This window comes from Vibrio sp. 10N.261.51.F11, from assembly GCF_041471665.1.
Classification (GTDB): Bacteria; Pseudomonadota; Gammaproteobacteria; order Enterobacterales; family Vibrionaceae; genus Vibrio; species Vibrio crassostreae_C.
The window spans coordinates 57,672-173,014 of the sequence record NZ_JBFROW010000003.1 but is presented as its reverse complement, the minus strand read 5'-3'; the positions used below and the strand labels follow the sequence as shown (position 1 = coordinate 173,014).

At 42.4% G+C, this 115,343-nt stretch carries 97 protein-coding genes and 3 tRNA genes (1 of these 100 only partly in view); 29 read left to right on the top strand and 71 right to left on the bottom strand.

The window, feature by feature from the left end:
* Positions 1–127: 127 nt before the first annotated feature.
* The 16 genes from AB4351_RS01230 to AB4351_RS01155 form a co-directional block, all read right to left on the bottom strand.
* A complete protein-coding gene (locus AB4351_RS01230) occupies positions 128–3,574 on the bottom strand; it encodes an SNF2-related protein (RefSeq protein ID WP_372124863.1) in 3,447 nt (1,148 codons plus the stop codon).
* Positions 3,565–5,016 (bottom strand): EH signature domain-containing protein, encoded by a 1,452-nt coding sequence (locus tag AB4351_RS01225; RefSeq protein WP_102393903.1) that lies wholly within the window; start codon positions 5,014–5,016, stop codon positions 3,565–3,567. Before AB4351_RS01225 ends, AB4351_RS01230 begins: the two co-directional genes overlap by 10 nt.
* Entirely contained in the window at positions 5,016–5,747 is a 732-nt protein-coding gene (locus AB4351_RS01220; protein WP_372124861.1) for a flagellar motor protein MotB, read from the bottom strand. Before AB4351_RS01220 ends, AB4351_RS01225 begins: the two co-directional genes overlap by 1 nt.
* Positions 5,747–7,861 carry an anti-phage ZorAB system protein ZorA gene (gene zorA / locus AB4351_RS01215; RefSeq protein WP_102393902.1) on the bottom strand — a complete coding sequence of 705 codons (2,115 nt, stop codon included), beginning with the start codon at positions 7,859–7,861 and terminating at the stop codon, positions 5,747–5,749. Before zorA ends, AB4351_RS01220 begins: the two co-directional genes overlap by 1 nt.
* 324 nt (positions 7,862–8,185) lie before the next feature.
* The gene (locus AB4351_RS01210) at positions 8,186–9,562 is read right to left on the bottom strand and encodes an McrC family protein (protein ID WP_102393901.1); all 1,377 of its coding nucleotides are present in this window, start codon (positions 9,560–9,562) and stop codon (positions 8,186–8,188) included.
* A 5-nt stretch (positions 9,563–9,567) separates the two neighbouring features.
* Positions 9,568–11,640, bottom strand: coding sequence for an McrB family protein (locus AB4351_RS01205; protein ID WP_372124858.1), 2,073 nt, complete (start codon positions 11,638–11,640; stop codon positions 9,568–9,570).
* A gap of 95 nt (positions 11,641–11,735) precedes the next feature.
* Positions 11,736–13,517, bottom strand: coding sequence for a DNA/RNA helicase domain-containing protein (locus AB4351_RS01200; RefSeq protein WP_372124856.1), 1,782 nt, complete (start codon positions 13,515–13,517; stop codon positions 11,736–11,738).
* A gap of 12 nt (positions 13,518–13,529) precedes the next feature.
* Positions 13,530–13,925: a (deoxy)nucleoside triphosphate pyrophosphohydrolase gene (locus tag AB4351_RS01195; protein WP_102393898.1), complete on the bottom strand. Its 396-nt coding sequence runs from the start codon at positions 13,923–13,925 to the stop codon at positions 13,530–13,532.
* Between the two features lie 12 nt (positions 13,926–13,937).
* Positions 13,938–17,234 (bottom strand): type I restriction endonuclease subunit R, encoded by a 3,297-nt coding sequence (locus tag AB4351_RS01190; protein ID WP_372124854.1) that lies wholly within the window; start codon positions 17,232–17,234, stop codon positions 13,938–13,940.
* Positions 17,235–17,366: 132 nt separating this feature from the next.
* The gene (locus tag AB4351_RS01185) at positions 17,367–19,049 is read right to left on the bottom strand and encodes an SWIM zinc finger domain-containing protein (protein WP_102398486.1); all 1,683 of its coding nucleotides are present in this window, start codon (positions 19,047–19,049) and stop codon (positions 17,367–17,369) included.
* Between the two features lie 169 nt (positions 19,050–19,218).
* Positions 19,219–20,556 (bottom strand): restriction endonuclease subunit S, encoded by a 1,338-nt coding sequence (locus AB4351_RS01180; protein WP_372124852.1) that lies wholly within the window; start codon positions 20,554–20,556, stop codon positions 19,219–19,221.
* Positions 20,546–22,192, bottom strand: a complete 1,647-nt coding sequence (locus tag AB4351_RS01175; RefSeq protein ID WP_372124850.1) for an N-6 DNA methylase — start codon at positions 22,190–22,192, stop codon at positions 20,546–20,548. Before AB4351_RS01175 ends, AB4351_RS01180 begins: the two co-directional genes overlap by 11 nt.
* Before the next feature lie 325 nt (positions 22,193–22,517).
* Positions 22,518–23,363, bottom strand: a complete 846-nt coding sequence (locus AB4351_RS01170) for a hypothetical protein (RefSeq protein WP_372124848.1) — start codon at positions 23,361–23,363, stop codon at positions 22,518–22,520.
* Positions 23,360–24,658 (bottom strand): hypothetical protein, encoded by a 1,299-nt coding sequence (locus AB4351_RS01165; RefSeq protein ID WP_372124846.1) that lies wholly within the window; start codon positions 24,656–24,658, stop codon positions 23,360–23,362. Before AB4351_RS01165 ends, AB4351_RS01170 begins: the two co-directional genes overlap by 4 nt.
* Positions 24,658–25,296: a hypothetical protein gene (locus AB4351_RS01160; RefSeq protein WP_136974917.1), complete on the bottom strand. Its 639-nt coding sequence runs from the start codon at positions 25,294–25,296 to the stop codon at positions 24,658–24,660. Before AB4351_RS01160 ends, AB4351_RS01165 begins: the two co-directional genes overlap by 1 nt.
* On the bottom strand, positions 25,293–28,952 hold the full coding sequence (locus AB4351_RS01155; RefSeq protein WP_372124911.1) for an ATP-binding protein: 3,660 nt from the start codon (positions 28,950–28,952) through the stop codon (positions 25,293–25,295). Before AB4351_RS01155 ends, AB4351_RS01160 begins: the two co-directional genes overlap by 4 nt.
* A 221-nt stretch (positions 28,953–29,173) precedes the next feature.
* On the opposite strand from AB4351_RS01155, the gene AB4351_RS01150 reads away from it, so the two are divergent.
* Complete coding sequence (locus AB4351_RS01150) at positions 29,174–30,028, top strand: WYL domain-containing protein (protein ID WP_372124845.1); 855 nt, start codon at positions 29,174–29,176, stop codon at positions 30,026–30,028.
* Between the two features lie 201 nt (positions 30,029–30,229).
* Here AB4351_RS01150 and AB4351_RS01145 read toward each other — a convergent pair whose 3' ends face one another.
* On the bottom strand, positions 30,230–30,460 hold the full coding sequence (locus tag AB4351_RS01145; RefSeq protein ID WP_102393890.1) for a helix-turn-helix transcriptional regulator: 231 nt from the start codon (positions 30,458–30,460) through the stop codon (positions 30,230–30,232).
* Between the two features lie 100 nt (positions 30,461–30,560).
* On the opposite strand from AB4351_RS01145, the gene AB4351_RS01140 reads away from it, so the two are divergent.
* The 3 genes from AB4351_RS01140 to AB4351_RS01130 are packed head-to-tail and all read left to right on the top strand — an operon-like array spanning position 30,561 to position 32,133.
* Positions 30,561–30,797 (top strand): hypothetical protein, encoded by a 237-nt coding sequence (locus tag AB4351_RS01140; protein ID WP_102321027.1) that lies wholly within the window; start codon positions 30,561–30,563, stop codon positions 30,795–30,797.
* The gene (locus AB4351_RS01135; RefSeq protein WP_372124843.1) at positions 30,790–32,001 is read left to right on the top strand and encodes an Arm DNA-binding domain-containing protein; all 1,212 of its coding nucleotides are present in this window, start codon (positions 30,790–30,792) and stop codon (positions 31,999–32,001) included. Before AB4351_RS01140 ends, AB4351_RS01135 begins: the two co-directional genes overlap by 8 nt.
* Positions 32,002–32,133, top strand: coding sequence for a hypothetical protein (locus AB4351_RS01130; RefSeq protein ID WP_017068294.1), 132 nt, complete (start codon positions 32,002–32,004; stop codon positions 32,131–32,133).
* 734 nt (positions 32,134–32,867) lie between these two features.
* On the opposite strand, the gene AB4351_RS01125 is transcribed toward AB4351_RS01130, so the two are convergent.
* Positions 32,868–32,944 (bottom strand) — tRNA-Val (locus AB4351_RS01125).
* A gap of 331 nt (positions 32,945–33,275) precedes the next feature.
* Here AB4351_RS01125 and AB4351_RS01120 point away from each other — a divergent pair.
* From AB4351_RS01120 to AB4351_RS01110, 3 genes are read left to right on the top strand one after another with little or no spacing between them, the layout of a single operon-like run.
* On the top strand, positions 33,276–33,851 hold the full coding sequence (locus AB4351_RS01120) for a hypothetical protein (RefSeq protein WP_017071509.1): 576 nt from the start codon (positions 33,276–33,278) through the stop codon (positions 33,849–33,851).
* Between the two features lie 2 nt (positions 33,852–33,853).
* The gene (locus AB4351_RS01115; RefSeq protein WP_372124841.1) at positions 33,854–36,319 is read left to right on the top strand and encodes a hypothetical protein; all 2,466 of its coding nucleotides are present in this window, start codon (positions 33,854–33,856) and stop codon (positions 36,317–36,319) included.
* A 9-nt stretch (positions 36,320–36,328) separates the two neighbouring features.
* The gene (locus tag AB4351_RS01110) at positions 36,329–39,613 is read left to right on the top strand and encodes a tyrosine-type recombinase/integrase (RefSeq protein WP_372124839.1); all 3,285 of its coding nucleotides are present in this window, start codon (positions 36,329–36,331) and stop codon (positions 39,611–39,613) included.
* Between the two features lie 6 nt (positions 39,614–39,619).
* Here the strand turns inward: AB4351_RS01110 and AB4351_RS01105 are convergent, their stop codons facing one another.
* The 10 genes from AB4351_RS01105 to AB4351_RS01060 all read right to left on the bottom strand — a co-directional run bounded on the left by AB4351_RS01105 (position 39,620) and on the right by AB4351_RS01060 (position 53,029).
* On the bottom strand, positions 39,620–39,796 hold the full coding sequence (locus AB4351_RS01105) for an AlpA family transcriptional regulator (RefSeq protein WP_372124837.1): 177 nt from the start codon (positions 39,794–39,796) through the stop codon (positions 39,620–39,622).
* A gap of 129 nt (positions 39,797–39,925) precedes the next feature.
* On the bottom strand, positions 39,926–41,056 hold the full coding sequence (gene csm6 / locus AB4351_RS01100; RefSeq protein WP_017071513.1) for a CRISPR-associated ring nuclease Csm6: 1,131 nt from the start codon (positions 41,054–41,056) through the stop codon (positions 39,926–39,928).
* Between the two features lie 200 nt (positions 41,057–41,256).
* On the bottom strand, positions 41,257–41,586 hold the full coding sequence (locus tag AB4351_RS01095; RefSeq protein WP_104028040.1) for a hypothetical protein: 330 nt from the start codon (positions 41,584–41,586) through the stop codon (positions 41,257–41,259).
* Between the two features lie 396 nt (positions 41,587–41,982).
* Positions 41,983–43,257: a hypothetical protein gene (locus tag AB4351_RS01090; RefSeq protein WP_017071517.1), complete on the bottom strand. Its 1,275-nt coding sequence runs from the start codon at positions 43,255–43,257 to the stop codon at positions 41,983–41,985.
* Positions 43,257–44,507 (bottom strand): hypothetical protein, encoded by a 1,251-nt coding sequence (locus AB4351_RS01085; RefSeq protein WP_372124835.1) that lies wholly within the window; start codon positions 44,505–44,507, stop codon positions 43,257–43,259. Before AB4351_RS01085 ends, AB4351_RS01090 begins: the two co-directional genes overlap by 1 nt.
* The gene (locus AB4351_RS01080; RefSeq protein ID WP_372124833.1) at positions 44,500–47,586 is read right to left on the bottom strand and encodes a DEAD/DEAH box helicase; all 3,087 of its coding nucleotides are present in this window, start codon (positions 47,584–47,586) and stop codon (positions 44,500–44,502) included. The genes AB4351_RS01085 and AB4351_RS01080 overlap by 8 nt, the downstream gene beginning before the upstream one ends.
* A 5-nt stretch (positions 47,587–47,591) precedes the next feature.
* Positions 47,592–48,416 (bottom strand): serine/threonine protein kinase, encoded by an 825-nt coding sequence (locus tag AB4351_RS01075; RefSeq protein ID WP_372124831.1) that lies wholly within the window; start codon positions 48,414–48,416, stop codon positions 47,592–47,594.
* Positions 48,407–50,455 (bottom strand): protein kinase family protein, encoded by a 2,049-nt coding sequence (locus AB4351_RS01070; protein WP_372124830.1) that lies wholly within the window; start codon positions 50,453–50,455, stop codon positions 48,407–48,409. The genes AB4351_RS01075 and AB4351_RS01070 overlap by 10 nt, the downstream gene beginning before the upstream one ends.
* Positions 50,456–50,480: 25 nt before the next feature.
* On the bottom strand, positions 50,481–51,368 hold the full coding sequence (locus AB4351_RS01065; protein WP_372124828.1) for a hypothetical protein: 888 nt from the start codon (positions 51,366–51,368) through the stop codon (positions 50,481–50,483).
* On the bottom strand, positions 51,368–53,029 hold the full coding sequence (locus AB4351_RS01060; protein ID WP_372124827.1) for a DUF3696 domain-containing protein: 1,662 nt from the start codon (positions 53,027–53,029) through the stop codon (positions 51,368–51,370). Before AB4351_RS01060 ends, AB4351_RS01065 begins: the two co-directional genes overlap by 1 nt.
* A 259-nt stretch (positions 53,030–53,288) precedes the next feature.
* Here AB4351_RS01060 and AB4351_RS01055 point away from each other — a divergent pair, with 259 nt between their 5' ends.
* On the top strand, positions 53,289–53,825 hold the full coding sequence (locus AB4351_RS01055; protein ID WP_372124825.1) for a hypothetical protein: 537 nt from the start codon (positions 53,289–53,291) through the stop codon (positions 53,823–53,825).
* A gap of 121 nt (positions 53,826–53,946) precedes the next feature.
* Here the strand turns inward: AB4351_RS01055 and AB4351_RS01050 are convergent, their stop codons facing one another.
* The 12 genes from AB4351_RS01050 to AB4351_RS00995 form a co-directional block, all read right to left on the bottom strand.
* Complete coding sequence (locus AB4351_RS01050) at positions 53,947–55,119, bottom strand: restriction endonuclease subunit S (RefSeq protein ID WP_372124823.1); 1,173 nt, start codon at positions 55,117–55,119, stop codon at positions 53,947–53,949.
* Positions 55,116–56,654, bottom strand: a complete 1,539-nt coding sequence (locus AB4351_RS01045) for an N-6 DNA methylase (RefSeq protein ID WP_372124821.1) — start codon at positions 56,652–56,654, stop codon at positions 55,116–55,118. Before AB4351_RS01045 ends, AB4351_RS01050 begins: the two co-directional genes overlap by 4 nt.
* A gap of 135 nt (positions 56,655–56,789) precedes the next feature.
* The gene (locus AB4351_RS01040) at positions 56,790–60,161 is read right to left on the bottom strand and encodes a DEAD/DEAH box helicase family protein (protein WP_372124820.1); all 3,372 of its coding nucleotides are present in this window, start codon (positions 60,159–60,161) and stop codon (positions 56,790–56,792) included.
* Between the two features lie 297 nt (positions 60,162–60,458).
* A complete protein-coding gene (locus AB4351_RS01035; protein WP_372124819.1) occupies positions 60,459–60,686 on the bottom strand; it encodes a hypothetical protein in 228 nt (75 codons plus the stop codon).
* Positions 60,687–60,695: 9 nt separating this feature from the next.
* A complete protein-coding gene (locus AB4351_RS01030) occupies positions 60,696–61,370 on the bottom strand; it encodes an HNH endonuclease (protein WP_017072273.1) in 675 nt (224 codons plus the stop codon).
* A gap of 46 nt (positions 61,371–61,416) precedes the next feature.
* Positions 61,417–63,159: a metallophosphoesterase gene (locus AB4351_RS01025; RefSeq protein ID WP_372124817.1), complete on the bottom strand. Its 1,743-nt coding sequence runs from the start codon at positions 63,157–63,159 to the stop codon at positions 61,417–61,419.
* A gap of 278 nt (positions 63,160–63,437) precedes the next feature.
* Entirely contained in the window at positions 63,438–64,571 is a 1,134-nt protein-coding gene (locus tag AB4351_RS01020; RefSeq protein ID WP_372124816.1) for a PcfJ domain-containing protein, read from the bottom strand.
* Positions 64,572–64,621: 50 nt separating this feature from the next.
* Entirely contained in the window at positions 64,622–65,593 is a 972-nt protein-coding gene (locus AB4351_RS01015; RefSeq protein WP_372112797.1) for a hypothetical protein, read from the bottom strand.
* 135 nt (positions 65,594–65,728) lie between these two features.
* On the bottom strand, positions 65,729–66,013 hold the full coding sequence (locus AB4351_RS01010; RefSeq protein WP_372124815.1) for a hypothetical protein: 285 nt from the start codon (positions 66,011–66,013) through the stop codon (positions 65,729–65,731).
* Positions 66,014–66,150: 137 nt separating this feature from the next.
* Positions 66,151–66,462, bottom strand: coding sequence for a hypothetical protein (locus tag AB4351_RS01005; protein WP_061018163.1), 312 nt, complete (start codon positions 66,460–66,462; stop codon positions 66,151–66,153).
* Positions 66,459–67,679 carry an Arm DNA-binding domain-containing protein gene (locus AB4351_RS01000; RefSeq protein WP_372124814.1) on the bottom strand — a complete coding sequence of 407 codons (1,221 nt, stop codon included), beginning with the start codon at positions 67,677–67,679 and terminating at the stop codon, positions 66,459–66,461. Before AB4351_RS01000 ends, AB4351_RS01005 begins: the two co-directional genes overlap by 4 nt.
* Positions 67,672–67,908: a hypothetical protein gene (locus AB4351_RS00995; RefSeq protein ID WP_017070423.1), complete on the bottom strand. Its 237-nt coding sequence runs from the start codon at positions 67,906–67,908 to the stop codon at positions 67,672–67,674. Before AB4351_RS00995 ends, AB4351_RS01000 begins: the two co-directional genes overlap by 8 nt.
* Positions 67,909–68,019: 111 nt before the next feature.
* On the opposite strand from AB4351_RS00995, the gene AB4351_RS00990 reads away from it, so the two are divergent.
* The gene (locus tag AB4351_RS00990) at positions 68,020–68,241 is read left to right on the top strand and encodes a helix-turn-helix transcriptional regulator (protein WP_017070422.1); all 222 of its coding nucleotides are present in this window, start codon (positions 68,020–68,022) and stop codon (positions 68,239–68,241) included.
* A 362-nt stretch (positions 68,242–68,603) separates the two neighbouring features.
* Here AB4351_RS00990 and AB4351_RS00985 read toward each other — a convergent pair whose 3' ends face one another.
* The 4 genes from AB4351_RS00985 to AB4351_RS00970 are packed head-to-tail and all read right to left on the bottom strand — an operon-like array spanning position 68,604 to position 72,070.
* Positions 68,604–69,032: a hypothetical protein gene (locus AB4351_RS00985; protein ID WP_372124813.1), complete on the bottom strand. Its 429-nt coding sequence runs from the start codon at positions 69,030–69,032 to the stop codon at positions 68,604–68,606.
* Between the two features lie 46 nt (positions 69,033–69,078).
* A complete protein-coding gene (locus tag AB4351_RS00980) occupies positions 69,079–70,134 on the bottom strand; it encodes a hypothetical protein (protein ID WP_372124810.1) in 1,056 nt (351 codons plus the stop codon).
* Between the two features lie 24 nt (positions 70,135–70,158).
* Positions 70,159–70,740 (bottom strand): hypothetical protein, encoded by a 582-nt coding sequence (locus AB4351_RS00975; RefSeq protein ID WP_372124808.1) that lies wholly within the window; start codon positions 70,738–70,740, stop codon positions 70,159–70,161.
* A 1-nt stretch (position 70,741) separates the two neighbouring features.
* Complete coding sequence (locus AB4351_RS00970; protein ID WP_372084390.1) at positions 70,742–72,070, bottom strand: ADP-ribosylglycohydrolase family protein; 1,329 nt, start codon at positions 72,068–72,070, stop codon at positions 70,742–70,744.
* Positions 72,071–72,261: 191 nt separating this feature from the next.
* Between AB4351_RS00970 and AB4351_RS00965 the strand changes: the two genes are divergently transcribed.
* The 6 genes from AB4351_RS00965 (at position 72,262) to AB4351_RS00940 (ending at position 77,042) form a co-directional block, all read left to right on the top strand.
* The gene (locus AB4351_RS00965) at positions 72,262–72,909 is read left to right on the top strand and encodes a HEPN domain-containing protein (protein ID WP_136979603.1); all 648 of its coding nucleotides are present in this window, start codon (positions 72,262–72,264) and stop codon (positions 72,907–72,909) included.
* A gap of 30 nt (positions 72,910–72,939) precedes the next feature.
* Positions 72,940–73,839, top strand: a complete 900-nt coding sequence (locus tag AB4351_RS00960; protein ID WP_372124807.1) for a helix-turn-helix transcriptional regulator — start codon at positions 72,940–72,942, stop codon at positions 73,837–73,839.
* 97 nt (positions 73,840–73,936) lie between these two features.
* Positions 73,937–74,647: an SGNH/GDSL hydrolase family protein gene (locus tag AB4351_RS00955; RefSeq protein ID WP_372124805.1), complete on the top strand. Its 711-nt coding sequence runs from the start codon at positions 73,937–73,939 to the stop codon at positions 74,645–74,647.
* Between the two features lie 3 nt (positions 74,648–74,650).
* The gene (locus AB4351_RS00950) at positions 74,651–75,937 is read left to right on the top strand and encodes a hypothetical protein (RefSeq protein ID WP_372124803.1); all 1,287 of its coding nucleotides are present in this window, start codon (positions 74,651–74,653) and stop codon (positions 75,935–75,937) included.
* Between the two features lie 38 nt (positions 75,938–75,975).
* Positions 75,976–76,593, top strand: a complete 618-nt coding sequence (locus AB4351_RS00945; protein WP_372124802.1) for a hypothetical protein — start codon at positions 75,976–75,978, stop codon at positions 76,591–76,593.
* Positions 76,594–76,595: 2 nt separating this feature from the next.
* Positions 76,596–77,042 (top strand): hypothetical protein, encoded by a 447-nt coding sequence (locus tag AB4351_RS00940; protein WP_372124800.1) that lies wholly within the window; start codon positions 76,596–76,598, stop codon positions 77,040–77,042.
* 522 nt (positions 77,043–77,564) lie between these two features.
* Here the strand turns inward: AB4351_RS00940 and AB4351_RS00935 are convergent.
* Both AB4351_RS00935 and AB4351_RS00930 read right to left on the bottom strand, forming a co-directional pair.
* Positions 77,565–77,641: transfer RNA gene (locus AB4351_RS00935), tRNA-Val, on the bottom strand.
* Between the two features lie 70 nt (positions 77,642–77,711).
* Positions 77,712–77,788 (bottom strand) — tRNA-Val (locus AB4351_RS00930).
* A 758-nt stretch (positions 77,789–78,546) separates the two neighbouring features.
* On the opposite strand from AB4351_RS00930, the gene AB4351_RS00925 reads away from it, so the two are divergent.
* The gene (locus tag AB4351_RS00925) at positions 78,547–79,560 is read left to right on the top strand and encodes a porin (protein ID WP_372124798.1); all 1,014 of its coding nucleotides are present in this window, start codon (positions 78,547–78,549) and stop codon (positions 79,558–79,560) included.
* A 127-nt stretch (positions 79,561–79,687) separates the two neighbouring features.
* Here the strand turns inward: AB4351_RS00925 and AB4351_RS00920 are convergent, their stop codons facing one another.
* Positions 79,688–80,347 (bottom strand): DUF2726 domain-containing protein, encoded by a 660-nt coding sequence (locus AB4351_RS00920; protein ID WP_229647280.1) that lies wholly within the window; start codon positions 80,345–80,347, stop codon positions 79,688–79,690.
* A 273-nt stretch (positions 80,348–80,620) separates the two neighbouring features.
* Between AB4351_RS00920 and AB4351_RS00915 the strand changes: the two genes are divergently transcribed.
* The gene (locus AB4351_RS00915; protein ID WP_017059179.1) at positions 80,621–80,806 is read left to right on the top strand and encodes a hypothetical protein; all 186 of its coding nucleotides are present in this window, start codon (positions 80,621–80,623) and stop codon (positions 80,804–80,806) included.
* A 153-nt stretch (positions 80,807–80,959) separates the two neighbouring features.
* On the opposite strand, the gene AB4351_RS00910 is transcribed toward AB4351_RS00915, so the two are convergent.
* On the bottom strand, positions 80,960–82,924 hold the full coding sequence (locus AB4351_RS00910; protein WP_371724473.1) for a diguanylate cyclase domain-containing protein: 1,965 nt from the start codon (positions 82,922–82,924) through the stop codon (positions 80,960–80,962).
* Positions 82,925–83,184: 260 nt separating this feature from the next.
* Here AB4351_RS00910 and AB4351_RS00905 point away from each other — a divergent pair, with 260 nt between their 5' ends.
* Positions 83,185–84,291, top strand: coding sequence for a M20/M25/M40 family metallo-hydrolase (locus AB4351_RS00905; protein WP_017059177.1), 1,107 nt, complete (start codon positions 83,185–83,187; stop codon positions 84,289–84,291).
* Positions 84,292–84,399: 108 nt separating this feature from the next.
* On the opposite strand, the gene AB4351_RS00900 is transcribed toward AB4351_RS00905, so the two are convergent.
* The gene (locus tag AB4351_RS00900; RefSeq protein ID WP_019824122.1) at positions 84,400–84,822 is read right to left on the bottom strand and encodes a DUF3859 domain-containing protein; all 423 of its coding nucleotides are present in this window, start codon (positions 84,820–84,822) and stop codon (positions 84,400–84,402) included.
* A gap of 78 nt (positions 84,823–84,900) precedes the next feature.
* Positions 84,901–85,269 (bottom strand): ATP-binding protein, encoded by a 369-nt coding sequence (locus AB4351_RS00895; protein WP_017065537.1) that lies wholly within the window; start codon positions 85,267–85,269, stop codon positions 84,901–84,903.
* Positions 85,270–85,544: 275 nt separating this feature from the next.
* Between AB4351_RS00895 and metA the strand changes: the two genes are divergently transcribed.
* Positions 85,545–86,486 carry a homoserine O-succinyltransferase gene (metA, locus tag AB4351_RS00890; RefSeq protein WP_017066439.1) on the top strand — a complete coding sequence of 314 codons (942 nt, stop codon included), beginning with the start codon at positions 85,545–85,547 and terminating at the stop codon, positions 86,484–86,486.
* Positions 86,487–86,654: 168 nt separating this feature from the next.
* The gene (gene pilW, locus AB4351_RS00885) at positions 86,655–87,422 is read left to right on the top strand and encodes a type IV pilus biogenesis/stability protein PilW (RefSeq protein ID WP_017065536.1); all 768 of its coding nucleotides are present in this window, start codon (positions 86,655–86,657) and stop codon (positions 87,420–87,422) included.
* An 88-nt stretch (positions 87,423–87,510) separates the two neighbouring features.
* Here pilW and rlmF read toward each other — a convergent pair whose 3' ends face one another.
* Positions 87,511–88,833, bottom strand: a complete 1,323-nt coding sequence (gene rlmF, locus AB4351_RS00880; protein WP_372051077.1) for a 23S rRNA (adenine(1618)-N(6))-methyltransferase RlmF — start codon at positions 88,831–88,833, stop codon at positions 87,511–87,513.
* 4 nt (positions 88,834–88,837) lie between these two features.
* Positions 88,838–89,335 carry a YgjP-like metallopeptidase domain-containing protein gene (locus tag AB4351_RS00875; RefSeq protein ID WP_004734935.1) on the bottom strand — a complete coding sequence of 166 codons (498 nt, stop codon included), beginning with the start codon at positions 89,333–89,335 and terminating at the stop codon, positions 88,838–88,840.
* Between the two features lie 137 nt (positions 89,336–89,472).
* Here AB4351_RS00875 and AB4351_RS00870 point away from each other — a divergent pair, with 137 nt between their 5' ends.
* The gene (locus AB4351_RS00870) at positions 89,473–89,709 is read left to right on the top strand and encodes a glutaredoxin family protein (RefSeq protein WP_016786183.1); all 237 of its coding nucleotides are present in this window, start codon (positions 89,473–89,475) and stop codon (positions 89,707–89,709) included.
* Between the two features lie 89 nt (positions 89,710–89,798).
* Here AB4351_RS00870 and AB4351_RS00865 read toward each other — a convergent pair whose 3' ends face one another.
* Positions 89,799–90,671, bottom strand: a complete 873-nt coding sequence (locus AB4351_RS00865; RefSeq protein ID WP_372124795.1) for a LysR family transcriptional regulator — start codon at positions 90,669–90,671, stop codon at positions 89,799–89,801.
* Positions 90,672–90,781: 110 nt separating this feature from the next.
* On the opposite strand from AB4351_RS00865, the gene AB4351_RS00860 reads away from it, so the two are divergent.
* Both AB4351_RS00860 and AB4351_RS00855 read left to right on the top strand, forming a co-directional pair.
* Positions 90,782–91,981 carry an MFS transporter gene (locus AB4351_RS00860; RefSeq protein WP_372124793.1) on the top strand — a complete coding sequence of 400 codons (1,200 nt, stop codon included), beginning with the start codon at positions 90,782–90,784 and terminating at the stop codon, positions 91,979–91,981.
* 85 nt (positions 91,982–92,066) lie between these two features.
* Entirely contained in the window at positions 92,067–92,633 is a 567-nt protein-coding gene (locus AB4351_RS00855; protein WP_102393884.1) for a DUF1415 domain-containing protein, read from the top strand.
* Positions 92,634–92,661: 28 nt separating this feature from the next.
* Here AB4351_RS00855 and AB4351_RS00850 read toward each other — a convergent pair whose 3' ends face one another.
* Positions 92,662–93,732: a diguanylate cyclase domain-containing protein gene (locus AB4351_RS00850; protein ID WP_017059168.1), complete on the bottom strand. Its 1,071-nt coding sequence runs from the start codon at positions 93,730–93,732 to the stop codon at positions 92,662–92,664.
* Between the two features lie 213 nt (positions 93,733–93,945).
* On the opposite strand from AB4351_RS00850, the gene AB4351_RS00845 reads away from it, so the two are divergent.
* Positions 93,946–94,521, top strand: a complete 576-nt coding sequence (locus tag AB4351_RS00845) for a nucleoside triphosphate pyrophosphohydrolase family protein (RefSeq protein ID WP_017059167.1) — start codon at positions 93,946–93,948, stop codon at positions 94,519–94,521.
* A gap of 139 nt (positions 94,522–94,660) precedes the next feature.
* Here AB4351_RS00845 and AB4351_RS00840 read toward each other — a convergent pair whose 3' ends face one another.
* The 6 genes from AB4351_RS00840 to gntH all read right to left on the bottom strand — a co-directional run bounded on the left by AB4351_RS00840 (position 94,661) and on the right by gntH (position 99,658).
* On the bottom strand, positions 94,661–95,149 hold the full coding sequence (locus tag AB4351_RS00840) for a GNAT family N-acetyltransferase (RefSeq protein WP_372124790.1): 489 nt from the start codon (positions 95,147–95,149) through the stop codon (positions 94,661–94,663).
* Positions 95,150–95,460: 311 nt separating this feature from the next.
* A complete protein-coding gene (locus AB4351_RS00835) occupies positions 95,461–95,640 on the bottom strand; it encodes a hypothetical protein (protein WP_017095358.1) in 180 nt (59 codons plus the stop codon).
* 88 nt (positions 95,641–95,728) lie between these two features.
* A complete protein-coding gene (locus tag AB4351_RS00830; RefSeq protein WP_026028612.1) occupies positions 95,729–96,490 on the bottom strand; it encodes an IS5 family transposase in 762 nt (253 codons plus the stop codon).
* A gap of 205 nt (positions 96,491–96,695) precedes the next feature.
* A complete protein-coding gene (locus AB4351_RS00825; RefSeq protein WP_137001047.1) occupies positions 96,696–97,205 on the bottom strand; it encodes a hypothetical protein in 510 nt (169 codons plus the stop codon).
* 185 nt (positions 97,206–97,390) lie between these two features.
* Positions 97,391–97,906, bottom strand: a complete 516-nt coding sequence (locus AB4351_RS00820) for a hypothetical protein (RefSeq protein WP_017070905.1) — start codon at positions 97,904–97,906, stop codon at positions 97,391–97,393.
* 126 nt (positions 97,907–98,032) lie between these two features.
* The gene (gntH, locus tag AB4351_RS00815) at positions 98,033–99,658 is read right to left on the bottom strand and encodes a guanitoxin biosynthesis MBL fold metallo-hydrolase GntH (protein ID WP_017070906.1); all 1,626 of its coding nucleotides are present in this window, start codon (positions 99,656–99,658) and stop codon (positions 98,033–98,035) included.
* A gap of 193 nt (positions 99,659–99,851) precedes the next feature.
* Here gntH and AB4351_RS00810 point away from each other — a divergent pair, with 193 nt between their 5' ends.
* From AB4351_RS00810 to AB4351_RS00800, 3 genes are all read left to right on the top strand, one after another.
* On the top strand, positions 99,852–100,691 hold the full coding sequence (locus tag AB4351_RS00810) for a LysR family transcriptional regulator (RefSeq protein ID WP_017068280.1): 840 nt from the start codon (positions 99,852–99,854) through the stop codon (positions 100,689–100,691).
* Positions 100,692–100,789: 98 nt separating this feature from the next.
* Positions 100,790–101,509, top strand: coding sequence for a hypothetical protein (locus AB4351_RS00805; protein WP_102333261.1), 720 nt, complete (start codon positions 100,790–100,792; stop codon positions 101,507–101,509).
* 59 nt (positions 101,510–101,568) lie between these two features.
* The gene (locus AB4351_RS00800; RefSeq protein WP_102494755.1) at positions 101,569–101,802 is read left to right on the top strand and encodes a hypothetical protein; all 234 of its coding nucleotides are present in this window, start codon (positions 101,569–101,571) and stop codon (positions 101,800–101,802) included.
* A 243-nt stretch (positions 101,803–102,045) separates the two neighbouring features.
* Here AB4351_RS00800 and AB4351_RS00795 read toward each other — a convergent pair whose 3' ends face one another.
* From AB4351_RS00795 to AB4351_RS00745, 11 genes are all read right to left on the bottom strand, one after another.
* Positions 102,046–103,512 (bottom strand): lytic polysaccharide monooxygenase, encoded by a 1,467-nt coding sequence (locus AB4351_RS00795; RefSeq protein ID WP_372124909.1) that lies wholly within the window; start codon positions 103,510–103,512, stop codon positions 102,046–102,048.
* Between the two features lie 375 nt (positions 103,513–103,887).
* The gene (locus AB4351_RS00790; protein WP_017066163.1) at positions 103,888–104,247 is read right to left on the bottom strand and encodes a DUF6559 family protein; all 360 of its coding nucleotides are present in this window, start codon (positions 104,245–104,247) and stop codon (positions 103,888–103,890) included.
* A gap of 58 nt (positions 104,248–104,305) precedes the next feature.
* A complete protein-coding gene (btuD, locus tag AB4351_RS00785) occupies positions 104,306–105,064 on the bottom strand; it encodes a vitamin B12 ABC transporter ATP-binding protein BtuD (protein ID WP_372124787.1) in 759 nt (252 codons plus the stop codon).
* Entirely contained in the window at positions 105,051–106,046 is a 996-nt protein-coding gene (btuC, locus tag AB4351_RS00780) for a vitamin B12 ABC transporter permease BtuC (protein ID WP_372124785.1), read from the bottom strand. Before btuC ends, btuD begins: the two co-directional genes overlap by 14 nt.
* Before the next feature lie 133 nt (positions 106,047–106,179).
* On the bottom strand, positions 106,180–107,208 hold the full coding sequence (locus AB4351_RS00775) for a succinylglutamate desuccinylase (protein ID WP_017059157.1): 1,029 nt from the start codon (positions 107,206–107,208) through the stop codon (positions 106,180–106,182).
* Positions 107,209–107,486: 278 nt separating this feature from the next.
* Positions 107,487–109,283 carry a M3 family oligoendopeptidase gene (locus AB4351_RS00770; RefSeq protein ID WP_372124782.1) on the bottom strand — a complete coding sequence of 599 codons (1,797 nt, stop codon included), beginning with the start codon at positions 109,281–109,283 and terminating at the stop codon, positions 107,487–107,489.
* 139 nt (positions 109,284–109,422) lie between these two features.
* Positions 109,423–110,040: an alpha-ribazole phosphatase family protein gene (gene cobC, locus AB4351_RS00765; RefSeq protein WP_372124780.1), complete on the bottom strand. Its 618-nt coding sequence runs from the start codon at positions 110,038–110,040 to the stop codon at positions 109,423–109,425.
* A gap of 9 nt (positions 110,041–110,049) precedes the next feature.
* The gene (gene cobU / locus AB4351_RS00760; RefSeq protein ID WP_372124778.1) at positions 110,050–110,643 is read right to left on the bottom strand and encodes a bifunctional adenosylcobinamide kinase/adenosylcobinamide-phosphate guanylyltransferase; all 594 of its coding nucleotides are present in this window, start codon (positions 110,641–110,643) and stop codon (positions 110,050–110,052) included.
* Positions 110,644–110,667: 24 nt separating this feature from the next.
* Positions 110,668–111,474, bottom strand: a complete 807-nt coding sequence (locus AB4351_RS00755) for an adenosylcobinamide-GDP ribazoletransferase (protein WP_372124776.1) — start codon at positions 111,472–111,474, stop codon at positions 110,668–110,670.
* The gene (gene cobT, locus AB4351_RS00750) at positions 111,474–112,520 is read right to left on the bottom strand and encodes a nicotinate-nucleotide--dimethylbenzimidazole phosphoribosyltransferase (RefSeq protein ID WP_372124774.1); all 1,047 of its coding nucleotides are present in this window, start codon (positions 112,518–112,520) and stop codon (positions 111,474–111,476) included. Before cobT ends, AB4351_RS00755 begins: the two co-directional genes overlap by 1 nt.
* A gap of 43 nt (positions 112,521–112,563) precedes the next feature.
* A complete protein-coding gene (locus tag AB4351_RS00745; protein WP_017065519.1) occupies positions 112,564–113,175 on the bottom strand; it encodes a flavin reductase family protein in 612 nt (203 codons plus the stop codon).
* Positions 113,176–113,893: 718 nt separating this feature from the next.
* Between AB4351_RS00745 and AB4351_RS00740 the strand changes: the two genes are divergently transcribed.
* Together AB4351_RS00740 and AB4351_RS00735 are read left to right on the top strand one after the other, a co-directional pair.
* Entirely contained in the window at positions 113,894–114,589 is a 696-nt protein-coding gene (locus AB4351_RS00740) for an NAD-dependent epimerase/dehydratase family protein (RefSeq protein ID WP_372124772.1), read from the top strand.
* Between the two features lie 185 nt (positions 114,590–114,774).
* Positions 114,775–115,343, top strand: partial view of an L-cystine transporter gene (locus AB4351_RS00735; protein ID WP_017059148.1) — the beginning only. 805 nt of this gene lie beyond the right edge of the window; the window shows 569 of its 1,374 coding nt (coding positions 1–569); it begins with the start codon at positions 114,775–114,777; its stop codon lies off the right edge, out of view.

Below are 115,343 nucleotides of genomic sequence, written 5' to 3'. Positions count from 1 at the left end.
TGTTACTTCGGAAAAAACTCAACTTCTGAGACAAGATCAGCACTAAATTTATCTGAAGAGCAGATTACTTTTACAAAACAAACATGCTGGTCGACCATAAACGGTACCAGCACGTATTATAAAATTTTCACACCTTAAGCCTACGCTTCTCAAGACGAGTTAGAACATCTTTGTAAGTCACTTCATTCTCATCTAGATATGTTAGCAGCTTAGCTCTATCGATAACCTCAACCCCGCATGTTTTAGCTATATCATCAGTTCGCTTAGCTAACGATGGTGAGTTAGTTATAAATACTAAACGGCCGAAAGTTTTCTGCATCTCAGATTCATAAATCGGCTTAGCAGAGTGAATCTCTTGTATACCTTTATATCCATCGTATCTTCGTTGCGTATATTTAGCTTGCATTAGAATATTGCCCGACTGAGTCAGGATTACACCATCGGCACCATGGTCAGCACCAGCATTCGTTAACCACGCGCTTTCACTATCATAATGCTTGGACAGGAGCGTCAAACACAGAGCCTCAAATTGCTGCCAACTCAATTTGTCCAACTCGTCAGGTGTTATACGTTTATTAATGAGATCCCCAGTAATGCTCCCTCCGACACCAGATGGCTGCGGTACAACATCCTCTGGAGTGACTACAGCGTCTTTCAATAAAGTTTTCTGCGTTAGTAGCCTATGAAGGTTGACATCAAACGACTCAAACTCAGAATGATGTAACAAAGGGATGTAAATATGAACATCTTTTGTTTGCCCAATTCGATACACCCGATCGGTTGCTTGAGCTTCTTTAGCTGGGTTCCAGTGCCTCTCCAGATGGACGACATGATTAGCGCCAACGACAGTTAAACCAACACCCGCCGCCACTGGTGACATAACAATCAAATTAAAGCCTTCTTTAGCTTCGAAGTCCGTTATCATGGATTTACGAGTTGGAACTGACTTTCTTTTAGCTACAGCTTTGGCATCACCATTTATTACCGACAGTGGCCCTAAACCATAGATTTGACCGAGGGTGATGCTTAAAAAGCTCTGTAGACGCTTATTTACGGCAAAAATGATGCATTTTTCTTGTCGGCTCTTAATTCTATCAAGAGTCTCAAGCAATGAACTTAATTTCCCCGACTCTAGATATAATTCACGAGCCACTTTACTGCTTCTAGGAAGTTCTAGTCGTCCACCGTCACTTAATCTCGGATGTAATGAACTGTCTCGTAATCTCATTAATGTAGTTAAGGCATGACTATCTTCATTTTCAATTTGATTACTTATCGTTCCTTCATAGACATCGCGCTGATACCCGACCATCGTAGATTCTAATTCTTTCAGGTACTCCCACCCATCAAAGTGTCCACCAGCATACATATTCTTAGCCGGTAGGCCCTTCAGGTTATCTTCTTTAACTCGTCTAAGCATCAAAGCACCCACCGCGATACGCAACTCTCTCCCTAGTCTAGCTCTGACCTCTTCAACTTCATCTCCGGCAGATTTGAGAATAGGTGAAATGTAGTGAGAACGGAACTCCTGATAAGTCCCTAAATACCCGGGAGAGGCAGTGTCCATTAAGCACCAAAAATCTGCCAAGCTATTCTCCACCGGCGTACCGGTAGCGACCAATTTAAAATCCGCTTTCAGTCCTTTAGCTGCCCTGGTTTGCAGGGCATTAGGATTTTTAGTGTTCTGAGCTTCATCGAAAACAACAACACCCCAATCAATTAAGCACAATGAAAACTGATAATCCCGTAACGTTTGATAAGTAGTAATAACAAGTCGTTGTGGTTGGTCTAGACGTTCGGAACCAAAGTTCTTTCCTACTTTTAAAGAGTATTTAGGTTCAAGCTCTTCATCTGAATTCTTTTGATTTCGGATTTCAACGCCACCCATCTTGTATCTGTTTAGATCGGCAGCCGATTGCAAAATGACTATGTCTTTAAAAGGAGACGCTTCAAATGTTTTATCTACTTCATCTTTCCAGTTTTCAAGCAGACTTAACGGAGCAACGATTAATGTCGGTTTCTTAGTCTTAGCGTCAATCGTCATACGTTGGTACATATGCTCTATAGCGGAGAGAGCCATGTAGGTTTTCCCTAAACCCATATCGTCAGCTAGTAAAGCTCCGCTGATACTTGGTTCAGTAAGAATCTTCTGTTCTACCCCCAGAATCCACCTAACGCCTACCTCTTGATGCGGGAATGGTTTTCGTTTGTGATTGTCCCAATTTAACTCACCTTCCCACGCCATATCTGCGATCAATTTATCAACCTGCGGGGAGTTTTCTGACAACTCCTCATCATTTAGATCGATATCAACAACATGGATCTCTTTTTCACTAGAGTCCTTCTCCAACTCTCCAGGTTCATCTTCAGAAGTATCACCAGCTGGTTTAGACATTTTGTCTTCGATTGCTACAAGTGTTTTACTCACAGCGTCACGATCACCAATGTCATACGACTTCCCTTCGTAATCAAAAACTGTAGCTCCGGTATGTTGAGCGTCATCGAGTTTTTTGCTTACTTCTAATAAAGCGGGCCTGTCATCAATTGCATCAATGAGCTTTGATATTGGATAAATGGCCTCTGTTGTTAATGAAGTACCAAACCAATCAATACCGGATTCATCCGTCTCCCCAAAATAGGCATGCTTAAATGTCGTTGCACCACGAACCCTTAAAGAAAACCCTAAATCAAGGTCAACTAAGCTCGCGTCAATAAATGCAGTGGGATTTTCCAAAAATGCTTTAACCTGGCTTTTTGGTACAACCCTATTGCTGATAACTTCTTTGACAGCTTTCAGTTTTTCCTCAGAAAAAAGTACTATCTCATCTCCTACTTTAAGAGAAACCGAACTATCACTTTGTAATTGACCTAGCACCCTCTGGATAGCTTCATGGCTAGCATGTTGCCCCATATTAGGCGTTAATATAAGGTCCCCATTAGCGTTAAGCTCCACATCTACTGTCACTGAGCTAGGCGTTAAAATTCTTAATTTATCAAAATGTTTTAACTTTAACCGACAGCCTTGGTATTGCGCTTCTTGAAGAGCATGAAGAAAAAGCAAATTATCGTACTCAGACTTTTCGGAGTTTTGATGAAGATTTTTTGCCTCAAACACCATCAACTGTGATGGTGTTAACAAATACTCTGCCTCTTTTCCAAACCTAATAAAAGGACCACTAATTGAATAATTAAGCGTTGAACGACCTTGTTGCGTAGTCACTGCCAAGTCAATTTTAAAATCGGGATTGCTTGCCTTTCCTTTTATGTCAGCATCAATTACTCCTCCCCAAAGTTCAGGAAGGCCTAAAAGAGTCATCAACTCTGAATCTAAGCGAACAGCAGTCGATGCAGGCATCATAAACCCATCGGGAAACGATGTTACTTCTCCTTGTTCTTCAAGCATTTTAAGAGCAACAAATTGAGCGGTGAACCACTCATTTGCTCGACCGCTTCGTATTTTTTCTAAGTTAGACTTCGAAGCAGTGAAATCAAGGCTACCATCACATACCAAATCAAATTTGGATGTTTTATCTAAACCAGAAAAAAATCTACTGATTAAAGAAGTTAGCTCCATTCTCTTACTCCGAAACGTTGTTTAAAGTCGACATAATCATCACTAGAAAGAATATCTTTAGCTGTCAATTGAACCCCTAAGTCTCTGAGTTCAGTCAATGCGCGTCGCTGCCAAGAATAACTTGAAGGAGAATGCGTAATCTTTGCTGTCGCCCCACCGGATAAATTAGTCATTTGGTAATTTAATCCACTGGTCAACTGCGAATAAGTTGGACTAGTAATATTATAATTGAACACACAAGCTGAAGGTTCTAAGTGTCTGTAAAGCCATAAGTAACAACTATGGCTTCCCTCAATCATGTGTGCGCCTTCCATCTGAACATAGATGATAGACTTATCCCCATCTTTCACTGTCGAAAAGTTTGGCAAGTGTTTAGCGTCATAATTTCGTTTCAAATATTGAGCGGCATCTCGACTCAGATACAGTCGTGTATTAGTAATAACACCTGCATCAAACATTCCTTCTAAAAAATGCTTCCTAGATGGGTACATTCTTTGTAGTTCATAGTTGGATGAGGAATACGAATAATCCTCCAAAGCCTCTAAGAACAACTTAAGGTCTAATTTAGACAACCATCCCCGAACCGCTTGAGTCAACTGAGCATCAATATTTCTCCACCACTTTATGTACCGTGGATTGGAGCTTGGCACTCGAGGATCTCCTGCCACAGCAAGCACTACATTCATCCATGATTCACTCATATGAGAACCAATAGAACGACCAATTAAAATTCGCAGAATCTTGTGTCCTAACAAGTCCTCTGAATCATATTGAGCTTCAAAAACTGCCTTTTTCTGAACCTCAGATAACAATGGATGATCGATACCGATCGGAATCGTTTCAAGCTGTTCTACGTAATAGATCCCTTTAGCTGTCGTCAAATAGCGACCATTAGCGTAATGTTGTAAATCAAGCTCATTAATCCAATGGTCAAAATCAATATTTCTTTCGATTGCTTGCTTAGCGAGCCACTGAGGTCCATTGCTTGACAGGAGTTTCTCATCAAACTCTCCCTCGTAGCCTCTCTTTTGCTTCGCTTCTAATAACCATTCAGCGGTCGCATCACAATCCGTTAGCTGGTCATACTCTGATAGGAAATGCTGATAAAATGATTCAATAACAAGTGCACTAGGCTTCCCCACGATTTCTGTGATCTTATTGAGAAGACGACGAGTAAAGCTGACTTTATTTTTTATGTCAGTTTGCAAAGAGATTGCCAACGCTCGCACATGAACAGAAGTATCTACTACATCTTCCACAGCCTTGTTAGCTATCAGTGCTTTGTAGACATCACCGTATGCTGACTTAAATTTAGTATTTTCAATACCAGCGTTCTTGGACAGTACTCCAAGTTTCTGGGTGAGCTGAGACAGCTCCTCTATTGACTTACCCAAAGGATCATGACGTAAAGTTACCGGTAGCTTTTTAATACGAAGGCGCACTATTTAACAATCCTTTCTAAGTCAGCAATAGATGGTTTCTTGACCGTAAAGCGAATATCGATTCTTCGGTTCTGGCTTTTATCTTGTTGGTTAGCTTCTTGTAGATTCGCTCTGCGCGTTTCTGCATAACCGCTTACAGAAAAAAGTCGCTGTCCAAATGCATTTTCTAATTCACCCAATTTAGGTGTAAGTTCTACTTCAGCTTGCCAAACATTCCAGACTGATATAGCTCTATCTACAGATAAACCCCAGTTCCCCTTCCCTCGATAATGGATCCCATCACTATCAGTGTGTCCTTCTACAAACACTGTATCTAGGTACTTGAATCTTTCGTTCTTTCGAACAGCCATATGAAGCACAGCACCAATATCTTTTACCGCCTGTTGGACTTCAGGGCTCTTTGGGATGGAATCCTTACCTGAAGCAAACGTTAGAGTGCTCTCAGGTATACGTATTACAGTGTCATTATCGGCGATCTCAACGATAACATTTCGTTTAGCTAATTCATCTCTAACGTCATAGATTATGTCTTTTCTCGCCTGTTCAGCTTTTTTTAGTTCTTCTATTCCTGCTTCAACATCATTTGTCTTTTGAGTAAGTTCAATAATTAACGCTACAGCGGCCAGTATGAAGATAACAAGAAGCGCTGACATAAGGTCAGAAAAGGAAACCCAATACGGGTTTTCTTCGTCAACTGAACCGTTTGATTGGTATCGCGAACCTCTACGCATTAGTGACTCACTTTGTCTTGGATTTCATCTACGACACTTGAAATTGCATTGACGGCATTAACCATCTGCGTTGCGTATTGAGTACTAGTCGTTGACCAAATTTTTAGGTGTTCATTGGTTTGGCTATTTGCCTCATCAGCATACTCTTCCAGTAGGGTCGACATTTGCTCACTCAGCTCCTTCACGTTATTTTTCATTTCTGAAGTTAGTTCGGTCAGGTTACTCTTTTGCTCTGTCAAAAACTCATTTTGAGTAGAACGTAATTGATTGAACGACGATTCTGCGCTATCTAACATGCCATTAATCTTATCAGCAAGTTCACCAAATTTACTTGTGTCTTCAACAAGTTGCTCTCTCAAGGAGTGGATTTTCTCTACGCTTAACTGATTCAGTTCAGCCAAATCTTTAGTACGGCTTACAGCTTCAGTTACTGCTCCTGAAAGCTTATTACCCGCATCTTTAATATTCGAGCCAAAGACGCTCATACTGTCAGCTGCATTTCTCAACTCTACCGCTGATAGCTGCATACTCTCTGTCGCTCTCGCAGATGCAGATACAGAAGTTTCAATACTATTTTGAAGATGCTTACCTTGTTCTAAAACCTGATGAGACGCAGATTGCTGCATATCAACACTTGATTTAACTTGTGCTAGTAGCTCATCAGTTCCCGATTTCATTGCATTTGTTTGAGAAACAAACATGTCATTGCGCTCTTTTTCCATCAGGTTTGACTGCTCATCACGCTTAGAGAACGTTTGTGTAAGTTCACCTACTTGGTTATTAACAAATTCTGTTAACACTCGGCTTTGCCCCGACACATTATCGACAAGTTCTTTAATTGTCGTTTCCATAGAAGAAGCCAACTTTTGTTCTCTTTCCGAAGCTGCCCTCTCTCTCTGGCTAAGTTGCTCACCCATTTCTGAGACCTGTTTCTCCACAAACTCGGTCATCATTCTCTTTTGCTCATTACCTTGTGTTACTAACTCAGATACCTGTACAGAAATCGAAGAAATCAGCTCTTTCTCTCTCTCCGTTGATGCGCTCTGCTGAACTTCAAGCTTATTAACAAATGCTGCCAAAGATGTGCTCATAGATTCTAAAGTTTCATTCACTCCTTTAGAGGCACTATCCATAGCAACACGCTGCTGTTCACCCTGCTGCCCGAAACCATCCATGAATGATTGAAGAACACTCTCTAATGCTTTCTGATTACCGTCAGAGGTTTCGTCAACGAGCTTATTAATAGCAGGAGCCATAATTTTTTCTAAGCTGCTCTCCAGGCCTTGTTGAATGCCCTGAGTTGCCTGTACTAAAGACTCTTGCATTTTCTCGCCAATTTTCTCAGCTAGCCCTTGTAGACTTTCACGTGACTGCTGGCTATTGTTCGCAATAGATTGCAATTGGTTTTCAGCGCTCAATCGAGGGAATAATCTGTCAATTCTATTTTGCAGAACCTTAATCTTTTTCCTAATAATCTGTTCAAGTATTTTTTCAATGAAATTGAAAGCTACGCTCAATAGGACACCCCAGACTGATGTCATAAAAGCAATTTTTGCTCCATTGATAACTCCCGCCACCCCATCTTTCATTTCATTTACATCCACATTACCTGCAATGTTTAAGTCAGAAAGACCGAGTTGCAAACCCACAAAAGTACCGATTACCCCTAAGGCCGTTAAGAAACCAGGCACTGCAGCTATCATTCTATTCTCAGTGCTACCACCAGCCAGAGTGGAACTATTGAAGAAATAGTCAGCATCAAATGTATTATGTAACCGTAACACCTCGTCAGGTCCTCTGACTTCCAACAGCGTTTCATCAAATTCTAGCCACAAATGCCCTACTGAATTTTTCTTTAGTTCTGCTTTGGCAATTAAGTCATGTCTACTATCTGCAGGGTTTGCCTTCTCAGCATCATTAAGCAAATGATTTAACCACTTCACACGACGAGTAGCTCGAATGAAAGCAGATATAGACCACAGTAAGAAAAATGCCGCTACAAACCACAAAATCACCACAAACAAGGCACTCAACTGATCTGCTGTTTGTGGTGGAATTACGTTTAGACTGTTCAAGTCGGGCCATAAACTGGAGAGGTTAAGGCTATCTTTCATTTAAATCACTTCCAAAATTAATACGTCAACAAACTTGATTGTTGATATTCTATGAACCTACAACTCAACCATGCGCTGAGTGCTTTGTGTTAAAGAAGCTGCGAAGACTTCATCTATTGCTAAAAGTTTTCAAAGCTTTATATATTTTTTATGCCTGTGGCTCGTTATCTCTTTTAAGGTATTTTGATAATCTAACTCGTAGCTCTTTCTAAATATCCACCAAGCCTTAGTACATAATTCATGGCGCAATAATAGATTGATCCATCACATGTATATTGATCTAGTTCATTACAATCAACTCTTAGAGTCTTTCCCGCACTCGCATTAGTTTGATTGCTGTTGAAGAACTTCAATACGAGAGGGTAAGTGGAAAGCTGATGGCCATCTGATGCCCGTATGTTTCTTCTCTGATATATCGAATGGTACGACCCAAAGCTGATGCCCACCTCCCAACTCAAAGGGGAAATGCAGTGCTTCATCAAAGTTGTCTTGGCTAGGGTAAATCAGCACCACATCCTGACCACTTTCATCATCCGCAAGGTATTTTTTTGCATAAGCAAACAGTTGGTAAATATCCGATTGGGAGATATTTGAATTACTTAACTTGGTATTGAGAAGCTTCCACTTCGTATCGAGCACGACTTGATTGGAGCTCCCTTCCTTAATAATCAAATCTGGGCGTAAACTGAATTTGTTTCTACCGTCATAACGGGCAAGGTACTCACCAGTAACTTGTGTACTAACACTGAGCTTAGGATGACTGACCGCTAGTTGTTCTTTTAAAACTTTAGCAACGTAGTCTTCAAATACCTTCTCCATAGGGAATAAAAGAGAAGCTGCGTTAGCACCACCTTTCATCGTTTGTGGAGAAAAGCCTTCTAAGATTAGTCGACACCAGTCTAAAGGTATTTGGTAGTAACTCATCCCTCTATCAAGCCTGACTTTCGAAAAATCAACGCTGTAGTCCTTACTCTCTGGTATTTCATTAAATACAAAGTCTAGCTCTTGTAACAACTTCTGATTTTCTGCACTCCGCGTATAGCCTTTCACTCGTTTTAGAGCACTATGCATTAACCGGTTTACGGGACGATCGAGTAAGAACTCATCGTACTCACAGTAAAATTTATGCTTACTAATGGAGTTATGCCTAACTTGTTTTCCTACATTCAGCTTCCCCTTTAAGAAACCTAAATTGTCTTCCCTACGTACATAGTCGCTTCTTAAGCCACGTTTTAGGAGCGTGTTCACCGACTGTAAGAACTGGCCTATAAATACCTCTAACAACGGCATTCTTTGGCGAGTAATATTAGCATTCGAGGTTTGAATATGTGATAAACCTTTCAACGCACGTAACATTACTAGTAGTGTGTGCCGAGCTTTCACATAAGCGTCATCATAGTTGTTGTCAATACCTTCATCTGTGAAGCCTTTTCCGATTTTAGGCAAGATTTCAATTTGCGTTTTATCTGGCGTGAACATAACTCCTGCATAGTTTTGAACTTGCAGAACTTCCATACCATTTCGACGACGTAATTGAAGAAGATTTCTTTCATTCTCATTACTTAAGCAAAGCTGCTTGAGATATTGATAAGCTGATATAGAGATAGCTTGAACGTGTGAAGATGCAGTCTGATCTTTCAGCACATCTTCACTCACTAAACAGTCATACTCAAAGAGAGTAATTTCTTGTTTGGCTTTCACTAGCCTTACTCGCTATCTTTTGCGTAAATAGCTTTGAACGCTGCCGGGTTTTGCCAAACAGTCCCTGCCCCAAAAGGCTTGAATGAGTATGTCACTTTACAATCCTCATACAGCTCCAATCCATGTTCAGGGCCAAATAACTCACTGTAGGAGTCTTCAGTTCTTTTTAAAAATTGTAGTCTCTCATCTTGCTTCAAACTGTCACCAAGGACTAAACGAATCTTGCTCCAATCTTCATAAAAATACTCTTCCAATAATGGGATTATCTTGTTCTTAAACGCTGACTGTAGCTCGATAAACGCCTTACCTTCATCAACCTCATTGAAAACAGGGAACAAAAAAGCATGACCGAGCGTATGCTCACGATCATAGAGAACTTCAATTCGCTTATTTAGTGTTTCTAGCAATTTAGATAAATTGATGCCCTTAACTTCTTTATCAGCAAAAAGCTTGGGGTTTGGCATCATCTCTTTAAAGTCAAAACGACGACGTAATGCAGTGTCCATCATTGCCAATGAACGGTCCGCCGTGTTCATAGTGCCGATGATATATAGGTTATCTGGCACTGAGAAAGTATCACCAGAATAAGGTAGGATGACTTCTAGCGGCTCCTGCGCACCTTTGCGCTTAGAAGGCTCAATCAAAGTAATCAGTTCACCAAAAATTTTTGAGATATTCCCTCGATTGATCTCATCAATAACTAACACATAGTTTTGGCGTTTAATCGCAGGCTGTTGCTCGATATCCACTAGTCCCTTTAAGTAACGAACCAGTGGGTTATAGTAAACACCAAGACCTGTTGAGTATTCCCTTGAGCCCTCAAAGATCTGCTTTAGCGTATTGATGCTAAGAGTGTGATCTTTCTTACCGTTACTTTTCTCAAAGAAAATGCGCTTTTCATTGAAATCAACAACATGAAAAGAGGTTTGTGACATGTTAATTTCAAGACTGTCTACTTCTGCAAGCTTTGCTGCGAAAGCTTGCCAACATACCTCAAAGTTGTGGCCTTGTGATGCTGGTTTTTCAGTACTGTGTTTTTCTGCCTCCTTGCAGATTTTCCGGAACACTCCTTTCTCTACATCATAAGAGATATCACCACCCTCAGAGTTTGCTTTTAACCCTTCAACAAACTCTTCATAGCCATAGCTTTGATGAAAAGTAACAAAGCGAATTTGACCAGTTCTTGTGAGCTCTTTGTATTTTTCCACCAACTTTGTTCGTTGTTCTTCTGATGCGCCACCAGCTTGTTCGCTAATATTAAGGTTGGCATAAAACTCAGGTTCTGCAGCTTGAACCGCTGCTTCAATAGTGTGATAGGTTTTGCCTGTCCCTGGTGGTCCGTATAAGATTTGATTAAGAGGCATAAGCACAAGATCTCTAGGTTCTTTTGAACATTGCTCTATCTGAGGTAATTCAGCTAAGTCCATTAGACTGGTTAAATAATATGGGCGCAGTATGTTTTCCTGAAACAATTCTAACTCCGCTTTTTGATGTGGAACTTTCCCCAGTGTATTGTTATAACTAGGAGCCCATCCATTACCTAAGCCTGAATACCGCACCAATTTAGGCAACCACTTTATCACCACGTATTTTCTAAGTTGCCACCCAGCCCCCAATGGACAACCAGGATCGCTAACTATATCACTTGCAACTCTAACTAATGCTTTAACATCCCCACTCCGACAAAGGCTGACAATATCTCCGACTTTCACCTCTCGAACAAACTTCAAGCCTTGGCTTTTTTTTGTGCTCTCGTGTACCGTAATATACTGGTTCTTATCTAACCAATCTGAATTTGCTGAAGAAATCTCACCAACTCCATGGGAAACTTTCCAAATACTAGGGATAGCTTTTAGTGGGTCTTTGTTAACCAGTTCATATCCGTGCTTTTCAAAAAACCTCTCAGCGTCAGAGGTATGACACTTACTGTGGTGAACATCAAAAATCACACTGTAGAGTCTTTTTGCTGGATACAAATTGCCTTCAATTTCAACAAAGTGATGAAAGTCCTTTTCGTAATAACCATCTTGCTTCAACCGAGTTACGGCATCCTCAACTGACCGCTTTGAAACGTCCATACCTAGCCTCTTTCCTTACTATTATTCTTGCTTTGTCCTGTTCTAACAGGATTTTGATAAACACAACTATAGTTTTGATTGAATGATTGCTGCCTTTATAGGCATTGTGCACCTGCACTTAAGAAATATTCGTAAGTTTCGTCGAACAGTGCCTCTCGAGGGAAATAAAACACTACGCCATCTCTACCTCTTGTCATCAGTACCCGGTAACTATTAAGCTTTATTTGAAAAGGGTTTTGAACATTTCTATTGCCTTTATGAAGAACCCAACTACTGCCATCGTAGAGAAAGTCTTTCGCCCAGATTAGCACTGGCATATCAAGCTCTAACCCCTGGCAATCAAACTCACTAATTGTGCGCTGGAAACTACAACACGATGTCGAAGAACTAACGTCATCATGGAACCATGGGCCCAATGGTTGTTTGTTATACTTGATGTTGTCTGACGAACTTAACAAGCCATACTTCTTGTTGGTGTTTTGATATCTATTGAGACAGTATCTTTTGGCTTTTTCCAAATCTCTGGTTAGATAGATATTAAAACCGTCTTTAATCGTCTGCTTAGCCAGCGCAACATCCGGCTTATCATTCAAAACACCTTCCACCCACTTAGGATATAAACTTGCGCTATGAGCTCGTAAAGACTGATCTAAATTTAGCAATGGGTTTACTCGAACACGATTACTGCTCATGAATTGAAAATGATGCTCTAACGCTGGTGGGCAAAAAACAATCCAAGGCTCTTCACTACTTTTCAAAGCATCACACCAAAGAGAAATACCCACCTCTTCACCTACATAAATCTCTTGTCCCTCTCCAACTAGAGCGACATAGTGACAAGGCGTTTTATCTTTATCTTTATCTTTATCTGCGATCCTGATGATGCAAGAAGGCTCCGACATTTGGTAATTCTTGTTTTTATTTTCGTCCCACATCCTCTGAGCTTCATCAAAAACAACCAAATTAGTATGAGGGGTTGTACGTGGCTTCATGTATTCGCGTTTAAAGTCTTTCAACGCGCGAACAAACGTTTTGTCATCAAGAGCATATTGCAAGACATCTACCAGCGGGCCATTCCCAGATAGAAACTGACCTCTTTTGTTCCGATGTACAAACTCCAAACCCAGCAACGTCTTCCCTGCTCCAGGAACACCAGTAACCAGGGTTAATACACTCGCCCGATTTCTATTTCCTTCGCTCTCAACCCAAGCAGTAACTTTATCCAACTCATCAAGCGCTTCATAAATCCCTGCACTCTTAGCACTCTTTAGTTCTTCTATTGGGTTGTTTTGAAATATCTCTACCGCTGCATCTACTAGATTAGGTAATGGTGCATAGGGCGATTCAAGCCACTGTTTTAAATCAGTGTTAGTAGGAGCGCCCGTTAAATACTTATCAAGAAAGGCTTTGAGTTTATCGCTAGATAGGATTGAGATATTACTTTCGATATCCGTTAATTTACCGGTGGATTGAGTCAAAACCAAACCGGCAATCACCTCTAGCTCGGCGCTTTCATGATGGTAATTACAGAGATCTCGATAATAGCCGCACAGCTGATCATAATCCGCTCGCTGATAGCGATCCTTCATTTTGAATTCTAAAATGAATAGCTTATTTTCGACTAGAAGCAGAACATCAGGCCTACGCCCTCCTTCCATTGGTAGAGCATACTCAAAAATAACATAGCCATCAGATTGGGCACGCTTGGAGAGTTCTTTCTGAAGATGATGAAAACAATCAACCCAAGCTCGTTTCTGAAGTTCACCGAGCTCTAAGCCAGGGAAGTTAATACAAAACTCAGAACACATGTTGGCCAACCAGTTTTCTTCTTGTTCTTGAAGAAAGACATCAATCCTATTTGCATAGCAATAAGTCATTCACGGTCCTCTTCAGTTTGCTTGCAACTTTGCAACGATGGGAACATCAGCTGCAGCCCAATCTAAAGAAGTTAGTTCATCGAGATTTAACCACAATGCTTGAATATGCTCAGTAAGTACTATCTTTCGGTTTTCGACAGGACATAAATAAGCGTGCATCGTGATATGAAAGTCAGGGTAAGCATGCTCAACCGTCATGAAATAATCTACATGTTCGATATTCAGATGCAGCTCTTCATTCAACTCTCTTTTAATGGCTTCTTCTCTCTGCTCACCTACTTCCACTTTCCCGCCGGGAAATTCAAACTTCTCATGGATATAAGCTAACTTTGAAGGACCGCGCTGAACACACAAAGTTTTATCTTCATGTTGAATAATGGCCGCTACTACTTCTATTTTTTTAACCATATTCACTTGCCCCTAACTATTCTTCTTATAATTCTCAGCCTGCTCTAGCACGCCTTTGTAAACATCATCATTGGCAACTGGTGGGAAGCCGTATTTGTGTAGCAGTAAGATTAAATCCACTTTCAACTTGGCTTTGATGTCATCGCGGCCTGCCCAGTCTGGGTATTGAGCGACATTGTCTACTGTGGTTTTCATCTCCTTCGCCAGTTCGAGCATCTTGTCATCGTCGTAAGTGAAATCGTACTTCTTGCGCATGTGGTTCAAGATATCGAGGAACGCTTTCTCTTCTAGGTCGATGCCTAGGTCTTCAAACGAGCCCATTTCTTTCACGATATCAAAGATAATGTCGGTCATTTCTTGAGAGAAGGTATCGAACTCCTCACCATTCAACACATCATTTTCACGACGTTCGTTGTATTGCTCCACCAGCGATTGGAAGCGCTTAGAGAAGTTCATGCCTTGCAGCTGGTTGACCTTTTTAAAATCACTTATCGCCTTCTCTAACAGCTTTTGAAGCAACTGAATCTTGGTGTTTGGCAGCTTAATCTTGTTGATACGAGCTAGGTAATCTTCGTCAAAAATATCGATAGCTTCGGCGTGCTTATCACCAATCGTAAAGATCTCTTCTACTCCATCGGCACGAAGTGCTTCTGCCACTAACTCACGAACACGTCTATTCATTTGTGCCGTGTCTGGTGCATCACCTTTGGTTAGCTTAAAGATGATAGAGCGCACTGCGATATAGAAGTGAATTTGGTCACGCTCTTGCTGAGATAACAATTCACTACCACAGCAAACATCATAAGCCGCCTTCATACGGCCCACTAAAGCCATGAATCGGGTTTCGCCTTTCTTGGTTTGAAGGATGTATTCTGCCGACTGATTAAGGCACTCCAGCTGCTTACACGGCTCTCCTGTGTAATAACCTGACGTATCGAACTTGTGGAACATCTGTCTTAATAGATCGAGGTGGTTCTTCACCTCAATGACAGAAAAACGAATATCTTCAAAGTTAGTCTCATCAGCCTTTGAATACATTGCTAAGGCTTGATTCATTCGCGACTTGATACCAATGTAATCGACAACCAGCCCTTTCGCCTTGCCTTCAAACTTACGGTTAACACGTGAGATGGTTTGAATCAGGTTGTGTTTCTGCAACGGCTTATCGATGTAGATAGTATCCAATTCAGGAACGTCAAAACCTGTTAACCACATGTCGACTACAATGGCTATTTTGAAATTCGACTTAGGACTCTTAAACTGCTGGTCGAGCGATTTTCGATATTCCTTGGTTCCTAACAGGCTGTACTGATCAGGATCATCGTCTTTGCCGCGCGTCATCACCATTTGCACCATCGCAAGTGGCTTTAACTCTTCTTTCTCTTTATCCGTCAGCTCGACACCATCAATTGATAGCTTTTCCTCAAACCATTCTGGCTTTAAGATTTTGACTTGCTTATAAAAATCAAACGCGATTTCACGACTCGCACAGACAAACATCGCCTTGCCCTTTATCGTAGAACCTTCTTTAACTCGCCCTTCATAATGTTCAACAAAGTCTTTCGCCAAAGCTTCAATACGGTCAGGGTCGCCAAGAATCGCGTTCATATTGGCAGAAGCTTTCTTGCTCTCTTCTATCTGATGTTCATTGGTGCCCGCTTCTGCGCACGCTTGGTAGTATTTCTCGACCTCTTCAAGCTTGCTGTTATCAAGAATGACTTTAGCGGCTCGGCCTTCATAAACAATACGAACCGTAATTTCATCATTAACAGATTCTGTCATGGTGTAGCTGTCTACTGCATCACCGAATACATCAAGGGTGGCATCGATCGGCGTTCCGGTGAAGCCAACGTAAGTCGCGCTTGGCAGAGAGTCGTGTAGATACTTAGCAAAGCCGTATGTCTCTTTCACATCGACGGCTACACCATCTTGATATTTGATCACCACTTTCTTATCGAGGTTGACCTGTGAACGGTGCGCTTCATCAGAAATACAGATGATGTTTGTACGCTCTGAAAGCAATTCGATGTCTTCGGTGAACTTATGAATGGTAGTCAGGAACACACCACCACTCTTGATGCCTTGTAGCTTATCTCTTAAATCTTGACGGCTTTTAACTGGCACCACCATCTCATCACCAATGTAATCAGAGGCATTACAGAACTGTTTAGAAAGCTGGTCATCGAGATCGTTGCGGTCGGTAATAAGTACAATGGTCGGGCTTTCAAAATCGATGCTTTTCATCAATAGGCGAGATAGAAACTGCATGGTAAAGCTCTTACCACACCCTGTTGCACCAAAGTAAGTACCGCCTTTACCACTACCGTATGGCTTACGTTCTTTGTCGATGTTGTAGTAAAGCTTACGCGCTGCGTAGTACTGCGGGTAACGACAACAGATTTTTATCTCTTTCTTTGAAGTATCAGGGAAGAAGACAAAGTTCTTCACCACATCAAGTAATCTGGTTTGGTTAAATAACCCAGCAATCATGGTGTAGAGAGAGTTAATACCCTCTTTTTCGGTAGACTCATTACCCGTTACTTTGCGCCATGCGTAGAAGAACTCATACGGCGCAAACAGGTTGCCCATTTTGTTGTTCACGCCATCGCTGATGATGCACATCGCGTTGTAGACGAACAGCTTGGGAATATCACGGCGATAACGAACGCAAATTTGCTTCCATGCATCAAAGATGGTCGCGTCTTTCTCTCGCACGGCACTTTTGAATTCAAACACCACCAGCGGTAAGCCGTTCACATAAAGGATGCCATCAGGGATTCGAACTTGTTCATCGACACCTTCAATCTCTAGCTGGTTAACGATTTTATAGATATTGGTATCAGTCGGGTCTAGGCGATATGTTTCTAAGTAACTAACATTACCCTCTGCAACTTCTCTATCAGTATTATCTGCTTTAGATTTATTCTCTAGCAGCGGGACAAACATCAAGCGTAAGGCTTGTGCCAAATGTCTTGTATCGATTAACTCAATATAGAGGTCTTTCTTTGAGCGATCTTCACGCTTAAACAAGAAGCCATTCGTTAGCCATTGGCAGAAGGTTTTATTGCTATGGTACAAATCACTGGCAGGCAACGTTGAGATCCTACGAACAATGGTGTCAATTTCGCTCTCGGTGATACCATCGCCTCGGTACTCCTTGGCAAGGTAGCGTCGTAAGTCATCGACAATGAGTACTTGTTCTTTGTCTTCACGCGCTATTTGTTCACCCACTACGTGTGGGTAGCCTTGCTCACCCAATAGCTCAATAATGGCCTGTTCTAATTTGGCTTCTGTGAATTTTAAGCTCATCGCCTTTTCCTACTGCTGTTTGACGTTGTTTGTTGTTTTCTAAATTGAGTTATTTAAATTTGTTTTGTAGTAACTCGGTTTCGGGCTTTGTTCCATTTTCTCAACACCGCAGATCTTGTCACCTCCGCAGAATCAGATATATTTTGAATAATATTTCTGAATTAAAGCGAACATATTACGCTTACGCTTGTACGTGGTAGCGAGTTGCGCCACCTGACTATAAAATGTCGCCAATTGAGTAGGATGCGATTTCAGCATATTCTCTAAACGTCGAAGTAACTCTAAAGCTTGATCGTAAGCCGTATTATTGGTCTGTTCGATATAAGATGAGACTGCTCGCAGATAATAATCCAGCGTATTTTCAGGTTTATCATCCACAATATGATCGGCAAGCGAAATAAGTCCTTGTATTGATATTTTATGTTCGGCAACCCATTCGCACGCTTTGTCTAATTGCTGGTTATCGATATAGAACAGAACCAAGGCATCCGTACGATCAGAAGCTTGATTATAGCGGTCTGGTTGTTGATAGGCATTGGCAAGTAGCAGTTCAGTGCGGGAGAAAAATTCAACATCATCAATTTGGTAATTGGCTTTAAACTTCGCTAACTGTTGATAATATTGAAAGCTTGGTGATTGTTCTAACAAACGGTTAGCTAATACCCATGCAGAATGGATTTCACCTAGTTCAACATAAAGACGGAATTGAGCTTGTTCGCACGCACGAAGTTCATAATCACTCGCCATTTTTTTCGCCTTAGCTAACCAAAACTCAGCTTCTAACGGCTCTTGCTCATCAATGAACATATCAACAACTTCAAGATAATCTCGACACGTTCGTGCTATTTTTTGTTTAATTTCCGCCACTTCACGCCAATCGGAGCTGTGTTTCATTAACGGAACTGCCCATGAGCGTAAGTTCCAGCTACTCTCATCTTGCGATGCTTGATCTATCGCTTGGCGGCATAAGGTTAGAAAGTGGGTGTTAGATTGCCAAATCGCTCCAAAACTCTCTTCAATCGAAGGAAATACGTCAAATTCGTAATGGGTCAAACGCTCAAACATCCACTGCGCTTTCTCTTGCTCACTCCAATTAAGCTTTGCCAGCGTCTTTGGCATGTGTTCGTTAATCATGCTTTCAATGCCATAACGATCGCCATTGGAGTCATCAATTTGCTCTAGCACCTTATTCAACCGTTCAACAAGGTAGTTGATTAATTTCCATTGATGATCGGCGTTAAGGCTTTGCATTGATTCAATGATCATGTTCAATTGAATTTCTGCTGAGTTGAAATAATCATGGCTTTCTCGCCAATCCCAGAGCTGTTCTCGCGGTAAGGCTTGGGTAACCAACTTTTTCAGCTCGCCATATACGGCTGGCTTTTCGCGTATTTCAATTTTTGTCAGCAGTGCATTCCATGTGTACTCATCTTCTTCTAGGTATTCGAGTAGCATCTCTACCATGGCCTCTTCACCAAGGCTTTGCAGGTGATTTTTTATGGTATCTCGTTCACTACTTTGGTTTAAAGCTTGTTCTTGGTCTTGTAGGCAAAGGGCAACCGCCACGCCGTGCTTGCACAACATTTGATATTGCGCCGCAGGGCAAGTACAAGTGCCAACCAGATCGCCAGTGAAATCGAGGCTCACTTGATAATTGAGGCTGCCTTTGACCTGTGCGGTCGCGGTGTTGCCAACAAGGTTAAGCTTGCGTACTGCACCACTGCGTGAAAGCAAGATGCCTTTTTGCAAAGTGCTTGTTTCACACAGTGTCGTCAATTCAGAAATGTCGATTTCACGAGTATTAGTTGCGTTCATTATATTATGGTTCCACCTACGCTTTGCTTTGTTCTATTTCGGATTCATCTAATTCCCACCTTCGTTATCTCAGAACCGAGGCGCGAGGTATCTGAGATCTCGCTTTTCACCACCGTCAAAAACGAGATTCCTGATAAGTTCGTTCCTCACTTTCTGGAATGACGAAAGGTTACTCTGCTAGTGCTTTAGCTTGTTCTACTTGCACGTTTTCTAAGTCGATTTCGCCGGAAAGCAATTTAGGAAGTAGCGTGTCACGGAGCTTTGCGAGTTCTTCATTCTCAAGATGGTTTTGATGAGCTTTCTTCAACATTGAACCTGTAAGCTGCCAGAATTTTTGAGCAATATCCTTGGTAGGGATTGCACATGGAGTATCTGCAACAACTACAGGCTTAATTGCTGGGTACGCACCACCATCAGCTAAACGAGCATACTCGTCAATAGAGTCATCATTGGTAGTAGCTAGGTAAACAAACGATGTCCAACACTCTTCTTTTGGCGATAAAACAGCGAAGCCTGTGCTACCTGTAAGTGGTTGTTCTGTATCACCGATAAATGCAAAAGATCGATTTCCCGGACGTACAGTACCAACAATGGTATCCCCAGAGTTCAAGATTCTTCTCGCTCGTGATGGCGCTTCACTGAAGTCATAACTTGTGACTGTTTCAATTACACCATTTTTTGTGTTTGCTAGGTCAACATAGTGAACTTGTTCGGGTTGGTTTTTCTTTGTCCATGACTTCGCATTGAGCTTGGCAATATCTGCAATCACGCCCTGACTCCAGCCAACAGGAATACCAGTTTCGCTATCTAGCTTTTCTGGGAAAAGCGAGGCAGTGACAGCATCCATCCCTTTTGGCTGTTCGCCATTCATCTTGGCTTTAACCGGATCAAAATCGACAAACCATGACTTGAAAATGGCTTGCGCCATTTGCTCTAAGGTTTGGTTGATTTGGTTGTTGAGAGTGATTTTGGAATTTAGTGCACCGAGATGCCCTATTATTTCTTTCTGTATCTCAATACTTGGTAGCTCGATTTGAATACTCTTCAAATAAGCTAGGTTAATTTTGGGAACCCCTGTACTTTCAGAGTCTTTGATTAACTTTAGAATGGTCTTCTTCGAGGATACGCAAAAGTAAACATACTCAGGAATGGCTTTAGTTGGGTCAACACGTAATCTCATCTGATTGGACGAAAGCAAATACCGGTCAAATTTATGCTCACTAGTTATCAAACCCGTCTGACCAAGTGTTCCCTTCTTCGTAAAAACAATATCCCCTGCTTTGCATTCACTTCGAGACAATTTGTCAAACGTACTATCAGATACATAAACAAAACCATCATCTTTAAATTCTCCGAGTCCAACCGACAAATTGCTTCCTCTCACTACAGGAATTCCTACGTCTTGATAACAAGATGCAGGAAGGTTAGAGCCAAAGGGACCGTCTACAGCACCGTCTCGACCTAGAGCTATATCACCTAATGTAGTAGCTACCCACTCACTCCCCATAACCTAACACCTCTAAGTTCTGGCGAATTGATTTATCCAACTCTTGAGATTGATTCATTTGGTTGTACAAGGTTTGTGAAAGCTCCCTCATCTTGGTTTCAAACGGAATGCCGTCATCTTCCACATCAGCAGCGCCAACATAGCGGCCCGGAGTCAGTACAAAATCATTAGCTTTAATGTCTTCAATCGTCGCTGATTTGCTAAAGCCTGCTTTATCTTCATACTTCTCAACTTTACCATCACCACGTTCTATACGCGCTTTGAGTTCTACTTCATCACAGCGCCAAGCGTGGTAAGTGTCGGTAATTAGAGCGATATCGTCTTTGGTCAGTTCTTTATTGGTGCGGCTAATCATGGTGCCCATTTCACGAGCATCAATAAATAGCGTCTCTTTTTGGCGGTTACGGAAACCTTTGGTGGTGTTCTCGGTTTTGTCTTTAGTGATAAACCAAATGCATACAGGGATCTGCGTAGTAAAGAACAGCTGCCCCGGCAACGCGATCATACACTCAACGCGATCGTTCTCGATTAGCTGCTGGCGGATCTCACCTTCACCAGACGTATTTGAGCTCATAGAGCCGTTCGCCAGAACAAAACCAGCAGTGCCTGTTTCACTTAGCTTAGAGAGCATGTGCAAAATCCAACCGTAGTTGGCGTTGCCTGTTGGCGGTGTGCGATAGCCAGCAAAGCGCGCATCATCGGTTAGCTCTGCTTCATTACGCCAACCTTTAAGGTTAAACGGTGGGTTAGCCATGATGTAATCGGCTTTTAAGTCTTTATGCTGGTCAGCAAAAAAGGTATCTGCTGCACGCTCACCCAAATTGCCTGATAAGCCACGAATGGCTAAGTTCATCTTCGCCAGTTTATAAGTGGTCGAGGTCAACTCTTGACCATAAATAGCAATATCTTTGGTGCGCCCTTCGTGCTCTTTAATGAATTTTAAAGACTGAACAAACATACCGCCCGAGCCACAAGCCGGGTCGTAGATCTTACCATGGAAAGGTTCTAGCATTTCAGCTAACAGTGTTACCACTGACTTAGGCGTGTAGAACTCGCCACCACCCTTGCCTTCGGTTGCTGCAAACTTACCTAAGAAGTATTCGTAAACACGACCGACTAAGTCTTCTTCGCTCATGTCACATTCGTTCGCTAACGTATCGATGTTTTCGATGCTGTCGATAAGTGACGCCAGCTTTTTCACTTCCAGACCTTGGCGCGAGAAGTAGTTGTCTGGCAAAGCGTCTTTCAAGCTTGGGTTGTTTTTTTCGATGGTTGATAGAGCGGTATCGATAATGATGGCGATATCGTCTTGCTTAGCACGCGCTTTAACAAATGACCAGCGAGCATCTTCTGGCAAAAAGAAGATATTGTCTTGTTGGTAGAACTCTTTCATCTCAACAAAAGCTTCTTGCCCGTCGTCTATCATCTTCTGACGGCGTGCTTCAAACTTGTCGCTGATGAACTTTAAGAACACAAGGCTTAATACCACGTGTTTGTATTCAGATGACTCAACACTGCCACGCAGCTGATTAGCAGTATCCCAAAGGGTCTCTTCAAAGCCTTTGGTCGCTTTCTTAGCTTTTGACGCAGGCTTAGCTTTTGAGGCGGGTTTCTTGTTAGCGGGTTCTTTTGCCATGTTCTTAATTACTCGAATAATGTAGGACTCTGCTTTCAACCGCAGACTATTGAGGAAGATTATATATGAAATTGAATGAGTTGAATTGATAAAGCTCCAATTTTAGGCGCTTTTTACGTGCCTTAAGATAAGGAAATATCCAAATGATCGAGCATTTTAAAAAAGCCACAAAATTCGTTTAATCTTTATAAATAATTCAGTGGCTAGATTAGCAGCACTTAACAGTCTTGTAGGCACTCTGCATGAGCTTCACAACATTTGATTGATTACCCCAAGGTAAACATGCCTATCTCCGCACTTACAGGGGAGCTCAACATTTACGTGACTAAATTTGATGTAACCTTACGGCTATCTGATTTGCCATGATTGACTCTTGGGTTATCCCTTTTTCCAGTTCAGACATTATGGACTCTAACTTGGAGGGGATAAGTTTTGAGACTCGATTCCAGTTTTGGTATTGGTCCGCAAATAGCTCTGAGCGGCCATGTTCTTTGAGAGTATCTGTTGATAAATTAGGTAGCAGCATATAAGTCGCTCCCGATGATAAAGCTAAAGAGATACCTTTAGGATCGGTATCAAACCAAGCTATAAGCTCTACGCCTGGAAAAGCCAACGCAATTTCTTTTGATATTACTCCCGTGTCCTTATCTCCTCGGTAAACAATAAGAGGATTAGATCCTATGTCGGTTTGTACTAATCTAAACTTAGAAAATGCTTCATAGTTTTCAACAATCACAACTTGGCTGTGCTCAATGCTCGTCAAATGACTTAGAGCTACCTCAATGTTCATGCCCTCTTGTAAGTCATATGATTTACCATTTATGTTCGTGGACAAAATCCCATAAACTTTAATGACCTTGTCTTTGACAGGGCTTGAGCTTAACTTCTCGTTAGGAAAGAACTGAGCCATATCCGTTCGAGAATTAGGGATGGGATCAGTTAAAAGATCAAAACCAGATTGATCTTTAATCACCTTCCTAATTTGACGTATATCTCTAGGCGTCAGCTGCAAATGTTCTCCTCTGGCGCTCCCAACACTAAAGTCGCGATGAAAAGTATCAAACACGCCACTCAGCGCTACACTGGCACCTTCATTAACCTTCGCAGGAGAGAAGAGTTGCTTTAACCGATATAAATCACTACCCGTTATATCATCAATAATTCTACTCACAGTTTCCTCGCTATAGACACATCTTCTAAGTGAAGGTTGCCGTAACCTATATTGCTACCTTTTGCTAAATAGGTATAAGACCCGATAGGCTCAACGGTAAAGCCTTTGCTATCTTCGGGAAGCATTGAACTATGGAAATTAAGCACGCTAAATAGCCACACGTCTTTAGCGCAAGTGAGCTGATCAAGATCTTCCGGCAAATCATTATTAACTTGCTCGTAATACTCCAAAGCGGAAATGCTGGTTTTTCCTTTGCCAATAAAGGCTTCAGCAAAAAAGGTATCGCAATGTGAATCAATGTCCGCTTCAATCAGCTCTTGTATTTCAACATCAAGAGTCAATTCTCGGCGCTCAGCTTCTTCAACAACCGGAAGCTCTTCTTGTTCGGCGGGCTGTGCCGTAATTTTTTCAACAATATCGGCCAATTCCGGCTCTTGGTCCATATCATCAGGATTTGGGTGATGTGCAAATTGTATCGGCTCTGAAAGCCAAAACATCGGTATACCATCGTGCTTTGCTACCTCATCAGGCAAGATCAAATCGTCACTTGGTGTCCAGTGTGGTTCTTGATCAATAAACCGATCAAAGGCATTGATCAGGTCCTTATCACGCTCGCGGTTACGATACTTCAGCATCAAAGCTCGGAGTTGAATTAGGATAGATCCGAGCTCTTGTTGGCAACTACGAATCGCACTGTGCATTTCAGCACAAAACAAGGTGTTGAGCTCTGAGTTATCTCCAGCCATTTCACTCAACAACTTAAAAGAGAAAGCTTTCATCCCACTAACAAGCTTTTCAGCTTGCTCTATAGCAACTTGGTTCTCTTTTTGTTTTTGAGCGAGCGTATGGCCATAGCCAAAGTCATAACTGATACGGTTTCTTAGACGACGACAAGACTCTTGCAAGTCCATCGTGATTTCATAAACCACACCTTCAAGGCTATTAAACCTATCCGCCTCTTGTTCTCTTTTGCCATTTAATTTAGCTTCCAGGTATTCTTGCGCTAAGCCCTGAATTTCTGGAATGCGCTCAGCATGTTGAGTCCCGAGAAATGAACTTGCTTCAGTTTCAAGGAAGTAGTTCATCAATGCTTCCATCTTAGGGTGCACGCGGTAGCCGCGGCTTGTCACGATAACAACACGGGCTTCTTTTAATTTACGTAGGTCATTGGCGTTTTCATGAGTTTCACGTATCGTGCCATTTTCAAAAACATGCGTTAGTGTGTCCTTTGCTTGGCTGATTAAGCGAAGCATGTGGTTAACACCACCATGTTTCCCATTGTTTTGAGGGCTCATCAAAAGTCGAACTCCCCTTGGTTCTCGTTTGCTTTGTTAACTGTCTCAACGATCTTTTCATGCGTATCGATGAAATCGAGCACCTCGTAGACAAAGTCTAATTTTCCCGTCATCACATAGAGTTGGCGCTCTTTGTTTACTAAATGAGCCACCCCTTCTTTAACCAGAAATTCGACAACTACATTGAGTTTATCCGCTGCACTGTCACGCACTTTTTTCCGACTCACTTTTGGAAGTCGATAAATACTATCGAGTTTCTCCATCAAGCTAGGAGACGATTGGATTTGCGCACTCAGCATAGGCACATTTAACTCATCACCACCAACCATCACTGCTTCAACTTGAGCAGCCTCACTGACTGTCGCTACGAACTTAACCACAGGTCGAATGATACCGTGTACATTACTCATCAACGCGGTCACCTGACGACGATTGTGGTCGTCGATACTTTTATAGGTAACATAATAGGCGCTGGTTCTGCTCGTACATTGGAGCTCGCGCCCCATAAGAGTCAACGCTTGATTGATTTCTCGGCGTGTACGATCCTCTTTAAGCGTCTTGTAAGCTTCACGATCCGTTGCTGGGCAGATAAAGCTACCACTAAGTAGAGATTCTAAGACTTGTGATACTGGCTTCATGCTTCTACTCCTGTGCTAGTTTCAGCGGCTTTAGCTAACGCAAGTTTGCTTACTTTAGGTTTGTTGAAAATGTTCTTGTAAGGCGTTAAGTGATACAGATACTTAAATAAGTTGGCCGTACGATTATTGCCATCGGGTTGAGCCGCGATAACATTGAAGTTATGTGCCCCCATCATTTGGAGCAGTTTGGCTTGGTTTTCTGCCGTCAGCTTACCAATCTCATCGGTTGGGTAAGTTATTGATAGTCGACTTGCTCCACGTTGTTGTGTCAGAAGTGCTAAATACAACATGGATTGAATGAGCAAGTTCGTACCATTACTGGCCAAATCACGCATATCTTTATCTGTTTTGGCCGTTTTACGCTGGTTGTTCTCGATGACTTCAAATTTGATGTCAAACAGCTCAGTAGGCTTTTTAACTTTCTCGGCACTAATATGGTATGTCAGTGTACTTAAAGCGTTGAAAAACTCTTTGGTTGGTAGCTCAGCAGATCCCGTTTTATCCCACTCTTCGTAAATCTCAGAGAAGTTAATAATATCTTGCCAACCTTGTAGTTTGGAAAGTGAACTTTCAACGTTAATGTCAATAGAACCAACCACCGAGAACGTGTTATTGAGCTTTACTTGTTCAGAGATATTACGACCAAGTTTCTTAATGTCACGGTCGAAGCCGAGTAGCCGATGCTTGAAGTCAACGAGCATACGCCCCATGTTGACCGCGCTTTCAATTGTTATGCTGGTCACCTGAGGAATAATGTCATTCATGATGATTTCTAGAATATCTATTCGCTTAGAGTCACTAGCAACAATATCCTCTGTAATGGCGTTTCGGCTGCTTTCATTCCAGAAACGATACAGCTCCCCGTCACCAAGGTTGAGAGTGATAGTTTCCATCTGTTGTATATCTTTTTTACGTAGCTTAGTAAGCCTCTCTAACTCCGGGAGTTTGCTCTCTACATAGCTCAAGAGTGAATTTAAATCGCCGTTATAATCGAGCGCTTCTTGGCTGCCTTCTTCGCCCTCAAACATCACATAGTTAGTTAGGCGAGAGATTGCACTGTCAGCTCGCTGTTTGTGGTTTCTCAAGATAGAGAGCTTCTCATCAAACTCTTTTTTGGTTCGATGAGCTTTGGCTCTCAACTCTTTCAGTTTAGTTTCAAAAGATTCAAACTCTTGATGCACCGTTTCAAGTTCTTTGACCTTAGTATTTCGATCGTCACGTCTCTTAGGATCATCCACTTCATAAACAGCAAGCCATATCTCGTATTCTTTGATTTTATGAGACTTCACTTTTAAGTTTTTGATCTCATTATCAAGCAATTCAATTTCTTCTTTGTAGCGTTGATAGATTTCACCGCTAATACCTTGATCACTCAACCGCTGTTCATACTCCGTTTTGATGCGCTGTTTGTTCTCGCCCAACGTCAGAGTACTTTTTTCCAGTAGTTCATCTATAGCTCCGATCGTGAGATCAAGTGATGATTCAACATTGCTAATTTGAGTAAGCCTGTCGTTGTTTAGCTCTAATTTTGCTTCTTCAAAACGTTCAAGCGTTACTGAGATTTCCCTATCAATCAGGGCTATAGCTTTCTCAATCGATTTGATGTTTATATTAATTTTTTCGACTAAGCCCTCTTTTGCACGGGCAATCTCTATTTTCTTGTTTTTAAGGTTAACCTTAGTTTGTGATAGGTCACCCTCAGCGTTTCGCAGTTCATTGCGTAATCGTGATAACTCAAGCGTTGACTGCTTAACAGCAAAATCATTTTTCAAAATTTGCTTATTGAAATCAGCCTCTGCGTCTTCAAGCTCAACGATACGGTCCATCAAGTGAGCCTGCTCTTCCACATCAGCTTTGTTGGTGACACTACAATCTGCTAGGTTGCTCGTATCGATATATAAATCGTACATTGAACCTGAATCTTCAGTCATTGATGGTGTGAGTGTCGTGTCCATCAAAAGCTCATCGGTGAGAACACGACCAAGTGGAGAGCTTTGCCACCCCTGTCGATTAGCCTCCAGGAACGAGAACAAGGTTCCTGAATCTGGGTCTAATCGGTTACTGACTACTTTTAGCCTGGTTTCGGCATCGCGCATATTTCGACGAGTGGCCTCTAATCTTTCGAGTAGCTTTTCACGTTTAGTTTGTAAGTTGACTCCTTCCTTCTCACTCAAAGTTGTCGTGTGTTTTAACGTGTCTACTTGTTCTTGTAATCTGTCCTTCTCAGACTCCAACTGCTCTCTCTGCTCAATGAGAAACTCATCAATATCTGGGTTCTTTAGTCGCTGCTTTTGAGTAGCGAGTTCAGCCCTATGCTCCATAAGAGCCTGAGATTTATCCGCTGTAAAAATCGTATGGGTTTGGGTCAGTTCCTTTAACTGTGGCTGATATACATCGTCTATCTTGTCTTTTTTAACCTTGCACTCTTTCTCGGCATCAAGTTTTTGCTCTGTTAGGTCAGACTTTTCTTTATTGAACTTACTAACAAGGTTTTGTTTGTCTTTCTCATACTTTGCTTTCGCATCATTTACCTTAGTTTCAAGATCGGCGTAACTTTGTCTTTGTTGTGCCACCCTGTCTTCCATTTCTGGCAATTGCTTTAGCTTAACGGACAGTTCTGGATAACCACTATTTTCGTATGTTATAAGCTTGCTGTGATGTACTTCGATCTCAGAGTTAATACTTGTGATAGAGCGTTGAAGAGCGCTCTTTTGAACCTCTTTATCAAGCTTATCTTGATTAATTTCGCCAATCTGCTTGTCACTGTTTTCAAGAAAATCTGAGCGCTCGATTTCGGTTTTCTTAAGAGATTCATCAAGGCTTTCAGAGGCTTCACGAATGATTGTTAAGGCATTGGCGAGCTGAGTGGTTAGATAGGCAATCTGCTTATTGTTCGCAATAGCTTCAATGAACGCTTCTTTTTTGGCTAGGAACGCTGTTAGGCCGTTGTAGTCATCACACCATTGTTCAATTCTGTTTGCATCCACACCAAACTCTAATGTGCTATTTCCTTGCTCGAGGATATCCAGGAAAAGCGCCTTTGTGTCGGCCATATTGAATTCACCTTGAATCAACGCCGCTGTGATTTTTTCAATGTGACGGACATCATGACGACCAGAGCACAAAGAGTAGCTCAGGAACTGATTGCTCAAATTCCCTGCATTAATATTTTGGATAATTTCGCGGTACTCTTTGACGCTAGTAATACGCGACTCGTATTCTAAGCCGTTAGCGTTCAGCTCCGCGGCCAGCTTTGTACAGCCGATAGCGTAAGGCTTATCTTCGCTGTCTTGTTTAATGATCACTGACTGCTCAAACTGACCTTTAACGAAAAGGTAAACAATGCCACCTTTAGTACTAAGGTTTCGATAACAAATGACATGAGCAACTTGACCACGAGCAGTAATGTACTCGAAAACAATATAACTGTTGTTGTGTGGTAAATACCATTCGGCAAAGGGCTTATTGACATTCGATTTCCTGACGATCTGCGTGCCAGTCGCTCCATAAAAGAACGGAATGAGCCTTAAAAGTGATGTTTTGCCTTCTCCGTTACCGCCAGTGATCTGAGTGGGAGCGTCAAAAGAATACTCAGAAAACATCTTGTTTTTCTGATAAGAATTTATTGCGATAACTTTGGTCAATCCGGCATACATCATCGTATCTATCTCGAGTTATGTTGTTTTTCTTGACTGAAAATCAACCAGTTTGAATTTGTGGCCACTAAATCAGGTTACAGCTTTCAATACCATCGACTCTCTCACAGTAAAGATTCCTGACTTTTCTTGCCCTTGCCAATATCCACAATAAATATATGTACTTTTTCACTACATGTATATACTGTATACATCAACATGTAACATTTATGAGCACGAACATGAGTCAAGCAGATATCAAATGGGACCAACAAGTACGATTTCGACTAATTGAGATCATTGCTCTTTGGGAGGGTCGACTGACGACAAATCACCTATGTGATGCTTTTCACATAGGGAGACAACAAGCTTCTAGGGATATCAACAAGTACATTAGCTTAACTGACCAAGGTCAATTGATACTGGATAGAACAATTAAAGGCTATAGGCCAGCAGACAACTTTAAGCCTTTATTTACTCAAGGCACTGCTCATGAGTATCTACTTATGCTTCATCAGCAATATAACCAAGAAGAGACCTTCGAGTTCTTTAATTGGGGGGAAGCTCAATCGACCGTATTGAACGTTCCTGAAAGGGCTATATCACCAAGCATTGTTCGAGGATTAATTGCGGCAGCAAGGGCTAACCTTCGCGTCGATATTGACTATGTATCGCTCTCTACACCTGAGGTTCGAGGTCGAATTATTGCGCCTCACAGCTTAGTCTATGATGGGATCAGGTGGCATGTAAGAGCATATTGTGAAGAGAAAAATGAATTTCGAGATTTCGTGTTAAGTCGCTTTAGGAACGAACCTGACTTAATGGATAAGTCACCAAAAATGCGAGAACATGATGACAACTGGAACCATCAAGTTAAGTTAATGATTACACCTAACCCTTACTTGTCTGAGCAACAACAAGTTGTTGTTGCTGACGACTACGCTATGAAAAACAAGAAGATGAAAATAGTAACTCGTGGAGCTTTAGTCAGTTATTACTTGCGACGTATGGGCGTCATACAAGACCAAAAGCTGCTAAAAGAACAACCAGAAGCCTATCAATTGACTGCTCACTTTGACGAAAGTCTACCTAGATAAATCAAGGTTCGTTCGAGACAACCCGATAAGATTGGTGATGTTCTAGATGGAACATTATCTGTCTACTCGAAACTAGGGCTGACTGTATTTGTGGTGTAAAGATCCATGAATAAACGCTCCTTGCTGAATGCTTTAAAACAGCAGCCTACACCTATTGTAAAGTGACGACTAAAAACACCCTACATTTCACTCGATAAGTTTTTAGCTAATATTCCTTTTCTGATACCAAATAACCTCTGACACATCACAATCAAAGTACTGACACAAGGCATCAAGAGTTTTTGTGGTTGTAGTGTACCCTTCATCTCGGATCATTTTCGCCATGGCCGAACGCTGAATACCTATTTCGGCAGCAATTTGAGCTCCAGAGATCTTCCGTCCCTCTTCCGCTGATTTTTTATCTATAAGTTCCTTTAAGTTATATCTAATCACACATCAATTCCTAAAAGATATAATAATGTGTCTTGATAAAACACAAAAGTATAGTTAAGCTGATTTTGTGTCTTGTTAAAACACAAACAATGGAGGTCAAATGGACCAATTATTACTTACAGCAAAAGAGCTTGCAGGTCGTATCAAATTTAGCGCCAACTATATCAATTCGACTCTGCGAGATTCAATTTTCATCGAAGGTAAACACTACATTCGACCATTCAATGGTAGAAAAATTCTCTACATTTGGGAAGAGGTAGAGGCAGAATTATACCAATCTGCATCACGTAACCTTCAGTATATTCCAATGGCTGGCGGGAGGGTGTGTCATGGGTAGTATCAATTCACGTAGCGGTAAGCTCTATCTCGACTTCCGATATGAAGGTATGCGTTGCCGTGAGCAAACTGCACTGCCTGCAACTCAAGTAAACCAACGCAAGCTACAGAAACTGCTAAATCAAATTGAAGCGGACATTCGCCTGAGTTGTTTTGTATATAGTGAGTACTTCCCTGAGTCTAAGAAAGCTCAAACATTTTTGAAACAAGACATCCAAGCTCAAAAACGCAAACAGGAATTACTTGGTAATTACAAAACGGCAGTACAAGGGCTACAAGGAATTGAAACTGTCTTGTTCGAAAGCTTCGCACAGGAGTGGTACGACGAAAACGAAGTGCGTTGGAAAGAAAGCTATAAGGACGGTATGAAGATCTACTTATGGTCGTACCTTGTACCTCACTTCGGGCATTTAGACGTCGCGAAGATCTCTCGACCTGACATCTTAAAGTACCGTGCTTCTTTAGTGAAACCGCGTAACAACGGCAAAAAATTATCTGCCGAGTTCATTAATCATGTCATGACACCACTGCGCATGATTTTGAGCGAAGCCGGAGATCGCTATGATTTTCGTTCGACGTTTGAAAACATCAAACCACCACGTGTTGAACGCACTAATGTAAACCCGTTTGATTTTAACGAAGTGAACTTGTTTTTATCATCGGTACGTTCCGATTTTAAAGATTACTTCACCGTTCGTTTCTTCACCGGAATGCGCACCTCAGAGATCGATGGTCTGAAATGGAAGTACGTAGATTTTGAGCGTGGTTTAATTTCAGTTCGAGAAACGTTTGTACACGGCCGTTCAGACACAACGAAAACGGTGGGTTCAACAAGAGACATTCAAATGTCATCTGTTGTACTTAAAGCTATAAAATCCCAATACAAAGTGACTGGTACTAAGGAGTATGTGTTCTGCAATGCAGCTGGAAACCCTTTAGATAAAGGTAACGTCAGAGACCGAATCTGGAAGCCGACACTTAAAAACTTGGGAATGGAATATCGCCGCCCTTATGAGACTCGACATACGGCTGCAACATTATGGTTAGCAGCCGGAGAAGCACCTGAGTGGATAGCTCGCCAAATGGGCCATACCACTACAAAAATGCTGTTCACAGTTTACAGCCGATATATACCAAACCTAACCAGGCAAGACGGCAGTGCTTTTGAAAAGTTATTAGATGCTAATTTAAATGGAGGAAAGTAAATGGCTTATTCACCTCTAGCTATTCACTGCACCAGTTTGTGCTGTGACATTCTTCAGGCTCAGCGTTTTCAGAAAATCTCTCATCAAGATATTGATTGGCTATACGATGAAATTTACGAACTTATCAAGTAACGTACTGAACTGTGGCCAGATAAATTCCATCATGAACATGTCTTTATTGATTCAGTCACGCGCGGTGTACTAAAAGCACTACATCTATGTAAAGACAAGCCAAATAATCGAGATGCCAGTTGGCTGTTGATTGCAATGCAATCACGGATCAGTTTTTCTTTGAAGCAATTGCATTAATGAGAGCTACTCAAAAAAGAGCCAAATGAACCCATGTTTATTTGGCTCTTTTCTATTTCCCATTTTTGAACATTTCCATACTCTGCTTGAATCTACCCTCACCTACAACTGGCGCCTAGTTCACCTTGAAATAACTCATCAGCCATCACCCGTTAACAAGAACACTATAATTTGTTGCACACCCACTTCACTGGCCGCACAAAGTTAACGTTGATAACTTGAGCCTAAGTTCTATAGTAGTTTTGCATTAACCGTAGTGCTGGACCCTTCAAACCGCACCAGACTCAGATTAACGAGAGCATTCTTTTTAAAAATGTGCTGATGACTATTTCTTAAATGTTCTGTTACTCCCAACTGTAGATGCTTAGAAGGTTGTCACAGCATGGTCACCACGCGGTCACAAATCGAGTTTGAGAGATATGAGTCACTTAGCTCATCCAATAATTATTCAACGGGGAGGCAGACAAGAATGATGCTATTTAAGGTACTTTCCAGAAACGCAGACACAAAAAAGCCCACGCTAGGTGGGCTTTTTGCTTGTTCAGAAAGAACGAATTTGGTGCCCGCTACTGGACTCGAACCAGTGACACCTTGCATGTCATGCAAGTACTCTAACCAACTGAGCTAAGCGGGCGATGTTCTAGTTTCTTATTACTACCATTGTGACAAGCTCAATAGTTATGCAATAAAAACAAATAAGGAATGGTGCGTCCGAGTGAACTCGAATCACCGACCCCCGCCATGTCAAGACAGTAGCTGTGTAAATAGAAAATCTACATGAACATCCTAAATTCATGCTGTCCACCGAAAAAACAGACACTTAACCTAGAATATTTTAAATCAGTGACTTAGGTTTTGTTATGACGAAATGTTTTATGTATGAATTTGGGCACACTCTTGTCACATCCATATACTACAATTAGTTAGGTTTAAAAATTTCAATTTGCGACTACGAGATCTAACATTTGAGCGATTTTATATCTAGACTTGAGAAATACGACGCTACCCTGCTCTGCAACGTAGAGCTCTCTCACGTTAATCTTTGTGACATATCTATCGACCCTGATCTCGCAGAAATCATCGCGGAGTCAAATCCCGTTTCAGCCTTAAAGTCAAAGTCGATTGCATCAAAAAGTACCCAGGCTATGAGCAACCTAGTCGCTTTGCAATCTCCAATTTGGGTCTATAAAAAACGAAATCATTACTATCTCGTATCGGGTCTTTTCACTCACTTTCTACTTATAAATACGATTAATTCCGAACAGTCACTCACTAGAAAAACACCCGTTATCTTGCTCACTAAAAAGCCTCAAAACGACATTAAACGGCTCATATTTTTGTCCGATTTAACCACCCAATTATTAAAAAAGCTGTTTATCACAAAAGAAAAAACTGTGAAATTTTTCTTAGAAAACTGGTTCCCTAATGATGAGGCAAAAGGTAGCTATCTAACAAACAAAGAGTGGCAAGTAATTTTTCCAGAGCTAAAAACTAAGAAAGAACTAGCCGCCATATTGAATACCTCAAATCGAGATTTATGACCATGAGAGAGTTCATTTCTAGGCAAAATTTATTAGATGAACAATTGAATTTGAGCGATGATGAATTCGAAAGATTGTATGATTTTCTCACTTTAATTGAGTGCCCTATTTCATTCAGAGCGCTCAACGAAGTACTAAGTAACCTACTCGAAATAGCACAACAATATCCACACTTTTTCGAAACCGTTTTTCTCATTTCAAAAAACGATTTAGTAAGTTTTATTAAGGCAATTGCTGATTCAAAAATCTCTAGCAAGGACGACTTTTCAAACCATCACTTTGAACGGGGCTGGTGCCAAACCCACGTTATTTTTGCTTTGCTTGCACAATACAAAATGTTCTTTTCAACTTCTAATCGTGCTGTTTTTACTCTCACCTTTCTATCGCACTTCTTTGAACATATGGAAACGATTTTCAAGATTGAAAGAGAAGAGGAAGTGACTAGTGCTTTTCGTAATCTAAACCGAAATAAAACATTTAACTTACCCAACTTCGCTGGGGTAACAACCAATGAAATTGCTGACCGATTCGACACCTTGCGTAAAACCAATACATACGAAGGATCGATTAACAACCAACTAAGGCAACTCTGCAACTTCTTCAATCTAAATTGGAAAAATAGGACTAAAAAGAAATCGTCAACACGTGCGGTATTGAGACAGCGATTCAACAACAAACAACTCGAGCGTGTTATAGGTGCTAGCAATGATACCTATACAAGTATCGCAAATACTCGAATTGACAACACTAAATCGGGTATTGAACAAACCGAAGCCTTTCCTTCGATGAGCTTCGTAAAGAAAGAGTCCACAATAGACAGAAAACCGGAACATGAAATTCCAGCAATTAAGCAGATTAATGAGAACTCATCCCGTCAAACACAAATAACAAACATCTCCAAAAGTATTCAGCGCGCCCACAATTCAACTTCTCTTGATAAAACCATACTGCAGATTCACGACCTCTCTTTTCTACTTTTTCAACTAAATAAGAAAAAGAACTATCGTAAACTTATCGGAGTTGTTGAGACGAATGTGATCTGCAAGTTGCTTACTGCTTCACTTTACCTATCGAGACCGATAGCAGATGTTTGCTCTTTAAAGATTCTCGATAAACACTCTGAAGATGGTGAGGGCTTTGTGCGGATTGATAACACTTGGCACTTTAAGGCTGCATTTGTTGATAGTCTCACAGTCGCCGAATACTCTAGCTCAAGTGAGTTAATAAAAATCAGTGACTATTCACTCACACAAGTACCCGAGTTTCTAGTTTCTATATTGGATTTCAATCAACGAAATGCAGGTCCGTTGTTTAATAAAATATCTAAAAGCAGGTATCGTGAGAGCTGTGCAACATTCTTGAAGAACCTATCAGAAACGCACGCCGTCAGAATCAGTCTTAAATCAATTCAATACTTCAGTCTTAACTTTAACGAAGCCAACCAATTAATCGACTCTGTTATTTTCGATTTCGCTTTCAATCATACCACCTACAAAACACGAGCTAGTCGCCACTATACTCAATATTCATTTATGGAAATGAGCTCAAGTATCTTTTATTTCTGGCAAGCTATCGTTGATAGAGTAACCTCTTTAGGGTTTATCCCCAGTATTAAAGTAGGAAATGTAAAACTCATTGATTATCTAATTACTTGTGACTGCAATGTTGTTGGTTCTAGGTTTTTACCTTCTAAAGCGTTCTTTCAAAAGCGTTACGCATCTCTTCAAAGAAAGCTGGCTGGGTATAACCAGCTCGAAATACAGTCTTCGTATGACAAATTAATCCAATATCATAATGATTACGTGTTTTACGTAAGCTCAATGCTGTTAGCAATGACAGGTTACCGCGCTGTTTATAACCCTCTCCCTTCTTTAAATTTAAGGTTGAGTCGTTATAAAATGCTAATGATCAGCGATAAAGATGACGTAGACTTCACCCACGCACGCATTATTCCACTCGCTGAAAATCTGGATAAACAGATCAAGCATTATCAAAACCACCTCAAACAGCTAACTAACATTCTTCATGTACTACAACCTGAAATAGCATTCCACGCCAAGAAGCAAACAGAAGAGTTGACTCAGTCATTATCAATTAAGCAGTCTGAAGCAACAAACTGGTTCTCAGAGATTAAAAACTCAAAAATATACCCCGGTGTACTTTTCTATTTCATGGAAAACCGCCACGGTATACATATGAGGAACGTACACCCAGCTTGGTTAAGTGAACAAGAAAATACAGACTACCCTCTCAATGCAACTCGACACTACTTGAGAACCTTTTTAACAAAGAGCAACCTGCCACCAGAATCGATAGCCTTCACTATGGGACATTGGTCCACTGGTGAAGCTCCTCTTGGACGTTATTCAACCTTCGACTTCAACGAAGCATGCAGGGCCGTCAGTCCAATAATCCAAGGTATGGCCAATGATCTGAATTTAACTCCAATTCGCTCGCTGTTGGCCTAAGGAGCCTGTATGCCACCTTCAATAGACCTTAAAAGATTAATTGCAGAGGCTTCAGTAGTATTTAAACAAGATATTGAGAATATATTTGTCCTCGATACAGAAAAGGCAGCAAAAAAGTTAATAGAGAAACTACACGCCCTAATCACTAAATTACTTGTGGTCACTTATGATAAAGAAGCAAAATCTGACGCCATCACAATAAAATCACTCAATGTGCTCCAGTCAAAACTCGATTCGAATATAGATGTCCAATCCCTGCAGCGGAAAATTTTACAACTCTATTTGGTGTTGTTGGAGCGAGAGTTCCAGGTTACTTCTCCCCCTTTAGGCTCATTTACTGAAATTCGTAGGGATAAGCCTATAGTTACGCCAGGAAATATTTTCAAAGCCTCGTTAGCTGACAAACTCTATTCTCAACTTGAAGCAGAGATCAAGAAACCCACATTATCATTGTCTTCAGAACAGTCATTAGGGAGGCTTGCTTTATGGCTATTTTTAAAAGAAGGATGTGTCAATACAAAGGATATATCAGCTCTAATCACCAACAACCAAGACCTATATCGAACTGAACAACTAAGTTATTTTTCTGGAAAGCAACAATATTTTCTGTCACCAGTCGCTGAAGCCCTTCTAGTTTTACACCGAATTTCATTCATAAATATGAAACATTACAATCAGTCTAGGCTATTGATTAAAAAGGCAATATTGCATCAACATGAGTACCACCTCACAGCTCCTACTCTTGTTCCTGAGTTGGCTTCACGACGAAGCTTAGCAGAGTTAACATCATCAAAAATCATGTGTTGTATCAATGATTACTGTCATCATACTGCAGCTATACCTAAACAATATTCTTTGAATCTTTCTGATATTCGCCAATGTCATCGAATCGAAACGGTGCTAACTCAGAGTCCTATCGATTTTAGGATCCAATCTAGCCTACTACAATCGACACCGTTAACTCGTTCAACAATGAAACGCGTATTCCTCGATAAGATTGATGTCTTCAGAAAACCACCAGCGAGATTAACAAACCAGGCCGCAACGGTTAGACAAAGCACCGCATGGAAAAAGAACCATACCTCTTACAATAATATTACTGAGCTAAGTAGCGATGAGTTAGTGCGCATATTGCATGGCTTCTTGGACCTATTGAAGACATCGAAAAACACTAGAAAGGAACAAGCCCATCAAGGGCGGCTAATCAGGAGGGGGCTTTTTGAATGGCTTGAAGCCGAAAATAACGCTAGTAAATATCCAGTAGTTTGGGTTCTAGTCAGTTGGATGTATCAATTGCTTTATCGGGGTGACATAGGGAAGAAAGTACTCACTTTTAGTACCATTCGCGATTATGTGAGAACCTTCGCAATCCCATTCATAGCAGAATTCAATTACTGTAACCTATTCACAATGGATGCTCTAGAGTGGGCAGAAAAGTTGAATATCGTTGCGGAGGGAATCAACTCAACTAAAAGGAAATCTTTCGTCCTCTACTTTGCTGATTTTGTCGTGAGTTCTCAAATTGTGCCCGAACTATGCTTCTCTGATTTAGATATAACAACATCTAAATCAAATGTCAGTGCTAACTTAATCACAATGCACGAAGCCGATGCTGTAACATCATTTCTCAACAAAGATAGTTTAGAAGCTGAACTTGCTCTTGTTGTATTTTTACTTGGATTTTACGGCGGCTTGCGTAGAGGCGAAATTGGAGGGCTACAACTTAATGACTTTCATTTGAACGACCACGGCTACCTTCAAGTACATATCAGACTCAATAAGTATCGATCCTTAAAAACTGGAAACAGTGCTCGCAACTTACCACTAGATTGCTTGATGCCTATTCACTGGCAAAAGAAGCTCATTTCATTTATCGACAAATCCAAACTTGGCTCTCAAAAGGCAAATGCTCTAATTTTTCAGGATCCTAAAAGACTAAAAAACGCATTTACATTACTTACTGTCGTCTTAAAAGAGATCACCCAAGACGATAAACTTAGGTTTCATCACCTACGGCACAGCTTTGCAAATTGGAATTGGTTATTAATCAATTTCAATCGCTACCCTACTAATAACCTCCCTCTGCCATTGCAGCACAATTTCTTCTCGGCAGATAGGCAAAACCAGCTATTTCATCGCTTGGGTATATGCACTAATACAAGGAAAAAGGCATTTGTACTATCACGTTTACTTGGACATGGCACCATTGAAACGACATTCAGCTCTTATATACACCTAGCCGCCCTTCATATTTACTTATTAAATAGGAGGCGAAATGAGTCTCCCCTTCACTTATTGCAGTATAGTATTGATTACACAGTAAAACTCGATAACAAGAGTATGAGGCCAATCCGAAATGGCAAACCGCTGGCTCTTTATCATGACGCACTACCAATGACTATGGTTGGAAAATCCAAGCCCGACCTTGAACGATCTCTTGAGCTACTTATTAACAAAGAAGAGAGAAAACCTTCGTCGAACAGTGTTCCCATTGCTGACGTTTTTAAAGGCATTTCCCTATTAAGTTATGGTTACTCTATAAAACAAACCGCAGAATTAACAAAGATATCTGCACAGCTCATAACTCGGATTGCACTTAGACTGGAATCACATGGCGAGATTTACACGAGAAGATCCAAAAACACCCTTCCTGAGTTTTGCGGCATAAACAGGCTAAATCAATATCAAATAGATCAACTCAACTTTTTTATGCAGCAATTTGATAAATCGTTGCAGTCAGAGGCGCTACGTAATGCCAAGATCAACCTATCCCAAGTAACCAAAGCGCTTCACCACTGTGTAGGGGCTAAAGGACACTTAGTTCGAACGCATGATATAAAGACCGTCGCATTCTTACTCAAAACCATGAAAGTGATTGGCATTAAGGATGAGCACGTAAGAATTAAATGGCATTTTTCTCATAAACTAGCGTCCGATGAAATAACGATTGATAAAGTCATTTCTCATTACCGATATTGGGAACAGTTAGTACAAAGCCGAGTTGGCTTTAATGCCACAACTATTGAAGCAGTTATCCCACATAGATATGATCGGTTATCTCAAAAAATGACAGCAATTGGTGTCGATATACACCGTTCGGATGAAGCTAAGTTTCTTGGCTATCATGAAAAAGGAAACATTAGCATCCACCTGCTTCAGACCAAAAAAGAGAACCGTGATTCACTCACAAGAGAATTTAGGAAACTGGTGCCTATGAGCCCACAGCGAAGCAGGTCATACATTACCTTTCTTCAATTACTGGATGTTTATTTGGATGTGATCCCTTTCGACTAGCTGCAATCATCGCTGCTTTAAACACTCTTTCATCCACTCTTCTACATCACTGTCGATCCAAGCAACGGCCCTCTCCCCTATAGGTACGGGCTTAGGAAATGAGCCCTCACTCATCTTTCGATAAATAGAAGACCTACTTAAAGCGGTCTTTGTCATGACTTCCTTTATTTTCAGAAATCTCATTGATGTACCTTATTTATGCTTACTCACAAAGAAGATACACCATGCCATCAAAGATCCTATTATCACACCTGCGTTAACGCACTAATGTTAAATGGATACAAGGTTTTCAGACCAAACATTTGTTTAGCGTCAGACAACCAGCCCATCTACCTCAATAGTAATACCACTATTGACACTATAACTCGCACCGGCTTTGGCACCATCAGAGTGCACTTTGATTTTTTCCACGATATCTGGAACTAAACGCCCTTCTAACGTTTTATGGAATGCACTTAATGACTGACGTACAAAGTCTTTCGTCAATTTAGGTGTCAATTCAAAATCATTCTGACGCCACTGCCCCTCATCTTCTAAACCCATGCTTTTGTACAAACGCACGTCGGCTTTCATTGAGTCTAATACTTCTAAATATTCACGTGTTTGGTCAACGTCTTCTTCAAATATTCGCCCCAACGTTTCCGTTCTCATGGCTTTTTTGACGAAGAATAAGTAAATCGCTAGCGCTTTAGCTGTAAGTTTTACAGGTACACCAGCCACATCTAATGTCTTATCCTTGGTCGAAATTTTTACTTTAATTTCCGAGCTATGTGCACTATTCAAAGCTGATACAGTTTTTGAAAACGAATGGCTTTGCATTTGGTTGTAAATTGACTCATCAACCTGACGACGCATTCTTACAAACGGGATTTCAGCCAGGGTGACATTAGCGTCCTTGGTGTTTACGACCTTTTTTTTATCTCTCCCGACGATGTACTTGTCGTAAGGAGTTGGGTAATAAAATTCACTCACAAACTCAAAATCATCGTCTACGAACACATGACTCAGCACATCTTGCTCACGGCCATACAAAGACATTGCGTAGCCCATGTAAAAAGCCATTGTCTTTCGTCCGCCAGCAATTGAAGCATGAATCGCAACATCGTCATTACGAGTCAGCTCCTCTACTTTCTGTGTAATAAAGTCAGCCATGACGACTTGGTCTGCTTCGGCCTTTGCATCATCTAACACATTGCCTTCTTCATCAGAGATCAACCAAATATTGTCAGAACTAAACTTAATGTCTGGAAGTTGATAATCTTGTATTAACTTGTTCCAATGACCATCTTGAAATAACCCTTCTTCTAGCGTTAGCTTAGAGTTAGCGGTAGTAATCACAAATACTTCATCAGGCATTGTTTTACCTTGATGATTCAATGCAAACAACGTTTCAGTTAGGACTTGAGGACTTGCGCCTGTTACGGCTACCAAAATATTTTTCAAAATAGGCTCACTAAGTTATTTGGTCTTGTATGAAAAAGAAGGACTTAATAGTTATGCTATCGTCTAGATACCATAAAATTCGTCACCATCTGTTTGGTCTGTTTCCTGATTGATAATCTTTCCACAGCCTAAACACTCTGGAGTTAAGTCAGTTGGCATCATGATTATCAAACCACAATGTGGGCATATATCACCTTGTGTTAGCATACACTCAGCTCCCCAAACGCTACAATGTAGCTACCGCCCCAGCCAGTATTGTGCTCTATACAAACACCATTGCGAACTTTCAGCATGCTACAAAGCTGCTCTACCGTAAGTTCAACATCAGAAATATCAAAGCCAACAGCTTGAGATAATTCATTGTTGATATAAACAAACTCACCAGCTTCTAAACAAAAACCGAATAGAAACGTCGGATCTTCCTCAAGCTTATCCCAACTCTGCACGCCCTCTCCTGCAATTTGAACTCCAGAAAACGGGGCGAACAGCGGTGTCTCATCACCTTGAATTTTTACCAATTGTATCGTCATATGCTCTAAACCCTTGTTTGTTCGAACGCTATGATAAAAGTTAGATAATTCAGATTGGTATTCTTAAGCTTATGAATGCTCAAAATGAGAAACTCCCTGCGTGTTTGAGCTGAGAGTTTATAGAAAGAGTCATATTTGGGTAAAGTAGCTAAGAAGTTTACTTGCAAAACCTATAGATAAAAGACACTAATCGCACCCTTAGCCACAGTGATACTTTTGTCATATACAAACCAAAAAAGAACAAACTCATTAACAAAACATCCACCAATTGGTTACCAGTTAGCCGTACTAAGCTAATATTTAGTACAGCTATTAAGGCCGAATCAAGAGACACAACCAATACAATGCCGATAATAAGTTCAATTACAAAATTACTGCTCGATTCTGGTTCTCTCATCAATCTTTACTTTTCAAATAACGTTTAAGTGGCGGCCACACCATTACAATCGCGGTAACTAGAGTGATACTTCCAGATATAGCCCAAAAGGTTAGATTCATTTGTTCTTTTGTTAATGCCATAATTGTGGCTATAGAGCTGGCGGGGACGAGCAAAGCAGCCACAAGTGATACTAACAACAAAACCGTGTTGGATGATTCGTCTTTCTCTTGCTTCCATAACGCATGGTTATGCTCCAGCTCGACGAATGCTTTTTGTTCTATTAACTCTAAATCTGCTTGGCAGCACAGATATTGATACAATCTCTCTGCAAAAGGGTAAGTAGAGACATGAGACATTTTATACGATCGTCTAAATAGGGATATCCGTTCGTAAAGCCTCGCTCTTTGTTTGTTCGGGCTTAAAATCATCTCATCTTTAAAACGACCGAGCGTTGTTCGTTGGCAAATTACCGCGGCTAACAAATCAAGATAGTACTGGTTCGTCGCTAAGTTCCAGTTTAGTGATGATTCTCCTGGGGTTTGATCTACAAAAACAAGACGATTCAGATTAAATTGACAGCGCCAATCAGACCAGTAGTGAAATTGGTTCTCGATAAGCCTCTGTTTTTCGTTTTCAGAGAGCTTATACCTAGGGTTAGAAAAATTGATTCCTGCGCTAAGCTCACTCACACAAATAGTGTCAGATTGGTCAAAATCACTTACTTGCTTAATCCAAGAACAACTAACAAGCTCATGACCAAAAGCATCTTCTTCATAGTGGCTGTTATTGCTTAGAGGAAGGCTTAGTAAGTCACTAATGTGTTGCTTTAATCCTTTCTTTTGTTGTTCTGAATCCTCCCATAGACAAACATTATGCCTTTCCGTTCTCGGCTCCCATTGAAAAACAGTTCTATTGAGCTCAGCAATACTAGTTGCACTTAGGTTATCGCTAGATTCAAAATGCAAATAAAGCAGACTCACCTCGCCCATTTGGAGAAGCTGTAGCTTGGTAATACAGACCGAAAATTCGTGATTAAACGATTGTTGATTAGGTACCAAAGATAACAACGGGCTATCACTCAATTTAGCTTCAAACACGTAGCGACCTTGTTTCATTGGCCTTAACAAATCGGCACTAGATCGAGTATAGAAGCGTCTTATATCTTTGATCTCATGATCTTGTAAATCTTCGCTCCAATGTTTCCAATTTCCTGAGTTCACAAGTTCTAAAAATGATTTCTTTGAGATAAAGAGCGGTAAAAATCCCCACCCCTGCCATTTATACTCAGCCATTAAGCTTCAACCGCCTCTGTCTTGGGTAAATTATTACTGATCCTAGCTATAGAATAGCGCTCAGCAAGTACACGTACATGCTCTATCTCTTCCACCGATAGTGTATTTTCAATGTAAGCACTTAGCTTTGAATAAGGTCTTTCGTCTCGAGGAATTCTCATATACGAATCACATAAATCAGTGTACTCCCTTAGGCTAGATGCATCCTTTTGTAACTCTTCCTCAAGCAGACAGTAACGAATGGTCAAGCCAGATATACTTGATAGCCTACCCCAAGCTTTCAAGCCTATAGGCTTAGCAGGTAAAGCTTGAGTCCCACACATAATGATGGCTTTCTGCCCTGACTCTAACCCTTTTGACAACCAATCGAGATTTGCTCGCGTAATATTGACAACTGGGAGACCGAACTCATCAAGTGTGACTTCTCCATCTCCAAAAGAGACCTTTTGCCTTTGATGAAACTCGTTTAAGTTACCTATGATATTTTCGTCATTTAATGCTGTAACTGTCGCCAATATTCCCTCTAAATCATATTCAACGCAGGTTTCTCCAAATGCCACAATCGCTCTTTGAGGCTTATTTTTGCCGACCAAAAAGACCCGTGTTTGAAGATAACCAGATGAGTACCCAATAATCTCGTCAAAGGATAATGCTTCGTCGGTAATACCAAGTGCTCTTTTCGAACTGACCTTTGATAAGTCTAATCCTTTAAGGTTAACTAATTGAGACTCTTCTAAGATATGGTTCGAGCTAATCGTACGTGTAAAGTCGCTAGAGCGAAGCTTATCTACCTCGGTGTAAGGTAACTTATACGCATCTTTCGGCAGCAGTTGTTCTGAAACAGCACAATAGCGATAGGCTCGCTGCACGGTGCGAATTGGGACACCGTGTTCAAGCGTCTCTTCCCCCAACGCTGTTAATTTAAACCTTCCATCAATAAAAGTAACAAAGGAACGGCCTGCCATTTCACTCAAGTGCTTTGTGACAAGTTTTTCTGCTAAACCAGTCAAAGTTACGATAGATTGAACAGAACTGACACCTTGCTCTATCAACTTGAAGATCATTAAATCTATATCACTTAACTCCTCTCTACTTCGCTCTTTTACCAATATTTTCACATTTAGAATAGGTAACAGACTATCTCGAACATAAAAGAGCGTTTCATCAGATCCGATCTGAGAATTTAGTACTTCAGCGTAACTCTTCAAGACATTGAAGTAAGGATTACTATTTGTTTTCTTTTTAGCCATTTTCACTTACCAACATTGTTTTAGAGTGGCGGTTCTGCGGTGCTTTACGCTTGTTTTGAAATGATGGGTTTTGCGGTCGTTGAACCGTTTTTTCGTTAGGAAGAAAACGACTCGCTTGGATTAGCGCCCCTTTCTCATAACACTTACTCTTAAGCAGCACCATCGCTCTCTTGAATTCCACATCATGAGCATTATCTCGGTCTGCACCTTTAGTCAATGTTTGAGAATCACCGATCATTACAAGCTGCTTCTTAGCTCGTGTTTGAGCAACATTAAGTCGTCGCCAATCCGCAAGGAATCCGACCTTACCTTGTCGATTCGAACGCGTGAAGGTGAATATGATCAAATCTCGCTCTTGCCCCTGGAAACTATCTACAGAAGCAACCAGTTCATTCAGTGGCATCTTGAGTTCCAGAAGCTCACCACGCTTTTGTTCTCTGCGTATTGCGTTCTGGATAGCTTTCACGTGATTTGCGTAAGGAACAATAACCCCTATCTCTCGATTCTCAGCAAGTTCTGGCATCTCCTTAATTGATGTTTTAAGAAGCTCGATAACTAATTTTGTCTCACAAACGTTATCTTGTACCACAGCTCTACCCTCTTCTGAGGTCGACTTTTCGCCTTTCTTTTCTAACCAAGTCGTGTCTATCCAAATCATCGGCTGTGGACAGTATGAAAGTAGCGGCTTTTTCTTGTCCATACCGACACCAGCAAAATAGTTTCCCTCATAAAATGCTTCCGAGACAAAGTCACTAATAATGGAAGGACAGCGAAACTGTGTATCCAGCATAATTTTTCGGTCGTCCGGAGCGGCATTCCATAGGTGCTCAAACCAACTGAGACGATAAAGGTCTTTGTAGTCACCGAAGTCTTTAGCTTCGACCTCTTCCAGTACTTCATCACTGACTACAGGCGGTAGCTGCTTATGATCCCCGACTAATATCGCTTTATTGGCTCGGGACAAAGGGACAATCAAGTTGTGGAGTTGTATCTGACCAGACTCATCTACGATCACAACATCAAAGTCGAGTTCTCTAAATAGGGCTTTGGTATTGATACCAATACAAGTAGCACCAACCACGTTTACGTTTTCGATTAAGATTTTATACAGCGCCTGTTGACGCTCGGTTTTCAATTTATTGAACCACTGCGTGAGGTTGCTATGAATACCCGAAACTTTACGCAACAGTTCATCCAATTGAACCAGTTCTAATTTCGTTACTCTGTCCTCAGACTGCCCTGGCAGAACTACCTCATCAACTAGAGAAGTGACCTTTCTAAAGTAACCATCAATCTTTTGATTACAGCTTTCAATAAGCTGTTGAGCTTCCTCTATAGACTTCTCTGTATCAGCAATAGAGGCCATAGTCGTTGTTCGTGATTCGCTAAGTTTTCCAGACTTTATATGAGAGCTTTCTATACGGCTATTGACTAGATTGGTCTTTTTAGTGTTTATCCATCGAGAAACAGACTTAAAAATCGGCCACTCTTTTTGCTCAATTTCTTTTAATTGAGCATTTAATCGACGAATAACATTGTCGTGAGAAAGAATATGCGATTCTATTTCAGCCAACTCTACGTGTAAGCTTTTCTGCCTATTAATATGATGGATGTGATCACTTTGAGCTTTATCTGCATTATCCATTTTCGCGATAATTTCATTTCTACTCGCAAGCAGTTCATGAATATAAGTGAGTTGAGACTCTAGGTTTTTCAGTGTCTCATCGGCTGAACTAAACATACGCGCTTGCAATTCAGCGGCTTTATTATCGAGTGTAATGTCCTCCAAGCAAGAGCTGATTTTATTTTCGTTGCCTATACGTAAACACTCAAAATCGTCTTCTTCAGCCAAACGTTCTAGAACATTGTCGACCGCTTTATTGTTTTGCGATGTCACAAGAACACGTTTACCCTGCGCCGCGAAGTACTTCACCCACTGAAGAATAACCGTGGTTTTGCCTGTGCCCGGAGGCCCTAGAACCAAAGTGTAATCATTACTACCAGCACCACTATCAATCGCTTTGACTTGCGACTGTGTCGGTGGAAATTTACTTGGAGGTAATGGAACCTTAACTGGGGTAAGAGGCTCATGTTGATACACTTTAGCGGCTAAAGGTAACAACCATGGGTTTTTGGATGACTCAGACTCTAAAGAATCTACAACGGAGTTTCTTACCTTCTTTAACGTCGGTAGAGCCGCAATAGCCAAAAGCGCTTGATCTGGTATTTGTGAATTTAACGCTTGTTTCTCGATACTAACGTGAATGATAGGTTCATTCTCTACAGGGGTGAGATCCGCCACCTCTAATAATATATCTGTTGGCTCTCGCATTTCGTCGAGCATTTCAAGCAGCGTTGGTTGTACTTCAAGTAAGCGGGAATAATCAAATTCATCTAACGTAATTTCATAGTGAAGACGGTAGGTTGTTCGCTCACTTCGAGCGCTGATAGAGGTCGCATTGAAAGGCATACATTGCTGAGCCGCAATTCTTTCGAGTTCATATTCAGAATCAATGAAACAGCGCAACACATCGACCATCTCTTGCTCTTCGTAGCAAAGCGCCTCCTCATCTGCTTGTTCTGGTTCTAGCTCCTCGCCCTCCACATTCCATGGAGAATTGATTGTATCGAGTAACTCAGTTGCGTATAAGCCATACTTAAACCTAACATCACGAGCTTCCAATCCATTGCCAAATTCTCGGCCCGTCAGAAACTCAATGCCATCAAACTCGAGCAAAGTCCCGTGCTCCAGCATGCGCTGGCGGTCTTGGTTGTTCGCATAGTAAATCCGACTCACCCAAAGCCTAGGTTTCTCCTCACTCTTGGCAACATTAATTGTGATTTTATATTTACCAATAAGTAAGGTGACGATGACGGTATCTTTCGGCTTAAATGAAGAAGCCCAAGCTTTGTTAGTTGACTTTAGTTGGCTTATAACCGCCTCTTGACCTTCACCATTGTCAGGCCAGTTTTTATCCAGATAATTATTTTCCAAACGATACAATAGAGGAAGAACGGAACCATATTTAGCTGATTTATCTTCCGGCCAAAAAGGCACGGTTTGATTGTATGCAGACATTAGGATTACCCCTTGCTATTGAGTTGCTTAGAAGCCTCTTGTAAGGCTTTGACGATAGTAAATACTTGTTTACTGCGCTTATTACAGTCGAACGTTAGCCCCTGCTGCAATGTATCATGGAGCTTTGATGGTATAGAGGTAGGCAAGTGAATGTTCATCTCATCCCAATCCGAATTATCAAAATTTGGCTGAAGTACCAATGGTTGACCCGTCAATAAATAGTGAATAAGTTGGCAGAATGAAAAAATGTCCGACGACTGTGTGAGGCTCACGTGTCTCACAAACTCTTGCTCCGGGGAGCGATAATGTGCTGTCCCTTCCTCAAGGTAACGCTTTTGGTTGGATAAACCAAAATCAATAAAACTGACTCCGGTGACATTCTGATTTTTGTCACTGTGCACAATGATATTTTCTGGTTTCAGGTCTCGATGGGTAACACGATAACGATGAAGTTCAACCAACTTCCAACCAATTTTCTCTGCCAAGCGCAGGCGTTGTGCAAACTCTCTACGATTATTTGGTGCCGTCGTTACAAACTCATTAAGAGGCTTACCTTCAACCCAGTCCATGAGAAGATAATGCTTCTTTCCCTCTTGCCAATATTGATGGCACTTAGCTGCAACACCAAACGGCAAACGGTTCAGAGCAACAATCTCATTTTTAATGGCTTTACTAGCTTTAAGATCCTCGACCTCAATCTCTTTTAACCCGTAATACAAGCCAAGCTGAGGCAATTTGACGCGATAAAAAGCACGTTTCGTCGCTTCACACTGATAGATTACCTTTTCCTTGGGGTATTGTTTGGCATAGCCATTTGTTGTCATTTCCATGTCTTTAAGACCTCTATCACTTGCTCAATTGTTGGACGGTATTTAGGTGTAACGTGAAGTATTCTCTGCCAAAACTCAGCATATTGTCCTGATAGCTCTAACTTTTGGCACAGCTGTTTCCAATACGCTGGGCGGCGCCCCTTACTCACTAATTCTTTTGTCGATTGCTCAAACGGCAGTTCCCCACTTAACGAATAAAACACGACTAATCCCAGACTAAAAATATCGGAAGAAAACGTTAAAGACTGACCAGGTTCATTTACTTCCGGCGCTTGGTACTTCTGCTCGAACGTTCTTCTAGCATTTAGGGGCAGTGTCGCAACCATTTCTTGCTGACATAACTCGAAATTTATCAACATTGGCTCGCTTCGTTCGGTGACACGAATATTTGATAAGTTAATGGCTCGATGAATAATCTCGGGGTCACCCACGCTCTGAATCTGTTGAATGGTTTCTGCTAATTCGATCAGTAGGTTCAGTTTCTCTTCTTTTGTAGGGTTCGCACTAAGCCATTGTTCAAGTGTTACAGCAGGAGCTTTTTCAACGAACACATAAAACTTGTCTTCAAGTAATTCCTTATCTTGATAGCGTTGAACCCCATCCACTCTGCTTAAGCGCTTAAGCACTAGAGCTTCTCGGCCCAAGCTCTTGAGCTCGGTTTGGCGATGTACAGCACTTAAGTGATCTAAATTAAAGCACTTCGCCCAAACCTGTTCGTTAAATAGAACGGCGTTGTAAACGGTAAAGTAATCTGTTGACTCCGACTCAACCGCTTCCAGCTCTACTTCATAATCTCCAACGGTGATGGCACCTTGATACTGTTCAACAGGAGATGCAGTCAGTTCCTGAACGAGCCGATTTATTTCCGATTCAAGCAAACGCCGTTTTGGTTTTTTACCAAATCGAGAGCGGCAGAACTTAACGAGTAGCGAAGATACCTGTTCGGTTTGCGCAACAATGACTTCCCCCATCTCCATAAAAGGAGCCGAAACTGTTTGACCATCATAAATACACTCAACATTGGCGTTACGATTCGTAAACAGTACTAAGCCAGTATTTTTTAATTCTGGCAGCAGCGCTTTTAACTCAGGTAGATCTCCAAACCTTCTTAAGGCTTCTCTGAGCTTAGTGACCGGATTCGAGAGGTAAGTGCGACCCATATCATTATCGACCAACAAGCTGTTTCGTTTGTTCGTGCACATATCAACTGCGATACTGCCGTGATGATCTTTCAATTCAAGCGGAATCACACCAAACGGATAAATAAGCAGTCCATCAAACAAACGGGATGAGTTTTCATTCAAGATCGGCGGGCAAGAGACAATTCTAAAACCTTCGAAAAGCGGTTGTGTGAAAAGTTGTGTTGCTAATTCAGCTAAGCCTCGGCGTTCATGTAAACGCTCTTCTTGTGCCCCAACAAACGGATTGTATGGCCAGTCATTTTCTACAAAAGAGTGCGAGTTCGACATCGGAAAGATAAGTGCAGACCAGTCTTGGTCAACAACCGCCGGAAGCAGTTTTTTTTGCAGTTGGCCACTGGTTAGAGCATCAGAGGTTAAATTAAGCTCACACATCATTTGGCTGCTTAAACCGTCACTGGTTAAAATGAACTTCGAAATCCCATCATTATCAAGGTTCATGTGATGAACGATAGGCGTGACCTCACTACCAACAACAGAAATAGGTTGTGATTCAAAGCCGCGAGATTCGGCTCTTTTAACCCCCTTCTCAACTCGATAAAGCCGAATATTTCCTACCCAAGACAATTCAAACTCTTCTGCCTTCTGAGTGATGATGCCAAATGTAGATTGAACCCCATTGTTGAAAAAGAGTTGATGCAGATCTTCTATCACTTGTTCCGCGACAAACAGCTCATTAGTTTGATTCACGGTTAACCAACTACTTAGCAGGTCTATCCCCCTAGCAACGTCGCAACCCGATACCAGGTCTGCGATAAGTGCCTGACGCCCTGATTGATGGATCCAAGTAAAATCGCCAATATTGTCTTTACCGGATACATCCTTAAACTGTAATTCCATAATATTTATCTAAGCCATTGTTTTATTATTCACCCAAACGCGTGCACATTTCTGGATGCTTGTTTTGATACTCGTCGATACACGCTTTGGTTTCTCTGTATTCTTCTAAACCGCACAAACTGATGCTTAATCGATCCGACTGCAGGCCTTTTTCAGGTGCCGTTGAAAAGCCTTGTCCCGCTTTTATGGCCGCTTTATCACTGAGCAGATATCTATCGTGTATAAACCCATGTGGTACACGGATATAATTCACCAACGGTAAATCAACCATTGAAGCTTGATACTCGCGTTCAAAAACACCTGATAAATTACTGCAATCCATTGTGGTCACGATACTCACGGTGCGAACACCTGAGGATGTGGCCCTACGCAAAATAGCTTTGAGCAATGCATTACCTGGGAGTTTAAAATAGGGATCCGCAATGATTAGATCTTTTCCCACATTCAGTAGTGGAACAGTCACATCTAAGATATTGTGCTCGGTTTTATCGATCCAAAGTGTTGGAGGAATCGACCAACTCGTGTCTCCATCTATGATCTGCTCATAATTGATATGTTCTGCGCCCCCTTGCTCTGACACAACGGCGTTGAATGCTCTTAGTGAGTGTTGTGATGTCATCCAATTGAGCCAATTCTCATATCCACCCTGCAGTGTTGAATCTGCTCGATCTTTTGGTAACACAATGAAAGGATTAGCTTTATCTCGCTGCAACTTATTAAGAAAATTAGTCACTGACTTTTTCTTAGTTGGCGCAATATCAGAAGCCTTAACACTTTGATACGCCTCCCTAACCCACTCTTTAGTTGGGGCTACCAGATATCGACCATTTTCAAAACCAAAGGCACTTTTAAGCAACGCATAATAGTGATATTCCGACATACAGTGAGGGTCGAGTGCAATCTCCTTGTACATTAGAAAAGCTCCTCATCTCTTTCATCAAAGAAACCACTCGGCCAACCTGTTTCTAAATCACCATCATCGGTAAGCAGTGTTTTATGTGCCACAACTCCTGCATCAGAAGACTCTAGGTAGACAATAGAGAGATCCGCTTTGCTAACTGGCGTAAAGCCACTTGGCAACGCTTGATCTGTCGTTTCTCTGATACGGCGAAGTAAGCGCAGGATCAGATGCTCACTGTGAGTTTCAATTAAGTAATGGTTTTTACTGTCAGTTTGGGTTAGCAAATCACCCAATGAAACTTGTGCTTTGGGATGTAAATGCAATTCAGGTTGCTCGCAACAAATCAGGCCACGCTTGCTAGACTCTGCCGCAACCACCAAGGGGAAAACTTGTGAAATACCGGCACCAACGTCACTTGCTGAAACCTCAATATCATTTGAAAGGTCCCACAAGGTAACCACGTCTTGTTGATACTCTCGTGAAGAAAAATACTTATGATTGACACCTTCGCTCGACGCTTCATCCAGTTGTCTACGTGTGAAATCACTAAACTTATCGCCATCACTGATATAGTCGATCCGCCCTTGCTCAGACTTTTCAACCAAGGCATAACCAAGATCAAGCCAATCACGGCCTGCCATCCAGCGGTTAACTCGATGAACAACCTCCATATCGGCATTAAAAATGGTGTCCCAACTCGCCTTACCCGAGTACCAATCCTTTTGAATCACCTTATCTTCAGCATCGAAAGTAGAATCAGGAATTTGTCTTAGTGGCCCAATAGCAACGCTATCTGAAAGAACATCGTTTAAATTGGCGAGCGATGCGACAATCACATCACTAAAAATCTCCTCGATTCTGCGAGTAATCAAGTCATGTTCGGACTCTAAGCTCGTTTCTAACCTTTTATCTAGCCTTGGTAGTGCACCTGATCGAGATTGAAAGTGAAATGGAGCGTGAACAAACCTTCGTTGACTATTCGGTAACAATACATCTATAGGGGTAGAGGTTGCTGCTTCTAAAACATGGTGATGAAATTCACCGCAGGAGCCATCTTCCCGATAAGCCATTTCTGTGTCATCTTCGTCATCCGTTTTAAATAAAGGATGAAGATAGTTAACTCGGCTCACTTCAGCGTTGTCGTTCGGCTTGGTGTTCTTCACTTCAAGAATGAACTCGTTGTCTAACCATACAGATTGGCGGTAGACAAACGCTGTTTTTTCAGCGTGAGACCACTTGATTTCAAACTCAATCGCGATCTCGTCGGCCCATTCACTAGGGCTACTCATATTGAGTAAAGGTTCAGATACGGACTCACCTAACTGAGCCGCTTTTTGATGTAAACCCTCAATAAACCAAGTGCTATCATCGAAGCTGTGTCCTGCTTGATTTTTTGGTTTCTGGTACTCAACCTTGATTACCATGGTTTTAGAGAGATCTTTACCGTTAATAAGATTCTTAAAGCCGCCAACGTATTTATTACCGAGCGCTTCAATTCGCTGAGGGTCACATTGCCCCTTATTAATTACATGCTGTAAGTAGAACAGAGCCATAAGGACACTGCTCTTACCGACACTATTTGGGCCGAACAATAAGGTGACTGGTGCAAACTCGATAGTTTGTGTTTGCTGGAATGAGCGGAAATTGGTTAGAGATAGCTTGGTGATATTCATTTTCAGCGGTAATCATTAACTTTAAGTGGTTATGCTGATACAAATCAGCGAGTTAACTCATACTATTATCATCAAATTGCATATATTTATAGAGTTGACATCACATATACAAATTAAAAATTGAGTCAATACTATTAGTGAAGGATGGACTGCAAATCTCAACATTGATAACAACACAAAATGGTTGGGTTGCTATTGTTTAGACATAAGGATGATTTGAACATCTAGTTTTCTAACATGCCGAGTGATGAGGCTCTATATGAAATATATCTTAGCTATTCTTTTTCCTGCCATCGGCCTCATGATTGGCTCGCTGGCGATACCTTTCGGGATCTTCATCGGAGTGTTTAGCTACTTTTTCGTCTCTCACATGACTGAGACCAGCGACTTTTCCCCTATGGCTTCAACTTCAGATACAGCTTCAGGCAGTGAACATTCAGACACCATGCCCGATAACGACCAAGATGATCTGTTTGAATCCGACACTATTGAAAGCACTCTGTTTTCAGAAGACACCACAACGTTCGATGACAATGCAATTAACCCTGCAAACGGGTTACCTATGGTAGGTGGCATAGGAGGTGTGGATGTGGAAGGCAATCCATTCGGCATAGATTCATCAGATAGCTTTGATAGTACTAGCCTCTTTGACGACTCGATCAGTTCACTGAGTGACGATAGCATGAACAACAGTTTGTTCGACGACAGTACAAACAGTTGTTTCGATGACACTAGCCTATTTGACGATGACAGTTTTGGCTGCAGCAGTTCAAGTTTTGATGACCCGTTTTCGTAACTGAACCTTTGAATAATTTAAGGGGTTGAGCGGAATAGATATTAAAGGATGGCCATTGTTGTTGATAGCAATGCTGAAGAACCTCAGCATTGCTAATTTTAGAGTTTATTTAAGGCTTGGTTTAAAGTTCGCCAGAGAAAGCTTTTTGGGATAGAGAGTTAAACAATAACTCAAGTTCCGTACTACTAGACTTGTGCGTCATCGTTTTTTCATAAACAGATTTCACCAATGATTCATACTGATTTTGTATCTCTATTGGTGGTAATAAAATCTTAATATCCTGCAATTCTTGCGCATTGATATTTGCCATGCCAACAATACTTTTACACATTCCAACTAAGACCTTTTTTCCATGCCCTGAGTTTAGATATCCAGAGATGTAGTAATTATTACCAAGCTCGTTAGGTCGAACACGCACTAAATATCCGGCAAATGCCATTGGTTCATCTTGATTGTATACTGCCGTTTTCCCCACAAGTTCACGACTATTAGTACGGTTAAACAACAAATCGCCTCTATGAACAAGGTACTTTGGTAGTTCTTTCTCGGTCAGACCAATATACTTTAAGTCAGTAAAGTCCCATCCACCCTGATAGGTAATATTGCCCATACGTAGAACAGGAAATTCACCATCTGTCTCTGATGCTTTGCCTGACGTTCCATAGTTTGCGGAATCAATTAGATCTCGGATAGTACCTAACGGAAACCCTTTCGGATTAGTAACCGGATCACCAAACATATCCAAAAATGCGCTACGTAGGAACTCGTCGGCTAAGTCGATGGCTTGTTTGCGCTTTTGGCGGGTGGCATCAGCTTTATCCAAAATGGCTGCAATGCGTTTTTGCTCAGCTAATGGTGGAAGTGGGATTTCAAAATTCTTAAGAAATGTACCCGAAATATTAGGTTGAGCTCCACCAGAACCCGCTTTAACAAAAACTGGCTTATTATGTTTAAATAAATAGTAAAGAAAGACAGAGTCAACATTTTCATTTGGAGTAAAGGCTGCACATGCTTGGTTGGTCGCGGCTTCAACATCAAGAATCGAGCAAACTCCAATCGTTGCACCGTACATCGCAACTAATACTGTACCCTTAGGGTATAAACGTGCTGAAGAACCATCTAATCCACTCTGAGTAATGAATTCAGAAGCCGACTTAACATATTTATTATGCAGGTCACCCGTTTTTACCCAATGGATATCACCACCATCATAATACTCTGGCTTTTTTCTAGACGGTGTGCCGCCAGAGGTTACTTTAAAGAGATCACCTAGCTTAACTTTAGGCCAACTCATAGCATCCCCTCCAACTCATTTAAGTCAGCCAGAATCTCATTCTCAAGTGTTTTCAGCTTACCAAGAATCACCTTAGGGTCTTCGTACACCTCTTCCTCGTAAACCACTTCTTTGTAGCGGTTGATAGAAAGGTCATACTTTTGCGCTTTAATATCTTCCGCCGACACCATAAAGGCTTTTTGTGTTTTATCACCAAACTCTGCGGTTAGAGTATCAGTATCGTTCGCTTGGTATAGCTCGCTGTAACGCTTCCATTTTGCCAATGCTTCTGGAATGTCATTGTCTTTGATTGGGTTACGCTTATCATCCAGTGAGTAGCCGTCTGCCTGCATGTCGTAGAACATAACATTGTCGGTGCTGCCGCCTTTGGTAAAGATAAGAATACCAGTAGATACCCCAGCGTATGGCTTAAATACACCACTTGGTAGTGAGATCATCGCCTCTAATTGGTTGTTTTCAATCAGCTCTTGACGCAGGTCTTTGTGCGCCTTTGAGCTACCAAACAAAACACCATCAGGCACGATGGTTGCGCTGCGGCCACCAAGCTTAAGCATGCGCAAGATTAACGCCACAAATAGCAGCTCGGTTTTCTTAGTTTTCACCATTGAAAGCACTTGCGGGTTTACCGACTGCTCATCTAGGCTACCTTTAAATGGCGGGTTAGCTAGAATTTTGTCGAAGAAATTCTCTTCTTGAGCTTTGCCAGAGAAGTTTTTGTTCAAGCTGTCTTGGTATGTGATGTTGGCAGAGCTTACACCGTGTAGCAGCATATTCATTGCCGAAACGCGTAGCATGGTGGTGTCGAAGTCAAAACCCCAGAACATTTTATTATTAATGTGGTCTTGGTATTCGTGCAGCATGTCACCGGTGTACACGTTGTTGCCGTCTTCATCCTGGTAAATGCTTTCTGGGCTCGTGTGAGTACGCGTCAGGTACTCCATTGCGCGAGAAAGGAAGCCCGCTGTACCACACGCAGGGTCACAAATCACATCTGTTGGTTGCACATCCAGCATTTCAACCATCATATCGATGATATGACGAGGCGTACGGAATTGTCCGTTGATCCCTGCAGAAGAGAGCTTGCTTAGCAGGTATTCGTAGATATCACCTTTAACATCACTCTGCTCGAGCGGAAGCTTATCAACCATTTCAACCGCAGATAGCAGTACCGATTCACTACGGATCTCCACATCAGCATCAGCCATAAACTGCGCAATATCTGAACCATTAAGCTCGATATCAGAAAAGTGAGGAAAAACGTTGTTACGCAGGTGAGGAAGCAATTCAGCACCCGACATGTTTTTAAAGTTTTGCCAACGTAGTAACTGACCTTCAGGCGTTTCCGGAAACTGGCGAGTAAATGGTTTACCTGTTCGTTTAGCCTTTTTCTCTGCCGTGGTTTCTTGCATATCTAACATACGAGAGAACATTAGGTAACTGATCTGCTCAATCACCACCAGCGGGTTGGTTACCCCACCCGTCCAAAATTTTTCCCACAGACCATCGATATCGTTACGTAATTGACCAGTTAGCATAATGCGCTCTTCTTTTAGTGGCTGTTAACTTTGCAAACGACAAAGTTAAGAGGTGTAGATTATGAGATTTTATAATGATTAAGGGAGTTCGTAACCTTACAAACTCCCTTTTCGGTGTTTTGAATGACCGTTTGGTTAATGTGGCATCAAAAATGGCTGCATTAACGCTTCAAGCTCGTCCGCTTTTGAATCGGTGAAGATATCTAAGCCTTCGCCATCAGTTAGGCGCTCAAACGGCCCCTCGTATAAATCTGCGACTTTGATACGCCCGTTCTGACAAATAAAGCGTTTCAATTGATTCAAAAACTGCACTTGCTTGTAGCTAAGTTGGTTATTTTGAATGAAATCGGTAAAGCGTTGATTGACCAGATCGGCGTCTAAGCCTACCAACTGAACCAACGTTTGGCTCAGTTCTTGTGACGTTCTTCCATAAAAAGCGTTCAAGGCATTCGCATCAACACCGGGGTGCTGCGTTAAAATTGTTGAAGTCAGTGATTTTAGTTCATCTTCTGTCACTGCTTGGTTGTTATGAATCTTCTGTAATACTGGATTATCAGCGAGCATTTTGTCGAGAATGTCTTTCAATCGCTTACGGTAAACCATGGCTTCTGTTTCATCACCGATAACCACCACACGGTCAGTTTCACGAACCTCGCCATCTTGCGCTGTGGTTGTCTGAATATTCTCATAGGGAGACAGTTCTTTCTTTTTGAACTTCATGATCCCACGCAGTTTAGTGCGTGTGTTTTCAAGCTGCTCTAGCGTAATGTCTTGCCAGTATTTCTGGGTTTGCACTCTTGCGATTTCATCGCCTTGTTTGCGCACTTCTGTAATGGTCACTGCTAGGTTTTGTAAGCGAGAGATGTAATCCGCTTTTAGGTTTTCGATCTCACTACTACCTGATAACTGAGCACTTTGAATTTGTGAGGTTAAGCGATCCAGCATTGAGGCATCTTTGTCTTTTAGTGTGCGATTACCCATCAGAGGCGCGATTGTAGTTTCCAGTAAATGCCTAGTGGAACCATTCATTTGGAGTAACTGATCAGTTTCTTGGAGCTGTTTTACGTTTCTCAGCTCACGGCGAACGGCAATTGCGCCTTCGGGTAGGTCACAAATATCCGCTTTCATCTGCGCGCAAGCGAGCTCAAAGGCTTTAACGTCGGCACGCTTTTGAGCTTCATCGGCAAGTTGTAAGCGTGCTTCAAAGACGGTTTGCAGCAGTGAACGGCTAACGCCAGTGTCTGCTTCTACATACTCTTCTTCAAAATATTCAAAGTTGCCATAGTGGTCGAAAATCAAGAACTCTTCTTTGTCTTTATCGGGGCCAAACAGATCTGGACAAAGTCTTGTACCACGCCCAATCATCTGCCAGAACTTCACCCAAGATTTCACAGGGCGTGCAAACACAAGGTTGACCACTTCTGGAACATCGATACCGGTGTCCATCATGTCTACTGAAATAGCGATACGGAAATCGTTATCTGGCTTTTTAAACTCGTCAATTCGAGCTTCTGGTCGATCAACGGCATTGTGGATCACCTTACACACTTTACTGCCGTATTGTGGATACAGATCTTCACAGAAGAGTTTCTCAAGTTGTTCAGCATGCGCTTGGTTTTGCGCAAAGATGATGGTTTTCCCCACTAGCGACTTAGTGGCATCTTTAATGCCATTTTCCATCAAGTTCTCTAGGATGGCACTGTCGGTTTCGACACTGAAAATCTTCTTGCCAATGTCTTTGCCTTTAATGGTGGTATTTTGCGCCTCTTCTTCTCCGAGATCTTCTTCAAGCTGCGCTTGTTGTTCTGGAGTGAGTTTGCTGTAGTGGATACCATCACGTAAGAATTCGGTAGTGAACTCTTTTACTCTGAATGGATTTAGGAAACGTGGCTCATGCGAGATCGCTTCTGCTAGGTCGAAGTTAAAGGTTGGGTCGCCATTTTCACATCCAAACAAGTCATAAGTGTTACGCGCAATGAACTTGACTGGTGTTGCAGTTAAACCTACCTGCATTGCATCAAAGTAGTCGAAAATGTCACGATAGCGGTTATAGATACTACGGTGTGATTCATCGGCAATGATCAAATCAAAGAAGCCTACATCCAATTGTGAGAATCGGTTCATCATACCTGGGTAAGTCGAGACGAATACACGAGCTGACTGGTCGACTTGGTTTTTCTCCCCGATGACACAACGCGGTTCACTTGGTAAAAAGTCTTTAAACGCTCCATCGGCTTGACGGCGCAACTCTTTACGGTCACACAAGAATAGTACGCGCTTAACCCAGCGAGAACGAAGTAGCAACTCAACTAATGCAATGGATACACGAGTTTTACCCGTTCCTGTTGCTTGAACAATCAGTGCCTTACGGCGCTGATTTTGGAATTGGTTGGTCACCGATTTGATCGCCTCAATCTGATAAGGTCGACCTGCGATGTCTGCGCTAGGGTTGAGTTGTTCTAAATTTGGATCTTTATGTAAATGCTGGTATTGCAAAAACTTCAGGCTATCTTTGGAATAGAAGCCAAACACCTGACGATAGGTGTTGTATTGCTTGGTATCCCAAATACAAATCTCATAGCCATTGGTATAAAACACAATCGGCTCTGGACAGTTATGTTGCTTTGCTAGACCTTCAGCATAATAGCGAGCTTGCTCCCTGCCTTTTTGCATATGTTCACGCGAACGTTTCGCTTCGACTACGGCAAGTGGCGTGCCGTCGTCGTCCCAAAGAACATAATCGACATACCCTACTCCCGAGTTTGTCGGTTGATGTTCGACTTCAACTTCAATGCCTACTTTTTCTGGATCGTTAATATCCCAACCCGCCTGAGCCAGTAATGTATCAATTAACAACTGGCGAGTTTTATTTTCATCCCATTGAAGGCTGTTCGCCGATTGTTGACTACGCGATTTCGCCTGTGCTTTTGCTTGCTTGAGTTGTTCAGCCGTTAACTCGACCTGAGTTTCTGCTGCTTGTCGCTTCTGGCGCTCGCGCTCTAATTCATCAAACAGCGCTTGTTGCTTCTGTTCGTTCTCTTCAATAGCTTTATCAAGTTGCTTTTGCGTTAAAGAGCTTGAGGTAGGAGCCTCTGGATATACAAGCTCATTGAGCTCGGACACTTGAAAGCCGTAATAGTTAATCGCAAGGTATTGAGATAAAGAGTGAGCTGTACCCAGTGCCGCATAAGCTTTACGCGTAGAACCGTCACCACCATGTGCAGTGTCATTCCCTTCTACTCGCAAGAAATGAAGCTGATCTCGAAGGCGTGATTCAGTGACATCAATAAAAGCATCGTTCTTTAGCAGTTCCATAAAGCTTGCCTGCGGAAGCCTTGCTAAACCATCAATGGCATAAATCTCTTTGGTGACTTCTTCGGCAAAGCCACGCAATCGCGTAATCGCGCTGCCAGGGTCTAAATGTAGGATCTGCTCAGCGAGGTATCCTAAATTTGCCAGTTTTTCGTTATGTTCACGAATGAGTTCGAAGTTTAAAGAAGTCGCCATAAGCCATTGATACTCCAAATTTGAATTGCATACCTTATATCAAATAATTGCTCTTATTACGATGACCGTGTATGCAATTGAGTTATATATTTCCTCTGAAACAATGCATAACATTTTATGCAGCAAAAGTCGGAAATAGTGCCAGTTATTTGTAAGTCTTTACACGAGTGGGGATCACCACGACATCAAGGTTATGCTCTTAAATAGAGCAAAGCCTGATTGTTTGTACATGATAGATACCTTTCATTGACGAGAGGTATTCTAATTGAAGCGCGTAAATGATAGCGACTTATAAGCTTACATCTCATACCAATATAGCCATTCAACGAAGCTATTAAATGTCATCTCTTTGTGTCTAATAGAACCATCATCTAGCACTTTAATATTTTCTTCAATGCAGCCATTGCACTTCACAATGATAGTCTTGCCTCTTAGGGTCGCTTCATAGCTTTTCTTACCTGTAACGAGACATTCGTCATTGTTAAAATGTGCGATAATTCGTTGAACTATTTCATTTACCATCATTTTACTCCCTTAATTCAGAATTGAGCGTAAGCCGTCAACACTCAGAGGATTTGTTCCTCGATGTAAAATTGAATGGCAGTTTGAACAGACTGGGATTAAGTCTTTAACTGGATCTACCTTGTAGCTTTTAGCGATGGTATTAAGGGGTTTGATATGATGAACTTCAATGAACCCCGACCCATGAGGTCCGTACTTTTTCGCAAAGTCGAAACTGCAAATCTGGCATCTTGTACCGTAATATTCGATACATGCTTTTCTTGCCTTTGGATCCCTTTCATATTTATTAACAGTGACTTGTTTAACAGCTCCTTCAACATACTCCTGTGGCTCTTGTGTATTGATTTCACCACTGATCGAAGAATCATCAGCTTGTTTAAGACCCCAATAAATTTTATCAACCTGATTCTGTGCGCTGACATCTGTTAACTTACCTAAACCTTCCGGTGTAATTTCTCGCACAATGATGTAGTAGCCTGAATCTGGGTTCCCCCCATTAGGGTTAAGACCAATCATTTCTACTGGTGTACCAGCGTACGTTTCAAATTTGTGCCCAATAGAAAAATTGTACTCAAACAGATCACCATCATTGTCTCTAACCACGTTGAGCGTTCGATTATTAACTTCGGTAAATGTGTAGGTTGGTTTCTGGCCATGTTTACTGGCTTTTCTTGTATATTTAGTCATTTAGAACTCATCGGTTTGGAGTAACTGTAAAAATATTGAATAATTATCAGAACAAACTATCAAAATCGCCTTCACTTTGTTGTGATAATAGCTCTGACCATTTTTCTACCAATTTGTACGCTGTTTTTGTGCAGTAATCTGCGCCATCTTCTCGCTCAACACCAATAACATGCTGCTCAGTTAACAGTAAATAAGCCGCGAGTTGCTGAAGATTGCCTGTTTGTGCCAACCGATTAACATCAGGCTCGTATTGCGAATACTCATCCGCCAAATCTTCATCCACCTCATCAGGGTCATAAACCCCAATTGGGTCCCATTCGGTTAGCAGCACTTCACTCACTGTTTGAGAAAAGCCATTGTCAGCTTTTGCTGCCGGTAGCGTGGCTAACATCGCGTTTAGCAGTTGAGTAATACCGTTGCTAACCACCTCAGCACAGTTCAGTTCATTCGCATACGCAAAGCCATGCGATCCGATTAACTCGTTGGGTGACTCGTCCCAACCGGGCAGATAAGCGTGATAGCCCACCAATGGGTTCTCTTCCTTCGCGGCGTTATAATCAACGCACACGACACTCTCGCTCACAGGTTGCGGAAACGGTGTCAGGGGGAGTGTGTAGTGGCCGACGATGACAGGAAACAAAGGTGGCGTGTTGTAAGCCATTGCACCACACTCAACGGGCGTATCGGGGATGGATGTTTTTTGAGCAGCTGGAACCACCGCCAATTCTCGATAGCTATCTACTGCGTACTCGTCTTTCCACCAAGCAACACGAATGTCGTTACGCTCAATGCCATTCTTATCTGCAAAGCTAATGCCTTGTGGCAAATGTGCTTCTGGCCCTTTAAGCAGAGTTTCAATTAGACCAAACAGTTCGTGATTACGATTAAAAGCCTCTTCCCAATGTTCTGATTTTAGTGAACGGTCTGGATTAAGGTACTGCTCTAAGCGTGCGATGCTCTCTTCGTGCCAGCAGGCATGAATAGCACGAATATCGCCACAATTAAGATACAAAGGCAGGGTCATAAACCACTCGACCCAATGTTGATGTAATGGCGAGTCTTCACCAACCTGCGCGAGAAAATGCGCGTGTTGTTTTTGATTGCCTGCTTTACTGCGATCGCGAAGGTGCTTTCCGTCAGCGCCCTTTAGGTACCAACCCACCGCATTAAACTCGTGGTTGCCTAGTAAGCAAAGCGCTTGTTTATTGTCGACTAAGTTTTTAACCGTATTCAGCGTCGCGATATGATCGGTTGCTGAATTTGGGCTGTTATCAACTAAATCCCCAATGAAGACAATGGTGGTATTAGAGTCATCACTCTGTTCTGGTAGCCCTTGGCTGTCGAGCAAAGTGGTTAATTTATCTTGCTGAGCATGAAGATCGCCAATAAAAAACACGCTTTCCAAATGATGCTGTTGCTTAAACTGTAACCCTTGCTCTAGCTGCAGACAGCGCTGCTCAAGCATTGGCCGCATCACCTCTTGCCAATAACGTATATCAAGTAGCCCACCCGACATACCACCTTGATTAAGAGACTCGATATAGATGTCATTGCTGTCGTTTGCTCGCCATCCGACTAGTCCTGCTTCACTCGATGCAAGCCTTGCTTGCTCAAGTAGTGTCACAACGTAATCATCCACCCATTTAAGTAAGCCTACGGTGGTGTAGCGGTCGCTATTGGCGATTAACTCGACGGGTAAGATGGACCATAATGCGCTGTTACCACGCAGGCCGTATTGGTTTAATTCACTGAACAGAGTGGTAATATATTTGCTTTCAATTGAGGCCAATGAGTGCTCCTACTGCTGACGCTGTTTATTGATGATTATCGAATGGTGAGTGGGTTATTGAATCGCCCGCTGGCTATTGGGCGATTTTATCCTCGCAATATTGCCAACTCGTGACTCCTCGCTATGTAGCGTTTATATCGGTACTGCTGCATAAGATTCATGAAGGTTCCTTGTCACGATTTATTGGACTGCTACGATATACGATATTACGTTTTGATTATGTGACCCGTTTACCTAAAATAAAATGTGTGGGATATTGGTAAGCTTACAAAAAACAATCAATTTATCTTGGCTTTTCTTGCTGATTCAAGCCAATCAAATATAACTTTACGGGTACTTTCGGTTGCTAGTTTATTTCGAGCGCCAGCAATTTGATCGATTTCAAAGGGAAATGATTTGCCGGGAAGAATACTAACCCCAATGGTCATTCGCTCAGGTTGAAAAAGTCTAAATACAGCATACCGACCTTGAGCAATACGGTTATGATAAACAGCGATACAATGGCGCATCTCAGCGCCTTCCTTGCATAGGTCATCATAATCTTGGATCTGCTCTATCTTGTCTGTCTTACAAAGGTAGCGCATATAGGGTATATTGGCGTCAATGGGCCTCATAGACTGTGTTCGAGCTAAGTTATGTCTTTGCACCCAATCATCATGCAACGCAACCAAAGCCTCATTGTTTTCAAGGCGAACAATGTTTTGCATTGGCTCTTGTACTCCCAACGCTTGACCAAGTCGCAATGAATCTTCGATGCATAACGTTAGTTTTAGTCGCGTTGTGTAGCCGGTGTTCTCCAATGATTGACCTAGACGTGTACCTGTCAGAAATGGATGTGTATTGTCTAATGATAAGCTAGAGAAGTTGATTTTTTTGTAATGACTGAACCTCTTATAATGGCAAGTTCTGGCATCAAGGAGCTTCATCACGTGGAAGATTTCCCCCGCACGTTCATACGTCAAATCTAACTTATCGATAAATCTTAACGCAGACTTGGTGCCTGCAAGTCCAAGTTGCTCTAGGATCTTTCTTTGTCCCTGATTTGCTAGTCCTAGAGCCTGTTCATTATCAACAGGGTAATGCTCACAGAGCATCGCTAGAATAATCGGTCGGACATTTAGTATCTCTCTAGCGTTGACACTATTAGCTGCAAGCCAGAGCATTTGGTACTGGTGATCTGGAAAAATTTCACTCTGAGCTAACAACGGTTTAGGAACGGCAGATAACCACCCATCTCTGGTCGCCTCATTACAGATAAAATCTAGACCAATACCAATACCTCCCTCAATCATATCTTGTCTACCATCTGGATAGTTGCGATAAGCCGTTAAGCGATCGCTCCAATGACAAATAACGATATCAAAGTTATATCCTATTGAACTAGTAGGTATAGTTGCTAAAGAAGTTTTCATATTATTCAAACACCAAACTGTTAAACGATAGCGGGTTAATTTTTTTCACCTTAAGCGGCCTCTAAACGAGAAATGATGGCTTCTAAAGGCAGGTCTTTTTCACGGATTAACTCAACAACGGCTTCAATATCTTGTTCGCGGTTCAAAGCTAACGCATAGTTTAAGTCATCAATGAGTGTTAGTGCCTGCGCTTTGGTCAGATTTCGTAGCAAACTCACTCGATTATCCGCTGACATTGTCATCAACTCTAAGGCGGAATCTTTGGTTTGTTTAGCTGAATGAGCAATGTTCTGCTTTTTTGCTTCTTTAGAAGTGGTTAGGCTTTCTTCTTTCTCCCTCTCTCTCGACGGAGAATCTATGCTCACGACAGTCGTAGCTCGAAACTCTCGAACATCAGACTCGTTCATCACGGTTTCTGCAGGTAAAGGTTCAAGACTCTTCTGGTTACACTTGTTTTTATTAACGAGAAGTTCAGCGTAATAAGCCATTGTTGGCAGCATGAAATTTAAATGCTTTAGAATTGCTTGCTCAAGCTCTTTCATTTCATTTCGCTTTATGTAAACACCGTCTTTACGAGCCTGTAGTGCGAATGAGATAGAATGTTTTACCGCATCTAAGCGATTCGAGTTGATATCCTCTAACTCATGAGTCTCTAAAACACGAGTTTCTTCTTGAGACTTCAAAACAGGCAAGCGTGTGCGCAGCGATTTGATGCACCCCTGTATTAGCTTATCGTTAGATACCACTATCGGATTTGGTAATTGAGGAGTCGGTTTGCAATCATCCTCTTCAACTTTACTCGCTCTAATTTCACGCTTGACTTCAGCCATGAAATTATTAATGGATTTAAAATCAGATGGCGTCGACCCAGTAAAAATAGGCTTAGGCACACCATCAATAAGTACTTTTAAGTGATTTGTTTGGGTTCTTTCATAAGTGAAAGGCGTATCGGTACCAAGTTGGTCATTTAAGAACTTGATTACACGCTTTTGGTATTTGCTGTAGCTAGATAGTTTGCACATGATAGGCCTCTCAATTTAAGTCATTTCGTTGAGAAGCATAATATTAGAAAGGGGTTTCGAAATGAGGTTTATAAGCTTGTGAAAAACGTATCTACCAAGATGAGGTTCATGAATGTAGCTAAAGCGAAGCCTTAGTTAGCTTTGATTATCGTGGTATTCAATGTCCATAACTAAACCTTTTACCATCGCATCCCATAACGCAGGAGCATACGTTTTAAGAATAACTACACCTGAGTTTCGCTCATTACTGGAATCATAGGCTCTATCAATTTCCAACCATTCTTCGATAGAATATACGTCTGCACCTTGATAAAGCCAATCTCCAACGTTGCTTCGGATAGAGTCTTCAGTTCCGGTTTTTATATAGATATGTCGACCTTCTCCTGTCGTTATATAATCGATCACTCCAACTTTAAGCATATTAACCCCTTTTAAATCTCATTTATTTTTAGTGACAACCGCAACGAACATTCGTGCAGAAGTAACAATAATATTTTAGCCCCTAGATTCGAGCGAACATCGACTTTCTAGGAGCTATGAGCAATAAAGCTAAGCATTCAATTTACATATCGTTTTATTGACTTATCAATTGATGCTTCAATAACTTCAAGTACCCAATCAGAATCCCGCTTTATAGGCTCATTCAAGCAGTGATGAAGCACCGTTACTACAACTTCCGCCACCTCACTCACAAACTTATGCTCTCTTACATAATGCATTGGGTGTAATGACGTTCTTTCTCTTACCAAACAATAGACTTCTTGATAGCTTTCATCGATATCCTGATGTGACATGGCTTTGAAATGTTGCCCTTGAATCACATCGAAGCACAAACTAGTGCAATGGATTGTCAAAGGAGAATACTTCATTTATCACCTCCTAACCCACCACTATTAGCTTTTTTCAATAGACGTTCAAATGCACTTCCATCATTCCGCGTTAAATTAGGTACGAAACGGCTGTATGTCTGAAAAAGCATCTTGGTCGTCGTATGCCCCATTTGCCTAGCTATCCACTCAGGGGCTTCACCAGCGGCAAGCATCAGAGTGGCATAAGTATGGCGCGTTTCGTATGGGCGACGATACTTCAACCCCATCTCTTTTAACGCAGGCTTCCAAATTCGGTCACGGACATTCCCTTTGTCCAAAGGGTTCCCTGAAGCATTTGTAAAGACGAACTCTCCTTCCCCTGTTAACTTGAATTGCTTTTCCAAAGCCTCATAAACATGAGAGTTCATTTGAATATCTCTAGCAGAACCTGTCGTCTTAACTGTATCCATCCTCCCATGTACATAAGTTTCACGAACAGAAATTGTCTTCAAATTGAAATCCACGTATTGCCACTTCAAACCATCAATCTCTGAAGTCCGCATACCAGTAAAGAAGCGTGTGGTGAAATACGTCTTGTAATCATCCCTAATTTTATCGAGAAAATGCATTACTTCCTCAATACTAAACGGCTGAACGTCTCTTCTATCAATTCTCAACGCTTTAATGTTTTCAAACGGAGTTCTAAATTCATAACGATCTGCAGCTTCTGACAGCATCATCCTTAATGGCGTCATCACGTGATTAATAAACTCTGCTGATAGTTTTTTACCCGATTTTGGTTTAGCTAATTCGGCTCTGAACTTCAAAATATCTGGCCTAGAGATCTGATCAATAGAAGTACTTCCAAAGTGTGGAACAAGGTATCTGTAAAGGTATAAACGAATACTCTCCTTATAGCTTTCTTTCCATCGACTTTCGTTTTCTTCGTACCACTCAGCGGCAAAGTCTTCTAATGAAATAAGAGAAGTACCTTGTGCTTCGTGTATTGCACTTTTATAACTCCCCAACATTTCTTGCTTTACCTTTTCGGCCTTACAGTCCTCCTCAAGAAATCGAGCAGATCTACTTGAGCTTGGAAAGTAATCTCTATAGACGAAAGACCCCAGTCTTATGTCTGCATCTATCTGATTAAGCAGCTTTTGCAACTTCCTGGTATTCTGAATGGTATTAGGTAAGGCAGTCTGTTCTCTGCATCGGATATCGTTGTACCTAAAATCCAGAAATAGTTTTCCATTTCGTTCTCGTACTTTACCCATAACAGATACGCCCTCCTGCCATTGGAATTATATTTTGATTTCGAGATGCAGATTGATACAAATCCCGCTCAATTGCTTCCCAAATGTAGAGAATTTTGCGACCATTGAAAGGTCGGATGTAATGCTTACCTTCGATGAAAAGAGAGTCTCGCAATGTCGCGTTAATATAGTTGGCGCTAAATTTGATACGACTTGCGAGCTCTTTTGCAGTCAATAATGTTTGGTCCATAATGACCTCCTTATTTGCTAGCCAAGAATAACTTTCGTCCTGACAAGACAAACTATAGAGCCATTAATTCGTCCCATCAAGACGATTTATATACCAAATAATTATATAGAAATGATTAGATATAAGATAAAAGAATTATTAGAGGTTAAATCGTTACGCGAAAAACGTAAGATTACTTTATCTGAAGTTGCCGAAGCCGTTGGAGTTCAAAGCTCCGCGATGTCAAAGCTTGCTAATAACAAAGGTTATACAACCACAACGACCACTTTGAATGAATTGTGTAAATTCTTCGAATGCAAGATCGAAGAGCTTATAGAGTACATACCAGAATAAGAGCCAAGTTAGATATGTATCTAGATCATAGCGATCTCTCAACTATCCCACTTCAATTTCCCCTTCCAGATGATCTATTGTTTGGAATAGGCCCCTGCTCTAAAAGCACAGTTGCTGCTAGTTTATTGAATACAGCTAGTCGCTAACTTAGTTTTGCCCCAAAACCGTTTAGAGTCGATACTCTTCTCTAAACGACGATGTTCATATTGACCAACATTTTCTAATGTTAAAAGATTATGAATAAACAGTTTAGTTGAAGGTCAATATGGATAGTAATAGCAAGGTTATCTACAAAATCACATTCCCAAACGGCAAGATCTATATCGGGTCGCTTGATTTGATCATTAACAAAGCCGCAAAGGTCAACAAATCCTAAAAACATCATTACGTTTAAACCGCTCTTCAAGCTCGAAGGCTTCCACTTCAAAATTGTTGCAACGATACCCACGAGTCAATGCCTCAACGATATACTGAGACAAAAACTCAATCGACCCTAACCGTTGCCATTGCTGAGTATGAACAAGTTCGTGAAAGTGGAGGTGCCAGCTATATCTATATTCTTCTTTCACGTAGACGGTGTCTTCAAGGGCAATCCCTGCCGCCTTGCCAAATAACAACCCCGAAGGCAGTAATTTTGGCACTTCCTTGACATAAATCACCTTCGTTTTGGCCAACAATTCATTACTGAAGTAAACCGACAAGAAAGGGACAACTTCCTGGCATGAGTTGGCGAGTGGAATATGTTTTCTATTGATTCTCCTGATATAGCGAAGTAACAGTGGCGATATCACGAGACATACTCCCCGAACAAGTGGGACTATTACTCTCCAGACGATCTTAATAACTGTCACGTGATGCCATACTCATCAAGAGATCTACAACCATACGAGGATCATCAAAAATGAGCGGCTTTTCGCCCATTAGCTTAAACTTTCCGTCACCTCTTAGAATAATCTTTTGCTGCGTTTGTTCCTTAAACGGATAGCGCCAAACACTCAGCTCAAAGCCATCATCGATATCCTCTCTATGCACGGTGCACACCTGGCTATCCAACATTACAACCAGTTGGTTGTAGTCTTTAACTAACTCATCAGAGTAACCAAAACCCATTTGCCAGAATGAATCAATGAGCCGAGGCACACTCCCCTCGTTTTGAATATTCGTAACTCTTTCATGAATCGAAATCGCGAGCTGGACACATTCTTGTTTGGTTCTATGGCTCCCGAGTACCGCACTTTGAAATAGATATAAATAGCCATCTAAAGCATGCGCTTTGCCCGCATCATGTGGTTTACCAATCAACAAGCGTGAAATATCATCGACCATTAGCGACAACAATTCTAGCTCGCCAGGTATCGGAGTGGTAATTGGAAAAGGTACAAGAGCTGATAACAGATTCTCAATTTGCCTAACGATCTCTTTATTATGGTTATTGGCGTCAACAATTGAAGATACTATTGGCAATGCCTGAAAAAGCTGGTGGTTAATACTGCTTTCCCAGGCCTGTTCTGTACCATCATCACGAATAAAGCCCCCCGCCGCATCAAAGCCATAGCTATAGTCGCCTGTATTGCCCTGAATTGTATCTAGCGCTGCGAGATTTAGGTCAATCCAATCAATGGCACGAGCATGCTCTATTCCCTCATACCACTGCTCAAACGATTCGACTAACTCTTGCTGACGTTGTCGCCCTTTACTGCCAATGATAGAGCGCTGGCTAACGAGGTGCTGATAAATCGCCAAATGCACAAATATGGGACTTATACGATTGAGGAAATCGGGATACTTTTTGGTGTAGCTATCCCACAACCCATCACAAAACTGCTTCGCAAGACACGCCGTTAAGTTTTCGTTCGTCATCGTATTTCCCCCAAAACTATCTGATTGATTCATCTCACCTCGCCAATAAAAGCCAATTTATAGGCTATCACCAACCAACTTAAACGCCTCTTCAGTTTTATACCCATCAAGGATCAAGTTGATGATGTCGTCTCTATGTTGGGAAGTAGCTTTCGGAAGACTTGCTTTGTTGGCTTTAAAAAAGTCCAACGTCATTGTCATTGCATCAGCACGTGAAAGCCTAACGGGAGGGGTAGCCTTTTGTTCCGCCGTTTCAATGTACATATCAAAATCGTCAGAGACTGAAGACCAGTCATAAGCAAACACTTCGTCTCTTAACTTAACGGGATCGAAGTACTCAGTAACGCCATTACCGCATTCACCCGCAGTCTTATTGATAATAAGGGATGTCACATCAGGTAAGCCGCGCTCAGAGGTAAACAATCGTACAACGTCAAGCTTGCGACCAGCCGACACGGGTATCGCACGTTGCACGTATTCAGCATCAGGATGTGATTCTTTAGCTCGCTTAACCAGCTCACCATAAGTCAGGCAATGCTTATGACGAGCAAGATCCACTAAAATTGGATAGTAAATTGCGGCCAACTGAACATCGTTTAACGTGATATTGGCATACAAACTTTGAACCTGTTGTTCCATTTTAACCTCTAATATTTTCATTATTATTTGCGAATTGTGTCATTCGTTCTAGCCAGACGTATAGTGAACCATCGTCTACAAATTTTTGCCATAAACCATCATTAAATCTGTCGCCTCTAATGATGGTTGTGATCACTTGAAAGCCCTCAACATAGCTCATGCGCTCAAGAAACTGCTGTTTTTGATAACTCTCTGCAACAGGGGCCCTGAGATCAGTCGCGATCAGCGCTCGATTGGGAAAATCCATCCAACGGTAATCAACCAAGATACAGCCATAGTCATACAACAGCGGATAGATAGACTCTTGCAATGAGCTTTCAGGCATACTCGTTATCTGGTTGAGCATTGAAGCAAGATCTTCAAACGTAGGAAGCATTGCCAGCAATGTTGCTTGCTCTTCAATATGCTCTCGCCAAGCTAGTTTCTCAAGCCATAACTTTGGCAATTGGCTATATCCATAGAATGCGCCAGCGAGTTGCCCGTAGATTGCAGCCGTCGTATCTGCATCAGCGCCCAAATTTGCCGCTAATAGTGCTCCTTGCTCAAAACTGCTGCTATGAGCAAAAGACCACAATGCCGCCTCGAGCGACTTAACAACAAATCCACTCCCCTCAATTTGTTGCCTTGTCTTAGTTATAAATGAACCATTCACTATCTCACGTAAATCATTGTGAATGTCTGCGCTACCCCAATAGTTTTCCAGTTGGGCGAATAATTCGGCTTTACTTAACGTACCTTTCAGGTCATCAAATATTCGATACATTAGCCAAGCCATAATTTCACAGGACTCAACAGCTCTTTTCTCCGCATGAGTGGTAACGGAACTATGCCTTGCCGCTTTAACAGCGTCATCTTCGCCGACTGACCGGAAAGAAGAATAGAAAATAGGTATGGGGGCTAAGCGCATCAAGCTGCCATTTCCAGCACTCCATTCATCAGCTGAACCTGCAATAGCAACGTTCGTAGATTCGAAAGAGGTTAAAGCGTCAAGAACTGTATTGCCGATATCGAAACATTGACCAGTGACCGAGTTTTCTCCAAATTTCCACCAAGCCGTGTAACGTTCCATTTGGTCTTCAGCGTTTTGGTTACCCACAGCCAAAAGACTGTCTGCCAAACACAACATCATCGAAGTATCATCAGTCCATTGACCTGCCTTTAAGTGAAATGGGCCACCACCTACTATATCTGTTAGTGGCGAATAGCTATCTTTGGGACAAAACTCCAGTGTTGTGCCTAGCGCATCTCCCATAGCCAAACCCGTCATTGCACCTTTTGCTTTATCTAATATAAGTTGCTTATTACCTTCGTGATTTTCTGAACGACTCAAATGGAACCCTCTTCCCGATAAATTCAACGACTATCCTATCTGATCCCTATCACTTACATAAGTGTCCCATTTTGGTACATGCCAATATTTGATACATCAATCGTCCGTTTCTTGATCCACCTCTTAACACCGCTTACTCATTTTGTTGCATTCTAGAAAATCAACCCTACAGGCATTATCAAAGGATTGGTATGCACTACGAAAGGCTAAAATCGAAACACAGAGAAGTCAGAGATCAACACACAAGATCATTGGCGGTTCGTGTCCATCGAGCACTAAGTTGGCTCAACAAAGCCGAACAATCGGGCGATTTAGACAGCCAATTTATCTTCTACTGGATCGCCTTTAACGCAGCCTATGCTCAACACATTGACCGTTCAATATTAATGAGCGAGCGAGGTAAGTTTCAGCAATTCCTTTCAAAGATTGTCTCTCTAGACAATGAGGGTCAACTGGCTGAATTTGTATGGCAGGAATATACCAACACGATACGTGTGGTTCTCAATAATGAGTTTATCTTTGAATCCTATTGGGATGCCCAAAACGGTACCGTTAGCCAAGATGAGTGGAAGCAACTGCGCACAAAATCTATTCACGCCAGTCATTTAGCACTCGCGAGTGAGCAAACCGAGATTGTGTTATCGATAGTATTTAGTCGCCTATACACGCTAAGAAATCAACTTCTGCATGGAGGCGCTACTTGGAACGGAAAAGTAAACCGTCAACAAATCGCTGACTGCACAGCTATCATGGCAAAAGTTATCCCACTTCTCATCGAGATTATGATGAACCACCCCAATGAACTTTGGGGCGACTCTATTTACCCTGTTATCGACTAACCACCTAACCTTTACCATTTGAGTAGTTTAATGATCGAGCAAGCACAAACCCTAACAACAAAAATAAACAAAAAGACACTACTACGCTTCCAAGTCATAGAAATCATCGCCTATTGGGAAGGTCGAGTGACCACAAAACACTTGTGCAGCTGTTTCGACATTGGGAGGCAACAAGCCTCTAGAGAAATTAACACCTACAAGGTTGAACATGCTCCTAGCAACCTCGAATATGACATGCAAAATGCTGGCTATACCGCATCAAAGAACTTTCAACCACTCTTTACTCGGGGTAGTGTCGACGAGTACCTTAACCTATTAGCACTTAATGAACGTCTCGTGTCCAAAAACAATCATTCCGCACTTGGGTTTCGGGAAGTTACCTCAGTGATGCCTCCTACACGGGCGATTGACCCCGTTATAATGCGCACACTCGTGAGAGCAATCAGCAAAGGACGGAGATTAGAAATTGAATATTTGTCGATGAGTTCGACAGAACCAGAGGCTCGAGTTATCGCCCCCCACTCATTGGTAGAGACCCCTCTGCGCTGGCATGTTCGAGCGTACTGTGAAAAAAACAGAGCCTATCGTGATTTCGTGTTAAGTCGCTTTATTGGTGAACCTGACATTCTCGATGCTTCCCCCAATCCAATAGAAGAAGACAGTGATTGGAACACACCCATTAATCTTATACTACAAGCCAATCCTCGACTTAATAACCATCAAGTGTCTCTAATAGAGAGAGATTACGGGATGTGCGACGGGGAGCTTGTCATACCAAGCAGGTTGTCACAGGTAAACTACCTCATTCATGGTCTAGGGCTAAGCCTCAATCACGTGCAAACAGAGCCAGGGCACCAGCAAGTCTGGATTAAAAATCGTGAAGAGCTCTCCCGTTTACTGCAAGAACGAGGGCTACTAAAACGCCTTTAATACGCTGTCAAAATGAAGCATGTACCATTTTGCGACACTTACGCACTAGCGTTAAAACAAGTACGGTAAGTACACAGTTCGATGACCGGTACAAATTATGAAAATAGAAATTAGTGAGCCAACAGCGCAATACTTACCTAATCAAATCGTCTTATTAGGGGATTCGATTTTTGACAATGCGCCGTATGTAAAGGCTGGAGAGTCAGTTTCTGAACAATTGACAAGCTTAATCCAGGCTGAAGCTGCGGAAAAGCCAGCGGGTATCAACTCTACTACCACGCAAGTCGAACTGCTTGCTGTCGATGGGCACGTTATAGCCAACCTTCCAAGCCAGATAGAACGAGCTAAGGAAAGTCGGTATTTCAATTTTCAACCTGCCTTTCTCTCTTGTGGCGGTAATGACTTACTCGGTTATGCCGCTTCAGGTTTACTTGAGATTGATGCGAACAGCATTGGCAATGCATTAGATTCACTTCACCAAGTACGAGAACAATTTCGTCAGAACTACCAGCAAATGCTAACTAAAACTCTTTCTAAATTCCCTAAGCTCACCATTTGTACGATTTATGACGGTGTGCCAACGCTATCTAACGCTGAGAAAACCGCTATGGGGATATTCAACGAAGTAATTTTAAGAGTAGCGGCCGAGCGCCAGCTACCCGTTCTCGATTTACGTGTTATTTGTAGTGAGCCTGAAGATTACTCTCCGGTTTCACCTATTGAACCTTCAAAGCAAGGTGCCGCGAAAATCGCCCAGTCAATTTTCAATCAATATACGCAACGCCGAAACAACTTCCAGGGAGTTTAACAAATGAGCCTCAGCAAAGAGTGGTTTGACCAACGCGACCAATTTATCGCTCAGCAAAAAGAGCAAGGGTGCTTTACGCTAGAGCAAGCACTTGAAGAGCTCGTTGCAACGCTACCCTATTTTTTTGACCTTGATATTTTAACTCAAGGTCAATTTACAACCGCAACAACAAACTTCACGCAACTGACGCCGCTAGGGGGAATGTTCTTTGTAGAGCAATACCAGAAGATCTTTATCACTCCATCCAGCCTAAGCAGACTTAAACAAGCGCTCGAAAGATGGGACAACTTCACTATTGATTACCCTTTATATCAGTCTGACATGTTGGGCAAGCTTTCCGTTAGAAACCAAACTCACGTTAAATTTAGAGTGGATGCCAGACGCTTTAAACACAAAATGACGTTTCGAATTGAAGAGTCTCGCAGTGAAATGGCAGCATTCCTTAATAGTAAAAGCACTAACCAGCTAATGAATATTTGGAATGACTTTAGCCAGTGTGTTGCCTTGCTTGAAAATGAAGATAAGTCGCCAACCAACAGTGAAATCGCCACCGACAGTGATGCCATTGAAACACTGTGTGCACCCTGGCACCCTCTCGTCCAACGCTATTTTCGTAATAAAATGCATGAATTAGGTTTTGAACATAACCTAAACGTTCTCAAGCAAGAGATTGAATCCAAGTACTCCACGGCGAGCTCGGAATGGAGCGACATTGATAGCGTTTTCGACGTGGTGAGACCTGCTCGACAAAGCCAAGCTGAAGAGCTACCGCCAAACTCGTCAGAAGAGGTTGAGGTTCAACTTATCACACCTAAATCTGTCAATAAATTTGGTCTGGTTGAGCTGGAGCACATTGAAGCGACACGCCGAAAAGCACTGCAAGTACAACGTTATAGCCCAGTTAATCCAGGCGATGTATTGCTGTACAAAAGCGCAGAGCGAAAAACCGTCAAGGTCACCTACTATTCCATTGAAGATCAACACACGTATTTATGCTCCGAGCTGTTTGCAGTGTTACGTGCCAAAGGCAATGAACATTGGGATGGCAAACGACTGTTTCTTTTCTTGACCTCACGCGCAGGGCAAAGGCTGCTTGAATACACCTTTCGCGACTTTTCTGTCAACGAACTGGCGCAGATTCGCCTCCGTCCTCGACAGCTCAGCAAACTCCAGATTCCGCAGCTTAACTCGCAGAGTGCAAGTGAACTTGACGATAAATACAGCCAACTCACCAAATTGCTGCAACAGAAAGCTGATATTGAACAGCAGATTGCCAATTTGATGAAGTGAAATCAAAGCAACCAGAACTCGATTAAAAAAGGAACTGTATGAGTTACCCAGAACAACAGGCAACACAGGAAGAACTCAAAACCCTAGAAAAGTTGGACAATATGACTAAGGAAGCAAAGCCGATATTCATCAAAATAACACCCACCTCACCGGTGTTGCCTCAGACGCTGGATGATGACTTATCAGAAGGGCAAGAGCGGCTGCTACTTGCAAAGTGTCCAACTATTCATTTGTCCGTGACCACCAGCCATAAACAGATCACGGCATTTTTGATTGAACTGTTCGCCTATTATTTCGAACTACCACAGAACAAGATAAGACCTGATAGTGACCTGGCCGATGATATCGAGCGCATGGTATGGGCTCGAGAGCTGGGTGTGTCGTTTGAGGACGTCACCTACGGTCGGGTATTTTGTGGTCAAGACGAAGATGGTAATGCCGTCGGCGGCATGGAAGATAAAGGTATCATGATTGCGACGATGTTTATGCTCGACTTTTCCGACCTTGTTGGCATTATAGAAGTGGACAATACGGCCGACGCGACATTTGAGGCAATGGATGATGAGTTTGGTAGTTACTACGATTGCGCTACGATTTCGGATTTAGCGGATTTGATTTTCACTGTTTGTGAAAAGTTAAAACTAACACAGGAATAACCATGAGATATCAATGGAAAAAATTAAATAACCAACAAAAAGGAACATATGGTGAGTACTTTGCAAAAATGGAATTTACCATGTTCGGTTTCGAAGTTTACACAGCGGAAGTAGACGATAGAGGAATTGACTTTATCGCGCGCAAAGGTGGCAAGTTTTTCGAAGTTCAGGTTAAGACTATCACTAATGAAAATCAGCAATTTATTACTGAATCAAAATTTAAATCTAGTGCTAGTTTCTTGGTTGTTCTTGTTCGCCTCGTCGAAGGGGAAAGCCCTACGATTAGCGTATTTTCCGGGGACATGTGGTGCTCTGAGGATGGTTTACTCATTTATAAAAGTTATGAAGGCCTAAAAAGTGCGCCTGAATACCGAATACAATTAACGAAGGGGCGTGTCCCATTGTTAGAAAAGTACTCCTTTGAAAATTTTGCAGCAACAATCCATTAATCAACCCAGATAGCAGTCTTTGAACGGTGTTAAAAAATAATTTATTAACAAATAAGGATAAGTGTCGCACAGCCGACACTTTATCTGGTTTTTGAACAAGCCCGCCCTACATTAAGTAAATTGCTCGGATATGCAGAAGAAAGTCTCCCAACACTGATTGATAGACGAGCGACACCAAGAAGTAACGAGGGTCATCATTCGGTACTTGCAATCCATTCTTTGCCAAAACTCAGCTTATGCGAAACGTGTAGATTAGAGCACTGAATCTAAATGATTTTTGTCCAAAAGTAAGCTGAAGTCTGAGGGCTTATTGGCAACTTATTTCGTTCTTGTAAAACTAACCGTATCCATTGAACGTGGGCACAGCATGGGCACGAAAGGAACTAATTGTGCCTAACCAGACAAGAGTCAGCTGAAACAAAACCATTGAGGCTGATACGAAATGAATAACTATGCAAATGTGAGAGGTGCAAAAAAGCCCACACTAGGTGGGCTTTTTTGCTTGTTCATAAAGAACGAATTTGGTGCCCGCTACTGGACTCGAACCAGTGACACCTTGCATGTCATGCAAGTACTCTAACCAACTGAGCTAAGCGGGCGATGTTCTAATTTCTTATTACTACCATTGTGACAAACTCAATAGTTATGCAATAAAAACTAAAGAAGGAATGGTGCGTCCGAGTGAACTCGAATCACCGACCCCCGCCATGTCAAGGCGGTACTCTAACCAACTGAGCTACGGACGCATTCCCTTAGAACGCCAATGATGATATCTATGATAAACAGATGGTGCAAGTATTAACTGGCATCTTGCGATTCGTTTGCTCACTTTGCAATCAAAGACATAACAACATGTCGACTTTACACCCAGATTATCGTCAAACCGCTGAAAAACAAAGTTTAGTTAGAAAAAATTCTAATCCTTGATGACAACCAATTAACTAACCTAATGTGTTCAATTTGGGATTTTTGTTGTCTATACCGTTTTTCTTGGCCTTTACAGTAACCATACAGGTATAGATCAATGCCTATATTTAGTGTCAAAAATTTTGCTTGCCCACTGGGTTACCGTAGTATTTTGATCATTATAAGTGAAAGGCACGCAGAGGCTTTGTAACTCACTGAAATACATCATTCATAAAAATCACCACGATTTTGTAATCGTCGTCATCGAATTACTAGGCCGCAATGACTAAATTCGGATTTTTCATATAAAGTGGCCGGGTTATTACCAACATACATAAATACGATAGCACTCTATAGTCGAAAAACATCAGCTACAATTAATCTCCCTCAAGAGCAACAATCTATAAGCAATTCAAAACCCAACCCCACACATCATAGCTATTTTGAATACATACAGCACAGTAATACATAATGAAATTTGCATAATGGTAAAGCGCGCCTATATTCATAACCTGTAGGAATCAATAATCTAAATTCAATGCTATACGTGAATTTATGGTTTACGATAAATACAAGTGTGAAAAATAGGGAATAAATTATGAAAAAATCACATATCGCCATTGCAGTGGTGAGCATACTATCGACATCTGCCGTATCGGCAGCGACCATTTATGAGACAGATGAAACAGTATTCAATATCGGCGGCCGCGCAGAAGTTCGAGGGAATTTCTCTGATGAGAATAAAAGTGCTGGTAATAGTAGCACCTATAGTGATAGATCACGTGTCCGCTTAAGTGTCGATGGCACACAAAAAGCGTCGGACGATGTTTCCTTTTTTGGGAAATATGAATTCGAACTAACAGAGTCTGAAGATGGCGCATCAGATGATATCGGCATTAACACTCGATTCTTATATACGGGTGTTCAAACCAATCACGGTAACGTCTATTATGGCCACCAAAATAATGCCGTTACCTACTTAACCGATTGGACGGATATGGCTGAAACCTTCAGCGGCTATATCAATGAATACACGGTGTCGACTGCTGATCGAGCAAAAAATGTTTTACGTTATGAACTGACAAGCGACAACATCACCTTTCAAATTGATGGCAATTTCAATTCAGATAGTAAATCAGCACAAAGTGACGGCTTCGGTGCAGTTGTCGCCGGCAGCACTTCGATTGGGTTAGATATTGGCGTCGGTTATGCGTCAAGTGATGAAACCTATGGCGTTGGGACAGATACAGAAACTTCTGATGCCTATATTGGTGCGGTTAAGTACACCAACGATCAGGGGGTTTGGTTCGCCGCACTCTATCAATTTGGTAGTATTTCAGGTCTAGGCGTAAAAGATTCAGACTACGATTCTGCCGATGCTTACTTGGGATACTCGTTTGGTGTCAACACCGTCAACCTGACCTACAGCTACTTTGAAGCTGACGATATTGCAGATTACGACATTAACTTTATCGGTCTAGAATACGCACGTTATATTGGCGATGTGGCCTTCTTTGGTAGTTATAAGTTTAACATGTTAGACGAGGGCGAAGGTGGGCAAGGCGATAACGACGAAGATGAGCTACAGCTCGGTATGCGTTACGCGTTTTAGTCTAAACCAATCCACTTAATATTAGTAAAGCCGAGCATAATCAATGCTCGGCTTTTTAGTTTGTATAACTTATTCGTATCTAAGCGATTGAATCGAGTCCAACCGGATGCATTACTATCGATACCAACTATTCTTCAACATCGAATACAACGTTGTAGTTTTCGGTATAGGTGCAGTTTGGCTGGCGGCTACAAGTGAAGAAGCGTCGGCCTTTGTAATCGCCTTGGCTTGCCAGTTTGATGATCATTGGGCTACCACACTTCTTACAAAATCGCACTTCTTTTGATGGCTCGATTAAATCGATGTGTGCTGCCAGTAAGCTCTTCAAACGGCTCACTTGGTAGCTGTGTTTAATAGATGCACCAATCAGAGGTAAACCTGCCGATTTACACACGTGAATTAGTAGCTTTTCGCGATCGACTTTCCCTTTATTGAGCTCTTTGCCGTTATCAAGTTCGATAATAACGCGGGGCTCTAGCGTTCGCGGGTCGCAAACAACAAAGTCGAAGTAACTACGTGAGATCTTGTTGTTGGCGATAAACCAATTCTTCTTATTGTTCGTCTTAGCAGGAACAAGTACGTTCGACATGCTGACTTTAGCAAACACTTCCCCATGGTTACCCACAGCTGATTTTAGCGCATTATAGAATGTCGCCTGTTGCGCCGACATCAACGCGCCTTTCTTCTGATAAGCGTGGTCTTTGGTGTCATCGTGTTTCACCACATACTTTTGAATAAAGTAAAAGAACACAACCAGAACAATTACAACGATAAAGATATTAGTCATTTTCCAACACAATCAAGTCTGTATAGGGATTAAGAGAGTAGCTAGCGTATGTAGAAAAGCATCACCTGGCAAGCAAAAGAGCGAGAGTCGCCAACCAGAATCACGACCTTTGAGCGCAGTGCCCAACGAGAAGTCGCTCCTTCACTAGACACACCTCTCTTATTTTGATAATTAAATCATCAATTACACTCTAGATTGATTTAGATCAATTCACCTAGATTTGTGATCAACTAGCCTGAAAAACGTTAGGCAAATGTTAATAAGGAAATTGATATGGAACTTAAACAAGACCCAAGATGTTATACTGACGTATGTGTAGATGGTAAATGGTTCCACTATGACCACTGCGGAACCCAAGCCTACATGTTAAAGGGAGGAGCTTCGGCTGTGATTGAACTCGCTAGCGAACCAGCGACAGAAGGCGAATTGGTTGAAATGCTTCAAGGTGTCGCTAAGTAACTCATTTAGAAAATGTTGATATAGATAAACTCGACATATCGCTAAGTAAACCCCACTTCTCACTCAAATTTTGATATTAGCGATCTCAGAGTGTTCCAGAAGCCATTCTTATCTCACGAAGATCAGAATGGCTTTTTGTTTCCAGATTAGCGATTAACTTTCAGCAATGATGACTTGATTCCTACCCGACTCTTTCGCTTGATATAGTGCATCATCCGCGGCTTTGAGGTACTTCTTGTAAGTATCTTGATTGAGTTGCTCATGAACAATACCAATCGACGCTCCTATCGATGTGGTGAGGTCTAAAGAGCCGGAGTGCGTATCAATGGGTGTTTCAGAAATAGCTAAACGGATAACGTTCAACTGTTGCTCAGGATCAATGGAACCAGACAGCAACAAAACAAACTCTTCCCCACCCCATCTTGCCACTACATCGTTTGTTGATAAGATTTTCTCTAAACGCTTAGCGACTTCCACCAGCACTTGGTCACCAATATCATGGCCATAAGTGTCATTAACTTGTTTGAAGCGGTCTAAATCTAGAATAGCGAGCGTATACCCAAACGACGACAAATGATGTGGCATCGGCTGAGTTAACCGTTGCTCTAAGTAACGCCTATTGTATAAGCCTGTCAGTTCGCATCTTGTTGATTGCTTAAGTAGTTCTTTGTTGGTCTTCTGGATCGAGCGTAACCTTATCAATAGTAACGTGGCGCTTATCATCACCATGATACCCAAAGCGACAACGATTCGATTCCGTAATTGCTGCTTATCTAATGTCAGCTCACCCAACTCTTTTTCTGCGTTAAGCAGTTCGTTTTCTTGAGCTAATGATGCCGTAGCGAAATCTTGCTCGAGTAAAAAGATATCACTCTGGCGCTTATCAAATAGCAGCGCTTTATTACCCTTGTAATAGAGCTTGAAGTAGCGAAGTGCGTTCTCGCTGTCGCCTCTTGAATCATAGTATTCAGCAAGTGTTCTTAAGCCGAGGACCTTCCAGCTGCGAGTCCCCACAACATCGAACATTGCAGACGATCGCTTTAGATCAGCAAAAACAAAATTATCTTGGTTCAAACCAATGTTCGCTAAGGCTCTATTTAGGTAACACTGCCCCAATTGAAGTGTGTATTTGTCCACGCCTGGGTATCTAAGACACAAGTTTGCGACTTGTCGTGCTGACTCAAAGTTCTTTTCCGCCAACAACACATCACTCTCTGCTTTTAATAGGATGATTTTGTATCGTTCACTCACGTTATCGCCATTTAGCTTAGCCGCACTTTGATATGCTTCTCGGCCTTTGACTAAATCACCACTGCGCAGATAAGCAAAAGACTCATTCACATGCAGCACGCCGATGGTAGACGCTTCGAGTAGTCCACTCTTGTAATAGAGCTTTTTGGCTCTTTTAATCAGCTTGAGCGCTTTAGGCCAGTCTTCCAAATAGATATAAAGCAGTGCCATATTTGACACTAACTTGCTGTTGTAGATGTGATGAGGGTACTTCTTACCAAGGTCTAAACCTTTATGGAAAAAGTATTGAGCTTCAGGAAAGTCATTGCGGATGTTATTGATGACACCAGCCGTGTTATAGGCCTTAATCAACAACTCTTCATAGTGAAGCGATTCTGCGATATCTATCGCAGCTCTGATTTGGATTTCAGATTCCGCTAGCTCACCCGTACTGATGTATTCGATCGCTAATTCAACGAGAGATTGGGCCTTTAACCAACCCATATGTTCGTGTTGTGCGAGTGCTTTAATCTGCCTGACGTATTCGGAAACCGCTTTGGTATCCAACTTATGTTGCGCGAGGTTCGACAAAATCATCAATTCGTAAGCACGATAGATGGCTTTATCTTGGTCTGGGAACTTGGCTTGGAGAGCCTCAAGTTGTAGGGAAGCTAAATTAGGGTCACCACGAGATACATCGAGAATATCGATCAACGCAGATCCATATTGAGAGAGTGATAACTCTTTCTCTGGACTATAAACACTCGGGTTTTCAGGGCGAATATGCTTTAAATCGTCGTCATAAGTTGGATAGAGCAAATACAGCCCCAGCACAATACTCATCAGCACCACGAAAAGGAATGAACCTAACACATTGTTTCTATTCATTTATCAGGGCCATTATTGATTGAATTCCAATTTTATTGACGTTTTTTAAGAGCGGTCAAACATTATACCCGACAGATATACAGATTAAAATCCTGCGCACTGGTGGATCTGAATTGGGTTTTTCTCATTAATTAGAATAATCAGGCAACTTTCTTGATTTAACTCAGACAATCATCTACCTCATTGGCGTTATAGTGATTTTCCTGTTCCTACCTCCGCGGCTTCTTTTTGAACAAGCGGAAGCATAATGAGAATTAACAATGACCCAAATTAATGAACAACGTCTTGTAGAACATTTCTGCGATCTAGTGAAAATTGATAGTGAATCTCGTAACGAAAAAGCGATTGCTGAAGCTTTGGCTGAGCAACTCGGTGAACTAGGTTTTGAAGTTCACAAACTGGCGGTTCCTGAAGAAGTGTCTAATGGTTTCAACATCTACGCTCGTCTAGATGGCACTCTTCCAGGTAGCACAGTGTTCAGCTGCCACATGGACACAGTAACGCCAGGCATCGGCATTGAGCCAATCATCGAAGACGGTATCATCCGTTCAAAAGGCAACACAATTCTAGGTGGTGACGACAAGTCTGGTATCGCAGCTATCATGGAAGCGGTTCGTTGCATTAAAGCTGAAGGACAAGAGCACAAAACTATCGAGATTGCATTTACTGTATTCGAAGAAGGCGGTCTGTTCGGCTCTTTGAACTTCGATATGTCTTACATTCAATCTGAGCACGCAATCGTACTTGATACAGGCGGTCCAATTGGCACTATCGTAAACGCAGCGCCTGGCCAGCAGAAGATTGTTGCTAAAATCAAAGGTCGCCCTGCTCACGCTGGTTTAGCACCAGAAGAAGGCATCAGCGCAATTCAAGTTGCTGCAGACGCTATCACTAAGATGAACCTACTTCGTATCGATGAAGAAACGACAGCAAACGTTGGTATTGTTGAAGGTGGTCAAGCAACTAACATCGTAATGCCAGAGCTTAAAGTCGTGGCTGAAGCACGTTCTCTAAACGGCGAAAAGCTAACGGCTCAAGTTGAACATATGATCTCTACATTCCAAGAAAGTGCTAAGCAGTTCGGCGCTGAAGTAGAAATCGAATCAACTCGTGCTTACGATGCATTCGTTATTGCAGACGATCATCCGCACATTCTTTCTATCAAATCGGCGTTTGAGAAGCTTGGCGTCACAGCGAACACTAAACGCACTGGCGGCGGTAGCGATGCAAACAACTTCAACGCAAAAGGCCTGACAACAGTTAACCTTTCTACTGGTATGGCGAAAGTTCACACCACTGAAGAGTACATTGCAGTGAAAGACATGGTCGCAATCACTGAGTTTGTTGTGGCTTACGTAACGCAATAATCGAATCCATTAGTTAGGTAGTCACTTCTATCTAGCACAATGAAAAAAGCCGAGACATCATCACGATGCTCGGCTTTTTGTTGTTTAGGTGAACATAGAAGGTCGAACCTAAAATCCTCTACGCTTCCAGAATTGGCCTTCGTCTTTTGCTACTAGGTCGAATGTCTTGTCGGCGATGATGTTGCCTTTTAGCTCAACCGTCATGCGCCACTTTCCTAGCTTGTTCGAAACAGGAGCCCAGATAGTGTCACCTAAGTAGAAATCCCAGTCATTGTTACCGACATACTCCTCACCATCAAACGGTTCGAGCACTTCACCTTTGTCTGTGGTGATGTTTGGGTGATAAATGCAGTAACGGATCTTCTCACCTTTGGCTTTTTTGATATTCAGGATATAGCCAAACTCTACGTCGATTTCAGCATCAACGGTGGTGGTGAACTCTTGGATTTTTGGAAGATCTTTAGATTTTGAATCCCATGTGGAATAGATACCATAAGACGTCATGTCGACCACAACAGAGCGCTTTGCCATTTCAATCGTTACCTTGAAGTTGTTCTATTAATTTAATTCTATTTGCCATTCAGCCACGCAAGCAGAAGAAGAACGAGGCTATTCTTGCCAGTCTTTCGCCATACGCTTAATTACTGAAGGTTCAATGTCGTGAATAGTGCCATATTGCTCTCGGCACACTTCGATAATTAATTCTGCTTTATATTTGAGTGCAAGTTGGCGGTAGGCTTTCATTTCCCAATGCTTAATAAAGGTATTCGAAACAACCACATCAAACCCTTGCTTTAAGCCGTTTTCAGCTGTGTTTTGACACCACTCATGAGCTTGTTGCAGCTGCCTAGGATCAAAATGGTACTCACCTTGCTCATTCACATAATACATATCGGCTTCGACATGCAATGCATCGTAGGTTTTTGCTTTTGTTGATTTGCCAGAACCGGGCAACCCTCGAATGAGTATTAACTTCATCTGTCACTGTACAGGCTAATTTGAAAACATGAGTTTATCGTAAATAGTAACGAGTTGCTCTGATAACTGCCTCTGCTCAGCATACGAAAACCAAGTACTTACACACGACTCAGACAATCACTGAATACAATGAGACTCCCCTCGAAGCGCGTGGATTACTTCTGATAGAAAACACAAATAATTTACATCTATCCATTTTGCATATCGACAAGCGTATCAAACTACTATAGATTTAGATGTATAGACGTCTACATATCTAGCTTAGGGAGAAAGCTGTGCCTATTCGCATTCCAGACCAATTGCCAGCATCCGATGTTCTTCGTGAAGAAAACATCTTCGTTATGCCGTTATCAAGAGCATCGACACAGGAAATTCGTCCACTTCGAGTCTTGATCCTCAACCTAATGCCGAAGAAGATTGAAACTGAAACTCAATTTTTACGCCTACTATCGAACAGCCCATTGCAAGTGGATGTAGAGCTGCTGCGCATTGATGACCGACCAAGTAAAAACACACCGACTGAACACCTTGATAACTTCTACCGCCAATTTGAAATGGTCAAAGAAAGAAACTTTGATGGATTGATCATCACTGGTGCGCCGCTTGGCTTGGTTCAATTTGAAGATGTGATCTACTGGGACCATCTGAAAACCATCATGGAATGGGCAAACAAGCACGTTACTTCAACGCTATACGTGTGTTGGGCGGCTCAGGCTGGTTTGAAATTACTCTATGATTTGCCAAAACGCACTCGTAAAGAGAAGCTGTCTGGTGTTTATAACCACGAGATACATAACCCATACCACCCTATTTTACGTGGCTTCGACGATACATTCTTAGCTCCGCACTCTCGCTATGCGGACTTCTCTCAAGAGTACTTAGCGGAACATACTGACCTTGATGTTCTTGCAACTTCTGATGTTGCAGGCGTATACCTAGCAGCAACCAAAGATAAGCGAAACGTGTTTGTAACGGGTCACCCTGAGTACGACTCTCACACACTTCACAATGAGTATATTCGAGATTTGGGTGAAGGCATGGAGCCTGTGATACCAATCAACTACTACCCGAATAACAATCCAGACAACAAACCGGTTGCAAGCTGGCGCAGCCACGGACACTTGTTGTTCTCAAACTGGCTAAACTACTGCGTTTACCAACAAACGCCTTACGATCTGGATCATTTCAGCGAAGACAACTTTACCAAAGACGATTAAGTTCTTTCTTCCGATTCACAAACACATAAACCGTGTTCAGTATGTTGTTGATAAAACGACGAATTGGACGCGGTTTTTTTATGGTGTGTGGGTCGCATTCCATGATAGATTTACGACTTCAATGGGTTTGATTTCATATGATGGGTTGGTGTTCATAAGGAGCTTCACATGCCTGCCAAGCCATCATTTTCAAATCCGATTTCGTTGTCCCGCCCTCTTTCGTTATCAAGTGTGGTACTACTTGCCTCGCTTTCCTTGGCCGGTTGTGTCTCTGTCACTGAAGGACCGCCAAAGATTGAAAGTGATCCTATCGCGATGTCTGAATCTCGAATCGAATTAGGTTTGGGCTATATGGGACAAGGCAATATGGTGAGAGCGCGTGAAAACCTTGAGCTCGCGATTAAACACGCACCTAGCTACTACCGTGCTCGGCTTTCAATGGCGCATTACTACGAACAAGTGGGTGAAGTAGATGAAGCGAGAAGCACTTACCGCAAAGCACTCAGTCTTGATTCAAGAAATGGCAATGTATTGAACAACTACGGTACCTTCTTGTGTAAACAGGGCGAATACGAACAAGCCGATAATTACTTCAATCGCGCCATCGACCAACCCTACTACTACTTGGTGTCTGCAAGTTATGAAAACGCCGCGTTTTGCGCATTTAAGGCTGGCAATACCGACCAAGCGAAGTACTACTTCAGCAGAGCGATTGACCACGATCCAAACCGCGTAAAATCGATACTACAGTTATCAAAAATTGAAGTGAGTGACGCCGATTACAATGACGCTCGAATCCGTTTATTCAAATTCCACCAGCGTTATGGCTATCAAATTCCATCGCTTAAAATCTTGGTCGATCTCGAAAACAAAGCAGGTAACAAAGCTCTAGAGCAGAAATATCAGAGTAAGTTAGATGAGTTGCTTTCTGCTTAGCGCATATGAAAAACACAAAAAACGGGCTTGTTGCGTTAACAACAAGCCCGTCCGTATTTCAGCTTAATAACTTAACTAAGTGCAGCCGCTATTTTAGCGCGATCCACTCTTGTCTTTGCTCATCGTCCATAAAGGTCCATGCGATAAAGCGACTTACCTTCTGGCCTTGTGACATCTCGACGACTTTCACTTGTTTAGCTCTAAGCTTGCCAAGCTCTGAACGAACCATATCGACGTTATCTTTCTTAGAAATCAATGTCGTAAACCACAAAACTTGAGTAGCAAAAAGTTGACTCTCTCTTGCCATCTTCATAATGAAAGCGGCTTCACCACCTGGGCACCAAAGCTCGGCTTTTTGACCACCAAAGTTTAAGGTTGGTTTAGCTTGCTTAGTTGATTTATCTAACTTAACTGGCTTCTTGTTCGTTTCAGGCTTGAATGACTGACCGGCTTTCTTAGCACGGTTCGCCGCTAGATTATCCAGTTTACGTTGTGACCCCTTTTCAGCCTCTTCAAGAGAGCTGTGGAATGGAGGATTACAAATAGTGACATCGTAACGTTCATTATCCTTAATCACGCCCTTAAAGATAGATTCAGAGTCAGCTTGTAGGCGAGCGCGGATCTTACCTTTTAGATTAGGGTTGCTTTCCGCTATGAAGTTCGCTGTTTTGATGGAGACTGAATCAACATCTGTCCCTGTACAACGCCACTTATACTCTGTCGCACCAATGATTGGGTAGATACAGTTTGCACCGACACCAATATCTAATGCTTTCACAGACGCGTGGTTATAGGGTTCACCTTGGCCATCGCTATTAAGGATGTCGGCCACTCTGTGAATGTAGTCTGCACGACCAGGAATTGGCGGGCACAAGTAACCAGCAGGAATATCCCAATGTTTAACGCCATAGTGATGCGCCAACAAAGCTTTGTTGAGTAGCTTAACAGCCAATGGATCAGAGAAATTAATGGTGTCTTCGCCAACCGGATTCTTGGTCAGATGCTCTTTTAGCTCAGGCAAGGCTGCAACTAGTAACTCGAAGTTATAGCGGCCAGTGTGCTGGTTTCTTGGGTGTAATCCACCTTGAGGTTTTTCAGCCGAGCGTCTTTTCTGAGCTGCGTTCTTGTTAAAAGCCGTTTTATTGAAAGAACCCTTATTCGATGATCCTTTATTTGCACCCTGCTTCCCTTTACTGTCTTTTGCAAAAGGTCGCTTTGCTTTGTTATTGCCCGCGCCTTTAGGTGCGCTATTCTTGCGGCTTTTATCAGATGTGTTCTTTGTAGAAATACGCTTGTCGCTGCTTGGCTTAGCTGTACTTGGCTTAACATCAGCTTGGTTGTCTTTTGTTTTTGCTGATGAAGTGCTGTTTTTCGACAGGCTTAGCGTCGTTCTATTTTGTGATTGGCTCATTGGGCTACTTCTTTAAATCTAAATACATCATGAATAAACGGGCATCCAACTCAAGTTGATGATATTCCGGTTCCATGTGACAGCATAGTTGGTAAAAGGCTTTGTCGTGCTCTTTCTCTTTGATATGCGCCAGTTCGTGTACCACCAGCATTCTTAGCAAAGGTTCTGGTGCATTTTTAAAAACACTGGCGATACGAATTTCATTCTTTGATTTGATCTTTCCACCGTGATTCTTAGCAACGTAAGAATGCAGACCTAACGCATTATTGATTAGGTGTATCTTGCCGTCGTAAATCACTTTGCTGATCGGTGGTGTTTTTTTCATGTAGCGATTTTTTATCTCAATCGCATAGTCAAACAGGGCTTTCTCGCTTTTTATTTCATGATTCTTTGGGTAGCGAGCTTCAAACCAAGGCACCAATTTACCCGACTCTACAAGTTGAGTAACAGGATCAAGAATGTGCTTAGGATAGCCTTGAATATAGCGTAAAGAAGGATGCATGCTGAAAGACCGTACAAGTTACACCACGACAATACGTTGTGGTCTTGAAAATTGAGCCGCATAGTGTAACTGATCACACTTTTCTAATCACCTAGGATTCGTTACACTTTAGCGAGATTCACCAAGAGAATGAAAAAATGAAACGTGTTGTATTGTACGTCGCAGACAAATGCCCGCACTGTAAAGATGCCCAAAGGTATTTAGACTCTAAGAAAATTGTTTACCGCCTGACGAATGCAAAGATGCAGCGTGGCCGTAAAGAATTGCAAGCAATGGGTGCTCGTTCTATCCCCGTGCTTAAAATCGGCGATCAAGTGATGGTCGGCTGGAATCAGAAAAACTTCGATAAGATGTATAACTCAAAGAACACCTAACGTGCTCTGAGCCAGTCATACTTCTATACAACAAAGCCCGAATATCCAATCTAGGATGTTCGGGCTTTGTTTATTTAAATCTTACTAAATCACACATACCGCTTAACGAAATCAATAAAGGTTCTGTCAGCTTTCGACAAATACCCTTCCTTTCTCCAGGCCAACGATAGATTCAGTTTTACAGGGTCTTTAAATGGCACGCCTATCACGTCTTTCTCATATTCCGTCACTAAGCTCAACAGCGCGGTGATCGCAAACTCTTGTTTAACGATAGAAAGAATCATTGGCAATAAATTGGTTTCGAACGCAATGGTCATATCGAGATTGTACTTCTTACAAGTCGCATCGATAAAATCGCGGTGGAAGTAGCCCGATTTGAACATGATCAGCTCTTGAGCAAAAAATTCTTCAAAGGTGATGGATGGTTGCGTTGCCAGTGGGTGATCTTTGCCAACTACAGCTAACATTTCTGAGCTTAACAGATGATCCGTTTCCAAATCATCAGGAACGTTCTCATGATTAATTACACCAATATCGAGTTCGCCGTTTAACAGCATTTCGCGAATCGATGCGGTGCCAGCATCAATCAAGGTCAACTTTAGGTTTGGGTATTGGCTTTTAAATGCCATCACGACTTGCGGGAAAAAATAACTCCCCATCATGCTTGGAGCGCCCAATCGTACCTCGCCTTTTTCTAAACCCTTTAGTTCATTCATCGCGAGTTGAGCATCATCGAACTGCTGGGATATCCGCTTCGCATGTTCAAAGAGTACCTTTCCCTCTTCCGTTAAGGTGACGGATTTATCTCCACGACGGAATAAAATCAACTCAAGTGTCTGTTCTAGTTTTTTAATGGAGATACTCAATGCAGGTTGTGCGATATGCAGCGCTTTGGCCGCCTGGGTGAAGTTACCAAACTGAGCAACAGCCAGAAAATGTCGAAGTGGTTTTGATTCAAGCATGGCGATATATTTAATATATAGAGGTGATATTTTTAATATATTTCTTTAATCACACTTGTGCTGATAACTTGTTCACAAATAGCTTACTAACTCGCGCAGGCACAACGTAAATGTTTGATAAAGGCAGTCCTCAATACAAACGTATCACTCAATCATTGGCGATTGGTTCATTTATCATTTTCTGTAACCTTTACCTCTTTCAGCCTATCTTGCCGCACATGGCGGAGCACTTCCAAGTATCTGAAACTCAGATCAACTGGTTATTTGCTGCTACAACACTCGGCCTTTCGATTAGCTTGGTACCTTGGGCAATTGCCTCTGAAACCTTTGGTCGAAAACCCATTATTCTGTTCAGTCTGCTCGCTATTCCTTTGATTGGATTGAGCATGGTGTTCACAACCACTCTACTGCAACTTGTTGTTGCCAGAGCATTAATGGGAATCGCAGTCGCTGCTTTTGCGGGCGTGGCGGTTGCCTATATGGTCGAAGAGTTATCACCCAAAGCATTCGCAGTCGCGATCGGCGGTTATATTGCAGCCAACTCATTGGGTGGAATTTTCGGACGTGTATTGGGTGGCTTGATTACGGATTATTTTGACTGGCACGCAACGGTTTTGTTTTTCGTGGTCGGCTCCTTAATCGGCGCTCTCTATATTGCGTATAGTCTGCCTGACCAACAAAACTTCAAACCTCAAAAAGGGTTGTTCTTTCATCATAACCGCTCGGTTGTGATGCACTTAAGAAACCGTGCCTTGTGGCTCGCGATGTTGATTGGTGGCGCTAACTTCGCGCTATTCGTTAACCTGTATTCAGTAATGGGCTTTAGGTTGGTATCCGAACCTCACTCAGTGCCTGTTGGTTTAGCTTCACTGATATTCCTATGTTACTTGGCCGGTACGGTAAGCTCTAAGCTCTCCAACAAATGGACACTTCGCTTTGACCCGTTAAACGGTATATTGATGGGCGTGTGTATTAGCTTAATCGGAATGCTAATTTCTGCCGTCGACAAAGTCCCGTTCATGCTAGCAGGCTTGTTATTGATTAGTGGCGGCGCGTTCTTCGCCCATACCCTTGCCTACTCTTGGGTAAGTCAAAAAGCGCCGAGCGCTAAGGCGACAGCAACCGCACTTTACTTGGTTCACTATTATATTGGCGGGAGCTTAGGTGGTTTCTTACTCTTGTATTGCTGGCAACTGTTCGGTTGGAATGGCGTGATTGCGGGCGGTTCAATCTTCTATGTTGCGATATTTGCTTGGGTCTACCAATTAAAACAACTTCAAGTATCGGCCTCTAAACTCGCACAAGCATAAGTACGACTGAGGTTGTAACTCAATTATTGCTTTTGATTAACGTCCGTTCTGATATCCTACGCAAAATTTCATTTCGGAACCTGTTATGTCGAACACTCAAAGCACAGATCTTCAAACCATCCACGACCAAGTAAAACAATGGTTAGATGATGTCGTTATTGGCCTAAACCTGTGTCCATTCGCAGCCAAGCCACAACGTAATAAACAGATTAAGATCTTTGTGAGTGAAGCGAATACGGAAGAAGCGTTACTGGAAGACATCATGACGCATTTCGTAGAGTTAGATAATACGCCAGTTGCTGAATTAGAGACGACTTTAGTGGTGGTTCCTAACATGCTGCAAGACTTCTTCGACTACAACATGTTCATTGATTGGGTTGAAGCGTTGATCAAACAGCAAGACTGGGAAGGCGTTTACCAAGTGGCAACGTTCCATCCTGACTATTGCTTTGGTGGTGCGGATCCAGAAGACGATGAAAACCTAACGAATCGCTCTCCATACCCTGTTTACCATTTGATTCGTGAAGCAAGCATGGAAAAGGTACTGAAGCACTACCCTAACCCTGAAGCGATCCCAGACACCAACATCGCAAGAGTTGAGTCTTTAACGCCAGAAGAACGCCGTCAACTGTTCCCTTACTTGTTTAGTTAATAGTTCAGTTAATCGCTAACATGATGGCTCATATTCCTGAGCGCTCTTGATGATATGGACGAGAAATGAACTGATCTCGTCCATTTTGTTTCGCAATGTACAGACACTCATCGGCAACTTTGATGAGCTTATCTAACGCCGACATCCTTTCCCCTTTGGTATCCCCTGTACTCAACTCAAAATGACACGCACCAATTGATATAGTGACAGGCTTTCGATCCAGTGTGATTTTCTTCATCTCTTGCAAAAGAGTCATGAACTTATCTTCAACATAATTTGGTGTTTTATTTGGATACCAAAGAATGAACTCTTCACCACCAAAACGCGCCACAAACTCACCCTTTTGAGTGTTATTGTTCAGCACGCTCGCCACTTTCTTTAATACAACATCGCCCATTTGGTGACCGTAAATGTCGTTAACCTGTTTAAAGAAGTCGATGTCGACAACCGCCAAGGTTCCCTTTCCTAAAGAGCCTTTTAACTGCTCGACTTCCGCATTCAACGTTTTAAACAAGCAACGTCTATTTGGCAAGTGTGTCAGAGGATCATACAGAGCTTGGTACTCTAACTTCTCATTCAGCTCTTTGAGTTTTCGTTCTTGCTGTCTTCTAACCAGCTCCACTTCAATCCATGATGCCATTAGTCTCATCACGTCGACATCGAACTCTTTGAACTCGCGATGATAGGGTGCTGGGCTTGAAAAGTTTAAGGTGCCATAAAGCTCATCATTAACGAAAATCGGGATGCCAATATAAGACTCTAAACCAAAAGACTGGTAAGCGGGATGCGTCGCATACTTATCGTGTTTGCCACAATGCTCAATGCAGATAGGACCAATCGATTTACATGTAATTTCGCAATAGGTTGAACGATAATCGAAGGTGTCACCGCTATTGAGTTCAACCCCTTCTGGCGTAACACAGTGCTCGACTAAATAAGAATTACCCTCGACTTTAGATAAAATACCGATATCAAGGTTGAAGCGTTCAAGCCCCATGATAAGCAGCTGAGCGATCTGAATATCGAAGCCCTTCCGGTAATCATTGGTGATTTGATACAAGCGACGTATAACAATTTCGCTTTCACTGGCTTGGTTCATAACTGGGATCCCACTGCAGCCGAAGTTAATGGCAACATTAATATTTGGTATATTAAGAAGAGTAAAGTGTAAAAAAACATAATAATCAATTGGTTTGTATGCAAAATACCTCATTGGTCCAATGAATAAAAGTCGACTTCTTCGACTTTGCGTTAGCACCCTATTCCTAGCTTTGGTAAAATAATCCATTAACGAAACAGAATGGATAGGAAAATGAACCTTTCTCAACTAAGCCAAGAAATCTACGATCACCTTTACCGCGACATTGAAGAGTTCCGCAGTACTTTTGATCTGCCTGTTGCTGCTCCTGAAACAATGGACGAAAAAGGCGATACGCTACATACCTCTCTAGCGATCGAAGAACTAACAGAACTTGCAGAAGCTGACTCTAAAATCGAACAAGCGGACGCTATTGTAGACAGCGTTTATGTTTTGATGGGACGTTTGGTTCACCTTGGCCAAGCTAAGGTTGAAGACAACCTAGCAATCAGCTACCTGATCGACCTACTGTTGAATGTTTCTAAAAACCGCTCAATTGACTTCTTACCTTGCTGGGACGAAGTACACTCAAGCAACATGAGCAAAGTATGTCGCAACGAAACTGAATATGCTGAAACAGAAGCTTTCTATGCTGAGCAGAACATCAAGCTGATGGCGGTTCAAAAAGGCGAATACATCATCGCTAAGTGTGCGGAAGATTTCGTATCGGAAGGCAAGACAGTTCGCCAAGGTAAAGTACTAAAATCTGTACACTACCGTCCTGCGAACCTTGAGCCACTAACGGCTTAACTAAGTTTACGACTGAACTAAGGTTATGGCTGTAGCTCTTTAAAGCACCAGCGCACCAAAATAGCAAACGCCACGTTTAAATAACGTGGCGTTTTATTATCTGTCAGTTAATTCTAACTGTGTTAATCGTAGCTAAATGCTATACCAGTCGAGCCATATGATAAGCCGCCACATATTCGCCATTTCTGAAAGCGAACCCTGCGGACTCTCCTTCAATCACGAAACCGAACTTCTTATACAGGCTGATCGCTCTTTCATTATCGGTGTATACCGTTAACTCCATTCGCTTGATGTTAATCCAGTTATCACACAAGTCGATCGCGGTCGCGAGCAGCTGACTACCCACACCTTTGCCTAGCACATCGTCTTTAACAACCATACCAAATGAAGCCACATGTCGTCTTCTTGGATTCACGCACACTTCCATTCCCAAGTTGCCAACAATCTCATCGTCGATCATCGCGACATACGAGTACACGTTATCAGGCATATTAGAGATTCGTTTTTGCCAGCTTTCCAGAGATGGATTTGGGAGTTGCAGCGTACCGGTATAAGCATTAGTGCATTCGTAAACTTCTTTTATTCCCTTTGCATCTGACGGTTCAGACCGTCTCACTATAATACTCATCGCAACTCCTACTATTTTCATCGCTAAATATGAAACACATCCTCAATGTGCACCTAGACACACTATCAAATAGTAAATATTTAACAATAGGTTAGATGAAATTGTTTTTATTAGCGCTGATGTGGGGAATGTATGTGGATGATCTGAAGAAGTAAATTTGAGGAATCAAGGTTAATTAAACTGGAGGTAATTCGATATGGGCACCTCGGGTGTGCCCACGCCGCAAAATCTATGGAATTAGTTAGCTTTGGTTCATCATGATCTAACTGATTCTGTTCTGGTTAATCATGAACTAGTTCATCCTGATCTAGTTAATCACGCTCACATTGAACTTGCATGACTTTAAGGTCTGTTGCATTTAGCTTCTCAGCTAGCGCTGCGCCTTCTTCATTACATTGCTCAAGAGTCGTAAATTGGGTGTTAACTTCCATTTCTGCTGTGCTATCAGCGCCACCCATCATTAGGCTTAGAATCAGTGTGAGTTCGTACATAAAATAATCCTCTTTCGAGCTTTCAAAGCATCCATTCGAATAAGATAAAGTGACTAGGGCGTGTTGATCTTTGCTGTACATTTCGCGTTCAACAATACATCGGTAGCCACATTAACATGAATGCCAGCGATAACATGCTGGCATAATTCCTTTCTAGCTTGTCATATCTACTTGAAATAGCTCGATAATGCTTAATTCTCCCAAAGGCATTTTCGACCAAGTGACGATACTTGTATAAACACCAATCCATACTGTCTTTGTCTATATCTTGTCCGTAATTGCGTTTAGCAATTACCGTTTCTCCGCCACGTTCCTTAACAAAAGTACGGAAAGGTTCGCTGTCATATCCTTTATCACAAACGATGGTATTAACTTCATCGAGTTGCTCAACTAAGCTTTCGGCATGCACTATATCGTGGCGTTGTCCCTCTGATAAATCAAAGCAAATCGGCAGGCCACCACTATCTACGGCTAAGTGAATTTTGGTTGAGTTGCCCCCGCGACTTTTTCCTATTTGCTCTGAACTTTCAGTAGCTGCACCTGTACTATGCTGATGTGCTCTAACTATAGAGCCATCAAGAAATACCCATTCAAAATCAGCCATGTTAGATAAACTTTTGAAAAGATTATCTAAAATCCCTTTCTTTGACCAAAGATTAAATCGTCTGTAAACGGTACTCCACTCTCCGAACTCAGAGGGTAGATCCCGCCAAGGAATACCTGTTCTCATTCGATAAAGTATTCCTTCAAATGTCATTCGATGTTCAGTTTTATCGTAAATACGACCTGTACTTTTCATAACTTGGAGTAGCAGTTCCCAGCGAATATCAGTTAGCATTGTTCTTGGCATGGTATTGGTTATGGTTTTACTTTTGGCGAAGCAAATTATAACTCTTTACCATGCTGTTCAAAAAACACTCACGAAAGATCAACACGCCCTAGAATCCGCCCTAATTCACTTGTTTCGTTTGAGATAATTCTAATCATTCACTCGAATCGAGTCTTACCATTTTGTGCCAAGAGGTAACAAAGTAAGTACGCTTATCTTATTGGGCTTAGTTGATACTGAGTAAACGACCTCGTTCGATATCTTGCTCAAGCACCTCTGGTGTCAAGTCGCCATGTCCATGGTGATCGTGATTATGGTTATGTCCATGATCGTGTCCGTGGGAATAACCTTTGTGTTCATTTGCTCTTTGAGCTAACTTGTGTGAGTCCAAATAGGTATCAGTTAAATCAGCACAATATTCTTCGGTCCATAAACGTCGAGCCTCATCATCACTCATGATTTGCTCGGCTTTAGGGCCCAATTTGTCCATGTAGAACATCCCCAGCTCCTCACCTTCTACATTGGCGTGGTTGATAAGGTTCATAAACGCAGGCTCTTGATTCTCATCTGATAGATGACCATTTTTGTAACACACGGTTAGACCAATAATATCGTCGCCAAGTTTCTCTAATTCAGGGTTAAAATGATTGTGACTATGATTATGTTCGGCAGCGGCGACAAGCATTGGAGTAAGTAAAACACATGCGATAGCCAGTAGCTTAATGGTATTTTTCATGGGATAGACCTTCTGTATTTTCGAATACAAATTTGATTAGTTGGCTGACTTAGCTTCTTGTGAGATGAGCTAAGTTAAGGGGAACTTCAAGACCATTTCAGCCTGAGTACCCCTCTGTCTCACTACAAATAATCAATATGATTGGATAACGAGGCTCGATATAACGAGCGTTCTATAGACAAAAATCACTTATCAACTACGATTCTTGCTGGTGCGATGGTGTAAGTCATTGGCTTCACCTCCCATTCACCTTTTGCTTCCAATGCAACCGCTAGTGCTTGCGCCTCTTCACATACCTTCGATGGTTTTCCGTCAGCCCAGTATGATGGACCCGAAGTGTAGCCGCACATCACTGAAAACGTGTGTTGCCCATTCTTTGTGGTGTATTCCGTCATAATGACACCACCTTCTCCATGCGTTATTTTTAGCGAGCCTTCATCGGCGACATGCATTGCATCGGAAGGATTCGGTTTGACATACGTTGTGTAGGTCCCGCCATCAGACATGGATTGGTTGTCATACATGGTGTAGCCTTCTTTTTCTGAAGGTAAGGTCAGTTCGTAGTTAGGATCAATATCCGCTAAACGTTCTGAGTTATTCGTCGCACCAGGTTGATAGTTGTGAGCATTTGATTGTCCGTTAGCGAAAACAGACGCTGACACTAAAGATAGAATGACGACCGCTAAAATTGATTTTTTCATAATGAACTCCAGATATTCTAAGCAAAGATGTTGTAAGCAATAGTTTTTATGATTGAGTAAGAGAATGGGTTTATTTACCTAACTTTTTAGGATGTGAGGGCAATATCAGCCCTCACTACAAATACCCTATTTGTTGTCGGTTCCTGCTCCTTCACCAGGCTCAGTTGGACGACTTACCGACTTGCGCTCAAGATTGTGGTGAGCACGCACTCTATCCATGTATTCTTGCTTGGTGTTCATACCTTGCTTCATTGCTTCTGGTACTTGTTCAGCTGGGATCACGATGTCACGGTCGACTGGCCACTCAGTTAACAGCTCTGGGTGGTAGCCTTCTGGGTAGTACAGTTTTGGATCCAACTCTAAATCACGAATCTCTTGTTCTTGTATGTCTTCACGGCTGTTTTTAGGTAATGGGATTCTAAAGTCAGACCCATCTGCCATATCAAATTGTGGCGCTCGCGCATTCGGAAAATCAGGCAAAATACCTTCACGAACCCACGCATTATCTTTAGTCATGTTAACGACAATGCCATCAGGCGCACCGAAGTGGTAAGGTCCTTGCCAATGGTGGCGAACCTCTGCAACAGTTTCCTCATTAAGATATGGGTCGAATGTCATGTGCGTTGTCATGAACAAGCGCGGTTGTACTTCATTCGCCACATAACCCGCCGCGTACGCTGGTGTATGGTGAGTATCAACGGTGTAACGAGCTAAGAATGGCGGCACACCTTGAATAATCGAAGACACACCAAACGTTTCGGTTTGCAGCTCAGTAATGAACAAGTCTGCACCTTTTGCGTATTTCAAATCCAACTCGGTTGGGCGACCGTCTCCTGTCCAAACAAACGAAAGCACTCGACCGTCATCTTGAGTCCAATTCAAGCGGTAACCAGACGCGCCATCTTTTGCGTGACTGCGTCGCCAGTGAATCACTTCCACATTGTCTTGGTCATAGATAACACCTCCGTCGTCGCGGAAATCAAACTCGTGTACCACTATGTCGTTGCCTGATGGGAACACATCAAATGCGTCGGTGTGCCAGTTCAACATTTGCTGCATGCCTTCAATCATATGACGAGTGCCATATTCTGGAGTCGCACCACTCGGACCATAAATGTTAAGCGGCTTTTCCCAGCGACCATTCCAACCACCAAATTTATACAGGTAAGGTAACGAGCCGTAATGGTCTACGTGTAAGTGAGTAATGAAGATATGGTCGAGTTCATTCATCGCGACACCCGCCGCTACGTAGTTCGCAATTGATCCTTCACCTAAATCAAAGACAAAGTTAGAGCCGTTACCCAATTCGACGTATATCGAGGTGTTTGCCTGCCCCGGGCGAATCATTGGTGATGTCCCCATGAACGTGACACGCATTTCATCCGGTTGAACTTCTTCAGTGCGTGGGAACCAGTTGGCGCCCGACACCATGTGATCGCCATAAGGTGCAATGCCCTCAAACATCAGGCCTTCTTTCCAACCTGAATTGGTTTCTTTGCGATAGTCACCATTGTTTACACCGCCCATTAACACAGAAAGCACCTCTTCTTCTGAAGAGTACAAGTTCCCCTTAGGTTGAGTGCTCAGATACTCTTCAAGGGTTTCACCCTCGTGATATTCAAATTTCTCGAGTTTTTGAATATCAGAGTTAGTTTGCTTGGTGTTGTATTGCATCATTGGGTCAGCAGCAAAAGCGGTTGTCGTGATGATCATTGCTGTAGAGATGATTGATAATTTTGCGAAAGTTCTCATAGTTTCACCTATCGGTCTGAGTATTTAGTAAATGAATGAAGTTCCTTCCTCACTCCGATGCAAACAAGTTTATTAATAAACAGAACCTCGATATATAGTGTAAACTTTACTTAAAACCTCCATTTCATTTATGAGTTAATGATAACTCCACCATGATTTGGATGAGTGGCAATAAGAATAGAGGGAACTGAATTTGGACCTTAATCTACTGACGACATTTTTGGCCGTTTACAAACACAGCTCTATCACCGTGGCATCAGAGCAGCTCGATATTTCTCAACCCGCGGTAAGCGCGGCGATTAAGAGACTCGAAGGTGTCGTGGGCAAGGCTTTATTTGTGAGAGAAGGACGAGGTATCGCGCCCACTGGAGCAGCGGTATCACTCGCTAATAAGATAGAAGACCCATTGAACATCATTGGAACGGTTGAGCAGCAAAAGAATGACCTTAAAGTCTATTGCACAGAGAGCTTGCTTCATTTCGTTAGCCAGGTTGAAGGCGTAAGCTTTACGGAAGCGCCACTCGAAGAGGAAGAACTGTTTGATGCGCTTACTGCACAAAAAGTAGATATCGTCATTGATGTACTTTCGAGTAAGAAACACTCATTGATTGAAGAAACCATCGTCGATGAGGAGCCCGTGTGTCTGACTCGAATCAACCACCCTCGAATTGGTGAGACACTAAGTAAAGAAGAGTATTTCCAAGAGGAACATATTGCGCTCAAGATCAAACGCGCCAACATGAACACGGTCGAGTTTTTATCAGAGAGCGATATCGAGCCGAGAAAAGTCAGAATTGAAACCAGCTCAATTTCAAGCATGCTGATTTTGGCAAGCACGACAGATTATATCGCCGCTTCTACTCGCTCTTTTGCAGAAATGCTTGCACCAGCGCTTGGCTTACGCGTTCACCCTATCCCCATCAAATTAAGACCGATCACGTTTCGAATGCTCTATCACCGCCGCTACGCTAAAGACGAACAGCACATCAAAACCCGTGAAGCAATCAAATCAGCATTAAGGAAACATAAATGAAACTGAGGTTTTAACTAAAGTTAACCCTATTAATATAAATTCAGTTTAATCACATACTCTCCAGCAAGTTAATTCAATAGAACGACACTGGAGAATCCATGAAAAAACTTAACCTTATTGCTCTACCACTTACGTTACTCAGCAGCGCAGCGTTTGCGACTTCGACTCAAGTTTACATCGAACAAAACGTTGCCTCTAATGCTGCTGATAACGGTGTCTACACCACAGAAGCTGGCGCATTAATCGATACCTCAGAAAATGGACAAGTCTATATAGGTTTTGATGACCAAGGTTGGTTAGCAGCGGGTTACGGCCACGACTTTCACATCAGCGAGTCCTTCACGTTCAACCTATACGGTGAACTCGGTAAATGGGACAACGGTGAAGAGTTATTAATCGAAGGTATTATTGATTACCAAGTCAATGATAACTTCAATGTATTCAGTGGATTGGGATATAACCAGTCAGGGCAAGTACTCGAGAATGTAAGCGACACCACGATCAACACTAATAAGTTCATCGCCGGTGCGGGGTACTCACTCTCAGGCTGGGATTTAGCTTACCAATACACTCACGAAAACAGTGATGGATCCAATGGCGGGTTTACCCACAACGATGACAACGTAATCTTTCATCAAGGCGACTACCGTACCAATGAACACGAAGTCGTTCTCTCTAAGAGCATCGACGACTGGACACCCTACGTGAAATACACCTATTTCAACACCAACGAAGGTGACCTTTACTTGAACGGCCAATCGATGGGCCCGATCGACAACGACAGCATCATCACACTTGGTTTGTCTTACGACTTCTAAATATCTCAGATTCAATTCTCATAGGCAGATGGATTTGCCCACCTTTCGAGGGCACTACTATGAAAATGACTCCTCAACGTAACAAAGCCATTAATATCGCTGCAGCGATCAGTATCGTTTTGTTTTCCGCAATTCCAACCTACGCAAGTGCTGATCACTTAGATTTCCATTATCTAGAGTCGAGTTATCTAGAAACGAGCTATCTAGACTCCTCCTTCGTCGAATTCATGACACCAGATTTTGATCAGGGGTATCTTAACGATGAGATTAAAGAAAACCTTACTCTGGAATAATTCTTCAACACATTACAAAACGTAAAAGACCAGAAACTCACGCTTCTGGTCTTTTTATATAGCTCTTGTTTTCTATATAACTATCATCTTCTTATAGAGCCCTGCCCAGCGATTAAGACTCCGTTTCTGAATCACCTTTTTCTAGGCTGATGACATTCAGAACCGCAAATGCAGACGCTAAAAAAGACACCACACTCGTCAAAAAGTGTGGTGCCTTGGTTATTACTTTAAAGCTAATTAAGATTAGTTGGCTGGACGCCAAACGCCCCATTTGTCATTTTCGTAAGTCGCTTTAGGGTTAGTACCACCTTGAACCCACCATTGTGCTTTCCATGACTGGTTCGAGTAAGTCACGACTTCGCCACCAAGGTAAGTCGCTGATGAGTCCCACGTACCTGGATCTGGCGTAGGGTCTGGGTCAGGAGTCGGATCAGGATCCGGCGTTGGATCTGGTTCTGGTGTCACGCCACCGTCATCGGCAATTACTTCAAAAGTGAAGGTTTCAACACTGTCGCTTTCAATCGAGCTAGCCATAAACGATAAAGTTTCGTTTGCAGTGATGCCAGTGGTATCAACTACGATAGAAGCCGTGCCGTTATTTTGGATGCTTACTGAAGAACCTTGAGTTTGAGTCAATGTCGCGGCTTCGCTTGTTGCAATCACAACCTTATCGCCAGCATTGACTACATTGTCACTCTTCACTAGCTCGTAGATGTCACCTTTCAATGGTTCAACACCACCGTCGCCACCATCAATCAACGTTAACTGACCAGAAGCACGGCTATCTTTTGAGTTGAAGAAGTTACGTGAAGGATCGTTTTGGAAGTACATGTAGTGCTGCATTTCAGCATGCCAGTCACCAATGAAGATCGCGCCATCTTTAAACTCTTCGTGCCAGCCATTAATTTCTGAAGCTAACAAACGAGCCCAATCGTTAACGTTTGAAGCATCAATGACGATGTCGAAGCTTCGCGCTACTTCACCATACTTGTTGATGATGTCGTATTTAACCGTATCACCAATTTCTGGCGTGCCAAACTGGTCAGAAACAAACAGGTCACCACGCACTAGATCAGGCTCTGGACCCGGCTCTGGTGGAGGGGTTGTGCCACCCGCGATAGTGATGTCTGAACAGTTGTAGAAGCCTTCGCCCGCAGCATCATCACGTTGCCAACGAACGAATAGAATCGCATCGCCAGAACGGTCTGAAGGAATAGTGACATTAATGCGGTACTTGCCGCCATTAACCGGAACGTTACCCTCTTCTTGGATAAGATCTAAGTCTCCCCACGCTAGGCCTTTGCTTAGGTCCGCGTTTGGTTTCGTTAGGTAGAACTCCCAGAAAGAAGGGTTGTGTGGCGCTGTCGCATTGAATACATATTCAAACGTACCAGTATTTAGCTCGGTACGAGTCCAACCAGTATGAGGCGCACCCATGCCGCGTTTTTGCGAATCGTTGGCATAACATAACGTGCCGTCAGGAATCGCCGCTTTTACAGCATTGATATTATTGAAATCTTGGACATTTTTCGCGTACTCGTTACGTTGAACAAACGGGTATGAACCCGAAATGTCTTTTGCTTGAGCACACGCAGCATTAGGTGGTGTACCCGACCAAATCCCGCCTTGCTCGTAACACGTGTTCTGACGCGCGCTTGGAAACTCAGACCAACCATGAGCATTTGCCACTGACGGCACACTCGATAGCATAGCCATACCCACTGCTATTTTTAGAATATTATTATTTATTGTTGTCACTTTCCCACTCTCTATTATTTTACCCTAAACACAAAACCAATTGGTTACTAACCAACCAGCACTGTAATTCGAAGGTTTATAGTTTCTGACTTAAAGAACAACGAAAAATATATACGTCAATTTTATCAATAACAGCGGGTTTTATATTGATAGGAATCAGCATCACACAACTCAAACAAATGCGTTGTAGATAGATGATGTTGCTTCGAATTATGACATTTCAGTATTCTATGTTGATTGAGGGAACATTATTCGGAATGAATAAAAAAGCGGCTTTATGATTAAGCCGCTTTGGGGATATAAAGGCGTTAGGTAGTAAGAAGATATTTAATAACGGCTATGCATGCCCATGCGATGTGACATGTCATCGTCCATACGACCGCCCTTCCAACCGCCGCCACCCAATAGATTAAGTACATCTCGCGCTGTGTAGTCTTCTCCGCCAAAGAAGTCATTAGACACATCATTACGCAGCAACTGAATAGTTGGAGCTAATTCAACAGCAAGATCTTGTGGATCCGCAAACAAGGCTAAAGCAATCTGTTGTTGGCGTTTACTCAACTCACGAGAACTTGTTTCAACCTGCCCAATAGAGAAGAAATCACGGCTTCCGTAGCTCTTCACCATCTTTGCAGACAATGACTTAATCACCTTTTTGATTCTTCTTCTTTGGATGTATCTAAACATATTTGCTTCCTTTACTAACTCGCCTTAAACCCAATGAGCAGCTTAACTAATTAGTCTTTTAACCAAACAAAAGATAGGTCTGATTGTCGACTGAGATACTTTTGACTTCGGTGTTGAACACGGACTCTAGCTGCTCAGGGGTAAGCACTTGATCAGCTGAGCCTGATGCTTGAAGTACACCTTTATCGAGCAACAACACTTGGTCTGCGTGTCTTAGTGTTCTGTTCAAATCATGGTTAGCCATGATCACAGCGATGCCCTTCTCTGCCACTCGTTCAATGAGCTTGTACAACAAGGCTTCTTGAGCAATATCCAACGGAGCTGCGGGTTCGTCGAGGATCAGCAGCTTCGCGTATGGGTTAAGTGTCGGCCAAATTTGCAGGCACATTCCCGCCAAACGTACGCGTTGCCATTCACCACCAGACAGTGTCTGAATTGAGCGATGAAGTTTGTCTGCAATGTCTAGCATCTGGCTGATTTCTTCCAAAGCTGCGTTGATTTCAGCATCAAGGCCGTGTGAGGAGCTTGGCAGTGACAATGCAAGATATTGGAACACTTCTAAGTTGAAGGCTGGCCTTGCGCTTTGGCACAAGTAAGCACGATGCAATGATAAATCTTGTAAAGACAGATCCGACAAATCCTGCCCGTCGATCTTGATATCACCTTTGTAACCATCACCAATGCCAGATATCGATTCGAGTAAGGTACTTTTACCGCTGCCATTCGGGCCGATAACGTGAGTCACCTGCCCTTGCTTGAGCTCAAATGATAGTGGTAATAAACGAGCGCCAACGCTCAGGCTCTTAATTTGAATCATGATTTTTAATTAACATCCAAATGAAGATAGGCGCACCGATACTGGTGGTCATCACACCCAAAGGTAGCTCTGCGGAATCGAGTAATGTACGTGCGCAAATATCAGCAAACACCAACAACGCAGCGCCAGCAACAGCAGACAAAGGAAGAAGGTATCGGTTGTCGGTACCAATCGCTAAACGCAACAAGTGTGGCACAACCAAGCCAACAAAGCTGATCACGCCACCTAAAGCTACCGCGCAGCCGATTAAAATAGACACGGCGAAAATTAGACGCCAGCGCAATCTCGGTACGTTTACGCCTAACTGTGCGGCATGCGTTTCGCCAATCATTAACTTATCTAGCTTACTACCTTGCAGGCACAGCCAAATAATCACGGGGATCATCACCAACGTGAGCGAGTGTTGATACCAAGTGACGCCACCTAAGCTGCCCATCAGCCAATACATCAATAAGCGTAGACTTAAGTCATCACTAAAATAGAACGCCCATGTCACCATCGCGCCAGAAAGAATGCCTAACGCGACACCCACTAGCAGTAATTTAGCCGTGGTGAGTCGCATCGTTTTTACCATGCTCACCAGTATCACGGTGAAACAGAGCGAGCCTAAAACGGCGGCAATCATGAACAGTTCTGGTGTGGGAGCAAACGGCAAGAAGAACAGCACGATAACCATCGCCAAACTTGCACCACCAGAAATGCCGAGCACACCGGGCTCTGCTAATACGTTACCCAATAAGACTTGTAAACTTGCGCCAGATACGGCTAACCCTGCCCCGATAGCAATAGCCGCCAATAGTCGAGGTAAGCGTAAATCAATCAGTAGTTTTTGTTCTAACGTGGACAATGTGCCCAGAGGGGAAATGAAAAGATCGCCAACCATTAGGTAAATCGCACTCAGCGCGACAAGCAGTGCTGCCATCAGATAAATGGCTCTAGTCCATTTGCGCTGTTTTTGGTGAAGAAGTTGTTGGAAATCCATATCAAGCTACTTTGAAAATGTTCGCGTAACCTTACCTGTATCCCCAAATAAACTCAAGGCTCACACCGTAATGTGAACCTTGATATTTCAACCAGTTGAGCGGTTGTTTTCGTCGTTTAAACCCGAGTCGATATTAATCGTACACAAGCTGACCATGGTCGAATCGCGTTTCAACTTCACACACCATTAAGGCTGCTCGTTGACCGATAGCAACATTACGATTAGGGAACACCACCGCTTCGTTTTCATTCTTAGCCATTAACGGTTTATCACCATCATGACCGAATACTTCACCGTGCTTGAACGCGGTAAAGTTCTCTACAGAATCTGAGAACATGAAATCGAAGTCATCATGTAAACGAACAATGGTTCTGCTCACGCGATAAGTGATGGTTCGCTTAGGTAAATGCTCTGGCTCAACTTCAGCAATCAAGTTACGCATCGCCAAGTCAAAAGCCGTTAGCTTATCAAGTTGGTTCTCACCAATTCGTGCTACCTGCCCCAGCTCCATTGTCAGTGCTTGCGCTTCGAAGTTTTCAGCACTGTACCAACTGAATGTACTGGTTGGCGCATTTGACAACAACACTGCTTCCACGTGCGCACTGTTAATGAAATCAAACAGCTCTTTACTGCGTACTTCGTGGCGAACTTTAGGGCTCACTGCAAACGAGTAATGCTTAGATAAACGGATTGCACAGTGCAAATCTAGATGCCAACGAGTGGCAGGTTCCGTTTCTTTGTAAAACTCAGTCACCAAGAACTTCAAGTTCTTCGCGATATCCACTTCTCGATTGCTCTCGTACTGCTTTTCATCAAACAGACGATTCATGTTCACATCAAGAAAACGAGTATGCGCGTTAGTGGCTTCTGGGTGAGCTATGATAAACAAGCATCTCGCGTTTACTACTTGGAAACCTGTTTCAATATCCTCAATGAGCTTATCGATCAGCTCCATTGGTGAAGTTTCGTCGCCATGAACACCGGTTGAAAAAATGATGTTCTTGGTTTCAGAATTAAAATCCGCGGGAATCACTTCCAAGACACCGCGTTGATGAAGCTTAATTTGAACACCGTTACTCAGTACGGTCTGTCCTGCAAACACTTCTTGCTCAAGATCTAGGCTGTCAAAAAGAAATGATTGGCGAAAGAGGGTCTTCGTCATGCGCTACTCCTTAATTGCACGGCCGTATGTTAATAAATTGTACATAGAAATTGTGTTGCTAGGATCGCACTTATCAACAGAAACTCCGTTATCACTCACAAATACTACCCATATATTTTTATATTACCTGCTGACTTTACTAACCGACATCTGTTCCAAATAACTTTCTCTATTTAAAGAGACTTTTGGTTGTTTCGGCTTATCTCAGGTTATGCCAGCAAGATAAGAGCCACGTAAGCTAACACAGCTCTTACCTGCTATGAACAGATTGAGATCAATTAATCTTCCTGATCGAGCAATCTTTCAAATTCATCGATTTGAACTTTGACCATGTCGATGCTTTGTTGCCAAAAATCAGCTTGAGTCAGGTCCATTCCTAAGTGCTTTTGAACGACTTCTTCCGCCATCATGCTGCCCGTATCACGAAGCAACGAAACGTAATCGCCGTAGAATTGCTCACCTTTTGCATCGCGCTGAGCGTAAACACCTTTACTGAACAGGTAACCGAACAAGTATGGGTAGTTGTAGAAGCTTACTTGAGAGATGCTGAAATGCAGTTTGCTCGCCCAGAAGTAAGGGTCAGCTTCTGTCATTGCATCGCCATACCACTCTTTCCAAGTCGTTTCCATCAAGTCACACAGCTGCTGAGCCGTTAGCTCGCCTTTTTCACGCTGCTCGTAGAAGGCTTTTTCAAACTCAAAACGAACGGGAATGTTCACCATTAATGCCAAAGAAGAAGAAAGCTCTTCCCACAGCATTTCAAGTTTCTCATTACGTGTTTGTGCTTGTTTTAACAAATGGTCTCGAACGATATTTTCAGCAAAGATCGAAGCGGTTTCTGCTAGCGTCATTGGGTAGCGTGTTTGACACAACGGCATGTCTTTCATCACCCAGTTGTGGAACGCGTGGCCTAACTCGTGTGCCAATGTCATTAAATCTGAGCGGCTACCGCTCCATGTCATGAACACAAGCGGAGTGCGTGTAGCAGCAAACTTGGTGCAGTAAGCGCCTAAACGTTTGTTGGCTGCTGGTGCGGCATCAATCCAACCATTATCAACCATCAAAGCGACAAAATCAGCCATCTCTGGATTTACTTCAGCGAACGCAGTTTTGATCACGTCGATCGCCTCATCAAATGGGTAAACCTTAGATTCAGCGTCACCCAGCGGCGGCATCGCAGCTAAGTGATTCCAAGGCTTCATTTCATCTAGCCCGTGAACTCTTGCCATTAACAAACCTGCTTTCTGACCAACAGCTCGATTAGCTTTCGCTACCGACATCATGGTGTCTAGCGTTTCTGGCACAATGCGGCTGCCGTGTAGGCTTGGTTCTAGGAAATGCACATCGCTAATCTTCGAACGCTTTTTGTTTTCAGTCAGTCGCCAACCCGCCAATGCATTTAGAATCGAAGCAAAAGACTCTTGGTGCGTTTTCATCGCACCTTGAACCGCGCGCCATGCTGGTTCTTGTTTGTCGAATTCGCTGCCGTACAACAGGCTCGCGGCTTGTGAAAAGCCTAGGGCTTCCTCTTCACCGTCCAGCTTTAGCGACAGTTTTAAAGATCCGGTTAGGTTATCGTATAAACGACCCCATCCGTCACGACCATCAACCTTCATCGCTGCCAATAACTGCTCTTCAGCAACACTGAGTCGGCTGCTTGATAACTTACGAGAGCTTTCAATCGCAAAGCGCTGCCCTGCTACGTCCGCACTATCATGCTCTAATACTGCATCAATAAATTCTGGTTCTGCGTGAATTAGCGTATCTTCGTAAGGGCTGAACGCTTGAGACATTTCAGAGTTCAGCTTCGCTACACGACCAAGCAATACTTTCGCTTCTGTGTGTGTCGCGTCGACCGATGCGTGGCAATTAGCGAAGGTGTTGATTGTACTCAGTAATGTGCCTGCCGCTTCTGAAGTCTGAATCGCGTTTTGCATCGCTAGAATGATATGACGCTTTTCAACGTGTAGGTTCAACAGCTCAATGCACTGCTGAATGAGTTCAATGTCCTGTTCGATTTTTGCATCATTAAGATCGCGATAAGCAATGCTTAGATCCCAACTTGGTGTTGTCATGACTAAATTCCTTTCACGTAGGTAGTAATACCAATCAGGTATAGCGGCTGTGAACGCCGCTTTATACTTCTATTTATATTTCTGTTTCTATTTACAGATCTAAAAGATTGTTAATTCTTAAACTGTGTTTTTTGAACACTCAGAGAACAGGTATCCCTATCGATTTAACGCTGATAAAGCTCTGCGCAAACTGAGTGATTTGAATATGCGTTATCGATGCGTTTTCTATCGATAACTTCGAGTACAAACTCGGATTTTTCCAATCAATATCAAGGCAATGCGCCAATAACATTCGAACTACGCCACCATGAGTAACCAGCAATAGATTGTCACTTGGGTTCTTCAAAAGTTGCGACCAAGCTTGAGTTACTCTGTCGTGGAAGCTCTGTAAACTTTCTGCACCAGTCAGTTGATGATTTGCAGGATCTTGCCAAAAGGTGTCTAGCATCGCCCACTTATCTTCAAGCTCATCAAACGCGATGCCGTCCACTTCACCAAAGTTCATTTCCTGAAAGCCTGGCGCAATAGACAAAGGCACGGACATACGCTGGGCATACAGGGTTGCCAAGTCACTGCATCGTCTTAGTGGAGAGCTAACCACGCTATCAAAGGTAATGTCTTGTGTAGTTAGTGCCTCACATATCTGTTCTTGAAGATCAGAGTTGACCAGCACATCAGATAAACCATTGAGCGCAGCTTTTCCTTCGACTTTGCCATGTCTTAACAAATAGATGTTTTTGGTTGTTCCATTGACCATGTGTGCGACCTAGCCTTGAATATCAAGCAAGTGATTAGATGGTTTTAAGTGCAGCGGCAATCCGGCAGCAACCAGCGTGACGCGCTCAACGACGCGAGCTAGCGCTTGGTTCATTCGTCCTGCATTGTCCACAAACAAGCGAGACACTTTACCCAGCGGCACCACACCTAAACCGACTTCGTTAGAGACCATGATAATTTGCGCCGGACTTTGCTCGACGCTTTTGACCAATACTTCAACCACGGCTTCAACCTGTCCATTAGTTGCGTCATCACCCAGTTCAAAGATGATGTTGTTCAACCACAAGGTTAGGCAATCAATCAATACCACATCTTCTTTCTCAAAAGACTGCAGTTTTTCGGCTAATTCAACAGGCACTTCATGTTCAATCCATTCTTTACCACGACGATCTTGGTGATGAGCGATTCGCTCGCGCATTTCATCGTCTAGATAAGTGGCGGTCGCTATGTAATGCAAATGCCCATTTGAACATGCTTCAAGTGCACATAATGCTTGTTGTTCTGCAAAACTCGACTTACCTGAGCGCGCGCCACCTAAAACAAGATGGTGATGACTCTGATACGTTTGATTATTGGTTGTCATGTGTTGCCTCTAATCCTGAATGCGTTACATAAAGCCGTTGGAGAAAGCAGCGGCGAACACAACGTAAATCAGTAGTTCCATCAACTGTTGAGCCGCGCCCAAACAGTCACCAGTAAAGCCACCAATTCTTGCAATTAACCACTTTTTGAAGCCCACTCTAAACACGTAAGCAATCACAACTAAAACACACGTACACGCCAATCCAAACCACAAGCTTGGTAACAGGCCAACCAACATAAGGAAGACAAGTTCGCCCTTGGTTTGTTTATTGGCTAGAGGCTTACTCTTGCTCGTGTCTAAATCGCTGACGTAAGGCATGTCGTAAATAAGGGATGCCGCAATCGCTCGGCTAAAGGTGTAGCTCGTCACGATGACCATAAACAATCCAGTCATGCTGATAAGTTCATTGAGCAGAACCCACTTTCCAAGCAACGCCATGATCAGCGCAGACGCGCCGTATGTACCAATTCGGCTATCTTTCATGATGGTCAAGCGGCGTTCAAGTGTCATGCCGCCACCAATACCATCCGCCATGTCAGTTAAGCCGTCTTCATGGAAAGCACCGGTCAGCATCAAACTAAAACTCATCATCAAAAAGATGGCAATCGAGCTTGGTAACACAGTATCAAGCAACAGGAACAAACCGCCGCACAAGGCGCCAAGCAACAAGCCGACTGTTGAGAAGTAACGACCAGAACGGTTCATGCGCTCTTCTGAATAGGGCGTATTCTTTGGCATTGGCAAACGAGAAAAGAAGCCCATAGCCAACGAAAACAGCTCCCACTGATAAGCAGCGCGATCTTTCAACGATCTTTCTGGTGCATCACTCATTAAACCGTGACTCCAGCACTTTCGAAGCTCGCCATGTTGTTATAGAACTCGGCTGCCGCACGAATGATTGGCATAGCTAGCGCAGCACCTGTGCCCTCGCCTAATCTCAATCCAAGATCGAGCAGTGGCTCAGCGTCGAGCAGCTCTAACAGAATTTTGTGTCCTGACTCTTCAGAGCGATGGGCGAAGATCATATAGTCTCGGCAACTCGGTTCAATTAAAGTCGCGACATACGCCGCAACCGACACGATAAAGCCATCGACTAATACTGGGGTTTTGTTTTGGTAAGCGCCAAGGAAAGCACCGACCATTTGAACGATTTCATAGCCACCGACTTGTGCGAGTACCTCTTTAATATCTTTAACTTCATTCGCATCTAAACCTTTGCAACGCGCGACACCTTGCTCAACCACAGCCACTTTACGTGCAAGCTGTTCATTGTTGATGCCAGTGCCTAGGCCAACACACTCCGCTGCAGCACGACTCGCTAATGCACTTAAGATCGCTGATGCGCTGCTGGTATTTCCGATACCCATTTCACCAAACATGATGATATTGGTGCCATTCGAAATGGTTTTAGATACAAGATCTGTACCCAGTTCAATCCCACGTTCAACCGTTTCTAAACTCATTGCCGCTTCATTGGCAAAGTTATTGGTTCGCGTACCCAAACGCTGAGAGATCAACATGTCACTATCTGATTCCACAGGCAACAATATCCCCGTGTCGACTACCGTGATATCGATATTATTCACCGCACAGAAGCAATTGATCGCCGCGCCATCGCTTAAGAAGTTCAACACCATCTGTTGTGTTACCGCGCTTGGAGCAATACTCACGCCTTCGTCAGCAATGCCATGGTCGCCAGCAAAAATGATGATACTTGGCTTATTCAACTCGATGTGTTCAACCGCAGCTTCTTTGCCTTGGCTCTGAATCAAAGCCAGTTGATGTGCGACTTTTTCTAGTAAGCCAAGTGCGCCAAGTGGCTTGGTTTTTTGGTCAATTCGGTGTTGGATGTACTGCGAGTATTGGGTATCTAACATAGTTTTTAAAAACGCTTATTCTGGGTACGTTGATATAGGGCTGCTACTTAGGGCGTGCGACAGAAAACACATTGGAAAGCGTGGCGTATTCACCGCCACCCAATCGAGATAAAGGATCAAGTGCTAACGCGTCGATCTTAAGACGCTCACTGTCTTTGTCGATCACGTCTTCGGAAATGTACACGGTTTCGACTTGAGCAAAGATAAGGCTTTGTGGCACTTCTCCAACCTCTTTTACTTCGTACAAGGTGCATCCAAAAGCGACCGCGCACTCTTTCAATCTCGGTAAAGAGAAGCCTTCAAATTCAACCAGATCAATGTTATTCGCGGTGACTTCCGAATCACCATGTTCAAGGGTAGCTGCTGTCGCCGTCATGGTTTCGGCAGAACTTGAAGAAGCAATGTGAATCACTAGCTTACCCGTTTCTAGGGCATTACGAGTGGTATCTTTGATTTCGCCCGATGGCTTCTTCCCAACCGATAACATCAGTAACGGCGGATTACTAGAAACAGGCGTGAAATAAGAGAAAGGCGCGAGGTTGTACTCTTGGTCAGAAGATTCCGTCAATGCCCACGCAATCGGGCGAGGAACAACGGTTTGTGTCATCAGGTGATAAATCTGAGTGGGAGCAAGAGTATCAAGCTTGAGGTTCATAGCACGTCCTTGGTCTATGTGAATTACGACTCAGTTTACGTGTTAAGCAAGGCTGTATCTATGGCTATGTGGCAGAAACCGCAGAGAGTGTTCTTAATTTAAACAGATCACACTGGTTTTTTCTCAGATTGACAGTCAAATTGACGAACCCTAAAACACAAATAATACTGATAATAGATTTATCAATAACTTACATTTTGGCATCGTTTATGCCTTATCTAAATTACTTATTAATCTCTCCATTGATAAGTACCCATACAGTGAATGCCCACAACACTGACGCTACACGAAGAAAGACAATCGATTGAAAGACAAAACAGAACAACGATTTAGGAGGTGTAATGATTCCAAATTCAAGTAAAAGAAAACCAAATAAATCAAGTAAGAAAGCTAGCAAAAAGGTAAGGAAAATCCCACTGTCCTTTACCTAGTAAGAAGCAAGAAAAGTAACAAAGCCCGTCGCCCAGCGGGCTTTGTTATGTTTAACGCCTAACTTAAGTTTCAAACCGCATTTATCTTTCCCACCGCCATTATGTTTCATATCGTACTTATGCTTCAGACCGTACTTATGCGTCGAGCCAAACTAAATCATCTCTTTTTCCATAAACAGGCCACTCCCCACATACTACTGACCACTCGTTTAACAAACTTTTATTCGCTTAAAATTCAAACACTGTTTATATTAAACAAGCACTTGTGGAGTGAAGAAGGGATTAAAATGAGCATTTCTGGAGACAAAACATCGGTCGTGGTGGCTGGTGCAACCGGGTTAATTGGTCATCATGTGATGAAGTTGCTCATCGATGAACCCGCCGTTGATCATATCTATGCCCTATCTCGCCGAGCGTTAGATTCACAGTTTGATTCCAACAAGCTCCACACACTCATTCACAGCGACCTGCAAGTTACCAGTTGGGATGACACGAATGCGACGCCTAATCTTGGCGTTATCTGCTTAGGTACGACTAAGAAAAAGGCAGGATCAAAAGAAGCGCTTCGCAAAATCGATGTGGAACTGGTTAGCCAAGTCGCACAGTCGATGAAGTTTCTTGGGGTTCAACGCGTAGCGGTCGTTTCTAGCTATGGCGCTTCACCAGATTCCTATTCGCACTACCTTCGCTGTAAAGGACAAATGGAACAAAATTTAAAACGTATTGGCTTCAAGCAGCTTTTCATCGCACGCCCTGGGCCTCTGGTGGGTGAGCGTGATGAACCTAGAGCTGATGAAAAACTCCTGCAAAGTGTCTTTCCTCTGCTGTCTCCATTTATGCTTGGTAAGTTCAAAAACCTATGCCCTATTCAGTCGGAAGACGTAGCCAAAGCAATGTTGTTCCGGTTATTCGAAAATAATTTCCAAAATATCGAAATTTACTCGTCAAGTGACATGCTCAATTTATTGGCAAAATATCGCTAAAAAGCTCACCTATTCATCACAATGTTGAATATCCACCCATCCTATTGAGTGGATATTACTAATCGTTCTAATAAATTACTTTTCCTTATTTTACGTTTTGTTACAGGTCGCTACTGTAGCTAACAGTATTTGCGCCCATATATCTAAGCGCCCTATCGATTTAAAGAGATTCATAAGGAAAACAAATGTCATTTTCAGCTATCGCTGCCTTAGCGGTATTCACTGGTATCCTCTTTTTTCTCTACGGACAGCAGAAAAAAGAAAACACACTTTCTCGCCTCGTTTTACTCGGTTTAGTATTTGGTAGCGCATTTGGTCTTGGTCTACAGCTGTTATTTGGTGAAGGCAATCCGGTCATCAACGAAACACTAGACTGGGTAAATATTGTTGGCCGTGGTTATGTTGGCCTACTGAAAATGGTGATCATGCCATTAGTATTGGTTTCAATGATTGCAGCAGTAGTGAAGCTTGAAAAAGGCGGCTCACTGGGCAAGATTTCTGGTATCACCATTTCTGTACTGTTAGCAACAACCGCGATTTCTGCGATTGTTGGTATTGTTGTAACGCAAGCATTCGGCCTGTCTGCTGAAGGTTTAACAGAAGGCGCTCGCGAAACAGCACGTATCGCAACACTTGAAAGCCGCATCGGTAGCGTTTCAGACCTAACAATTCCACAAATGCTGATCAGCTTTATTCCGACTAACCCATTTGCAGACCTAACGGGGGCTCGCTCTACGTCTATCATCGCGGTTGT

Excerpts from the sequence above, each read along its gene's own strand:
- AB4351_RS01230 (WP_372124863.1), bottom strand. The coding sequence starts at position 3,574 with ATGGAGCTAACTTCTTTAATCAGTAGATTTTTTTCTGGTTTAGATAAA.
- AB4351_RS01220 (WP_372124861.1), bottom strand. The coding sequence starts at position 5,747 with ATGCGTAGAGGTTCGCGATACCAATCAAACGGTTCAGTTGACGAAGAA.
- zorA (WP_102393902.1), bottom strand. The coding sequence starts at position 7,861 with ATGAAAGATAGCCTTAACCTCTCCAGTTTATGGCCCGACTTGAACAGT.
- AB4351_RS01205 (WP_372124858.1), bottom strand. The coding sequence starts at position 11,640 with ATGGACGTTTCAAAGCGGTCAGTTGAGGATGCCGTAACTCGGTTGAAG.
- AB4351_RS01200 (WP_372124856.1), bottom strand. The coding sequence starts at position 13,517 with ATGACTTATTGCTATGCAAATAGGATTGATGTCTTTCTTCAAGAACAA.
- AB4351_RS01195 (WP_102393898.1), bottom strand. The coding sequence starts at position 13,925 with ATGGTTAAAAAAATAGAAGTAGTAGCGGCCATTATTCAACATGAAGAT.
- AB4351_RS01190 (WP_372124854.1), bottom strand. The coding sequence starts at position 17,234 with ATGAGCTTAAAATTCACAGAAGCCAAATTAGAACAGGCCATTATTGAG.
- AB4351_RS01185 (WP_102398486.1), bottom strand. The coding sequence starts at position 19,049 with ATGAACGCAACTAATACTCGTGAAATCGACATTTCTGAATTGACGACA.
- AB4351_RS01180 (WP_372124852.1), bottom strand. The coding sequence starts at position 20,556 with ATGGGGAGTGAGTGGGTAGCTACTACATTAGGTGATATAGCTCTAGGT.
- AB4351_RS01175 (WP_372124850.1), bottom strand. The coding sequence starts at position 22,192 with ATGGCAAAAGAACCCGCTAACAAGAAACCCGCCTCAAAAGCTAAGCCT.
- AB4351_RS01165 (WP_372124846.1), bottom strand. The coding sequence starts at position 24,658 with ATGAGCCCTCAAAACAATGGGAAACATGGTGGTGTTAACCACATGCTT.
- AB4351_RS01160 (WP_136974917.1), bottom strand. The coding sequence starts at position 25,296 with ATGAAGCCAGTATCACAAGTCTTAGAATCTCTACTTAGTGGTAGCTTT.
- AB4351_RS01155 (WP_372124911.1), bottom strand. The coding sequence starts at position 28,952 with ATGTATGCCGGATTGACCAAAGTTATCGCAATAAATTCTTATCAGAAA.
- AB4351_RS01150 (WP_372124845.1), top strand. The coding sequence starts at position 29,174 with ATGAGTCAAGCAGATATCAAATGGGACCAACAAGTACGATTTCGACTA.
- AB4351_RS01140 (WP_102321027.1), top strand. The coding sequence starts at position 30,561 with ATGGACCAATTATTACTTACAGCAAAAGAGCTTGCAGGTCGTATCAAA.
- AB4351_RS01135 (WP_372124843.1), top strand. The coding sequence starts at position 30,790 with ATGGGTAGTATCAATTCACGTAGCGGTAAGCTCTATCTCGACTTCCGA.
- AB4351_RS01130 (WP_017068294.1), top strand. The coding sequence starts at position 32,002 with ATGGCTTATTCACCTCTAGCTATTCACTGCACCAGTTTGTGCTGTGAC.
- AB4351_RS01115 (WP_372124841.1), top strand. The coding sequence starts at position 33,854 with ATGAGAGAGTTCATTTCTAGGCAAAATTTATTAGATGAACAATTGAAT.
- AB4351_RS01110 (WP_372124839.1), top strand. The coding sequence starts at position 36,329 with ATGCCACCTTCAATAGACCTTAAAAGATTAATTGCAGAGGCTTCAGTA.
- AB4351_RS01105 (WP_372124837.1), bottom strand. The coding sequence starts at position 39,796 with ATGAGATTTCTGAAAATAAAGGAAGTCATGACAAAGACCGCTTTAAGT.
- AB4351_RS01095 (WP_104028040.1), bottom strand. The coding sequence starts at position 41,586 with ATGACGATACAATTGGTAAAAATTCAAGGTGATGAGACACCGCTGTTC.
- AB4351_RS01090 (WP_017071517.1), bottom strand. The coding sequence starts at position 43,257 with ATGGCTGAGTATAAATGGCAGGGGTGGGGATTTTTACCGCTCTTTATC.
- AB4351_RS01085 (WP_372124835.1), bottom strand. The coding sequence starts at position 44,507 with ATGGCTAAAAAGAAAACAAATAGTAATCCTTACTTCAATGTCTTGAAG.
- AB4351_RS01080 (WP_372124833.1), bottom strand. The coding sequence starts at position 47,586 with ATGTCTGCATACAATCAAACCGTGCCTTTTTGGCCGGAAGATAAATCA.
- AB4351_RS01075 (WP_372124831.1), bottom strand. The coding sequence starts at position 48,416 with ATGGAAATGACAACAAATGGCTATGCCAAACAATACCCCAAGGAAAAG.
- AB4351_RS01070 (WP_372124830.1), bottom strand. The coding sequence starts at position 50,455 with ATGGAATTACAGTTTAAGGATGTATCCGGTAAAGACAATATTGGCGAT.
- AB4351_RS01065 (WP_372124828.1), bottom strand. The coding sequence starts at position 51,368 with ATGTACAAGGAGATTGCACTCGACCCTCACTGTATGTCGGAATATCAC.
- AB4351_RS01060 (WP_372124827.1), bottom strand. The coding sequence starts at position 53,029 with ATGAATATCACCAAGCTATCTCTAACCAATTTCCGCTCATTCCAGCAA.
- AB4351_RS01055 (WP_372124825.1), top strand. The coding sequence starts at position 53,289 with ATGAAATATATCTTAGCTATTCTTTTTCCTGCCATCGGCCTCATGATT.
- AB4351_RS01050 (WP_372124823.1), bottom strand. The coding sequence starts at position 55,119 with ATGAGTTGGCCTAAAGTTAAGCTAGGTGATCTCTTTAAAGTAACCTCT.
- AB4351_RS01045 (WP_372124821.1), bottom strand. The coding sequence starts at position 56,654 with ATGCTAACTGGTCAATTACGTAACGATATCGATGGTCTGTGGGAAAAA.
- AB4351_RS01040 (WP_372124820.1), bottom strand. The coding sequence starts at position 60,161 with ATGGCGACTTCTTTAAACTTCGAACTCATTCGTGAACATAACGAAAAA.
- AB4351_RS01035 (WP_372124819.1), bottom strand. The coding sequence starts at position 60,686 with ATGATGGTAAATGAAATAGTTCAACGAATTATCGCACATTTTAACAAT.
- AB4351_RS01030 (WP_017072273.1), bottom strand. The coding sequence starts at position 61,370 with ATGACTAAATATACAAGAAAAGCCAGTAAACATGGCCAGAAACCAACC.
- AB4351_RS01020 (WP_372124816.1), bottom strand. The coding sequence starts at position 64,571 with ATGAAAACTTCTTTAGCAACTATACCTACTAGTTCAATAGGATATAAC.
- AB4351_RS01015 (WP_372112797.1), bottom strand. The coding sequence starts at position 65,593 with ATGTGCAAACTATCTAGCTACAGCAAATACCAAAAGCGTGTAATCAAG.
- AB4351_RS01010 (WP_372124815.1), bottom strand. The coding sequence starts at position 66,013 with ATGCTTAAAGTTGGAGTGATCGATTATATAACGACAGGAGAAGGTCGA.
- AB4351_RS01005 (WP_061018163.1), bottom strand. The coding sequence starts at position 66,462 with ATGAAGTATTCTCCTTTGACAATCCATTGCACTAGTTTGTGCTTCGAT.
- AB4351_RS01000 (WP_372124814.1), bottom strand. The coding sequence starts at position 67,679 with ATGGGTAAAGTACGAGAACGAAATGGAAAACTATTTCTGGATTTTAGG.
- AB4351_RS00995 (WP_017070423.1), bottom strand. The coding sequence starts at position 67,908 with ATGGACCAAACATTATTGACTGCAAAAGAGCTCGCAAGTCGTATCAAA.
- AB4351_RS00990 (WP_017070422.1), top strand. The coding sequence starts at position 68,020 with ATGATTAGATATAAGATAAAAGAATTATTAGAGGTTAAATCGTTACGC.
- AB4351_RS00980 (WP_372124810.1), bottom strand. The coding sequence starts at position 70,134 with ATGAATCAATCAGATAGTTTTGGGGGAAATACGATGACGAACGAAAAC.
- AB4351_RS00975 (WP_372124808.1), bottom strand. The coding sequence starts at position 70,740 with ATGGAACAACAGGTTCAAAGTTTGTATGCCAATATCACGTTAAACGAT.
- AB4351_RS00965 (WP_136979603.1), top strand. The coding sequence starts at position 72,262 with ATGCACTACGAAAGGCTAAAATCGAAACACAGAGAAGTCAGAGATCAA.
- AB4351_RS00960 (WP_372124807.1), top strand. The coding sequence starts at position 72,940 with ATGATCGAGCAAGCACAAACCCTAACAACAAAAATAAACAAAAAGACA.
- AB4351_RS00955 (WP_372124805.1), top strand. The coding sequence starts at position 73,937 with ATGAAAATAGAAATTAGTGAGCCAACAGCGCAATACTTACCTAATCAA.
- AB4351_RS00950 (WP_372124803.1), top strand. The coding sequence starts at position 74,651 with ATGAGCCTCAGCAAAGAGTGGTTTGACCAACGCGACCAATTTATCGCT.
- AB4351_RS00945 (WP_372124802.1), top strand. The coding sequence starts at position 75,976 with ATGAGTTACCCAGAACAACAGGCAACACAGGAAGAACTCAAAACCCTA.
- AB4351_RS00940 (WP_372124800.1), top strand. The coding sequence starts at position 76,596 with ATGAGATATCAATGGAAAAAATTAAATAACCAACAAAAAGGAACATAT.
- AB4351_RS00925 (WP_372124798.1), top strand. The coding sequence starts at position 78,547 with ATGAAAAAATCACATATCGCCATTGCAGTGGTGAGCATACTATCGACA.
- AB4351_RS00920 (WP_229647280.1), bottom strand. The coding sequence starts at position 80,347 with ATGACTAATATCTTTATCGTTGTAATTGTTCTGGTTGTGTTCTTTTAC.
- AB4351_RS00915 (WP_017059179.1), top strand. The coding sequence starts at position 80,621 with ATGGAACTTAAACAAGACCCAAGATGTTATACTGACGTATGTGTAGAT.
- AB4351_RS00910 (WP_371724473.1), bottom strand. The coding sequence starts at position 82,924 with ATGAATAGAAACAATGTGTTAGGTTCATTCCTTTTCGTGGTGCTGATG.
- AB4351_RS00905 (WP_017059177.1), top strand. The coding sequence starts at position 83,185 with ATGACCCAAATTAATGAACAACGTCTTGTAGAACATTTCTGCGATCTA.
- AB4351_RS00900 (WP_019824122.1), bottom strand. The coding sequence starts at position 84,822 with ATGGCAAAGCGCTCTGTTGTGGTCGACATGACGTCTTATGGTATCTAT.
- AB4351_RS00895 (WP_017065537.1), bottom strand. The coding sequence starts at position 85,269 with ATGAAGTTAATACTCATTCGAGGGTTGCCCGGTTCTGGCAAATCAACA.
- pilW (WP_017065536.1), top strand. The coding sequence starts at position 86,655 with ATGCCTGCCAAGCCATCATTTTCAAATCCGATTTCGTTGTCCCGCCCT.
- rlmF (WP_372051077.1), bottom strand. The coding sequence starts at position 88,833 with ATGAGCCAATCACAAAATAGAACGACGCTAAGCCTGTCGAAAAACAGC.
- AB4351_RS00875 (WP_004734935.1), bottom strand. The coding sequence starts at position 89,335 with ATGCATCCTTCTTTACGCTATATTCAAGGCTATCCTAAGCACATTCTT.
- AB4351_RS00870 (WP_016786183.1), top strand. The coding sequence starts at position 89,473 with ATGAAACGTGTTGTATTGTACGTCGCAGACAAATGCCCGCACTGTAAA.
- AB4351_RS00865 (WP_372124795.1), bottom strand. The coding sequence starts at position 90,671 with ATGCTTGAATCAAAACCACTTCGACATTTTCTGGCTGTTGCTCAGTTT.
- AB4351_RS00860 (WP_372124793.1), top strand. The coding sequence starts at position 90,782 with ATGTTTGATAAAGGCAGTCCTCAATACAAACGTATCACTCAATCATTG.
- AB4351_RS00855 (WP_102393884.1), top strand. The coding sequence starts at position 92,067 with ATGTCGAACACTCAAAGCACAGATCTTCAAACCATCCACGACCAAGTA.
- AB4351_RS00850 (WP_017059168.1), bottom strand. The coding sequence starts at position 93,732 with ATGAACCAAGCCAGTGAAAGCGAAATTGTTATACGTCGCTTGTATCAA.
- AB4351_RS00845 (WP_017059167.1), top strand. The coding sequence starts at position 93,946 with ATGAACCTTTCTCAACTAAGCCAAGAAATCTACGATCACCTTTACCGC.
- AB4351_RS00840 (WP_372124790.1), bottom strand. The coding sequence starts at position 95,149 with ATGAGTATTATAGTGAGACGGTCTGAACCGTCAGATGCAAAGGGAATA.
- AB4351_RS00835 (WP_017095358.1), bottom strand. The coding sequence starts at position 95,640 with ATGTACGAACTCACACTGATTCTAAGCCTAATGATGGGTGGCGCTGAT.
- AB4351_RS00830 (WP_026028612.1), bottom strand. The coding sequence starts at position 96,490 with ATGCCAAGAACAATGCTAACTGATATTCGCTGGGAACTGCTACTCCAA.
- AB4351_RS00825 (WP_137001047.1), bottom strand. The coding sequence starts at position 97,205 with ATGAAAAATACCATTAAGCTACTGGCTATCGCATGTGTTTTACTTACT.
- AB4351_RS00820 (WP_017070905.1), bottom strand. The coding sequence starts at position 97,906 with ATGAAAAAATCAATTTTAGCGGTCGTCATTCTATCTTTAGTGTCAGCG.
- gntH (WP_017070906.1), bottom strand. The coding sequence starts at position 99,658 with ATGAGAACTTTCGCAAAATTATCAATCATCTCTACAGCAATGATCATC.
- AB4351_RS00805 (WP_102333261.1), top strand. The coding sequence starts at position 100,790 with ATGAAAAAACTTAACCTTATTGCTCTACCACTTACGTTACTCAGCAGC.
- AB4351_RS00800 (WP_102494755.1), top strand. The coding sequence starts at position 101,569 with ATGAAAATGACTCCTCAACGTAACAAAGCCATTAATATCGCTGCAGCG.
- AB4351_RS00795 (WP_372124909.1), bottom strand. The coding sequence starts at position 103,512 with ATGCTATCGAGTGTGCCGTCAGTGGCAAATGCTCATGGTTGGTCTGAG.
- AB4351_RS00790 (WP_017066163.1), bottom strand. The coding sequence starts at position 104,247 with ATGTTTAGATACATCCAAAGAAGAAGAATCAAAAAGGTGATTAAGTCA.
- btuD (WP_372124787.1), bottom strand. The coding sequence starts at position 105,064 with ATGATTCAAATTAAGAGCCTGAGCGTTGGCGCTCGTTTATTACCACTA.
- btuC (WP_372124785.1), bottom strand. The coding sequence starts at position 106,046 with ATGGATTTCCAACAACTTCTTCACCAAAAACAGCGCAAATGGACTAGA.
- AB4351_RS00775 (WP_017059157.1), bottom strand. The coding sequence starts at position 107,208 with ATGACGAAGACCCTCTTTCGCCAATCATTTCTTTTTGACAGCCTAGAT.
- AB4351_RS00770 (WP_372124782.1), bottom strand. The coding sequence starts at position 109,283 with ATGACAACACCAAGTTGGGATCTAAGCATTGCTTATCGCGATCTTAAT.
- cobC (WP_372124780.1), bottom strand. The coding sequence starts at position 110,040 with ATGGTCAATGGAACAACCAAAAACATCTATTTGTTAAGACATGGCAAA.
- cobU (WP_372124778.1), bottom strand. The coding sequence starts at position 110,643 with ATGACAACCAATAATCAAACGTATCAGAGTCATCACCATCTTGTTTTA.
- AB4351_RS00755 (WP_372124776.1), bottom strand. The coding sequence starts at position 111,474 with ATGAGTGATGCACCAGAAAGATCGTTGAAAGATCGCGCTGCTTATCAG.
- cobT (WP_372124774.1), bottom strand. The coding sequence starts at position 112,520 with ATGTTAGATACCCAATACTCGCAGTACATCCAACACCGAATTGACCAA.
- AB4351_RS00745 (WP_017065519.1), bottom strand. The coding sequence starts at position 113,175 with ATGAACCTCAAGCTTGATACTCTTGCTCCCACTCAGATTTATCACCTG.
- AB4351_RS00740 (WP_372124772.1), top strand. The coding sequence starts at position 113,894 with ATGAGCATTTCTGGAGACAAAACATCGGTCGTGGTGGCTGGTGCAACC.